At 60.2% G+C, this 115,343-nt stretch carries 100 protein-coding genes, 5 tRNA genes, 2 rRNA genes, 1 pseudogene and 1 other annotated feature (1 of these 109 cut by a window edge); of the genes and pseudogenes, 49 read left to right on the top strand and 59 right to left on the bottom strand.

Annotation, left to right across the window (positions count from 1 at the left end; genetic code table 11):
* The first annotated feature begins 4 nt into the window (after positions 1–4).
* From CRX69_RS23020 to ychF, 4 genes are all read left to right on the top strand, one after another.
* Positions 5–946 carry a ribose-phosphate pyrophosphokinase gene (locus tag CRX69_RS23020; RefSeq protein ID WP_003171603.1) on the top strand — a complete coding sequence of 314 codons (942 nt, stop codon included), beginning with the start codon at positions 5–7 and terminating at the stop codon, positions 944–946.
* Between the two features lie 143 nt (positions 947–1,089).
* On the top strand, positions 1,090–1,692 hold the full coding sequence (locus tag CRX69_RS23025; RefSeq protein ID WP_076386312.1) for a 50S ribosomal protein L25/general stress protein Ctc: 603 nt from the start codon (positions 1,090–1,092) through the stop codon (positions 1,690–1,692).
* A 167-nt stretch (positions 1,693–1,859) separates the two neighbouring features.
* Positions 1,860–2,444: an aminoacyl-tRNA hydrolase gene (gene pth / locus CRX69_RS23030; protein WP_003185374.1), complete on the top strand. Its 585-nt coding sequence runs from the start codon at positions 1,860–1,862 to the stop codon at positions 2,442–2,444.
* A 22-nt stretch (positions 2,445–2,466) separates the two neighbouring features.
* Positions 2,467–3,567, top strand: a complete 1,101-nt coding sequence (gene ychF / locus CRX69_RS23035) for a redox-regulated ATPase YchF (protein ID WP_047229391.1) — start codon at positions 2,467–2,469, stop codon at positions 3,565–3,567.
* 159 nt (positions 3,568–3,726) lie between these two features.
* Here the strand turns inward: ychF and CRX69_RS23040 are convergent, their stop codons facing one another.
* The 6 genes from CRX69_RS23040 to CRX69_RS23065 form a co-directional block, all read right to left on the bottom strand.
* A complete protein-coding gene (locus CRX69_RS23040; RefSeq protein WP_107322927.1) occupies positions 3,727–5,274 on the bottom strand; it encodes a TerC family protein in 1,548 nt (515 codons plus the stop codon).
* A gap of 374 nt (positions 5,275–5,648) precedes the next feature.
* Positions 5,649–6,674 (bottom strand): sensor histidine kinase, encoded by a 1,026-nt coding sequence (locus CRX69_RS23045; protein ID WP_107322928.1) that lies wholly within the window; start codon positions 6,672–6,674, stop codon positions 5,649–5,651.
* A gap of 9 nt (positions 6,675–6,683) precedes the next feature.
* Positions 6,684–8,144 (bottom strand): ATPase domain-containing protein, encoded by a 1,461-nt coding sequence (locus CRX69_RS23050; RefSeq protein ID WP_107322929.1) that lies wholly within the window; start codon positions 8,142–8,144, stop codon positions 6,684–6,686.
* Entirely contained in the window at positions 8,141–8,575 is a 435-nt protein-coding gene (locus CRX69_RS23055) for a hypothetical protein (protein ID WP_240539572.1), read from the bottom strand. Before CRX69_RS23055 ends, CRX69_RS23050 begins: the two co-directional genes overlap by 4 nt.
* A gap of 173 nt (positions 8,576–8,748) precedes the next feature.
* Complete coding sequence (locus CRX69_RS23060; RefSeq protein ID WP_076386320.1) at positions 8,749–10,911, bottom strand: methyl-accepting chemotaxis protein; 2,163 nt, start codon at positions 10,909–10,911, stop codon at positions 8,749–8,751.
* Between the two features lie 533 nt (positions 10,912–11,444).
* Positions 11,445–12,662, bottom strand: a complete 1,218-nt coding sequence (locus tag CRX69_RS23065) for an MFS transporter (RefSeq protein ID WP_107322930.1) — start codon at positions 12,660–12,662, stop codon at positions 11,445–11,447.
* A gap of 327 nt (positions 12,663–12,989) precedes the next feature.
* On the opposite strand from CRX69_RS23065, the gene CRX69_RS23070 reads away from it, so the two are divergent.
* The 3 genes from CRX69_RS23070 (at position 12,990) to ggt (ending at position 17,212) form a co-directional block, all read left to right on the top strand.
* Positions 12,990–15,047 (top strand): methyl-accepting chemotaxis protein, encoded by a 2,058-nt coding sequence (locus CRX69_RS23070; protein WP_047229445.1) that lies wholly within the window; start codon positions 12,990–12,992, stop codon positions 15,045–15,047.
* A 103-nt stretch (positions 15,048–15,150) separates the two neighbouring features.
* A tRNA-Met gene (locus tag CRX69_RS23075) sits at positions 15,151–15,227 on the top strand.
* Positions 15,228–15,370: 143 nt separating this feature from the next.
* Positions 15,371–17,212: a gamma-glutamyltransferase gene (gene ggt / locus CRX69_RS23080; protein WP_107322931.1), complete on the top strand. Its 1,842-nt coding sequence runs from the start codon at positions 15,371–15,373 to the stop codon at positions 17,210–17,212.
* 74 nt (positions 17,213–17,286) lie between these two features.
* Here the strand turns inward: ggt and CRX69_RS23085 are convergent, their stop codons facing one another.
* The 4 genes and pseudogenes from CRX69_RS23085 to CRX69_RS28340 all read right to left on the bottom strand — a co-directional run.
* Entirely contained in the window at positions 17,287–17,511 is a 225-nt protein-coding gene (locus CRX69_RS23085; RefSeq protein WP_047229383.1) for a helix-turn-helix domain-containing protein, read from the bottom strand.
* A 7-nt stretch (positions 17,512–17,518) separates the two neighbouring features.
* Positions 17,519–18,073, bottom strand: coding sequence for a DUF2975 domain-containing protein (locus tag CRX69_RS23090; RefSeq protein WP_107322932.1), 555 nt, complete (start codon positions 18,071–18,073; stop codon positions 17,519–17,521).
* 91 nt (positions 18,074–18,164) lie between these two features.
* Positions 18,165–18,596 (bottom strand): methyl-accepting chemotaxis protein, encoded by a 432-nt coding sequence (locus CRX69_RS28335; RefSeq protein WP_373685103.1) that lies wholly within the window; start codon positions 18,594–18,596, stop codon positions 18,165–18,167.
* A gap of 108 nt (positions 18,597–18,704) precedes the next feature.
* Positions 18,705–19,481, bottom strand: a pseudogene (locus tag CRX69_RS28340) (PAS domain-containing protein); the annotation flags it as partial.
* Between the two features lie 220 nt (positions 19,482–19,701).
* On the opposite strand from CRX69_RS28340, the gene CRX69_RS23100 reads away from it, so the two are divergent.
* The 3 genes from CRX69_RS23100 to CRX69_RS23110 all read left to right on the top strand — a co-directional run bounded on the left by CRX69_RS23100 (position 19,702) and on the right by CRX69_RS23110 (position 23,079).
* Positions 19,702–21,120, top strand: a complete 1,419-nt coding sequence (locus tag CRX69_RS23100) for a short-chain fatty acid transporter (protein ID WP_076386741.1) — start codon at positions 19,702–19,704, stop codon at positions 21,118–21,120.
* 111 nt (positions 21,121–21,231) lie between these two features.
* A complete protein-coding gene (locus CRX69_RS23105) occupies positions 21,232–22,389 on the top strand; it encodes a hypothetical protein (protein ID WP_047229380.1) in 1,158 nt (385 codons plus the stop codon).
* Positions 22,390–22,563: 174 nt separating this feature from the next.
* Entirely contained in the window at positions 22,564–23,079 is a 516-nt protein-coding gene (locus CRX69_RS23110; RefSeq protein WP_107322934.1) for an SET domain-containing protein, read from the top strand.
* Positions 23,080–23,089: 10 nt separating this feature from the next.
* Here CRX69_RS23110 and can read toward each other — a convergent pair whose 3' ends face one another.
* Entirely contained in the window at positions 23,090–23,734 is a 645-nt protein-coding gene (gene can, locus CRX69_RS23115; RefSeq protein WP_047229378.1) for a carbonate dehydratase, read from the bottom strand.
* 132 nt (positions 23,735–23,866) lie between these two features.
* Here can and CRX69_RS23120 point away from each other — a divergent pair, with 132 nt between their 5' ends.
* Positions 23,867–24,271 (top strand): serine kinase/phosphatase, encoded by a 405-nt coding sequence (locus CRX69_RS23120; RefSeq protein ID WP_076386330.1) that lies wholly within the window; start codon positions 23,867–23,869, stop codon positions 24,269–24,271.
* Positions 24,272–24,551: 280 nt separating this feature from the next.
* Here CRX69_RS23120 and rimI read toward each other — a convergent pair whose 3' ends face one another.
* Together rimI and CRX69_RS23135 are read right to left on the bottom strand one after the other, a co-directional pair.
* Positions 24,552–25,004: a ribosomal protein S18-alanine N-acetyltransferase gene (gene rimI, locus CRX69_RS23130; RefSeq protein WP_047229376.1), complete on the bottom strand. Its 453-nt coding sequence runs from the start codon at positions 25,002–25,004 to the stop codon at positions 24,552–24,554.
* Positions 24,997–25,782 (bottom strand): energy transducer TonB, encoded by a 786-nt coding sequence (locus CRX69_RS23135; RefSeq protein ID WP_107322935.1) that lies wholly within the window; start codon positions 25,780–25,782, stop codon positions 24,997–24,999. The genes rimI and CRX69_RS23135 overlap by 8 nt, the downstream gene beginning before the upstream one ends.
* A 180-nt stretch (positions 25,783–25,962) precedes the next feature.
* Between CRX69_RS23135 and mksB the strand changes: the two genes are divergently transcribed.
* From mksB to mksF, 3 genes are read left to right on the top strand one after another with little or no spacing between them, the layout of a single operon-like run.
* Positions 25,963–27,243 (top strand): Mks condensin complex protein MksB, encoded by a 1,281-nt coding sequence (gene mksB / locus CRX69_RS23140; protein WP_047229374.1) that lies wholly within the window; start codon positions 25,963–25,965, stop codon positions 27,241–27,243.
* The gene (gene mksE / locus CRX69_RS23145; protein ID WP_047229373.1) at positions 27,233–27,934 is read left to right on the top strand and encodes an Mks condensin complex protein MksE; all 702 of its coding nucleotides are present in this window, start codon (positions 27,233–27,235) and stop codon (positions 27,932–27,934) included. Before mksB ends, mksE begins: the two co-directional genes overlap by 11 nt.
* Positions 27,931–30,771, top strand: a complete 2,841-nt coding sequence (gene mksF / locus CRX69_RS23150) for an Mks condensin complex protein MksF (protein WP_047229372.1) — start codon at positions 27,931–27,933, stop codon at positions 30,769–30,771. The genes mksE and mksF overlap by 4 nt, the downstream gene beginning before the upstream one ends.
* A gap of 177 nt (positions 30,772–30,948) precedes the next feature.
* Here the strand turns inward: mksF and CRX69_RS23155 are convergent, their stop codons facing one another.
* The 11 genes from CRX69_RS23155 to CRX69_RS23210 form a co-directional block, all read right to left on the bottom strand.
* Positions 30,949–33,252, bottom strand: a complete 2,304-nt coding sequence (locus tag CRX69_RS23155) for a PqiB family protein (protein ID WP_047229443.1) — start codon at positions 33,250–33,252, stop codon at positions 30,949–30,951.
* The gene (locus tag CRX69_RS23160; RefSeq protein WP_047229371.1) at positions 33,245–33,868 is read right to left on the bottom strand and encodes a paraquat-inducible protein A; all 624 of its coding nucleotides are present in this window, start codon (positions 33,866–33,868) and stop codon (positions 33,245–33,247) included. The genes CRX69_RS23155 and CRX69_RS23160 overlap by 8 nt, the downstream gene beginning before the upstream one ends.
* Entirely contained in the window at positions 33,855–34,514 is a 660-nt protein-coding gene (locus CRX69_RS23165; RefSeq protein ID WP_047229370.1) for a paraquat-inducible protein A, read from the bottom strand. Before CRX69_RS23165 ends, CRX69_RS23160 begins: the two co-directional genes overlap by 14 nt.
* 149 nt (positions 34,515–34,663) lie before the next feature.
* Positions 34,664–34,779 (bottom strand): 5S ribosomal RNA (rrf, locus tag CRX69_RS23170).
* Positions 34,780–34,942: 163 nt separating this feature from the next.
* Positions 34,943–35,027: a sequence feature (23S ribosomal RNA rRNA prediction is too short), on the bottom strand.
* A gap of 69 nt (positions 35,028–35,096) precedes the next feature.
* Positions 35,097–36,633: ribosomal RNA gene (locus tag CRX69_RS23175) — 16S ribosomal RNA — on the bottom strand.
* A 542-nt stretch (positions 36,634–37,175) separates the two neighbouring features.
* A complete protein-coding gene (gene msrQ, locus CRX69_RS23185) occupies positions 37,176–37,796 on the bottom strand; it encodes a protein-methionine-sulfoxide reductase heme-binding subunit MsrQ (RefSeq protein WP_047229828.1) in 621 nt (206 codons plus the stop codon).
* The gene (gene msrP / locus CRX69_RS23190; RefSeq protein ID WP_107322936.1) at positions 37,796–38,809 is read right to left on the bottom strand and encodes a protein-methionine-sulfoxide reductase catalytic subunit MsrP; all 1,014 of its coding nucleotides are present in this window, start codon (positions 38,807–38,809) and stop codon (positions 37,796–37,798) included. The genes msrQ and msrP overlap by 1 nt, the downstream gene beginning before the upstream one ends.
* Positions 38,810–38,872: 63 nt before the next feature.
* Complete coding sequence (pssA, locus tag CRX69_RS23195) at positions 38,873–39,730, bottom strand: CDP-diacylglycerol--serine O-phosphatidyltransferase (RefSeq protein ID WP_076386334.1); 858 nt, start codon at positions 39,728–39,730, stop codon at positions 38,873–38,875.
* A gap of 143 nt (positions 39,731–39,873) precedes the next feature.
* Positions 39,874–40,890: a ketol-acid reductoisomerase gene (gene ilvC / locus CRX69_RS23200; RefSeq protein ID WP_003228216.1), complete on the bottom strand. Its 1,017-nt coding sequence runs from the start codon at positions 40,888–40,890 to the stop codon at positions 39,874–39,876.
* A gap of 45 nt (positions 40,891–40,935) precedes the next feature.
* On the bottom strand, positions 40,936–41,427 hold the full coding sequence (gene ilvN / locus CRX69_RS23205) for an acetolactate synthase small subunit (RefSeq protein ID WP_003205610.1): 492 nt from the start codon (positions 41,425–41,427) through the stop codon (positions 40,936–40,938).
* A gap of 2 nt (positions 41,428–41,429) precedes the next feature.
* Positions 41,430–43,154, bottom strand: coding sequence for an acetolactate synthase 3 large subunit (locus CRX69_RS23210; RefSeq protein ID WP_047229879.1), 1,725 nt, complete (start codon positions 43,152–43,154; stop codon positions 41,430–41,432).
* Between the two features lie 400 nt (positions 43,155–43,554).
* On the opposite strand from CRX69_RS23210, the gene CRX69_RS23215 reads away from it, so the two are divergent.
* The gene (locus CRX69_RS23215) at positions 43,555–43,977 is read left to right on the top strand and encodes a DUF4124 domain-containing protein (protein WP_409078025.1); all 423 of its coding nucleotides are present in this window, start codon (positions 43,555–43,557) and stop codon (positions 43,975–43,977) included.
* A 7-nt stretch (positions 43,978–43,984) separates the two neighbouring features.
* Here CRX69_RS23215 and CRX69_RS23220 read toward each other — a convergent pair whose 3' ends face one another.
* From CRX69_RS23220 to mrcB, 3 genes are read right to left on the bottom strand one after another with little or no spacing between them, the layout of a single operon-like run.
* On the bottom strand, positions 43,985–44,314 hold the full coding sequence (locus CRX69_RS23220; protein WP_047229832.1) for a YqcC family protein: 330 nt from the start codon (positions 44,312–44,314) through the stop codon (positions 43,985–43,987).
* Positions 44,314–45,033 (bottom strand): tetratricopeptide repeat protein, encoded by a 720-nt coding sequence (locus CRX69_RS23225; RefSeq protein ID WP_047229833.1) that lies wholly within the window; start codon positions 45,031–45,033, stop codon positions 44,314–44,316. The genes CRX69_RS23220 and CRX69_RS23225 overlap by 1 nt, the downstream gene beginning before the upstream one ends.
* A 16-nt stretch (positions 45,034–45,049) precedes the next feature.
* Positions 45,050–47,368: a penicillin-binding protein 1B gene (gene mrcB, locus CRX69_RS23230; RefSeq protein WP_107322938.1), complete on the bottom strand. Its 2,319-nt coding sequence runs from the start codon at positions 47,366–47,368 to the stop codon at positions 45,050–45,052.
* Positions 47,369–47,495: 127 nt separating this feature from the next.
* Between mrcB and CRX69_RS23235 the strand changes: the two genes are divergently transcribed.
* The 3 genes from CRX69_RS23235 to CRX69_RS23245 all read left to right on the top strand — a co-directional run bounded on the left by CRX69_RS23235 (position 47,496) and on the right by CRX69_RS23245 (position 49,967).
* Positions 47,496–49,052 (top strand): bifunctional aminoglycoside phosphotransferase/ATP-binding protein, encoded by a 1,557-nt coding sequence (locus CRX69_RS23235; RefSeq protein WP_107322939.1) that lies wholly within the window; start codon positions 47,496–47,498, stop codon positions 49,050–49,052.
* Positions 49,053–49,143: 91 nt separating this feature from the next.
* A complete protein-coding gene (locus CRX69_RS23240; protein WP_047229836.1) occupies positions 49,144–49,485 on the top strand; it encodes a pentapeptide repeat-containing protein in 342 nt (113 codons plus the stop codon).
* Positions 49,486–49,694: 209 nt separating this feature from the next.
* Positions 49,695–49,967 carry a TfoX/Sxy family protein gene (locus CRX69_RS23245; protein WP_047229837.1) on the top strand — a complete coding sequence of 91 codons (273 nt, stop codon included), beginning with the start codon at positions 49,695–49,697 and terminating at the stop codon, positions 49,965–49,967.
* Positions 49,968–50,150: 183 nt separating this feature from the next.
* Here the strand turns inward: CRX69_RS23245 and CRX69_RS23250 are convergent, their stop codons facing one another.
* The 4 genes from CRX69_RS23250 to CRX69_RS23265 are packed head-to-tail and all read right to left on the bottom strand — an operon-like array spanning position 50,151 to position 53,739.
* Positions 50,151–51,038: a ChaN family lipoprotein gene (locus tag CRX69_RS23250; protein ID WP_107322940.1), complete on the bottom strand. Its 888-nt coding sequence runs from the start codon at positions 51,036–51,038 to the stop codon at positions 50,151–50,153.
* A 21-nt stretch (positions 51,039–51,059) separates the two neighbouring features.
* Complete coding sequence (locus CRX69_RS23255; RefSeq protein WP_107322941.1) at positions 51,060–51,827, bottom strand: heme ABC transporter ATP-binding protein; 768 nt, start codon at positions 51,825–51,827, stop codon at positions 51,060–51,062.
* The gene (locus CRX69_RS23260) at positions 51,827–52,810 is read right to left on the bottom strand and encodes a FecCD family ABC transporter permease (protein ID WP_171061425.1); all 984 of its coding nucleotides are present in this window, start codon (positions 52,808–52,810) and stop codon (positions 51,827–51,829) included. Before CRX69_RS23260 ends, CRX69_RS23255 begins: the two co-directional genes overlap by 1 nt.
* Positions 52,811–52,860: 50 nt before the next feature.
* Complete coding sequence (locus CRX69_RS23265) at positions 52,861–53,739, bottom strand: heme/hemin ABC transporter substrate-binding protein (protein WP_107322943.1); 879 nt, start codon at positions 53,737–53,739, stop codon at positions 52,861–52,863.
* Positions 53,740–54,002: 263 nt separating this feature from the next.
* On the opposite strand from CRX69_RS23265, the gene CRX69_RS23270 reads away from it, so the two are divergent.
* Entirely contained in the window at positions 54,003–54,326 is a 324-nt protein-coding gene (locus CRX69_RS23270; protein ID WP_107322944.1) for a Rieske (2Fe-2S) protein, read from the top strand.
* Here CRX69_RS23270 and sfsA read toward each other — a convergent pair.
* The gene (gene sfsA / locus CRX69_RS23275) at positions 54,276–55,016 is read right to left on the bottom strand and encodes a DNA/RNA nuclease SfsA (RefSeq protein ID WP_107322945.1); all 741 of its coding nucleotides are present in this window, start codon (positions 55,014–55,016) and stop codon (positions 54,276–54,278) included. The genes CRX69_RS23270 and sfsA overlap by 51 nt on opposite strands.
* Positions 55,016–56,188: a pyridoxal phosphate-dependent aminotransferase gene (locus tag CRX69_RS23280; RefSeq protein WP_047229843.1), complete on the bottom strand. Its 1,173-nt coding sequence runs from the start codon at positions 56,186–56,188 to the stop codon at positions 55,016–55,018. The genes sfsA and CRX69_RS23280 overlap by 1 nt, the downstream gene beginning before the upstream one ends.
* A 342-nt stretch (positions 56,189–56,530) precedes the next feature.
* On the opposite strand from CRX69_RS23280, the gene dksA reads away from it, so the two are divergent.
* From dksA to CRX69_RS23360, 15 genes are all read left to right on the top strand, one after another.
* Positions 56,531–56,974: an RNA polymerase-binding protein DksA gene (dksA, locus tag CRX69_RS23285; protein WP_047229844.1), complete on the top strand. Its 444-nt coding sequence runs from the start codon at positions 56,531–56,533 to the stop codon at positions 56,972–56,974.
* Between the two features lie 233 nt (positions 56,975–57,207).
* On the top strand, positions 57,208–58,098 hold the full coding sequence (gene gluQRS / locus CRX69_RS23295) for a tRNA glutamyl-Q(34) synthetase GluQRS (RefSeq protein ID WP_107322946.1): 891 nt from the start codon (positions 57,208–57,210) through the stop codon (positions 58,096–58,098).
* Between the two features lie 77 nt (positions 58,099–58,175).
* Complete coding sequence (locus tag CRX69_RS23300) at positions 58,176–58,352, top strand: hypothetical protein (RefSeq protein WP_003176118.1); 177 nt, start codon at positions 58,176–58,178, stop codon at positions 58,350–58,352.
* On the top strand, positions 58,336–61,290 hold the full coding sequence (locus CRX69_RS23305) for a sensor histidine kinase (RefSeq protein ID WP_160893587.1): 2,955 nt from the start codon (positions 58,336–58,338) through the stop codon (positions 61,288–61,290). Before CRX69_RS23300 ends, CRX69_RS23305 begins: the two co-directional genes overlap by 17 nt.
* Before the next feature lie 22 nt (positions 61,291–61,312).
* The gene (locus CRX69_RS23310; RefSeq protein ID WP_047229846.1) at positions 61,313–62,743 is read left to right on the top strand and encodes a sigma-54-dependent transcriptional regulator; all 1,431 of its coding nucleotides are present in this window, start codon (positions 61,313–61,315) and stop codon (positions 62,741–62,743) included.
* A gap of 715 nt (positions 62,744–63,458) precedes the next feature.
* On the top strand, positions 63,459–64,856 hold the full coding sequence (locus CRX69_RS23315) for a polynucleotide adenylyltransferase PcnB (protein ID WP_047229847.1): 1,398 nt from the start codon (positions 63,459–63,461) through the stop codon (positions 64,854–64,856).
* Between the two features lie 3 nt (positions 64,857–64,859).
* Positions 64,860–65,345 carry a 2-amino-4-hydroxy-6-hydroxymethyldihydropteridine diphosphokinase gene (folK, locus tag CRX69_RS23320; protein ID WP_107322948.1) on the top strand — a complete coding sequence of 162 codons (486 nt, stop codon included), beginning with the start codon at positions 64,860–64,862 and terminating at the stop codon, positions 65,343–65,345.
* 402 nt (positions 65,346–65,747) lie between these two features.
* Complete coding sequence (gene panB / locus CRX69_RS23325; protein WP_047229849.1) at positions 65,748–66,548, top strand: 3-methyl-2-oxobutanoate hydroxymethyltransferase; 801 nt, start codon at positions 65,748–65,750, stop codon at positions 66,546–66,548.
* Positions 66,545–67,405 (top strand): pantoate--beta-alanine ligase, encoded by an 861-nt coding sequence (panC, locus tag CRX69_RS23330; RefSeq protein ID WP_047229850.1) that lies wholly within the window; start codon positions 66,545–66,547, stop codon positions 67,403–67,405. Before panB ends, panC begins: the two co-directional genes overlap by 4 nt.
* A gap of 240 nt (positions 67,406–67,645) precedes the next feature.
* The gene (gene panD, locus CRX69_RS23335) at positions 67,646–68,026 is read left to right on the top strand and encodes an aspartate 1-decarboxylase (protein ID WP_047229851.1); all 381 of its coding nucleotides are present in this window, start codon (positions 67,646–67,648) and stop codon (positions 68,024–68,026) included.
* A 316-nt stretch (positions 68,027–68,342) separates the two neighbouring features.
* Entirely contained in the window at positions 68,343–70,007 is a 1,665-nt protein-coding gene (gene pgi, locus CRX69_RS23340; protein WP_047229852.1) for a glucose-6-phosphate isomerase, read from the top strand.
* Between the two features lie 205 nt (positions 70,008–70,212).
* On the top strand, positions 70,213–72,150 hold the full coding sequence (acs, locus tag CRX69_RS23345; RefSeq protein WP_047229853.1) for an acetate--CoA ligase: 1,938 nt from the start codon (positions 70,213–70,215) through the stop codon (positions 72,148–72,150).
* 134 nt (positions 72,151–72,284) lie between these two features.
* The gene (locus CRX69_RS23350; protein ID WP_107322949.1) at positions 72,285–73,301 is read left to right on the top strand and encodes a class I SAM-dependent rRNA methyltransferase; all 1,017 of its coding nucleotides are present in this window, start codon (positions 72,285–72,287) and stop codon (positions 73,299–73,301) included.
* 119 nt (positions 73,302–73,420) lie between these two features.
* Complete coding sequence (locus tag CRX69_RS23355) at positions 73,421–76,354, top strand: DUF748 domain-containing protein (protein ID WP_107322950.1); 2,934 nt, start codon at positions 73,421–73,423, stop codon at positions 76,352–76,354.
* A 1-nt stretch (position 76,355) separates the two neighbouring features.
* A complete protein-coding gene (locus CRX69_RS23360; RefSeq protein WP_047229856.1) occupies positions 76,356–76,652 on the top strand; it encodes a DUF2845 domain-containing protein in 297 nt (98 codons plus the stop codon).
* A gap of 322 nt (positions 76,653–76,974) precedes the next feature.
* Here CRX69_RS23360 and CRX69_RS23365 read toward each other — a convergent pair whose 3' ends face one another.
* Both CRX69_RS23365 and CRX69_RS23370 read right to left on the bottom strand, forming a co-directional pair.
* Complete coding sequence (locus CRX69_RS23365) at positions 76,975–77,328, bottom strand: BON domain-containing protein (RefSeq protein ID WP_047229857.1); 354 nt, start codon at positions 77,326–77,328, stop codon at positions 76,975–76,977.
* 279 nt (positions 77,329–77,607) lie between these two features.
* Positions 77,608–78,027: a pilin gene (locus CRX69_RS23370; RefSeq protein ID WP_047229858.1), complete on the bottom strand. Its 420-nt coding sequence runs from the start codon at positions 78,025–78,027 to the stop codon at positions 77,608–77,610.
* 225 nt (positions 78,028–78,252) lie between these two features.
* Between CRX69_RS23370 and pilB the strand changes: the two genes are divergently transcribed.
* Genes pilB through yacG form a run of 5 tightly spaced genes read left to right on the top strand, consistent with a single transcriptional unit; the run spans position 78,253 to position 82,876 of the window.
* Positions 78,253–79,953, top strand: coding sequence for a type IV-A pilus assembly ATPase PilB (gene pilB, locus CRX69_RS23375; protein WP_047229859.1), 1,701 nt, complete (start codon positions 78,253–78,255; stop codon positions 79,951–79,953).
* 2 nt (positions 79,954–79,955) lie between these two features.
* Entirely contained in the window at positions 79,956–81,173 is a 1,218-nt protein-coding gene (locus tag CRX69_RS23380) for a type II secretion system F family protein (protein WP_107322951.1), read from the top strand.
* A gap of 1 nt (position 81,174) precedes the next feature.
* Entirely contained in the window at positions 81,175–82,044 is an 870-nt protein-coding gene (locus CRX69_RS23385; protein ID WP_107322952.1) for a prepilin peptidase, read from the top strand.
* Positions 82,045–82,055: 11 nt separating this feature from the next.
* Positions 82,056–82,679: a dephospho-CoA kinase gene (coaE, locus tag CRX69_RS23390; RefSeq protein ID WP_107322953.1), complete on the top strand. Its 624-nt coding sequence runs from the start codon at positions 82,056–82,058 to the stop codon at positions 82,677–82,679.
* Positions 82,676–82,876, top strand: coding sequence for a DNA gyrase inhibitor YacG (yacG, locus tag CRX69_RS23395; protein ID WP_047229863.1), 201 nt, complete (start codon positions 82,676–82,678; stop codon positions 82,874–82,876). Before coaE ends, yacG begins: the two co-directional genes overlap by 4 nt.
* Before the next feature lie 32 nt (positions 82,877–82,908).
* On the opposite strand, the gene CRX69_RS23400 is transcribed toward yacG, so the two are convergent.
* Both CRX69_RS23400 and CRX69_RS23405 read right to left on the bottom strand, forming a co-directional pair.
* Positions 82,909–83,124 (bottom strand): hypothetical protein, encoded by a 216-nt coding sequence (locus tag CRX69_RS23400; protein ID WP_076386357.1) that lies wholly within the window; start codon positions 83,122–83,124, stop codon positions 82,909–82,911.
* 63 nt (positions 83,125–83,187) lie between these two features.
* On the bottom strand, positions 83,188–83,874 hold the full coding sequence (locus CRX69_RS23405) for an energy-coupling factor ABC transporter permease (protein WP_047229865.1): 687 nt from the start codon (positions 83,872–83,874) through the stop codon (positions 83,188–83,190).
* 145 nt (positions 83,875–84,019) lie between these two features.
* Here CRX69_RS23405 and CRX69_RS23410 point away from each other — a divergent pair, with 145 nt between their 5' ends.
* From CRX69_RS23410 to CRX69_RS23425, 4 genes are read left to right on the top strand one after another with little or no spacing between them, the layout of a single operon-like run.
* Entirely contained in the window at positions 84,020–84,646 is a 627-nt protein-coding gene (locus tag CRX69_RS23410) for a DUF1780 domain-containing protein (RefSeq protein WP_047229866.1), read from the top strand.
* Entirely contained in the window at positions 84,643–85,170 is a 528-nt protein-coding gene (locus CRX69_RS23415) for an MOSC domain-containing protein (protein WP_107322954.1), read from the top strand. The genes CRX69_RS23410 and CRX69_RS23415 overlap by 4 nt, the downstream gene beginning before the upstream one ends.
* A 52-nt stretch (positions 85,171–85,222) precedes the next feature.
* A complete protein-coding gene (locus tag CRX69_RS23420; RefSeq protein WP_076386361.1) occupies positions 85,223–85,396 on the top strand; it encodes a DUF3094 family protein in 174 nt (57 codons plus the stop codon).
* 60 nt (positions 85,397–85,456) lie between these two features.
* Positions 85,457–86,755, top strand: coding sequence for an NAD(P)/FAD-dependent oxidoreductase (locus CRX69_RS23425; RefSeq protein WP_107322955.1), 1,299 nt, complete (start codon positions 85,457–85,459; stop codon positions 86,753–86,755).
* 157 nt (positions 86,756–86,912) lie between these two features.
* On the opposite strand, the gene CRX69_RS28360 is transcribed toward CRX69_RS23425, so the two are convergent.
* From CRX69_RS28360 to rluD, 8 genes are all read right to left on the bottom strand, one after another.
* Entirely contained in the window at positions 86,913–88,538 is a 1,626-nt protein-coding gene (locus CRX69_RS28360; protein WP_076386365.1) for a methyl-accepting chemotaxis protein, read from the bottom strand.
* A 144-nt stretch (positions 88,539–88,682) separates the two neighbouring features.
* Positions 88,683–88,759, bottom strand: a tRNA-Pro gene (locus CRX69_RS23435).
* A 93-nt stretch (positions 88,760–88,852) separates the two neighbouring features.
* Positions 88,853–88,928 (bottom strand) — tRNA-Lys (locus CRX69_RS23440).
* A 5-nt stretch (positions 88,929–88,933) separates the two neighbouring features.
* A tRNA-Pro gene (locus tag CRX69_RS23445) sits at positions 88,934–89,010 on the bottom strand.
* Positions 89,011–89,017: 7 nt separating this feature from the next.
* Positions 89,018–89,093: transfer RNA gene (locus CRX69_RS23450), tRNA-Asn, on the bottom strand.
* A gap of 316 nt (positions 89,094–89,409) precedes the next feature.
* Positions 89,410–91,974: an ATP-dependent chaperone ClpB gene (gene clpB, locus CRX69_RS23455; protein ID WP_047229871.1), complete on the bottom strand. Its 2,565-nt coding sequence runs from the start codon at positions 91,972–91,974 to the stop codon at positions 89,410–89,412.
* Positions 91,975–92,104: 130 nt separating this feature from the next.
* The gene (gene pgeF, locus CRX69_RS23460) at positions 92,105–92,830 is read right to left on the bottom strand and encodes a peptidoglycan editing factor PgeF (RefSeq protein ID WP_107322956.1); all 726 of its coding nucleotides are present in this window, start codon (positions 92,828–92,830) and stop codon (positions 92,105–92,107) included.
* Positions 92,827–93,789, bottom strand: a complete 963-nt coding sequence (rluD, locus tag CRX69_RS23465) for a 23S rRNA pseudouridine(1911/1915/1917) synthase RluD (protein WP_047229873.1) — start codon at positions 93,787–93,789, stop codon at positions 92,827–92,829. Before rluD ends, pgeF begins: the two co-directional genes overlap by 4 nt.
* Positions 93,790–93,940: 151 nt before the next feature.
* Here rluD and CRX69_RS23470 point away from each other — a divergent pair, with 151 nt between their 5' ends.
* From CRX69_RS23470 to CRX69_RS23485, 4 genes are all read left to right on the top strand, one after another.
* Entirely contained in the window at positions 93,941–94,957 is a 1,017-nt protein-coding gene (locus CRX69_RS23470; protein WP_047229874.1) for an outer membrane protein assembly factor BamD, read from the top strand.
* A gap of 124 nt (positions 94,958–95,081) precedes the next feature.
* Entirely contained in the window at positions 95,082–95,315 is a 234-nt protein-coding gene (locus CRX69_RS23475; RefSeq protein ID WP_047229875.1) for a PP0621 family protein, read from the top strand.
* Positions 95,305–96,897 carry a two-component system sensor histidine kinase NtrB gene (locus tag CRX69_RS23480; protein WP_076386369.1) on the top strand — a complete coding sequence of 531 codons (1,593 nt, stop codon included), beginning with the start codon at positions 95,305–95,307 and terminating at the stop codon, positions 96,895–96,897. The genes CRX69_RS23475 and CRX69_RS23480 overlap by 11 nt, the downstream gene beginning before the upstream one ends.
* Positions 96,894–98,240 (top strand): sigma-54-dependent transcriptional regulator, encoded by a 1,347-nt coding sequence (locus CRX69_RS23485; RefSeq protein WP_076386371.1) that lies wholly within the window; start codon positions 96,894–96,896, stop codon positions 98,238–98,240. Before CRX69_RS23480 ends, CRX69_RS23485 begins: the two co-directional genes overlap by 4 nt.
* Before the next feature lie 50 nt (positions 98,241–98,290).
* Here the strand turns inward: CRX69_RS23485 and CRX69_RS23490 are convergent, their stop codons facing one another.
* From CRX69_RS23490 to CRX69_RS23530, 8 genes are all read right to left on the bottom strand, one after another.
* Complete coding sequence (locus tag CRX69_RS23490) at positions 98,291–98,656, bottom strand: DUF6124 family protein (RefSeq protein ID WP_076386373.1); 366 nt, start codon at positions 98,654–98,656, stop codon at positions 98,291–98,293.
* Positions 98,657–100,052: 1,396 nt separating this feature from the next.
* Positions 100,053–101,153, bottom strand: a complete 1,101-nt coding sequence (thiO, locus tag CRX69_RS23500) for a glycine oxidase ThiO (protein WP_047230179.1) — start codon at positions 101,151–101,153, stop codon at positions 100,053–100,055.
* Positions 101,154–101,208: 55 nt separating this feature from the next.
* Positions 101,209–101,610 carry a type IV pilin protein gene (locus tag CRX69_RS23505; RefSeq protein ID WP_076386375.1) on the bottom strand — a complete coding sequence of 134 codons (402 nt, stop codon included), beginning with the start codon at positions 101,608–101,610 and terminating at the stop codon, positions 101,209–101,211.
* 10 nt (positions 101,611–101,620) lie between these two features.
* Positions 101,621–104,722 (bottom strand): pilus assembly protein, encoded by a 3,102-nt coding sequence (locus CRX69_RS23510; protein WP_076386377.1) that lies wholly within the window; start codon positions 104,720–104,722, stop codon positions 101,621–101,623.
* The gene (locus CRX69_RS23515) at positions 104,709–105,188 is read right to left on the bottom strand and encodes a pilus assembly PilX family protein (RefSeq protein WP_076386379.1); all 480 of its coding nucleotides are present in this window, start codon (positions 105,186–105,188) and stop codon (positions 104,709–104,711) included. The genes CRX69_RS23510 and CRX69_RS23515 overlap by 14 nt, the downstream gene beginning before the upstream one ends.
* A gap of 9 nt (positions 105,189–105,197) precedes the next feature.
* Positions 105,198–105,911, bottom strand: coding sequence for a PilW family protein (locus CRX69_RS23520; RefSeq protein WP_076386381.1), 714 nt, complete (start codon positions 105,909–105,911; stop codon positions 105,198–105,200).
* The gene (gene pilV, locus CRX69_RS23525) at positions 105,908–106,369 is read right to left on the bottom strand and encodes a type IV pilus modification protein PilV (RefSeq protein ID WP_047230174.1); all 462 of its coding nucleotides are present in this window, start codon (positions 106,367–106,369) and stop codon (positions 105,908–105,910) included. The genes CRX69_RS23520 and pilV overlap by 4 nt, the downstream gene beginning before the upstream one ends.
* Positions 106,366–106,839, bottom strand: coding sequence for a GspH/FimT family pseudopilin (locus CRX69_RS23530; protein ID WP_076386383.1), 474 nt, complete (start codon positions 106,837–106,839; stop codon positions 106,366–106,368). The genes pilV and CRX69_RS23530 overlap by 4 nt, the downstream gene beginning before the upstream one ends.
* A gap of 114 nt (positions 106,840–106,953) precedes the next feature.
* Here CRX69_RS23530 and CRX69_RS23535 point away from each other — a divergent pair, with 114 nt between their 5' ends.
* Complete coding sequence (locus tag CRX69_RS23535; protein WP_076386386.1) at positions 106,954–107,469, top strand: GspH/FimT family pseudopilin; 516 nt, start codon at positions 106,954–106,956, stop codon at positions 107,467–107,469.
* Here the strand turns inward: CRX69_RS23535 and ispH are convergent.
* The 6 genes from ispH to murJ all read right to left on the bottom strand — a co-directional run bounded on the left by ispH (position 107,446) and on the right by murJ (position 114,924).
* Entirely contained in the window at positions 107,446–108,393 is a 948-nt protein-coding gene (ispH, locus tag CRX69_RS23540) for a 4-hydroxy-3-methylbut-2-enyl diphosphate reductase (RefSeq protein ID WP_047230171.1), read from the bottom strand. The genes CRX69_RS23535 and ispH overlap by 24 nt on opposite strands.
* Before the next feature lie 128 nt (positions 108,394–108,521).
* Complete coding sequence (fkpB, locus tag CRX69_RS23545; RefSeq protein ID WP_047230170.1) at positions 108,522–108,965, bottom strand: FKBP-type peptidyl-prolyl cis-trans isomerase; 444 nt, start codon at positions 108,963–108,965, stop codon at positions 108,522–108,524.
* Entirely contained in the window at positions 108,958–109,479 is a 522-nt protein-coding gene (gene lspA, locus CRX69_RS23550) for a signal peptidase II (RefSeq protein ID WP_047230169.1), read from the bottom strand. Before lspA ends, fkpB begins: the two co-directional genes overlap by 8 nt.
* Positions 109,472–112,303, bottom strand: a complete 2,832-nt coding sequence (gene ileS, locus CRX69_RS23555; protein ID WP_076386388.1) for an isoleucine--tRNA ligase — start codon at positions 112,301–112,303, stop codon at positions 109,472–109,474. The genes lspA and ileS overlap by 8 nt, the downstream gene beginning before the upstream one ends.
* A gap of 13 nt (positions 112,304–112,316) precedes the next feature.
* Complete coding sequence (gene ribF / locus CRX69_RS23560) at positions 112,317–113,255, bottom strand: bifunctional riboflavin kinase/FAD synthetase (protein ID WP_047230167.1); 939 nt, start codon at positions 113,253–113,255, stop codon at positions 112,317–112,319.
* Between the two features lie 130 nt (positions 113,256–113,385).
* Positions 113,386–114,924 carry a murein biosynthesis integral membrane protein MurJ gene (gene murJ, locus CRX69_RS23565; RefSeq protein ID WP_076386390.1) on the bottom strand — a complete coding sequence of 513 codons (1,539 nt, stop codon included), beginning with the start codon at positions 114,922–114,924 and terminating at the stop codon, positions 113,386–113,388.
* 254 nt (positions 114,925–115,178) lie between these two features.
* Between murJ and rpsT the strand changes: the two genes are divergently transcribed.
* Positions 115,179–115,343 carry the 5' portion of a 30S ribosomal protein S20 gene (gene rpsT, locus CRX69_RS23575; protein WP_003185593.1) on the top strand. Its footprint extends 114 nt past the window's final position, so 165 of the gene's 279 nt are visible here — the first part of the coding sequence; its start codon is at positions 115,179–115,181; its stop codon lies beyond the right edge, outside the window.

Below are 115,343 nucleotides of genomic sequence, written 5' to 3' on the forward strand. Positions count from 1 at the left end.
GCGCGTGTCCAAGATGATGGTCTTTACGGGGAACGCTAACCCCGATCTGGCTCGGCGTGTTGTACGTCAGCTGCATATCCCTCTCGGTGACATTTCTGTCGGTAAGTTCTCCGACGGCGAAATCACTGCCGAGATCAATGAAAACGTTCGCGGTAAAGACGTCTTCATTATTCAGCCGACTTGCGCTCCGACCAACGATAACCTGATGGAACTCGTCGTGATGGCTGATGCCTTCCGCCGCTCCTCGGCTACTCGTATTACTGCTGTTATTCCTTACTTTGGTTATGCCCGTCAGGATCGCCGTCCGCGTTCCGCACGTGTGGCAATCAGCGCGAAAGTCGTGGCTGACATGCTTACCGTAGTCGGCATCGATCGTGTGCTCACGGTCGATCTGCATGCTGACCAGATTCAAGGCTTCTTCGATATTCCCGTGGATAACATCTACGGCTCCCCGGTCCTGGTGGATGACATTGAAGATCAGCGCTTCGAAAACCTGATGATCGTGTCCCCGGACATTGGCGGCGTCGTGCGTGCACGGGCCGTTGCCAAATCCCTGGGCGTTGATCTGGGTATCATCGACAAACGCCGTGAGAAAGCCAATCACTCCGAAGTGATGCATATCATCGGCGACGTCGAAGGGCGTACCTGTATTCTGGTCGACGACATGGTCGATACCGCCGGCACCCTGTGCCACGCGGCCAAGGCCCTGAAAGAGCATGGCGCTGCCAAGGTCTTTGCCTACTGCACACACCCTGTGCTGTCGGGCCGAGCGATCGAAAACATTGAAAATTCCGTGCTGGACGAGCTGGTGGTCACTAACACCATCCCGCTGTCCGCTGCAGCACAAGCCTGTGCGCGTATCCGCCAACTGGATATCGCACCGGTTGTTGCCGAGGCGGTTCGCCGCATCAGCAATGAAGAATCGATCAGTGCGATGTTCCGTTAAGGGCCCTGCCCTTTCCATTACATCTCGTTGACGAAAAGCGCCCCGCCCCGACATTACCTGCCGGGGCGGGGCTTTTTTGCCCATATCGCCTTTAGCGCTGGTCGCAAGCGCTGGGGTGAATGTGGTTACTTTGGAGATACAACATGAACGAATTTACCCTGAATGCTGAAGTGCGTTCCGACCTGGGGAAAGGTGCGAGCCGCCGCCTGCGTCGTCTCGCAAGCCTGGTTCCAGCTGTAGTCTACGGTGGCGACAAAGCCCCTGAGTCCATCAGCATGCTGGCCAAAGAAGTTGCCAAACTGCTCGAAAACGAAGCGGCCTACAGCCACATCATCGAGCTGAACGTTGGCGGCACCAAGCAAAACGTCGTGATCAAAGCCCTGCAGCGTCACCCGGCCAAAGGCCACGTGATGCACGCTGACTTCGTACGCGTTGTTGCCGGTCAGAAGCTGACTGCTGTTGTTCCAGTGCACTTCATCAACGAAGCTGCTCCGGTCAAGAAAGGCGGCGAAATCTCGCACGTAACTTCCGAGCTGGAAGTTTCCTGCCTGCCGAAAGACCTGCCTGAATTCATCGAAGTCGACCTGGCTGACGCCGAAATCGGCACGATCATTCACCTGTCCGACCTCAAGGCCCCTAAAGGCGTTGAGTTTGTTGCCCTGGCGCACGGCGATGACAAGGCTGTTGCCAACGTCCACGCTCCACGTGTTGCTCCAGAAGCGACTGAAGAAGAAGCTGCAGAGTAATTTCACTCTGTCGCCGGAGTGACCGGAAACATCGCGGACTGGAACGTAGCGAGACAGCGGGCGAGAACGCGAAGTTTACTTAACGGTAGATCCGCCATTTTCGTCTCACTGTCGCAACACCGTTTGAGCGCGACGTTGTTATCCACACTCCAGGAAGGGCCCCTATCGTGACTGCCATTAAACTGATCGTTGGCCTGGGAAATCCAGGCGCTGAATACGAACAGACCCGGCATAACGCAGGGGCCCTTTTTGTTGAGCGCATCGCGCACGCACAAGGCGTCAGCCTGGCGGCCGATCGCAAATATTTCGGCCTGACCGGGCGTTTTTCACACCAGGGTCAGGATGTTCGTCTGTTGATTCCCACCACCTACATGAACCGCAGCGGCCAGGCCGTGGCGGCATTGGCCGGTTTCTTTCGCATCAAACCTGAAGAAATCCTGGTGGCCCACGACGAACTCGACCTGCCTCCGGGCGTCGCCAAGCTCAAGCAGGGCGGCGGCCATGGCGGTCACAACGGGTTGCGCGACATCATCGCGCAACTGGGTAATCAGAATACCTTTCACCGCCTGCGGCTCGGCATCGGCCACCCGGGCGTTGCCAGCATGGTTTCAAATTTTGTCCTGGGTCGTGCGCCTCGCGCCGAACAGGAAAAACTCGATGCCAGCATCGACTTTGCCCTCGGCGTGCTGCCGGATATCCTCGCCGGTGAATGGAACCGCGCGATGAAAAACCTGCACAGCCAGAAGGCCTGACTCTACTCCGAGGGGAAACACCATGGGATTCAATTGCGGCATCGTCGGCCTGCCTAACGTCGGCAAGTCCACCCTGTTCAACGCCCTGACCAAGTCCGGTATCGCGGCCGAAAACTTCCCCTTCTGCACCATCGAGCCTAACAGCGGCATCGTGCCGATGCCCGACCCACGCCTGGAAGCGCTGGCGGCCATCGTCAATCCCAAGCGCATCCTGCCGACCACCATGGAATTCGTCGACATCGCCGGTCTCGTCGCCGGTGCCTCAAAAGGTGAAGGCCTGGGTAACAAGTTCCTGGCCAACATCCGTGAAACCGATGCAATCGCCCACGTGGTGCGCTGCTTTGAAGATGAGAACGTCATTCACGTCTCCAACAGCGTCGACCCCAAGCGTGACATCGAGATCATCGACCTTGAGCTGATCTTCGCCGACCTCGACAGCTGCGAGAAGCAACTGCAGAAAGTCGCTCGCAACGCCAAGGGTGGCGACAAGGACGCAGTGGTCCAGAAGGGCCTGCTGGAGCAGTTGATCGCCCACTTCACCGAAGGCAAGCCCGCGCGCAGCCTGATGAAGAACATGAGCACCGATGAGAAGCTGGTGATCAAGGGCTTCCACCTGCTGACAACCAAGCCGGTCATGTACATCGCCAACGTCGCTGAAGACGGTTTCGAGAACAACCCGCACCTGGACGTGGTCCGGGCCATCGCCGAAGAAGAAGGCGCCATGGTCGTTCCGGTCTGCAACAAGATCGAAGCGGAAATCGCCGAGCTGGACGATGGTGAGGAGAAAGACATGTTCCTCGAGGCCCTGGGCCTGGAAGAGCCCGGCCTGAACCGCGTGATCCGCGCCGGTTACGAAATGCTCCACCTGCAGACTTACTTCACTGCCGGTGTCGAAGAGGTCCGCGCCTGGACCGTACGCGTCGGCGCCACTGCCCCGCAAGCCGCTGGCGTGATCCACACCGACTTCGAAAAAGGCTTCATCCGCGCCGAAGTCATCGCCTACGCAGACTTCATCCAGTACAAAGGTGAAGCCGGCGCCAAGGAAGCTGGTAAATGGCGCCTGGAAGGCAAGGAATACATCGTCAAGGATGGCGACGTGATGCACTTCCGCTTCAACGTTTAAGAGAGCCCGTGGAATCACACGGACTTCCCTGGACGAAAAAATCCCCGTAATCATGACTGATACGGGGATTTTTTTCGTCTCGGGATTTCCACCGGTGACAGAGACTCGCCATACGCTTCAAACAAACGAGGCCGCGGATGCGGCCCCAATTATTCCACGTTAGCTTTTACGCAACAGCACCCTCGTCACCCGACGCTCTTCAACCTCGACAACGGTCATGCTCCACTCCTGCCACTCGAGTTTGTCTCCGATGATCGGCAAGCGGTCCAGCAAGCTCATGACCAACCCGGCGAGCGTCTGATAGTCATCCGTCGCTTTTGCCTGGAAGCCGATGTGTTCGCGAACCTGGCTGAGATTCAGCGCACCGCTGACCAGAAATCCGTCATCCTGGGCCACGATGTTCGGACCTTCTATTTCACTGGCATCGGGCAGTTCACCCGCGATGGATTCGAGAATATCGGTCATGGTGAGAAGACCAATGAAATCACCGAACTCGTTCACCACGAAGGCGATGTGGGTCGACTCTTTGCGCATCTGTTCCAGCGCGTTGAGAATCGTGAAGTTGTCCAGCAGGTTGATGGCCTTGCGAGCCATGGCTTCCAGATTCGGCTCGTTGCCCGCCAACAGTTCCTTGAGCAACTCCTTCTTGTGGATGAACCCCAGAGGCTCATCCACACGGCCTTCGCGGATCAACGGCAACCTGGAATACGACGAGTGCATCAGCCTGGTGCGGATCTCGTCTGGGGAATCGGCCAGGTCGAGGTGGTCGATTTCCGCACGATGAGTCATGACACTGCGTATAGGGCGCTCCGCCAACTGCAGCACACCACTGATCATGACCCGCTCACGTCGGTGGAAGACCTGTTCGGCTTCGTCGCCTGACAGCATGTCAGCGATCTCTTCACCGACTTCATCAGCACCCAACTTGTGCCCACCCAGTAAACGCATGACCGCATGGGCAGTGCGTTCGCGCATAGGACGATGCCCCTGCATGCTCTTCTTGCGACGAGAGCGAGCCAACTGGTTGAACAGTTCGATCAGGATCGAAAAACCGATCGCGGCATAGAGGTAGCCTTTCGGAATGTGGAAGCCCAGGCCCTCAGCCGTGAGGCTGAAGCCGATCATCATCAGAAAGCCCAGGCAGAGCATGATGACGGTTGGGTGGCTGTTGACGAACTGGGTCAGGGGCTTACTTGCGATGATCATCAGGCCGATGGAGAAAATCACCGCGATCATCATGACCGACAGGTGTTCCACCATGCCCACGGCCGTGATCACGGCGTCCAGGGAGAAGACCGCGTCCAGCACCACAATCTGCGCAACGATAGGCCAGAACATCGCATAGGCGGCGTTACCTGTACGCTCGGTGACATGCCCCTCAAGTCGTTCATGCAACTCCATGGTGGCCTTGAACAACAGGAATACACCACCGAACAGCATGATCAGGTCCCGGCCCGAGAACGTCTTGTCGAAGACCTCGAACAACGGCTCGGTCAGGGTCACCATCCAGGAGATGCTGGCCAGCAGGCCAAGGCGCATCAACAATGCCAGCGACAGGCCAATGATACGGGCACGATCGCGCTGCTCCGGCGGCAGCTTGTCAGCCAGGATGGCAATAAACACAAGGTTATCAATGCCGAGCACCAGCTCCAGCACGATCAGGGTCAGCAGGCCAAGCCATGCCGTCGGATCAGCAATCCATTCCATAAGGGTTATTCAACCTCTCGTAGAGTCGGGGCGAAAGGTGCCAGGGAAAGAAGCTTTATCGAGCGGATAGAGCAAGGCATGACTTGGGAGGCGACACCGTTGGTCTCACTGGGAGAAATCGATGAGAAGCCTACGGATGGGATTTGGATGTCCAGCGATTCAGAAAAACCGGATATACGTTCGGTAACGCAGAGCGGACTTGTAGAGGGCGCGGATTGAAAAAAACGACTGGGAGGCTCCAGAAGGGTGTTCATATAGACCTGAAAATAATTGGGGAAGTGATCCTATAATGTTTCCGAACGCGTCATACGCATCGAATTATTACAGAATCTGACATCCCCGCACGCGGCGGCAGATGGGACGACCGCGCAGCTTCATGGATTTGCCAACGGCAACCTCACCACGAACTCGCTCCCCTTGCCATCCCCCTCACTCTTGCCGACCACTGTGCCACCGTGGCTTTCGACCAACTCGCGCACCACCGTCAAACCAATGCCCAGGCCAACGCCGTTGAAGCCGATGGCGTGAACATCCTGCACAAAGGGTTCAAAAATAAACGGCAGCGCCTTGGCCGAAATACCTATGCCGGTATCACGGATGCTGACCTGCAAGACACTCCCTTCGACGATAACCGACAATTCGACGGTGCCGCCCACAGGGGTGTATTTGACCGAATTACCCAGCAGGTTGCCGAGAATCTGAGCAAGCCGTACCGGATCGCCGTACACCAGCAGGGCACACTCGGGCAGTGTGGTGCTGAACAGCAAATTGCCGCTGACCATGGCCGGTTTACAGATATCGATGGCCTCGCGAACGATCTGCACCATATCGACAATCTGGCAATCGAGGCGAAACTTGCCGGTGCTGACGCGGGAGACATCGAGCAAGTCCTCCACTAATCGAGACATGTGCCGGACCTGACCTTCGATCAGCTTCTGCATGCGTGGCAACTCCTCACTGGGCACCCGCACCAGTCGGCCGGCAATCATGCTGATGGGCGTCAGCGGATGACGCAGTTCGTGGGCAACCAAAGCGAGAACGCTACGCTGGCGCTCCAGCGCCCGTTCGGCCGCGTCTTGCAGATGCTGCGCGCTAAGGGCGGCAATGACCAATTGCTCATTGGCCTCGCGCATCTGCCGATACAGTTGTTGTTCTGCCTGCGTGGAAGGTGGCTTTTCAGCCTCGGACTGGGCCGACAGGATCGCCAGGACCAGTTGCTGATTGGCCTCGATCAGTTGCTCGACATGTTGCTTGTCGGCAAGTTGGGTGTTGGCGTCGTTCAGCTCCTTGCGCAGCGCGGCCAGCACCGCACGCGCCTCGACAGTTTTCTGGCCGAGCAGGAACAGCTCGCGAGCGGCCATCGCCTTCGCCTGCTCATTCCCGCCATTGGCCTCATTCATGATGATGCCTCATCCAGTACCTTTGCCAGACAGCTGCCGGGTAGGCCGGCCTCCGAGCAAACCTTCCTGATCCGGCAACATGTCACCGATCTGCAAACCGCTATCGTCAATGCTGTAAAGGCGTAACTCATCGGAGTGAGCGCTGGCCCGCACCTTGACCACGGCCATGATGCGCAATAAACGGCTTTGCACTTCAATGTAGCGCTGAACGATGATTGCATCGGTGAGAAAAGCCGTGCCGTAAGGACTGAAACGCAGATCCGTGTAGCGATCCTCCAACTCCGAGGTCAGCAATACACTGACACCGGCGCTGGTCAACGCGGTGACCATGCGCGACAGCGACTCGCGAAAGTCTTCGCGAAAGGTCGGCGCCAGGGCCAGTTCGAACCCCGACAGCGAGTCAATCACCACCCGTGTGGCGTTCAGGCGAGCAATCTCGCTCAACAGCAACTGCACGATCTCGTCGATGGACAGATCTGGAGCACGGCTATCCACCAGCCCGACTTTGCCGCTTTTAATCAAGTTTGAGAGGGTGGCGTTCTGGGAGTGATTCGGGCGCTGCTCGAACACGGCGATCACGCCGTTTTCACCGTTTCGCGCGCCTTCAGCGAGAAACGATGCCGCGAGAATGCTTTTTCCAGAACCCGACGGGCCAGCAACCAACAGGGAGTAACCGCGCGGCAGGCCACCGCCGAGCATTTCGTCGAGCTGTGGCACACCCATTCCCAAGCGTTTGATGGGGAACTCCAGCGGGGCTTCGACCGGATTGTAGGGCGCAGGGGCAAATACCTTGATTCCCGATGGGGCGATACGGAAAGTGTGCAGACCCGGCAGCGTTGGCTGGCCACGCATCTTCATGATTTCCATCTTGCGCACCATGGAATTGCGCTGAACGCTCTGGCGCAGCCAGATCAGTCCGTCGGCCACGGTGAAAATCGGGTTGGTATCGGTTTCGGTAAAGTACTCACCAATCAGGAAAGTCGTGGCCTGCCAAGTGGTCATCAACATGCCCAGTTGCTGGACGAACTGCGGCAAGTTGTTATTCGGGTTGTCCTGGGTCTGGCTGGCCAGCACCACCGAGCGGAACGAGTCAACGAACACCAGCGCCGGGGAGTGCGCCTCCACCTCGCTGACAATGCGCCGCAGCACTTCGTCCAGATCCCCAGCCAGGGTGTCGTCAGCCAGGTTGACGTAGCGGATCGAATGATTGATCGCGTCGCTGTCGAAGAAATCGAACTGCTGCTGATAGCGCAGCATCTTCAGTGGCGGCTCACCCAGCACGGTAAAAAACAGCGCCGGACGTGAGGGGGTCGCCAGGGCAAACATCATCTGGTGCGCGAGGGTGGTCTTGCCGCAACCGGGTGGGCCGGCGATCAGATTGAACGAAAACTCCGGCAATCCTCCGCCCAAGACCTCGTCCAGTCCTGGCACGCCGGTGGCCAAGCGGTTGATAGTCACTTTGCTGCTCATGGCGAATTTTCCTGCGAATGGGTGTCGCTCAAAGAAGAATCCCACACGCCACGAAGCAAACGTGCGGTAAGCGAGGGTCCGATCAGCGTGGTCAGCAACTCATAGAAAGTGGTCAGCAACATTTCACCGAAAAACCGCGCATCGGCTTCGTTTTGCTCAACAAGCACTGAATTCAGGGCGGTCAGAACCATGCCGGACGGCACCTTGTTGCAGGTGCTGGTCAGGCGCGGATGAGCGGCCCCGCATAGATGCAGGCTGCGGCGATACAACGCGACAACCCCTTGCTGACCAATGACAGGCGTCAGGGCCACTTCTATATCCTGCAAAATGGAAACGATCGCGTGGGCGGTCTTTGCAATGTCAGCGTTGGGGCCAACGCGGTGCGCCAGAGAAGCTACGATCTGACGGCTCTCTTCGCTTAGCGTGGACATGGCTAACTGATATCCGATGGGCGAGTATCGATAGTACACCCTCGGGGGCGTTATCGAGACCCTATTGGACAAAGCAATGCAGATGCGGTCATTCAAGAACTGGATTGAACTGTGGCGAGGGAGCTTGGTCCCTCGCGCAATAAATCTTGAGTCACGCGTGGCCAGGAAACCCACTACCCCCTTTTGACTTTGAAGCGCCCCAGCACGCGCTGCATCAAAGATGCTCGCTCCGAAAGATCCTTGGCCGCCACCGCGCACTCTTGTGAGTTGGACTGGTTTTTCTGTGTCACTTCATCGATCTGCTCCAACCCGATGCTGGCCTGTTGCAGGCCTGAGGCTTGCTCGCTGGAGGCTTGATAGATCAATGAAACCAGGTTGGAAACAGCACTGGTTCCGCTGACGATGTTTTTCAGCGATTCGGCGGTCCGGCCTGCGATGATCATGCCGCGTTGCGTTTTGCTCGAGGAGTCGGCAATCAATGCAGCCGTCTGCTGGGCGGCCTCGGCGCTGCGGGCGGCCAGGCTACGCACCTCATCCGCCACCACCGCAAAACCACGCCCCAACTCACCTGCCCTGGCGGCTTCGATAGCCGCGTTCAACGCCAACAGGTTGGTTTGCGCGGCGATGTTGTCGATGGTGGTGATGATCGCGGTAATGTCTTTGCCCGAATTGTCGATTTCGGCCATGGCGGCAATCAGCTCACTCATCAATTTGTCGCTTTCCCCGGCATCGGCCCGTGATGCCTGGGACTGCTCATCGGCCTTTTTGGCATTGGCGGCGTTGTCCCGGGTCTGTGCGGCCATTTGTGTCATCACCGCGCTGATTTCAGTGATGGACGACGCGGAATTGGACGCCCCATCGGACAATGACTGGCTCAGGTCGGTAACCTGCGCCGAGCTGCCGGTGATCTGGGTGGCGCTGGCCTGAACTTCGCCAATCAGTTGGTTCAGATTACCCACCATCTTCTCCAGTGACTTGCCAAGGGTATCGTGGGGCGAGGACAACCGGACCTCCAGGTCCAGATCACCTTCGCTAATGCGCTCAGCCACCCTGACCTGCCGTTGCAGGCTTTCAGACATATCGTTGAGCGCGACAGACAACTGGCCCACTTCGTCCTCGGATTTCTGCACCAGGCGACGCGAGAAATCTCCCAGGCTGATGTTGGCTGCCAAGGCGGCGGCTTCGCGAATCGGCCCAACGATTTTTGCGGCGGCAAACCACAGGGCGACCAGCGCCAACAGCGAAACGCCCAGGCCAACCGACACCTGCCAGATGCTGTTGCTGATACTGCGCGCCTGTAACTCCTGCTCCAGGGCAATGGCCTGAGTCATGACCACAGCCTTTGGCAGGCGAATCAGCACCGCCCAGGGTTTACCTGTGCGCCCCAGCTCAATGGGCATCAGCACTTCGATATGCTGGGTGTGCGGATTGAGCAGACCGTCACCACGGCCACTCTGGATATCGCGCAGTACTTTCTCCCAAGAGTCAGGCAACAAGGCCTTGATGGGCTGGCCGATCAGGTCGGTACGCTGACTGTCCGCGACCACCAGCCCCTGGTTACTCAGAATCGACACCGTGCCCTTGCCACCGTAGAGATCGGCCGACATCTGCTCGCTGAGTTTCTGGATAAAGTCGATATCGAAGTCAGCGCCGACCACGCCGTAGAACTTGCCATCGGATACGATCGGCACCGACAAAGTGGTCAGCCATACGTTTTTGCCCTGAACCACATAAGGAATGGGGTCCAGCACGCTTTCCTTCAGAGTGTCGCGTGGGCCGCTGTACCACCCCCCTTTGGGTACACCGTTCGGGTGGCGATCCGGGGAGTCATACTCGACCAATGGCTGTACTGCCACATGTCCGCCAGCGCTGCGCGTCCAGTAAGGCGTGAAGCGCCCGGTCAACGGATTACTGCCGTCCTGAGCATTGCGCAACACAAGATCCTGACCATCCAACGCGTCCGGTTCCCAGCAGGAGTAAGTGCCATTGAAGTCCGGGTTATCTTTTAGAACGCTGAGCAATACCGTGTTGATCTGCTCACGTCCCAACGCCAAAGGGCTCTGCGAAGCCTTGCTGGAGGCAAAGGTATTGGCCATGGTGCGGGCCGCATCCAGAGCATTTTGCAACTTGGCCTGAATGGCATTGGCACGGGACTCGGCCAGGTTCTGAATTTCCCGGATCGTTGATTCTTCAACCAACGCCGAGACTTCGGTCGCCACGTATTGCTCATTAGCCCTGGCGGTAAAGAGCCCGTAAATAACCAGGCTAATTGATGAAACAAACAGACATACGCCTGCCGTGACACAAATGCGTGCCTGCAACGACTTGAACTTCATATCATCCCCTGCCTGATTATTTTTATTGCCAACGTTTAAGACGACAGCCTCAAACTTGTGCACGACACGGCAAATAACAATCGCTCACGGCTGTTTACGCTGTCCACGAGGCAATCGCCTTGAACGGACGCGGCGATACAACTGCTTTATAAGTATTTGAAGCGTGGCAGGTAGGGGCGTGAGTCACCTCACCCGAGGGGTGAAGGTATTCAGATCAAGAGCCGAAGGCCTTATGTCCCAAGACAATAAGAGCGGCGGGTGGAAAGAATGTGGAAAGCTGCTTTCCGGTCACCCCAGCGGACTCCCTTGAAGATTGCCGCTGCGTCCATTCAATCCATCAACCACAGCAGCAAATTAACATGACCGACTTTTATACAAAATCAAACTTAAGACTTATACAAAACGGTACTTTAGTCGCGGTTCCAAGCAACTAATCAAATCGCTCTGGTGGGCGGGTATTTTTCAATGCTTTGAAATTCAGTTGTTTCGCAACGACCGGCGGGGCCCACTCGCCTCCGCCGGTTGAGTACACGTCAGTTTTTTCTGCTTCTGGGCAGAAAAATCGCCAGGGCTCCAAACAACGGTAAAAACGAGCACAACCAATACACATACTCGATGCCGCGGATGTCGGCCAGATGCCCCAGCAGCGCGGCGCCAATCCCGCCGAAGCCAAACATCAAGCCAAAGAACACGCCGGCAATCATGCCGACGTTACCCGGCACCAGTTCCTGGGCATACACCACGATGGCCGAGAATGCCGAAGCCAGGATGAAGCCGATGACCACGCTGAGAATGCTGGTCCACAGCAGATCAACGTAAGGCAGGATCAGCGTGAACGGTGCCACGCCAAGGATCGAGAACCAGATCACCGCCTTACGCCCGATCCTGTCGCCTATCGGACCGCCAAAGAAGGTCCCCGCCGCCACAGCGCCGAGGAACAGGAACAGATACAACTGCGACGACGCCACCGACAGGTCGAACTTCTCGATCAGGTAGAAGGTGAAGTAGCTGGTGAAACTGGCCATGTAGAAATACTTGGAGAACACCAGCAAACCCAGCACCGCCAATGCACTCAAGACCCGGCCCCTGGACAGACCATGAGTGGCCGCCTGGCCTTGCTTGAGCTTGAACAGGTTCAGGTGATTGGCGTACCAGCGGCTGATGCGGTACAGCACGAACAGCGCAAACAGTGCGAACAGGCCGAACCAGGCCACATTACCTTGCCCGTAAGGAACGATGATCGCCGCCGCCAGCAACGGGCCGAAAGCAGAGCCGGCGTTACCGCCGACCTGGAAAGTCGACTGCGCCAACCCATAACGCCCGCCCGACGCCAGGCGTGCGACTCGCGAGGCTTCAGGGTGAAAGGTCGAGGAGCCAATACCGATCAGACCGGCGGCCAGCAGGATCATGGCAAAACTGCCAACCATGGACATCATCACGATCCCGATCAGCGTGCAGACCGTACCGGCCGGCAGCAGCCAGGGCTTGGGGTGCCGGTCCGTGTGATAACCCACCCAGGGCTGCAGCAGCGATGCCGTCAACTGGAAGGTCAGCGTAATCAAGCCAACCTGGGTGAAGGTCAGCCCATAACTGGCCTTGAGCATCGGGTAAATAGACGGCAGTACCGCCTGGATCAGGTCGTTGATCAAATGCGCCAACGCCACGGCACCGATGATGCGCATGACCAAAGGGCTGCTTTGAGGTGTGGCAGGGATAGACGCGGTATCGACCTGGGTATCGCTGATAGCCATGGGAGTTTCCATACGGGGTTTGCACAGGAAGCGGATTCATCAATGTGCCATTTTTCGGTGCAGCAAGGCTATCCCCTTAGCTTGCTATCGACTTGAAATATTGTCAGCGAGCTCGGTAATAGCGCAAAGCCATGGTCTGAATCTTGCCTTGTTAACGGTCTACAACGCGGCCCCTTACAAAGGGGACCGAGAATGGGAAGTTTCGCTACAGAGCCAGCCTACAGAGCGGGCCTGGACAAACTTTCGAGGCCTTTTAAAAGGGCACCTGTTTCGGCACTGTGTCGAAACGCACAAAAATAGTGCAAAGGTGTTCAGGGGAGTATGGGCATGCAGGCTTTTCTATCACCGGGAATCAGGTTGCTGGGGCGTTTCGGCTTTGCCCGAAAATTTCAGTTGCTGTTCCTGCTTTTCATCCTGCCACTCATGGGCAGCCTGTGGATCATCGGCCAGGACTATCGCGACAAACTCAGCCTGATTTCCGAAGAACGCGCCGGGGTTCGCCAGTTGCTGGCCCTGGATAACCTGGACAACCTGCTCGCCGCCCAGCGCAACCGCGCGGCCCGTTGGCGAGCCACGGAAACCAATCGCCAGGCAACACCCGCAACGCTTGCCGCGATGGCGGCTTTCGATGCCGTGCAGCCGGCCCTCAACCAGGCCGCCAATGATCTGGGCAGCACCTTGCAAACCGAAGGTGCCGAAGCCGACACCCTGGCTCGCTTCCAAACGTTGCAAACCAGTCTCAATGGTCTTGATTCGAAAAGCCTGGGCACCGTCGGTTGGTGGCCGGACGGCTATGACCGCTTCACTGCGGCCTTGAGTGCCCTGCAAGCTTTGCGCGAGCAGATCGTCATGGACAATCGCCTGACCCTCGCCTCCTGGCTGGAAACCTACCTGCTGATCCAGATCTCGACCCAGCAGACACCGGACCTGATCGAGCGGGTCGGTCGCCTGGCCAGCGTTGGCCAGGCCTCCGTTGTGTCGGGTCAGTTCACCCTGCAAAGCCGCCTGCAATTGCGCGACCTGCGCAGCCGGATCGGCGATGCCCGGGATCAACTGGTCAAAACCGGTGGAGTACTGCAAGCGCGCCTGCCGAACGAACTGCAAGCCTGGGCCGGACAATTCCAAGACAGCCTCAAGCATCTGGATTCCGGCCTGAAAGTCCTGGATGAAGGGGTCTTCGCCGGCTCCATCAGCCTCAAGCCGGAAGAATTCGAGAAACACATGGATGCGCTCCTGGCGGACTTGGCGACCTTGCGCCAGCAGTCTCTGATGGCTCTGGATGCGCGACTGGACCACTACCACTCCTCGGCCATCCGCCAATTCACCCTGGTGGCCACGGTGCTGGGTTGTCTGCTGTTGGCCGCGCTTTACCTCTTCGTCTGCCTGCAAGCGTCCATCCGCCGCAGCGCCAGTGGCATCACATTACTGGCCGAAGCCCTGCGTGACGGCAACCTCAGCCTGCAAGTGCCGGTGCAAGGACGCGACGAACTGGCGGCCATCAGTACCGCTCTCAACGTTGCAGTGGTGCAGTTGCGCAACAGCCTGTTGGGCGTGGACCACGAAACGTTGCAGTTGAGCAATGCCGTTCGCACCCTCAACACGCACTCCAGCGGCGCCCTGGGCGAAGTCGAAGCCCAACAGATGCAGATCAGCCAGATCGCCGCGGCCGCCACGCAACTGGCCGCCACCTCTCAAGGGGTCGCCAGAAGCTGTGAGCAGGCCTCCGACAGCGCCCAGCAGACCCGGCGTATCGCCGCCGACAGCAGCCGCGACAGTCAACGCACTACGGCGAGCATCCAGCAACTCAACCAGCGCCTCAACGAAACCGCCGCCGCATTGGGCCGGGTCAGCGAACAGGGGCAACAGATCCAGATGGTGGTCGACACCATCCGCGGCGTGGCCGAGCAGACCAACCTGCTGGCCCTCAATGCCGCCATCGAAGCCGCTCGCGCTGGGGAACAGGGCCGTGGTTTCGCGGTGGTGGCCGATGAGGTACGCAGCCTGTCGCAACGCACCCAGTCCTCCACCCAACAGATTGCTGGCACCGTCGACAGCCTGCGCGCTACGGTCAACGAAGCGGTCAGCCTGATGGAAGCCGCATGCGGCCAGGCCCAGACCGACGCGCAAGCCGTTACCGGCCTTGGCGAGCGCCTGGGAGAAATTGCCAGCGCTGTGCAGAGCGTCACCGACACCCTGGCGCAAATCGCCACCGCGGTGGACGAACAAGCCAGCACCGCCGACGAGGTCAGCGGCAATATCCAGCAGGTCGACCAGGCGGCCATGCGATTGCTTGAAGGGGCACGCGCCGTGAACCTCGCGGCGGATACCTTGAGCCAGGGCAGCCAGGCCCTGAGCGCCAACACAGGGAGATTTCAACTCGGTTGACGGCTATTTGCGGCGAGGATTGATAAGCGGTTGAAAGCGCTGAGAAATATTTCAGATTTACGCTTGACACATCTTCGTTACCGGCGAATAATGCGCGCCACTTGGCTACATAGCTCAGTTGGTTAGAGCATAGCATTCATAATGCTGGGGTCCGGGGTTCAAGTCCCTGTGTAGCCACCAAGTACTAAAAACGGCTTATCGAAAGATAAGCCGTTTTTTTATGCCTTGATAAAAGCCGTCCCCCAAGTCCGCGCTGATTTGCGCCCGACGCCTCGCATCGCTACAGTCGATCCCTATCCCCTGGCCCACGGATGGAGCGACACATGCTTGCAGATCTGAAACCAAATCTTCATCGCCTGTCAGCCGTTTCGCTGCTGGCTGTCGCCCTGGCACTCGTTGCCTGTAAGGCCCCGCCCTCCTCCACAACCCCAGTATTGCCCGTCGCACCGGAGATCGCCTCCGGCTATCGCACCGACCTGCAGACCCGCCACGCCGACAAGCACATGGCCGCAGCGGCCAACCCGCTGGCGGCCGAAGCCGGGCGGCAGATGTTGCGGCGCGGCGGCTCGGCCATCGACGCGGCGATTGCCATGCAGGCGGTGCTGACCCTCGTGGAGCCGCAGTCCTCCGGGATCGGTGGCGGTGCATTCATCGTGTTGTGGGACGGCAAGGCAGTACGTACTTACGACGGTCGCGAAACGGCACCGGCCGGCGCCACCGAGAGACTTTTCCTGCAAGCAGATGGCAAACCCATGCCGTTTACCGCCGCGCAGATAGGCGGCCGTTCCGTGGGCACTCCGGGCGTGTTGCGGGCACTGGAACTGGCCCATCGCAAACATGGCCGACTTGAATGGGCCACGCTGTTCGAGCCAGCCATCGCATTGGCCGAACAGGGTTTTGCGATCTCGCCCAGGTTGCACTCGATGATTGCGTCCGACGCATCCTTGCCGGGGTCGCCGGACATGGCCGCCTATTTCCTGAACGCCGACGGCAGCCCGAAGGCGGTCGGCACCCTGCTGAAAAATCCCGCTTTGGCCGACGTGCTCAAGCGCATCGCCCGCGAAGGTCCCGACGCCTTGTACAAAGGGCCGATTGCCGAAGAAATCGTCGCCAAGGTGCAGAAGCATGCCAACCCCGGCAGCCTGTCATTGAATGACCTCCAGGGCTACGCCGCCCGGGAACGTGCGCCGCTTTGTACTGACTACAAGCGCTGGCAAGTCTGTGGCATGGCGCCCCCGTCTTCGGGCGGGATCGCCGTGGCGCAGATCCTCGGGACCTTGCAGGCATTGGAACAGCGCGACCGCCGCACGGCCCTCGCGCCCATGAAACCCGTCAAGACCGATAAACCCGCCGGCATTGAGCCGACGCCCGAAGCAGTGCACCTGATCGCCGAAGCCGAGCGCCTGACCTACGCTGACCGCGCCCTGTATGTCGCTGACTCGGACTTCGTCCCCGTACCGGTCAAAGGCCTGGTCGATCCCGGTTATCTGGCCAGCCGCGCGAGCCTGATCGGTCCACGCAGCATGGGCATCGCCAAACCCGGCACACCACCGGGCGTCCAGGTGGCATACGCCCCGGACCGTTCGCCCCTGCGCATCTCTACCTCGCAAGTGGTGGCAGTGGATGACCAGGGTGGCGCCGTGTCGATGACCACCACGGTGGAGTCGGCGTTCGGCTCACACCTGATGGTCCGGGGTTTCATGCTCAACAACCAGATGACCGACTTCTCGTTCATACCCGAAGAAAATGGGCAAAAGGTCGCCAACCGCGTCGAACCCGGCAAACGCCCCCGCTCGTCCATGGCGCCGACCCTGATCTTCGATCGCCAGAGCGGTGAATTGCTGGCCGCTGTTGGCTCACCGGGAGGCTCCCAAATCATCGAATACGTCGCCAAGTCAGTGATCGGCCTGCTGGACTGGGACCTGGACGCGCAAGCCGCCATCAATCTTCCCAACTTCGGCAGCCGCAACGGCCCCACCGAACTGGAACAAGGTCAGTTCAGCCCGACGCTGATCCAGGCGTTGAAAAACAAAGGCCATGCCGTGAGTGAAATCGACATGACCAGCGGGACCCAGGCAATCGTCCGAGTCCGTGATGCCCAAGGCAAAACCTCACTGGCCGGTGGAGCGGACCCGCGGCGTGAGGGGCAGGCGCTGGGGGATTGAGCGTCGCGGCCATCCGACCGGTCTGCGAAGTCGCGTCGCCGCCCATCGCGGGCAGGCTCGCTCCCCCCAAGGGGTCAGGCCTTGGGGGGATCGCTCTGCGGTTGGTAAATCAGCAGATCGGCGGGCTGACATTGCAGATGGCTGCAAATGGCTTCGAGGGTAGCCAGGCGAATACCCTTGACCTTTCCTTGCTTCAACAAGGAAAGGTTGGCTTCCGTAATGCCTATCGCGGCGGCAAGGTCCTTGGATTTAACCTTGCGCGTCGCCAGCATCACATCAAGTTGAATAACGATAGGCATAGGGCTCTCAAACAAAAGTTCGGTTTTCTGAATCGACTTCACTGGCCCGGGACAATATCCGGGCAATGATTGCAATGCAGGCTGCAAGAAACAACGCGACAAACGACGGGGCGGTAACGCTGAGGGTAAGCAGACGCTGACCGACCGGTGCGTTGATCGTCACCAGCAGGCTGAGAAACGGCTCACACAGGAAATCCAGCAGCACCCACAGCGCCACAGCGCGACCTACCTTCCCCAGGCAAACGGCTGCTTCGCTGGAAAAATACTCGCCTTGGGCATATCGCTGGAACAACTGCCGCAAATGGCCCAGCCCGAACGCCAGGGCCAGCAGCGGTATGCTCGACAACAGCATTGCGCCAAGGCATTGCCAGCCAGTCAAGCGCATAGCCTCTGCTGACAAGCTCGACAGCTGTCGCTCGGTCAGAGCAAAGCCCAGACCGTATTCTGAAGCAACGTCAGGAAACAGCCAGACCCCGGCGTTGAGGACCATCATCGTGATAATGAAGACAAGTGTGATGACAGCCATGCGCTGGCTGTACAGGGCGAGACGATTCGAGGACATGGAAGGCTCCACAGAACAAAGGAAGCGCAAACCATAGCGGTGAAATTATCGCAGAACAATAATTAATATGTAAAAAACGATAACATCAAACTCAAGTCGACAACTGATTGGCAAACTGGCTCACGGCATCGACCACCTTCTTCGCGCCATCCTGAATCTCGACGATCACCGTCCCCGCCTCCGCTGCCAGGGCCAGACCCTGTTCGGCCTGGTGCTGGCCGTCGGTCATCAGTGCCACGGCGTTGCGGGCCATGTCCTGGTTCTGGCGAACCACGCCGACGATCTCATCAGTGGCCTGACTGGTACGCGACGCCAGTTGCCGCACTTCATCGGCCACCACCGCAAAGCCCCGGCCCTGCTCACCCGCCCGGGCGGCTTCGATGGCCGCGTTGAGCGCCAGCAGGTTGGTCTGTTCGGCAATGCCGCTGATGGTCTTGACGATGGTGCCGATCACCAGGGATTGCTCATTCAGGGCCTCGATGCCTTCGCCGGCGGTTTGCATGTGCCGGGCCAGGTCACGCATCACGCCCACGGCCTGGGTCACCACGGTGGTGCCGCGCTGGGCGCTGCTGTCGGTTTGCAACGAGGTGCTGTAGGCAATGCCGGCCGCCTCGGAGACAGCTTTTTCCTGGTTGACCTGATCAGTGATGTTCGTGGCGAACTTGACCACTTTGTACAATCGCTCGTTGGCATCAAGCACCGGGTTGTAAGAGGCTTCCAGCCAGACTTCACGGCCGTTGCTGTCCAGGCGTTTGAAACGACCGGCCACGAACTCACCGTTATTGAGACGCTGCCAGAACTGCTGGTAGGTGGCGCTGTTGTACTCCTCCGGTTCGCAAAACATGCGGTGATGCTTGCCCTTGATCTGCGCCAGGCTGTATCCCATGGCATTGAGGAAGCGATCATTGGCTGACAGTACGTGACCGCCCAGGTCGAATTCGATCACCGCCGTTGAACGCACCAGCGCACCAATGAGGTTTTCATGTTCACGCGACGCCTCGATGGTACGGGTCAGGTCGCTGGAATACATCGAGAAATAGCGGATTCGGCCATCAGCCGCCCGAACCGGTTGGAGAATCGAACGCAACCAGGCTTCCTTACCGTTGCCCCGGAGCAGCCGTACGGCGCCGGAGAAATGCTCGCCTCTAGTCAGCGCCGTCTTGAAACGCAACTGGAACTCATTGGATTTCAGGTAAGCCGGCACCAGCTCTTCGACAGACCGGCCGATGAGGTCCTGGGACTTGTAGTGCATTTCGTCGAGAAAATTCTGATTGACCGTCTGCACCCGCCCTTCGGCATCCAGAGTGAGGGCCAGCATCTCGCGGTCCAAACTCTCCTTCACCTGCACAAGGCTGGACAGTTCCTGGCGAAGAGCCGAAAGCTCCTGCTTCAAGCGTTTATTGAACATGGCATGCTCCGAGAGCAGGAGAGTTAGGTGGCCTGTTCTCTTGCCATCGGCTCGCCGATTTTTTTCTAAAGAGCGCCCCGGGCCGCTTCTGAAAATAATCCTGCGCGCTCGCGAACCCCGATTAGCCTCCCATGGTCACTGGAATGTTCCAGTGTTGGCGCCTGACGCCAAGACCCTGCCGCACCCAATACCCATAACCATAAAAATCGAGGTAATTGCCGTGACCACCGACATACAAGACAGCCGTTCCGCCCGCTTCGCCTTGCGCTGTTCCAGTTTTGCCGAGCGCTGGTTCCCTGACTCCTGGGTATTTGCCGCCCTGGCAGTATTGGTAGTCGCGGTGGCGACACTGTTCATCGGCGCCAAACCCACGGCCGCTGCCATGGCGTTCGGCGATGGCTTCTGGAGCCTGATACCGTTCACCATGCAGATGGCCTTCGTGGTGATCGGCGGTTACGTGGTCGCCAGCTCGCCGCCCGCCGTCAAACTGATCGATCGCCTGGCACGCATCCCGAAAAACGGTCGCTCCGCGGTGGCCTGGGTCGCATTGATCTCCATGGTCGCGTCGCTGCTCAACTGGGGGCTTTCCCTGGTATTTGGCGGTTTATTGGTACGTGCCCTGGCCCGTCGCACCGATCTGAAAATGGACTACCGCGCCGCGGGCGCCGCCGCTTACTTGGGCCTGGGCGCGGTTTGGGCACTGGGTTTGTCTTCCTCGGCGGCGCAATTGCAGGCCAACCCGGCCAGCCTGCCACCATCGATCCTGTCGATCACCGGGGTCATTCCGTTCACCCAGACCATTTTTCTCTGGCAATCGGGAGTGATGTTGCTGGCGTTGATCGTGATCTCGCTGATCGTGGCCTATGCCACCGCTCCCGGCCCGAACAGTGCCCGTGACGCCGCCGCCTGCGGGATTGATCCCAGCTTCAGCATGCCGGCATTGCAGCCTCGCACCCGCCCGGGAGAATGGCTGGAACATAGCCCGCTGCTGACCATTGCCCTGGCGCTACTGGCCGCCGGCTGGCTGTTCCACGAGTTCTCGACCAAACCTGCGATAAGCGCCATCTCCGGGCTCAACACCTATAACTTCCTGTTCCTGATGCTTGGCGCGTTGCTGCACTGGCGGCCGCGCAGCTTTCTCGATGCCGTGGCGCGCGCGGTGCCGACCACCACCGGCGTGCTGATCCAGTTCCCGCTGTACGGCTCGATTGCCGCGCTGCTGACCACGGTCAAGGGTAGCGACGCCCAGACGCTCGCCCATCACATATCCACCTTTTTCGTACAGATCGCGTCCCACGATACCTACGCCGTGTTGATGGGCGCCTACTCGGCGGTGCTGGGCTTTTTCATTCCTTCGGGAGGCGGCAAATGGATCATCGAAGCCCCCTATGTCATGCAGGTGGCCAATGATCTGAACTATCACCTGGGGTGGGCGGTGCAGATCTATAACGCCGCCGAAGCGCTGCCAAACCTGATCAATCCGTTCTACATGCTGCCGCTGCTGGGAGTGTTGGGGCTCAAGGCCCGGGACCTGATCGGTTTCTCCTTCGTGCAATTACTGGTTCACACGCCATTGGTGCTGGTGCTGCTGTGGGCGCTGGGGACGACATTGTCTTATCTGCCGCCCGTGATGCCATAAAGCCATAAAAAAGGGCCGATATTTTCGTCGGCCCACTTTTTCTTCGCTCCGGTCTGTTTCAGTATGGCTACACCCTGTTCGAGGGGTCCACACGCTGAAAAGGATCTGAGCATGTCCAAACTCGCCGTACTTTCTCTTGCCACCCTGGCCTTCAGTGCCGCCGCCCATGCCGACATCGATGTTCAGTTGGGCAGTACCGAACGCGTCACCCGTCTCTTCGCCTACCCCAACAACTGCAACGTCATTTGTTTTCGCAACTGGACGCTGGAGCAGACCGTTGAGCATTACCTGACCCAAAGCGTGCAGCGTGACGGCTACAGCGCGGCCAAGGTCAGCGTCAAAAGCGACAACGATAAGGTCTACGCCAGTATTAGCGGCGTGCCGCAAGACTACGGCAAACCGTTGACTGCGCTGCTGGATGCCGGTGACCTGGCATACAAGGGCGCCACCAAACTCAACAGCGATAACAAATGGGCCTACGACTGGTACCTGTTCCTGCCGCTGGGCATGGCCCTGGAGAACCGCAAGAGCATTGAGTTGCTGCACTTCCCGCCGGATTACTCCCTGACCCAGGCGCAGGACTACCTGGAATCGGCCACCACCGATCGCTGGGCCACGCTGCTGACCGCCAACGGCATCGCCGCCGAACAGACCCCGGCCTTCCAGACCATTGTCGACATCGCACCGATTGCGGCGCCATCCAATGCCGGCCAGGCGCTGGGCGGGGTCTACGACTATTTCAATGACTACCAGACCACCATGGTCAAGCAAGTCAGCCAGAACGCCAGCGGCGACGCCCTGCCGATGGTGGCCTTCGGTGCTCCCGTGCGGAACTGGATCAAGACACAGTACGGCCAGACCGTGGACGTGCTGGGTCTGGCGACCATTACGCCGACTGCGGGTGTCAAGGTTCCGGTCCTGGGCTCCAACCACCCGAGCTACATCTGGTATGCCGCCGACCCTGACAGCTACAACGGTGATCAGGCCAAGGCGGATGCGGCAGGTTTGAAAGTCATGGGGCAGGACCTCAGCGCTGCATGCTGGCAAGCCGGCATGGGCAGCAAACCGGGCACCGATCCGAGTGCGCAATTGAATCAATGCACACAGACCTGGCAGGTCACGCAAAAGGAAGAAACCTGTGAGCTGTTCTATACCTCGATCCGCAAGCTGTCTGCGGACGAAGCGGCGAAAAAATGCGCGGAGCCGGCAATCAAATCACAACTTCCACAATTGAAAGTCCCCATGCCAGCGCTGCCTGACGCGGTTTAAACCCCAAGGACTTTCCTGCGTAAGCCTGGGCTCACGCGGGAAAGCGCCTTTGGCTCCTGTCAGAGTCGACAGTAGATGGCGTTTCAAGGTTGCGCGAAGCTAGGCAGGTTTCAATGATCGCTGGCAGGATCGCCAGCGCCAGAAGGCCGAGCGTCCTACGCGACAGGGACCGTCATGACCACCTTCCTTGCAGACAGCGCATCCTCACCGAACGGGGACGGCATCTACCCCGAGAAACAACTCAGCACGCGCATGGGTTATCCATCCAGGCGCGATTTCGAAGTGCGCCAGACGACTAACGGCCGCGGCAATGGCATCGTCGCCCGCAAGCGGTTTGCGCCGTTGGAAAGGATGTGCAGGGTATCGGGGCTGATCGTCAGCCGACGACGCCTGCATACACTGCAGATCCTGCCGGACATCCACATGTATGACCCGCGCTTCGCCGGATTGCTGCAGCACTCCTGCAGCCCGAACGTTTTCCTGGACATGAGCGAACTGTGGTTATGGGCGTTGACCATCATCGAGGAAGGTGACTGCCTGACGATGGATTACGCCAGTACCGAACAGAAATTGTATCGACAGTTCGCCTGCCGGTGCGGTTCGTCCAACTGTCATGGCTGGATCACAGGCTATGACGAACCGCCCAACGAGCGAGGGATGAAATTTCTACGGCACTGGCGTCGCGACTGAATGAGCCGAATCAGGGCGCGCCGACCGGACGTAGCCGATACTGCGGCGGCAACTGCTCGAAACCGCTGATCGTCGTGTCCAGGCTTTTCCAGCGGCCGTCCTTGATCCCGTAGATACAGCCGTGAATCGACAGCTTCTGCCCGCGATGCCAAGCGTTCTGCACAATGCTGGTGTGGCCGACGTTGGCCACCTGCTGGATCACATTGAGCTCGCACAAACGATCCACGCGCTCTTCTTCGGTCGGCAATTGGGCCAACGTTTCGCGGTGCTCGTAGTACAGGTCGCGAATCGAACGCAGCCAGCCGTCGATCAGACCCAGTTGACGATCCTGCATCGAGGCACGCACGCCGCCACAGCCGTAATGCCCGGTGACCAGGATATGTTTGACCTTGAGCACGTCCACCGCGTACTGGATCACCGACAGGCAGTTGAGGTCGGTGTGCAGCACCACGTTGGCCACGTTACGGTGCACAAACAGATCGCCGGGCAGCATGCCGACGATCTCGTTGGCCGGCACCCGCGCATCGGAACAGCCGATCCACAGGTACTCAGGGGTTTGCTGACGGGCCAGCTTGGAAAAGAAATCAGGATCTTCCTGCTTGATCGCATCGGCCCAGCGCGCGTTGTTATCAATCAGATCTTGTAATTCGTTCATGCTATCTAGCCCTCGAGAATAGTGCGCAACTTTGACAGACGACCGCCCGTCGAGGTCACGTCCAGAATGCCGTTGGAATTCTCGCCACGGCTGTGGGTCCACCCAGTAAGCCCCACAGTATGAGGAATTGCCATGAATGATTCACGACGTCCTTTCGACGCGGTCCAGCCGGAACCCATCGACGATAACGAAGACCGCATGGGCTCGATGCATGAACTGGAATTCGACGAACAAGAGCCCAGCGCGAAAATCGGCGACGAACTGCCGGAAAATGAACGCGAACAGTTGATGCCGCGTGAACGCGTGCGTGAAGCCGGGCTGACAGGGGCTTCAACGGATGATCACGAACCCACCGACGACGACATGAGCCCGGAAACACTGATCCGCGAAGACGGTGCCCGGGACGCCCATGAAGCCGGTGACGACAAACGGGCGGACTGGGACCTGAGCGTAGTGGATGAAAATGACATTGGCGGGGGTGACGGGCTCGACGAAGCGGAAATGGCCGATATCGATCCGTTGGATGGCAAGCGGTAAGTGTCGATCGAGCTGACGCCATCGCGAGCAGGCTCGCTCCCACAGGTTCTGCGTCATAACCCAATGTCTTGAGCGATGCAGATCCAATGTGGGAGCGAGCCTGCTCGCGATAGCGGTGGATCAGTTTGCACTGGGGTTGAATGTGCCGCCGTCATCGCGAGCAAGCTCGCTCCCACAGGGTTTTGTGTTCGAGCGCAAATTTGATGCACACCGCCAAGCTCTCTGTGGGAGCGAGCTTGCTCGCGATGACGGCGTTGCGGTTAACCTCGATGTGGCAAGTTCAGTCCACCAAGGTACACGCCATGACCACCGCATCTTCGCGTCCGCCCACCGCAGGGTAGTAATCGCGGCGACGGCCGACTTCATTGAAGCCATAGCGCTCATACAGCCGGAACGCTGTGCGGTTGCTGTCACGCACTTCCAGGAAGCACTCCCGAGCCTCGGCCTTGTAGGCAATGGACATAAGATGCTCCAGCAGCCGCAAACCCAAGCCGCGCCCCTGGTTTTCCGGTTTGACGGTGATGTTGAGCAAGTGCGCTTCATCCAGGATGATCTGCACCACGCCGTGGCCCACTTGCTGCTGGCCTTCGAACATCAGCCAGATCTGGTACTTGCCCAGCCCGTCGAGAAAGATCCCTCGGGTCCAGGGGTGGCTGTAGGCCGCATATTCGATTTTCAGCACAGCGTCGAGGTCCGCCTCGGTCATCGGGCGGAACGATACAGCGTCACTCATTCGATTCTTTCCAACGCGCCATCAGCCGGCGCATGGCTTGCCAGACATCAGCCTTGCGCTGTGGCGTTTCCATTAACAATTCCAGGCCGGGCAACGCCCAGGCCGAGCCCAGGCCTTCGACCTGCAGTTCGCGATTGAATGCTTGAGCATCCACCTCACCCGCAAATTTCACCGCCGGCAGGCCGATCAGCCACAGGCACACGCAGGGCTCATCCTCAAGCCGCGCCGAGACAAAACCCTGGACAAAATCCCGCGCCGCTTCTGGTCCCTGGTCCATGGTCCCGCGAGACAACAACGGCCAGCGCACCGGCTCGCCAATGATCTGTGGGCTGTCCGGCAGACCGGCGGCGCGCAGCATGTCCTTGAGCAGCAGATACGCCGGATCGCGGCTTTGAAACGGTTCGCCCGTGGGCAGTTCCACCAGTAGCAGGCAACGTCCTGCCCGTAGCAGTTGCAGCGCGAAACGCGGCGGTGCGACGTAAGGGGCCTTGACCGGGGCCGGGGTCTCATCGGCGGCCTCTACCGGTTTGGCGTTGGTGCGGGTCGATGCCAGGCTCGGGCGCGGAACCTCGATCTTCGGCCGTTCGACCACGGGCGCCACCGGCTCGGCAACCGTCCTGGCCACGGGCGCGCTCACGACCGGCTCGATATCCAGCGGCTCGGGCGTTTCCAGCAGCTCGGGCCGCGACGGGGCGGCAAACGGCAATTCGGTACGCGGCAGCCAGTTGACCACCTGCATGGCGGTCAGATAGGCGCGGCGGCGGGACTCGATAAGCAAGGGTCGGCCACTTGTGGATAACTGAAAGTGGAAGGGATTCTACCGCCCTTCGAGACAGATCGCTTCCCTGTTGAATCAATAGTTGAGCGATTCAACCGACAGTCCGTCTCAGGGGTGAATCGCAACCGGCCTGATGCAGTACAATCGCCCCTTTTAATTGCCAACCCGACGGCCATTGCGATGATCGAACCCAAGCGCGTCTTGCGCGCCCTCGCTGAACACTGGGCATTGCTGGAACCTTTGTGCGAGCACTTCGACCAGGGCACCCTGAGCCTCAACGAATTGCGTTCACAATTGGCCGCCCAACAACTGGACAGCACGCCCCAGGACATCACCAACCTGTTGGACGTGTGGATCCGCCTGGACATCCTCGTACCGGTGGCGAAAAGCCCGAACCGTTTCGAGCTCAACGCCCAGATCCATGACTTCCTCGCCTACCTGCGCCGCGAACACCGTCTGGGCCTGTGCCTGGAGATCGAAGCCTACCTGCGCCACCTCGAGCGCCTGGCCGGCTACATCCAGGACGCGTTCGACATTCGCGACGGCAACGACCTGGCCCGCCAGTTGCGCCTGCTGGACATGCGCGTGCGCGACGTACTCAAGAAACTCGCCAACGACGAACAGGCCCTGGTAGCGGTGGCCGAACGGGCCAAGACCAGCGACCGGCAGATTCCGTTGCGCCAGCGCTACGCCGAAGTACTGGCGACCTGGGATGAATACGTCGAACCGATGATCCAGTTGGTGAACGCCGACGGTGCGTTCGAGCAAGGCGTGCGCAAGGTCGAGAATGTGCTGTTGCGCATGCTCACCGAACAGCAGCGCCTCGGCCACCTGGTGGACGATGACATGCTGCTGCGCACCCACGCGCGCATCCTCGAGATGCAGACCAGCGCCCAGTTGACCCTGCGCCATGCCCGCGAATTGCTCCTGCCGCTACGCGAAGAGGCCCGCCGTCACAACGCGGTGACCCGTGGCGCCGCCCTGGCCCTGGCCGCCATTCGGCGCAAAGGCCTCGATGCCGTGCCCCAAGCCGCCATGCCGCTGTTCACCCGCCCGCAAAGCACCTTCCTGGGCAGCGCCAGTCAGGTCGAAGCCTACGTGTACGCCCTGGCCCGTTTCGAACCGAAACCGGCGCGCTTCCCCAAGTCCCACAAGACCCACAAGGGCGGCGAGGCTCCTCGCGCGCCGCGCACCGTACGCGAGATGGTCGAGCGTTGCGAAGACGCGCTGCCAATGCCGGACCTGATGACCTGGTTGCTGGAGCAGGAGCCGGACGGCGCCACCGACGAATTACTGTACTGGTTCTCGCGCCTGTCGCGGGAAAAACGTTTCAAGCGCGAGCGTCTGGAACGCCGCGACTACCACACTCACGAGCATCAGGTCAGCCTGCGCTCCTTCGCCCTGCTCTCGGCCCGCGACACCGCCGCCGAGGATTCTGCGAGCATCCCCCATGCATCTTGATCTATCCGAACTGTCCCAACTGGCGCCGATTTTTCGCGAGCTGTTCAAGGGTTACCACGTCAGCCGCCGCGACCCGGAGCTGTACGCACAACTGTCGAACTTCCAGGACCAGTACCGCACGCTGTTCAAGGCCCTGGGTTTCGAACTGGTGTGCGACACCCGTGGTTTCTACTACTTCGTGCCGGACCTCGCCGCCGCTGCGGTGAACAAGACCGCCCAACGCCTGGCGCTGTTCACCTTCATCCTCGTCGAGCACCTGGCCGACCAGGGCCGCGACCCGATTGCCGTGCTCGACGGTGGGAGCCTGGGCCGCGATGAGCTGCCCTCGCTTCTGGAAAAGTACCGCGACCTGTTCCTTCAGGCCGAAGTGCAGACCCAGGAAGAGCTGGAAGAAAAAATCATGCGCCGCATGACCCAACTGGGTTTTGCCGGCGAAGAGAACGGTGTCTACCGCTTCCTGCCACCGATGCACCGTTTCCTCGACGTCTGCCTGTCGGTCCAGCAGGACCGCGACCTGGCCGCCAGCCTGCACAGCGTGCTGCCGTTGCCGGCGCCGGTACTGATCGACGAAGACAGCGACGAAAAGTTGCTGCAAACCGATGATCCGCTGGATCTGAGCGAATTCGAAGGTGAAAGCGAAGAAGACGCACTGGCCCGTGCCATTGCCGAAGAACAGGAGACCGACGCATGAGCAAGGAACGCTACGGCATCCGCCGCTTTGCCCTTTTGAACACCGCCGGCTACAGCCTGGGCCTGTTCCCGCTGGAAGAACCTCTGTCGGTGTACGGCGCGAACAACCTCGGTAAATCCGCGTCGATCAACGCCTTGCAGTTCCCGATCCTGGCGCGCATGTCGGACATGAGCTTCGGCAAGTACAGCCTGGAGCAATCCCGGCGGTTCTACTTTGCCTCGGACACCAGCTACATCCTGGTGGAAGTCGCCCTGCCCCACGGCCCGCACGTGATCGGTGTGGTCGGGCGCGGCCCCGGCGGCGGTTTCGGCCACCAGTTCTTTGCCTACGCCGGCAAGCTGGACCTGGCCCATTATCAGAAAGACGACACCTGCCTGCGTCAGAAAGAGCTGTTCACCAACCTGGAGCGCGAAGGCCTCAAAGCCTACGAACTCAAGCCTGATGAACTGCGACGCCTGCTGGTGGGCGGTCATACCTCGATTCCGCTGGACCTGACGCTGATCCCGCTGCGCTCCACCAGCGAGCAAAGCCTCAAGACCTTCCGCGCGCTGTTCATCAACCTGTTGCACATGCGCGAAATTACTGCGGCCAAGCTCAAGCAACTGTTCCTCGACGCGTTCGAGCACAGCCTGCGTTCCGGTAGCGTGGATTACATCGCCGCGTGTGAAGAGGCCTTCCGTGATGTACGACGCATGGAACAGGACTACAACTCCCTGGTGGCTGCCGGTCCGCTGGTGGAGGCCCTGGCCAATGGCGTGAAGCAGCGCGATGTACTGCGCGGCAAACTGCATCGCCTGTCACCGTTGCTCGACTCGCTGCTGGGCACCTGGTCGGACTACGCCAGTGCGCGCAAGGAAGAGCTGACCATCCAGGCCGAACACTACCGCAACGAGCAGGATTCGCTGCAGAACGACCAGCGCGGCGGCACTCAGGAGTTGATGCGCCTGGAACGGGAAATCAGCGGTATCCAGCGCTGGATTGGCGAACTGTCGGTGCTCAAGAACCGCTTTGCCCTGGTGGATGACGTCAAGGTCCTCGAGCAACAACTGCTCGCGGCCAAGGATGCACACGACGAACTGGCCGGTGCCCTGGCCCAGTCCCGGCAGTTCAGCGCCGAAGACCTGGATGAGCGCCTGCGGGATCTGGAAAAACGCCTGAAGTCGGTCAAGCAGCAACTCGATCACGCCGATAACAACAGCTACGCCCGCCTGCGGGAAGAATTCTCGCAACAGGACGTTGAACGCCTGATGCGCCTGTTCAACAGTGCGCTGTTCAGCCTGCCGCTGGGCGAGCACGGTATCGCGCTGGACGAGAACGGCGAGTGGGTCAAATCCATGGAGCTGATCCTCGACGGCTTCAAAGGTGAGCGTTTCGAAGTACCGGGCCTGTCCATCGACCTGTCCCACATCGAACCGCCTGCCCTGCAAGCCCTGGCCGATCGCGCCGCACTGCGGGACCAGAAAGAACGCCTGGAAAAAGAACTCAAGCAGCTCAAGACCCAGCAAGCGGTGGCCGCCGACCGCGCCGCGAGCAAGACCCAGACCGAGGCGCTGTACCAGCAGGTTCTGGATGCGCAGAAAGCCCTGGAAGACTTCCGCCGCACCCAGACCCTGAGTGCCGAGGAAGGCGAAAAGCTTGAGCAACTGGCGCAGATGGAAGCCGCCCAGGACGAACTCAAGCGCTCCAGCGATGCCTTCACCGAACGTGTCCAGCAGTTGTCCGCCAAGTTGCAACTGGTGGGCCGGCAGATCGCCGACATGGAAGCCAAGCAACGTACCCTCGACGACGCCCTGCGCCGTCGTCAATTGTTGCCAGCAGACCTGCCGTTTGGCACGCCGTTCATGGACCCAGTCGACGACTCCATGGACAACCTGCTGCCATTGCTCAATGACTACCAGGACAGCTGGCAGGGTCTGTTGCGGGTCGATGGCCAGATCGAAGCACTGTACGCCCAGGTGCGCCTCAAGGGCGTGGCCAAGTTCGACAGCGAAGACGACATGGAGCGCCGCCTGCAACTGTTGATCAACGCCTATGCCCACCGTACCGACGAAGCCCTGACCCTGGGCAAGGCACGGCGTGCGGCGGTGACTGACATTGCCCGAACCCTGCGCAACATCCGCAGCGACTACGACAGCCTCGAGCATCAACTGGCGCTGTTCAACCGCGAGATCAACAAGCGTCAGGTGTCCAACCTGCAGAGCTTCCGGATCGTCCTGGCGCCGAACAAGGAAGCGCTCAAGCACATCGACCAGATCATCCACAGCGCCGGCCAGTACGAGGAAGGCGAGACCCTGTCGGTGTTCGACCTCAGCCAGAGCGCCGAGCAGGACAACAAGAACGAAGAGGCCAAGGAATACCTGGCCCGCCTGGTGGCGGCCAACCACAACCAGCTCGGCCTCAAGGACCTGTTCGAACTCGCCTTCGAGATCACCAAGGTCAACGGCCAGCCCGTGATCCACACCGATATCGATGGCGCGGCGTCCAACGGCACCACGATGACCATCAAGGCGCTGACCAACATGTATTTGTTGCTGCACCTGATGGACCGCGAACAGGCCGGTCGCGTGCGTCTGCCGTACTACCTTGACGAAGCGGCAGACATCGACGAGAAAAACCAGGCCGCGCTGCTGGAAACCAGCTTGCAGCTGGGTTTTGTGCCGATCCTGGCCAGTGTGAAACCGCAAGTCTGCGCCAGCGTCGCCATCGACCTGGAAGGCGGCAGCGGCCCCAACGGCATCTACATCGACGAGGCGGACTGGAAGTACATCCGCCGTCACGATGCGGTGAAAGCCACGGTGAACGTGCAGGCCGACGAGCCGGAGCTGGATCCGGTTTGAGGTAAATAGCCGGACACAAAAAAGGCCGCGATCCAATGGATCGCGGCCTTTTTCATTGGGCTTTTTAGGATTGTCGCGAGCAGGCTCGCTCCCACAGGTTTAGCGTCGCAATCAGATGACACTTCGTGGGAGCGAGCCTGCTCGCGATGGCGTCAGAACAGACTGATTGCCCCCTGATCACTTACCCAGCTTGATCTTCGGCGCCCAGGTCAGCCACTCCTCTTCAAACTGATCGAACAAGGGGAAGGTCTGCTCCGGTCGCGCCGGGTTGCCCATCCGCTCGCCATCCGGGGTGGCAAAAGCGATGCCGCCCTGGATCAGCGTCTCCAGCGACTCAGTCCGCACTGTCGCGCCTTTGAACAACCCGAAGTCCATGCCGAAGCCACTGGTATTCCAGAATCGCGTGCCGCTGCGCACCAATGGCGCGTACTTGGGCTCGATCAGGATATGGACCAGCACACGGTCCGCCGTCTGGCCCAATTCATAGCCGGTGACCTTGCCCACGGTAATCTCGCGATACGTCACCGGCACGCCGGTCTTCAACGAACCACGGCGAGCGGCGCTCAACACCAGGCTCAGACCGGCTTCAGGGACGGCGTTTTGCGGTGGGCTGGCGAGGGCCACGAAGTTTTTCTGCGGCCCCAGGTTTTTCACCGGTGGCTGTACTTCGATGTACTGCCCGGTCACCAGCGTCTCCAGGTTCGAGGTCTTCATCAGCCCCAGTTCGGGCTTGACCACCCAGAACTGGGAGCCGACCCGAGCAATACGCTCCGGCACTTCGGTGATACGTGCGGTGAGCAGGATAGATTGCATGTCGGCGCTGAGGTCCACGTCCTCGATCTTGCCCACATCCAGCCCTTTGAAACGAATCGGCGTGCCGCTGCGCAAACCGTCGGCGCGATCGACCTTGATCGTCACCATTGTGCCTTTCTGTTGCGCGGCTTCGCGGTCTGCATGCAGGCGGAACCGTGGGATGCGCCTTTTCAACGGCACATTGGGTTCCGGCGTCTCGAAAGAAATGCCGCCGGCCATCAGGCTTTGCAAGGATTCGCTCTTGACCTGGATCCCCCCCGTCAAACCACCCGTGAGCGTAATCCCGCTGGCATTCCAGAACCGGGTCGATCCGTTGACCAGACCTTCGTATTCCTTCTCGATGTGCACACCAATGATCAACTGCTTTTTCTTGCGGGAGAACTGGTAGCTCTGCACCGATCCAACCTTGACCTGTTTGTAGAGAATCGGACTGCCGACCTCCAGCGAACCCAGGTTTTCAGTGAGCAGGACCAGGTGCAGCCCGGGCGAACGCAAGTCCAGAGGTGGCGCCTTCGGCCTGGCTTCAAACTCGCGCTGCGGCGCGCCTCCCTTGTCGCCGGGACGTATGGCGATGTAGTTACCTTTGACTAATGCCTCAAGGCCCGTAATCCCCGCCAGCGAGATCGACGGCTTGACCACCCAGAACTGGGTGCCGGTCACCAGGTAATCTTCGGCCAGTGGGTCTAGGGTCAATTCAGCGGTAGCGCTGGACAGATCCGGATCGACCTTGAGGTTCTTCAGGCTGCCGACCTGAATGCCTTTGTACATCACCGGAGTACGACCGGACTGTAACCCTTCGAAGTCGCTGAGCTTGACCTTCACGCGGATGCCGGCAGCGGCAGCGTCGAAGTCTTCATAAAGACGAAACGGCAGGCTCGGGTCTGTGGGCGGACTGTCTTTGCGACTCTCCGGCGTGGCGAACGCGATACCACCGGCCACGATGCTCGCCAGGGATTCGCTGCGCACTTTGACGCCCGACAGATTGGCATCGATGCTGATGCCGCTGGCATTCCAGAAACGCGTATGTTTACGCACCAGGCCGGCATAAGTCGGTTCGATATAGATTTTGATTTCGACCGTGCTCTGATCCTCCGATAGCAGGTAGCTTTTCACCTGCCCGACCTGAATCTGTTTATAGAACACCGGGCTGCCACGGTTCAGCGAGCCCAGGCGCTCGGCCTTGAGGGTCAGGTGCAAACCAGGCTTGGCGTCCGAGAGCGGCGGCTCTTCGGCCAGGGCCTTGAATTTACGGATCGGCTCCCCTTCCCCCGGGCTGATAGCCACGTAGTTACCGGAAACCAGGGTTTCCAGGCCGGTGATGCCGGCCAGGGTCACGCTCGGCTTGACCAACCAGAAGCGTGTCCCGGTCTTGAGGTATTGCTCGACGTCCTTGTTCATCTCAATGGTCGCGACCACGCCTTTCGAGCTGCCTTCGTCATCGAGCTTGAGGGACTTCACTTTGCCAACCGGCATACCCTTGTAGACGACTTCAGTCTTGTTGACCTGAATACCCTCGCCGCTTTCAAAGCGCACGTTGATCTCGATGCCGGTTTCGTTATAGGCCCGCCAGCCGAGCCAGCCGCCGATAATCAAGGCAATCAGCGGCAAGACCCAAATTGCGGACCAGTTCGAAGCCGGTCGGGTTTTAGCGGTAGGCAAATCAGTCATGGTCGTCATCCGACTCCGTGTTATCCCAAATCAGTCGGGGATCGAAGGTTACTGCGGCAATCATTGTCAAAATCACTACGCTGGCAAAAGCAATTGCACCAAGACCGGCTTCGACACTGGCGAGTCGACCGAAATTCACTACCGCCACCAATATGGCGATCACAAAAATATCCAGCATCGACCAGCGCCCAATGAACTCGATAAAACGGTACATAAGGATGCGTTGCCGCGCAGACATGGGCTGGTGCCGTTGCACGGAAAACAGCAGCAAGGCGATGCCTACCAACTTGAAAGTCGGAACGACGATACTGGCGATGAACACCACGGCGGCAATCGGAATCATCCCGTGCTGAACCAGCTCGATGACCCCGGCCATGATGGTGCTCGGAGCCCCTTGCCCCAACGAGTTGATGGTCATGATCGGTAGCATGTTGGCCGGAATGTAGAGAATCGCGGCAGTGACCAATAACGCCCAGGTCCGCATCAAGCTGTTTGGGCGACGAGGATGAACCAGGGCGCCGCAGCGGGTACAGGTTTGTGTATCGACGTCAGCTTCCTGCCGGTTTAGCTCGTGGCATTCTGTGCAGATCAAAATACCCGCATCAATCGCCCGCATGAGCGTCCTCTCCTGATAACGCTTGCCAGATCTGATGCGGCGACATCACCACCTCCAGCCAGACCTGGACGAGCAACAAACTGATAAAACACGCCAGACCAAGCCCCACGGTAATGGCCGCCATGTCTGCCAACTTGACGATGGCCACCAGCACACCCATGAGGTAAACCTCCAGCATGCCCCAGTCGCGTAAATGGTGATAAATGCGATAGAGCAATAAGCCGTAGCTACGGCCGATATTCCAGCGAATGGTCAGTAGCACGGCCAATTGGCAAAGCAGTTTAAGCAGCGGAATACCCATGCTGCACAGGAAAACCACCACCGATACACCCTGCATGCCGGTATTGAACAGGCCGACCACACCACTCCAAACGGTGTCCTGGGAGGATTGGCCGAGCAAATTGAGCTGCATGATGGGTAAAAAGTTCGCAGGCACATACAACAGCAGAGCGGCAATGACCAATGCAAGGCTGCGTTCGACCACATTGTGTCGGTGAGCGTAGAGCTCATACCCACAGCGAGGGCATTCGGCTTTTTCGCCATGGGCCAGCTGGGGCTTGCGCATCAACAGGTCGCACTCATGGCACGCCACCAAGTCATCCAACGGCAGATCTGACAACCGAGGGGCGTCAAACGGATCGGGCATAAAGAGCTCTGGCTCAACTAAGGTGGAGGCTATTCTAGTTCGCTGGCTTGAAAATAACTGTGCAAATTTATTCCGAGCCTCGGCGCAATTTTATTGCGGGCAAAACAAAACCCCTACCTGCGTCAGCAGATAGGGGTTTCGGAATTTAATCTTGACGATGACCTACTCTCACATGGGGAAACCCCACACTACCATCGGCGATGCATCGTTTCACTACTGAGTTCGGGATGGGATCAGGTGGTTCCAATGCTCTATGGTCGTCAAGAAATTCGGTAGCCAGCGCGTGCCTTGCGGTCACGTTCCAGCAAATGGGTATGCGATAGGTTTGTGTGTTGTGCGAACTTTCGGTTCATAGCGTCTTCACACACCGCAATCTGGTGCCCTGTATCGGGTCAGCAAATTGCTTGGGTGTTATATGGTCAAGCCTCACGGGCAATTAGTATGGGTTAGCTCAACGCCTCACAGCGCTTACACACCCCACCTATCAACGTCGTAGTCTTCGACGGCCCTTCAGGGGAATCGTCTTCTTCAATGAATCAAGCAATTCGTGTGGGAGCTCATGAAGCAGCTGCGGTCGTCGATTAAGGAGGTGATCCAGCCGCAGGTTCCCCTACGGCTACCTTGTTACGACTTCACCCCAGTCATGAATCACACCGTGGTAACCGTCCCCCCGAAGGTTAGACTAGCTACTTCTGGTGCAACCCACTCCCATGGTGTGACGGGCGGTGTGTACAAGGCCCGGGAACGTATTCACCGCGACATTCTGATTCGCGATTACTAGCGATTCCGACTTCACGCAGTCGAGTTGCAGACTGCGATCCGGACTACGATCGGTTTTGTGGGATTAGCTCCACCTCGCGGCTTGGCAACCCTCTGTACCGACCATTGTAGCACGTGTGTAGCCCAGGCCGTAAGGGCCATGATGACTTGACGTCATCCCCACCTTCCTCCGGTTTGTCACCGGCAGTCTCCTTAGAGTGCCCACCATTACGTGCTGGTAACTAAGGACAAGGGTTGCGCTCGTTACGGGACTTAACCCAACATCTCACGACACGAGCTGACGACAGCCATGCAGCACCTGTCTCAATGTTCCCGAAGGCACCAATCCATCTCTGGAAAGTTCATTGGATGTCAAGGCCTGGTAAGGTTCTTCGCGTTGCTTCGAATTAAACCACATGCTCCACCGCTTGTGCGGGCCCCCGTCAATTCATTTGAGTTTTAACCTTGCGGCCGTACTCCCCAGGCGGTCAACTTAATGCGTTAGCTGCGCCACTAAGAGCTCAAGGCTCCCAACGGCTAGTTGACATCGTTTACGGCGTGGACTACCAGGGTATCTAATCCTGTTTGCTCCCCACGCTTTCGCACCTCAGTGTCAGTATCAGTCCAGGTGGTCGCCTTCGCCACTGGTGTTCCTTCCTATATCTACGCATTTCACCGCTACACAGGAAATTCCACCACCCTCTACCATACTCTAGCTCGACAGTTTTGAATGCAGTTCCCAGGTTGAGCCCGGGGATTTCACATCCAACTTAACGAACCACCTACGCGCGCTTTACGCCCAGTAATTCCGATTAACGCTTGCACCCTCTGTATTACCGCGGCTGCTGGCACAGAGTTAGCCGGTGCTTATTCTGTCGGTAACGTCAAAACACTAACGTATTAGGTTAATGCCCTTCCTCCCAACTTAAAGTGCTTTACAATCCGAAGACCTTCTTCACACACGCGGCATGGCTGGATCAGGCTTTCGCCCATTGTCCAATATTCCCCACTGCTGCCTCCCGTAGGAGTCTGGACCGTGTCTCAGTTCCAGTGTGACTGATCATCCTCTCAGACCAGTTACGGATCGTCGCCTTGGTGAGCCATTACCTCACCAACTAGCTAATCCGACCTAGGCTCATCTGATAGCGCAAGGCCCGAAGGTCCCCTGCTTTCTCCCGTAGGACGTATGCGGTATTAGCGTCCGTTTCCGAGCGTTATCCCCCACTACCAGGCAGATTCCTAGGCTTTACTCACCCGTCCGCCGCTCTCAAGAGGTGCAAGCACCTCTCTACCGCTCGACTTGCATGTGTTAGGCCTGCCGCCAGCGTTCAATCTGAGCCATGATCAAACTCTTCAGTTCAAACATCTTTGGGTTTTGAGAAAACCCTAAACTTGGCTCAGCAATCGTTGGTTACATCTTTGATTTCTCGCGGAGTAACTTGTGATGCTGATAATCTGTTGACTAGCAGTCTGACTCCACAAGCACCCACACGAATTGCTTGATTCAGTTGTTAAAGAGCGGTGGGTTGAGCCTTTCGTCTCAACCGAGGCGCGCATTCTACAGCGCRCMGRGTATCTGTCAAGCGGTTATTTTAAGAAGTTTTCAAAGTTTCCTCTGCAACTTCAACCACTTGCGCTTCCGATCTCTCGTTAGCGGGAGGCGAATTCTACAGCGTTACTCGCTGCTGTCAACACCTCTTTTTGACCGCTTTCGATCGAGAAGATCGAATCGTTAACGGAGCCAGGAAAACCGCCCCACCAACTGCTTCCCAAGCTTCGATGACCTGAAGCCCTGCGCTGCCTAAAATCGTTTAACTCATTGAAACTTAATGAGTTTTTCGTTTCGACTGCGCCGGAAGTGGGGCGAATTATAGACTTCCAGGATTTGCCGTCAAGCGTTAATTACGCTTTTGTTGCAGAAGGTGCTTTGCGTCCAATTAAACGCGGTATCCGGCGCGTAACCACAGGAATTCGAAGCATCAAAAGCACAGCACCTATAAAGGCGTAAATCGACCACTCCTTAAGATCCGCCCGCACAATCCACAACATATGCAGCAATCCAAGGCCCAAGATCGGATAAACCAGGCGATGCAGTTTTTTCCAGCGCGCGCCCAGTCGCCGCTGACTGTAGCGATTGGAAGTAATCGCCAGCGCCAAGAGCCCAAGAAACCCGAGCGCTCCGACGATAATATAAGGTCGCTTGCTCAGCTCGACGCCCAGTTGCGACCAATCGAACCCCAGGATGAACGCCGTATACCCACTCAAATGCAGCACCACATAAGCAAAGCACCACAATCCCAGCTGACGCCTGACCGCGATCCACCCTGCCCACCCCGTGAGTTTCTGCAACGGCGTCATGCTCAAGGTGATCAACAACAAAATAAGCGTGCCCAACCCGAGCCGATCCACCAGCACCTTGCCTGGGTCAGGCCCCAACTTATTCATCAACGCTTCGTAGAGCCAGAGCAACGGCCAAACCGCCGCCGCGACAAAGACGCCGATTCGCCAGACTGGAAAACGCATCAGTAGTCCTTCCTCAAGTCCATCCCTGCATATAAAGAAGCGACTTCATCCTGATAGCCGTTGAACATCAACGTATCGCGCACGTTAGGACTGAACAGCCCGCTCGGCAGACGGCGCTCCCGTGCCTGGGTCCAACGCGGGTGATCGACCGTCGGATTGACGTTGGCGTAAAAGCCGTACTCGTCGGACGCAATGCTCTGCCAGGTGGTCTTGGGCTGCTCGCTGACCAGACTGATGCGCACAATGGACTTCACACTTTTGAACCCGTACTTCCACGGCACCACCAAGCGCAACGGTGCACCGTTCTGATTCGGCAACTCTCGCCCATACATCCCAACCGCCATGATTGCCAGCGGATTCATCGCTTCATCCAGTCGCAAGCCCTCGACATAAGGCCAGTCGATCAAAGCAAACCCTGAGCGCTGCCCTGGCATAGTCTTGGGATCCTGCAGGGTTTCGAAACGAATGTACTTGGCCTTGGAGGTCGGCTCGACCTGCTTGAGCAACGCCGAAATGGGAAAGCCAATCCATGGGATAACCATGGACCAGGCCTCCACGCACCGCAGGCGATAGATTCGCTCCTCCAACTGGTAAGGCTTCATGAAGTCTTCCAAGGCATAGCGCCCCGGCCTGCCCACCTCTCCATCCACCACCACGCTCCAGGGCTCGGTTTTCAAGGATCCGGCATTGGCCGCCGGATCACCTTTGCCGGTTCCGAACTCATAGAAATTGTTGTAATGGGTGGCGTCTTTAAAAGGGGTGATGGACTCATCCTTGACCGTAACCGCGCCCCATTGGGTGGACGGCAGCTTCTCGGCAAACCAGGACGGCGCCTTGCCGGGCTCGACATCCGCATAACGCGCAACATCGGCAGCACTGGCCCAACGCGGAAGACCGCTGACGGCAAGCCCCGCCATGGCGGCCCCAAGCATTTGGCGACGGGATAGATAGAGGGATTCTGGCGTGACGTCCGACTCAAGGCAGTCGGACGACTTGGGGATCTTGATCAGCATGACAACTCCGCAGCATTGGAGGGCAGATGCACCAATAGACTGCGGAGTATGAGGGAAATTACATCACTCGGCTTTTTTGTGTCGGCGCAGGCGCAACAGGTATTGAACCGGGCCGGAAGCGGCATAGGCGAGGAATACCAGCAACAAGATACGTGGCGGATCACTGAAGACCACCGCGAACACCAGCACCACCGCCAGAATCGCAACGAACGGCACCCGCCCTTTGAGATCCAGCTCCTTGAAGCTGTTGTACTTGATGTTGCTGACCATCAGCATACCGGCCGCCGCTACCAGCAGCGCCACAAGGAACGACATCTTCGATCCCTGGATACCGTAGTCGCTGAAAGCCCAGACAACACCGGCTACGACACCCGCAGCGGCAGGACTCGCCAAGCCGATGAAGTAGCGCTTGTCAGCCGTACCGACCTGGGTGTTGAAACGTGCCAAACGCAACGCGGCACCGGCAACATAGATGAAGGCGACCATCCAGCCGACCTTGCCCATGTCCCCCAGCGCCCAACCGAACGCCAGCAAGGCCGGGGCCACGCCGAAAGCGACCATGTCCGACAGCGAATCGTACTCGGCACCGAACGCGCTCTGGGTATTGGTCATGCGGGCCACACGCCCGTCCAGGCCATCGAGCACCATGGCGACAAAGATCGCGATGGCAGCGAAGGCAAAGTAACGACTCGCCCCGGCGCTATCGCCGGCGCTCAAGGCCGCTTGGGCGCTCATGGAGCTGATGATGGAATAGAAACCGGCGAACAGGTTCGCGGTGGTGAACAGATTCGGCAGCAGATAGATGCCACGGTGCCGGACCTTACGGCCTTCAGCGTCATGTCCTTCTTCGACGTGCTCATCGATGGGCAGCAGGCTTTCGGCGTCAGGAGCCTGGTTGGGCTCGTCGGGGCGTTCGCTCATGGACAGTACCTTGCAACGGTGTGAAAAATTCGACAGGTGTCTGGGACGAGGGTTCGGCCGCAAACGATGCAGCTTTATACCAGAAGCCACCGCCCAAACGAAAAAACGCGGCCAGGGCCGCGTTTTCCGATCAAGCTCGCGACTTAGTTCTTGGCTTTGTCGACGATCTTGTTGGCACCGATCCACGGCATCATCGAGCGCAGCTGCTCGCCAATGATTTCGATACCGTGAGCGGCGTTGTTGCGACGCTTGGCGGTCATCGAAGGATAGCCGGTAGCGCCTTCGCTGATGAACATCTTGGCGTATTCGCCGTCCTGAATACGTTTCAGGGCGTTACGCATGGCCTGGCGGGATTCGGCGTTGATCACTTCCGGACCCGTCACGTACTCGCCGTATTCAGCGTTGTTGGAGATCGAGTAGTTCATGTTGGCGATACCGCCTTCGTACATGAGGTCAACGATCAGCTTCAGTTCGTGCAGGCATTCGAAGTAGGCCATTTCCGGCGCGTAGCCAGCTTCAACCAGGGTTTCGAAACCGGCCTTGACCAGCTCGACAGTACCGCCGCACAGAACGGCTTGTTCGCCGAACAGGTCGGTTTCGGTTTCGTCCTTGAAGGTGGTTTCGATGATGCCGGTACGGCCGCCGCCAACACCGGCAGCGTAGGACAGAGCGACGTTCTTGGCGTTGCCGGAGGCGTCCTGATAGATCGCGATCAGGTCAGGGATACCGCCGCCCTTCACGAATTCGGAACGAACGGTGTGGCCCGGGGCCTTCGGCGCGATCATGATCACGTCGAGGTCGGCGCGTGGCACTACCTGGTTGTAGTGAATCGCGAAACCGTGGGAGAAGGCCAGGGTGGCGCCTTTCTTGATGTTCGGTTCGATTTCGTTCTTGTACAGCGAAGACTGGAACTCGTCCGGGGTCAGGATCATGACCAGGTCGGCGGCGGCAACGGCAGAAGCCACGTCGGTGACTTTCAGGCCATGGGCCTCGGCCTTGGCAACGGTGGCCGAGCCTTTACGCAGGCCGACGGTCACGTCAACACCGGAGTCCTTGAGGTTGCACGCCTGGGCGTGGCCTTGGGAACCGTAACCGATGATGGCGACTTTCTTGCCCTGGATGATCGACAGGTCGCAGTCTTTATCGTAGAAAACTTTCATGAATTACCCCTATTTCCGGCCATTCAGGCCATTCGCTAATTTGGTTTAGATGCTCAGTACTTTGTCGCCACGGGCAATCCCGGTGACGCCACTGCGTACGGTTTCCAGAATCGAGGCAGTGCCGATCGATTGAATGAAGCTGTCGAGCTTGTCGCTGGTACCGGTCAACTGAACGGTATAGACGCTGGCGCTGACATCGACGATCTGCCCACGATAAATATCGGTAGTGCGTTTGATCTCGGCGCGCTGGGCACCGGTGGCCTTGACCTTGACCAGCATCAGCTCGCGCTCGATGTGCGCGCTTTCCGACAGGTCCACCAGCTTGACCACCTCGATCAGCTTGTTCAGGTTCTTGGTGATCTGCTCGATGATTTCATCGTGCCCCACAGTGGTCAACGTCAGACGCGACAGGGTCGGGTCTTCGGTTGGCGCCACGGTCAGGCTTTCGATGTTGTAGTTGCGCTGCGAAAACAGGCCCACTACGCGAGACAGAGCACCCGGTTCGTTTTCCAGAAGCAGGGAAATAATATGTCGCATGATTAGGTACGCTCCGTCTTGCTCAGCCACATATCGCGCATGGAGCCGTCTTTGATCTGCATCGGGTAGACGTGCTCGCTGGTATCGACCTTGATATCGAGGAACACCAGGCGATCCTTCATGGCGAAAGCTTCTTCGAGCCCGGACTTCAAGTCCTTCAGGTCAGTGATGCGGATGCCCACGTGACCATAGGCTTCGACCAGCTTGACGAAGTCCGGCAACGACTCCATGTAGGAGTGCGAGTGACGGCTGCCGTAGCTCATGTCCTGCCACTGGCGAACCATGCCCAGTACGCCGTTGTTCAGGTTGACGATTTTCACAGGCAAACCGTACTGCAGGCAGGTCGACAGCTCCTGGATGTTCATCTGGATACTGCCCTCGCCCGTGACACAGGCGACGTCGCTATCCGGAAAGCTCAACTTGACGCCCATGGCCGCCGGGAAACCGAAGCCCATGGTGCCCAGACCACCGGAGTTGATCCAGCGGTTGGGCTTGTTGAACTTGTAGTACTGCGCGGCGAACATCTGGTGCTGGCCCACGTCGGAGGTCACAAAGGCATCGCCCTTGGTCACTTCGCACAGGGTTTCGATTACGGTCTGCGGCTTGATCACGCTGCCGTCGCCCTTGTCGTAAGGGAACAGGCCACGATCACCGCGCCACTCATCAACCTGCTTCCACCAACTGGCCACGGACTCCTTGTTCGGAGCCTCGCCGATTTCCTTGAGGATGGCGACCATTTCGCTCAGCACGCTCTCCACAGGACCGACAATCGGCACGTCTGCCTTGATGGTCTTGGAGATGGACGCTGGGTCGATGTCGATATGGATGATCTTGGCGTTCGGGCAAAATTTCGCCGGGCCGTTGATGACACGGTCGTCGAAACGCGCGCCGACCGCCAGAATCACATCGGCATGGTGCATCGCCAGGTTGGCGGTATAGCTGCCGTGCATGCCGAGCATGCCGATGAACTGACGGTCAGTGCCCGGGTAGGCGCCCAACCCCATCAGCGTATTGGTGACCGGCAGGTTGAGCATTTTCGCCAATTCGGTCAGCGGCGCGGAGCCACCACCGAGGATAACGCCGCCACCCGAGTACAGCACCGGACGCTTGGCCGCCAGCAGCATTTCGGCTGCCTTGCGGATTTGCCCGGAGTGACCGCGCACAGCCGGGCTGTAGGAACGCAGCTTGGCTTTCTTGGGGAAAATGTATTCGAACTTCTCGGCCGGGTTGGTCATGTCTTTCGGGACATCGACCACAACCGGGCCCGGACGACCGGATTCAGCCAGGTAGAAAGCCTTCTTCATGACCTCCGGGATCTCCGAAGCGTGCTTGATCATGAAGCTGTGCTTCACGATCGGCCGGGAAATACCGATCATGTCGGTTTCCTGGAACGCGTCGGTGCCGACCATGGTGCTGGGCACCTGACCGGAGATGATCACCATCGGGATAGAGTCCATGTACGCCGTGGCGATACCGGTGATGGCGTTCGTGGCGCCAGGGCCGGAAGTCACCAGGACCACGCCGGCTTTACCGGTGGCACGGGCATAACCGTCAGCCATGTGGGTCGCCGCTTGCTCATGACGAACCAGGATGTGGGTCACTTCCGGTTCTTTGAACAGGGCATCATAGACATGAAGAAGAGCACCACCGGGGTACCCGTAGATATATTTGACGCCTTCGTCACGCAAAAAGCGGACGAGCATCTCACCGCCAGATAAAAGCTCCACGTTGTTCACCTCTAAAACGCCAGAATACCGGCCCACAAAAAGGGACGGGTCTTAATAGGTTTACTTCTCGGCAGAGCATGAGCGACGGTGGTCGCCGACTACGTCAGCACTGACTGAGCAAGTATTGGGATCGTCCCAAGTGTTGCGGGCCTTTCCCACCCAGCGCGAGGTAACGCGTTGCGGGTGTAACAGGTCGGCGCGGATGTGCGCCTCATGATCTGCCGAGTGGGCCTGCTTCTGGCAGTCCCTCTACAGCGGACTTTGGATTCTTCTGTTTCGCCCTCTGCAAGTCAAGCCGTCAATGTGCTTTATTCGAAGTAAGCGCATGAGAACGCAAGAAAAAACCTTTAAACAGCAACTGTGTTAGCTTCAATTGCGCAACCCATGACAAGGAAACAGCATGCGAATGTTCTTCTTGACGGCCAGCCTGCTGGTTGGCCTGAGCCCGATGTGCATGGCCGGTCAGGTCTATAAATGGGTGGACGCCCAAGGGGTTACCCACTTTGGCTCCCAGCCACCGCCTGAAGGACAGGCCACGACGGTGATCAAGTCCTCCCCTTCCGCCGCCAAGCCAGCAGCCCCCCCGCCTGCCGGGGTCATTGGTGACCAGAAGGCGATTGACCAACAGGTCAAGCAACAGATTGCCGAGCAGCAAGCCCAGCTCAAGGCCTTCTGCGAACAGACTCGGACCAATCTGGCGCAACTGCAGAACAACCCGCGGGTACGCGAGGATGTGGAAGGGGAAATGCGCCGCCTCACAGAAGAGGAGCGGCGCCAGCGCATCGACGAAACCCGCAAGCAGATCGAGGAGCACTGCCAATAAATGGCGGTCAGTTAACGTCGCTGATCAATTGGTCGAACTGCGCCAACAGTCGCTGCAACTCCACGCCTTGCCCCGGCCGCTGGGCATAGACCATTTGAGCCATCTCCAGGATGCCCGAGGCGTTGGGCAGCGGCAGGTCATTTTCCAGGATGGCTTTCATGCGCGGCAGGAAAATCCATTGCAGCCATTGCTCGAAGTCCAGCGTGTCGACCGCGAACGGCTCGACACTGGCCAACGCCTCGGCCGACGGCGAAACGCTGCTCCACCAGCCCTGGACCCGCAACTCGCGCTCAATCAGCAGCAACTGATCGGCGATCTTGGGAAAACGCGTATCCATCAGAGCGAAACCTTGGCCTTCTGACGGGCCAATGCCGCGCCGGCGGAGTCGCCTTGTTTCTCACGGGCCTGAGCGATCAATTCCCACAGGCTGGCCTGAAGCGCCGGACGACCGTTGGCGAATGTCAGGCCACGGCGGGCCAGTTGCTCGGCTTGCGGCGCATCGCCCTGGGCCATGCGCACCTGGGCCAGGCGATAGAGAACCTGGGGTTCACGCGGCGCAACACGCTGGGCTCGCTCAAGGCTGGAGGACGCACCATTGAGGTCACCACCGGCCTGTTGCTGTTGGGCTGTGGTGAGCAATGCCAGTACTGGACCGTCCAATTGTTCATCAGCGGACAGACCTCCCGAACTGGTCGAGGGAATGCTGCTCGGTGCAGAAGGCATGTTGAAGCTGCCCTGGTCGATTGGTGAGGTATCGATAGGGCCCGGCGTGATCGGCCCTGGCGTGATCGGTGTGCTGCTGATCGGTGCCGACGTCGTGGCGCCGCCACCGGGCACCATCACGACGACACCGGTATCGCCCTGGGGAATCGCCTGGACCTGTCCCTGCACCGGCCGCTGCACCGTCGTTTGACGGAAGCCGCCATTGGCCGAGACCCGCTCGCTATTGGAAACGGCAGTGCCGGAATCGACAACCGGAATCGAACCGCGTTGTACGGTAGAGCAACCACTGAGCAATGCCACGGCCGTAACCGCTGGAATCAACCACTTGTTCACTTGAAACCCTCTTTGCTTAATTCATCCAGTCCTTGACCCAATCCATGACCGATTCGGCGGGGTTTGGAATGCCACAGGCTGCACCGGGTGGTGGTTCGCTGCCGCGAATATACGGCATCTGCACCGCGCCCGGGCAACTGGCGTCGGAGCCTTGGCCGGTGCGCGAATCCACCCAGGCCTGAACGATATTGTCTGGTTGCGGCATGTCCAGCGGCAACGGATCGGCCTTGCGCATGAAACTGGTCCAGACCTGCAATGCACCGGTGGCGCCAGTGAACGGGGTCTTGCCATTGTCGTCACGGCCGAGCCAGACCACTGCCAGCAGGTCCTGGCTGAAACCGGCAAACCAGCTGTCGCGCGAGTCGTTGCTGGTACCGGTCTTGCCCGCCAGGGTCAGGTTACGCGGTAGTACGTTATAAACCGAACTGCCGGTGCCTTCACGCATGACCCGTTGCATGGCGCTCTGGATCAGATAAATGGACGCGGGATCAAAACGCTGTTGGATCTGGAACGGATAGCGCTTGAGCGGCTCGCCGTCGGCGGTAAGCACGCTGCGAATGCCGCGCATCGGCGTGTTGAAGCCACCGTTGGCCAGTGTCTGGTACATGGCTGCCACTTCAATCGGCGTGAGGCCACCGGCTCCCAGCAGCATCGATGGGAATGCCGGGAATTCGCGACTGACACCCAGGCGGGCCAAGGTCTTGAGGACATTCGGCACGCCGATTTCAAGCCCGAGGCGAGCCGTCGACAGGTTGTAGGAATGCGCAAGCCCCTGGTACAGGAACACCGTACCGTGGGAGCGGCGATCATAATTTTGCGGCTTCCACACCTGGCCGTCCGCGCCCTTGACCGAGAACGCCTCGTCGGACAGCCAACTGGTCAGGGTGTACTGGCTCGGTTTTTCCAGGGCGGTGAGGTAGACCGCCGGCTTGATCAGGGAGCCGATCGGGCGGACCGCATCGAGCGCCCGGTTGAAACCGGCAAAACTGGCCTGCCGACTGCCGATCATGGCCTGGACTTCGCCGGTTTCCGGGTTGGTCACCACCATCGCGGCTTCCACTTCATCAGAGCCCTTGCGCCCGGCCAGTCGCTTGAAGGTGTCATTGACCGATGCTTCGGCCTTCATCTGCAGGATCGGGTCGAAACTGGTGAAGATCCGCAGGCCTTCTTCGGTCAAGTCTTCGTCGCGGTAGTCCTCACGCAGTTGACGCTTGACCAGGTCCATGAAACCAGGGAACGAGCTGTCTGCCAGACTGCCACGCTTGGTCACACCCAAAGGCATCTTCTTCGCCGCTTCGACTTGCTCGGCCGTTGCCACGCCTTGCTGTTGCAGTAAGTCGAGTACCAGATTGCGCCGCTCGAGGGCACGCTCCGGATTACGCCGCGGGTTGTAGGAGGACGGCCCTTTCACCATCCCCACCAGCAATGCCACTTGATGCAGCTTGAGCTCGGACAGCGGCTGGCTGAAGAAGAACTGGCTGGCTAGGCCGAAACCGTGAACCGCCCGCTGTCCGTCCTGGCCGACAAAGACTTCGTTGAGATACGCCTCGAGAATCTCCCGCTTGTCGTAGTGCATCTCCAGCAACAGCGCCATCATGGCTTCGGTAAGCTTGCGGCTGAGGCTGCGCTCGTTGGTCAAATAGAAGTTCTTGACCAATTGCTGGGTCAGGGTACTGCCGCCCTGGCGCATACGGCCCGAGGAGGTGTTGACCCAGATGGCCCGGGCAATCGACTTGGGCGAGACGCCGAAGTGATGGTAGAAATCGCGGTCCTCGACAGCGATCAGCGTATCGAGCAGGAACGGCGGCACCTGGTCGATCTTGATCAGGATCCGGTCTTCAAGGTTCTTGGGGTACAGGCCACCGATCAGCAGCGGTTCAAGGCGCACCACTGACAGCTTCGCATTGTTGGCACCGGTCAGCGCAGCCACGTAGTCGCCGGAGAAGCGCACTCGCACCGCCTGCGCCTGCTCCATGCCTTCATAAAATTGGAAACCGCGGGTATTGAGGTCGACGGTATTGCCGTTGACGGACGCAGCACCCGGGCCATTGGCAACGCTTTCACGGCGATAGCCGAGGGCATCGAGCTCGGTCAGGAAATCGTCCCGACTCAGCTTTTGTCCGACGAACAGCTCCAGGGGCCTGGCGTAGACCTTGGCCGGGATGGTCCAGCGCTTGCCGGAGAACTTCTCCTGGACCACGGCATCGAGGTAGACCGCAAAGCCAGCGAGCACGACGAGGCCCACCAGGCTGAGTTTAAGGGCCCAGCCCAGCCAGGGCCGCAAGCGACTGGCGGGTGGTTTCTTGGGGGTACGGGGGGATCGGGTACGAGTCATGGCGGCGGATTATACGCACTTTGCCGCGGTTCAACATGACCACACAACGGCCCCCTCCTGTTTGCGTTAACGCGGCTTGCCGCCATAATGACGGCCTTGAATTTTCCCAGTCTCTGAAGGATCGCCCGTGAGCCAGTCCCTGATCGCTGCCCTGCAAAACCCGGCCCTCTATCCGCATCCCGTCGAAGGGTTCCAGGTCATCGAGACCCACATTTCCTGGGTATTGCTCACCGGGCCGTATGCCTACAAATTCAAAAAACCGGTCAATTTCGGCTTCCTTGATTTCACCAGCCTCGAGGCACGCAAGCATTTCTGCGGGGAAGAACTGCGCTTGAACCAGCGCCTGACCCAGGATTTGTACCTGGAAGTCATGCCGATTACCGGCACCCCGCAAGTGCCGCAACTGGGTGGCGAAAGTCCGGCCATCGAATACGCCCTGAAGATGCGTCAGTTTCCCCAGAGCCAACTGCTCAGCACGCTCCAGGCCAACGGCGAACTGACCACCGCGCACGTTGACGAAATGGCCGCGCAGATCGCCCGCTTCCATCTCTCTACGCCCACCGTGCCTGCCGAAAACGCCGCCGGCACCCCCGACAGCGTTATGGCACCGGTGCGGCAGAACTTCGAACAGATTCGTCCGTTCCTCAGTGACAAGGCTGACCTGTTGCAGCTCGAAGCCCTGCAAGCCTGGGCCGAAAGCAGCTTCGAACGCCTCAAACCGCTGTTCACTCAACGCAAGACTGAAGGTTTCATCCGCGAATGCCACGGTGACATCCACTTGGGCAATGCCACGGTGATCGATGGCAAGGTAGTGATTTTCGACTGCATCGAGTTCAACGAGCCGTTCCGCTTCACCGATGTCTATGCCGACACTGCATTCCTGGCGATGGACCTGGAAGACCGCGGCCTCAAGTCGCTGGCGCGACGTTTCGTCAGCCAATACCTGGAGCTGACCGGCGACTATCAAGGCCTGGAGCTGCTGAACTTCTACAAAGCCTACCGCGCCCTGGTCCGCGCCAAGGTCGCGCTGTTCAGCATGCCGACCGAAGCCGACCCGGTGCAGCGCGCCACAACCCTGCGCCAATACCGCAACTACGCGAACCTGGCCGAAAGCTACAGCACCATTCCCTCGCGCTTTCTGGCCATCACCCACGGCGTTTCGGCCGTTGGCAAAAGCCATGTCGCGATGCGCCTGGTGGAAGCCCTGGGCGCCATTCGCTTGCGCTCGGACGTTGAGCGCAAGCGTCTGTTTGGTGAGCAGCAAGTGCCCAATGATCCACAAGCCGGCATCTATAGCAGCGGCGCCAGCGACGCCACTTATGCCCGCTTGCATGAAATCGCCAGTGTCATCCTGCATGCCGGCTTCCCAGCAGTGATCGACGCCACGTACCTCAAACACGATCAGCGCGATGCTGCGGCGAAAGTTGCCGAGGCCACGGGCGCTCCGTTCCTGATCCTCGATTGCAATGCGCCACAAGCGGTTATCGAGAGCAGGCTGGCGCAGCGTCAGGCCGATCAGACAGATCCGTCCGACGCAAATCTGGCCGTTATCGCCGCCCAACAGGCCAGCCGCGAAGCACTCACCCCTGCGGAAATCCTGTGCAGCAAACGGGTCCAGACCAATGAAAGCGGCACGCTCGACATCGTGGTCGCGCAGATTCGTCAACGCTTGCCAGGCCTGTAAAAAACTATTTCGGCCGTGGAGTCTGCCCACCCTTCACGGCCGCCAAACAGTGGCACTATACTGGCGTCATAAAACCAACAGGTGATATGAAATGAGCCTACCCAAGCTTCTCAGTACCCCGCTTTATGCTTTGCTGCGCGAAGACGACATTGCCGGTTTCAACAACGAACGGCCACAAGGCCCGGTTGATATGCGTGGCGGCGATTTTCGCGGTCTGGATCTGCGAGAGCTCAATGCCGACGACGTGGATTTCACCGACGCTTACTTCCGCTCCGCGGATTTGCGCGGCATCGATTTTCGCAAGTCGTCCCTGGAAGGTGCCAGCCTGGCCCATGCGCAAATATCGGGCGCCTATTTCCCGGCAGAACTGTCTGCCGACGAAATTCTGATGTCGATGAACTTTGGCACCCGGCTGCGCTACCGCACCCGCTGAATCGGGCCGAATCTGCCGTCAACCCAATTGATCTCCAGCGCCCCCGCCTGCGCTGGACGCTGCATCTTGCCGCGCGCCCCCACCTATCGTGCGTAATGCATTAGAAGCTTTTGCTTCAAATCCCACCAAAGAATCACGTTTTTCCTACTGACCGCTACACTCCTGAGAAGCTTGCCCACTGCACCAGTCGGCCGTCGCAAGGAGGTTCGATGAATGATGAACTGCAACACCTGAAGAACCTGGGCAAGACATCAGCCCAGTGGCTGCATGCCGTGGGCATCCACAGCGCCTCGGATCTGCGTCGCCTCGGAGCGGTTGATGCCTATCGCGCAGTACGCACTCGCGGGTTCCGGGCTTCGAAGGTGTTGCTCTATGCCATTGAGGGCGCATTGATGGATGTGCACTGGAATGACATCCCCGCCGAACGCAAGGAAGCCTTGAACAAACAATTGGACGCCGTTTCGACGCGCCACAAAGCCTGACCATTCTCCTTGTTTGTCGCCACACGGCCTTCGCTTTGAAAGTTATTTAGGCAAATCCCAAAAACAACGTTTGACATGGTAATGAGAATCGCTATGATTAGCGCATCCGGTCGCGAGACTGGTCGATATTTGAAAAGCCCTTGGTTCGGACTCTCAGATATCTCCTCATCAGGCTAATCACGGTTATTTGACCCGACTTTTGTCGGGTCTTTTTTTGTCTGGAGGAAATGCGCTGTGTTCACGCATCTGCGCGCAGTAATCCTGAGGGGGAGTGGCCTTGGTGTACCACACGTAATCTGCCATGACCGATGTCATCTCGCTGCCCTCCTCGGCCAGCATCAGGACGATCGGCGCCTCACTGGCCCCCAAGTCCAGCACATGCAGCGGCACCCCGACGTCTTTTCGTCCATGCCAGGCACCGGCGAACAACAACGCAGGTAATGGCGCAGCCAGCAGACGTTCGGCCATGCGTCGGTCACGTTGTTGCTGGACAGCCAGCATCGCCGGCATCTGAGATTCGGGCAGCAGGCCGCAATGGGATTGGCGAATCTGCTCCAGCAACTGATCCTTCACACTTGCCGCATTCGCACGGGCGCCTCGCAAGTCCGGCGCCTGCCGGTAGACGCGCTGGATCTCGGCGGCGTCCAGATTGGCGGCCAACAACGGATAGCGTTGCGTCAGGGCAAACTCCACGACCGGACCATACAGGCTCCAGTCCCATCCCGGCGACCAATCCAGGGCACCGGGAAGATCAGTTGGCAAGGCAGGTAACTGGCGGACCGCATCAACGCGAGGCTGCTGGTGGGGTGTCAGCATTTCCAGCAGGAGGCTGCCCTGGGCCCGTTGCGCGGCCAGGGCCTGAAGCAGCCATAGCTGCAGCGCGTGGTGATCCGGATTGTCGTGCTGCTCGCCGACCACCACTCGCGGCGCCCGTGCCAGACGCTCGATCAACGCTTGAGGCGTGATGGCCCGGCCACTGTGCAAATCAAGGATCTGCCCGTCGACCGGGGGCGGCGCAGTGCTCTGACAGGCCGTCAGCACACTCAATGCCAGAATCAGGATCAGGCGCACGTCTACATCCTCAGGCAACCCTCAGCGGGCGATGATCAATGGATGTCCGCGCTCCGGATGGGGTTGCACCAGCACTTCCAGGCCAAACACTGCTTTGAGCGGTTCCGGGCGCAGCACTTGTTGCGGCGTGTCCAGGGCCACCGGCCGGCCGGACGCGAGCAACAACAGGCGATCACAATAACGCGCTGCCAGGTTCAGGTCATGCAGGATCACCAATACGGCCGCGCCGCGATCGGCAAACTCACGCACCGCTTGCAGGATGGTGTGCTGGTGGAGTGGATCGAGCATCGAGGTCGGTTCGTCGAGCAGCAGGGTCTGCCCCGCTTCCCCTGGCCACAACTGTGCCAAGACCCGCGCCAGGTGCACCCGCTGACGCTCGCCTCCCGACAGCGCCAGGTAACTGCGACCGTGCAGATGCGCCGCGTCTGCAGCGTGCAACGCCAAGGCAACGATTTGCTCGTCACGCACTCGACCACACTGATGAGGCAGGCGCCCCATGCCGACTACTTCCTCGACTCGGAAAGCAAAATCCAGGGTCGATGATTGCGGCAATACCGCCAGGCGGCGGGCACGCTCGGCGCCGTCCCACAGGGACAAAGGCCGATCATCGAGCCAGACCTGTCCCTGCGCAGGAGGCAATTGACCGCACAGCCCCGCCAGCAAAGTACTTTTACCTGCACCGTTGGGCCCGAGCACGCCCAGCACCTGGCCGGGATGCAGCTCAAGATTGACATCAGCCAACACGGCCTCGCGACCCCGCTGGATGTGCAGATTCTGCGCTCGTAACATCAGGCGCGTCCTCGCAGCAATAAATAGAGGAAGAACGGCGCCCCGATGAATGCCGTGACGATGCCGATCGGCAGTTCCGCCGGAGCCAGCGCCAGACGCGCCACCAGATCGGCGAACAGCAGCAGGCTCGCCCCCGCCAGCACCGAAGCCGGCAACAGAACGCGATGATCGGGGCCGGCCATCAACCGTACCAAATGCGGCACTACCAGCCCGACAAAGCCGATCATGCCCGCCGCCGCCACTGCCGCGCCAACCCCCAGGGCCGTGCAAAACACCAGTTCACGCTTGAGCCCTTCGACATCAACGCCCAAATGGGCGGCTTCGGATTCACCCAGCAACAGAGCATTGAGTGCCCGGGCCCGTCGTGGCAGCCACAGTGCTACGCCAACGCTGACCAGCAACAGCGGCCACAACCGCGCATAGCTGGCACCATTCAGGCTCCCCAGGTTCCAGAACGTCAAGGTGCGCAGGGTCGCGTCGTCCGCCAGGTAAGTGAACAAGCCCACCGCCGAGCCGGACAGCGCGGTCAGGGCGATACCGGCCAGGAGCATGGTCGCGACATGGGTCTGGCCGTTGCGCCGACCGAGGCGATAAACCAATGCCGTAACCCCAAGCCCGCCGAGGAACGCACACAACGACAACACATAGGGGCCGAACGCTTCGGGCAAGCCACCCAGCGCCGAGCCGCCAACAATGGCGAACGCCGCGCCCAGCGCCGCACCGCTGGACACCCCGACCAGCCCCGGGTCGGCCAACGGGTTGCGGAACAGCCCCTGCATCGCCACCCCCGATAATGCCAATACCCCGCCCACCGCCAGCCCCAGCAGGGTGCGTGGCAGACGGATCTGACCGAGGATCAGTTCGGCCTGCTCCAGACCTTCGGCGGCCACTGGCAAGCCCATCAAGCGCAACGCGGCGCGCAAGGTATCGAACAGCGGCAAACTCACCGGCCCCAGGGCCAGGGACAGCCAGATCGCCAGCAGACACAACAGGCCCAGGCCAATAAACAAGGTGCGCGGTTTGACCAGAGGGGTCATGGTGCCTTGGCCGGTTCGGTCGGGTAAAAACCGGCCGTCAGCTTCACCAGACTTTGCGGTAACCGGGGGCCTAGCCCGCCGACCAACAGTGTCGGGTCAAGCTCGATAACGCGCCCGGCCCTGGCGGCACGGGTGGAGGAAAGAATCGGATTTTCCCTGAACAACGCCGCACGCGCTTCTTCGCCACTCAACGCGCGATCGGCGAACACCAGTACTTCGGGATTCAGGCTGGCCAGGCTCTCCACCGAAAATGCCTTGTAACCATGGTGTGTCGCCAAGTTGTGACCGCCGGCCTGCTGCACCAGCCAATCGGCGGAGGTGCCCAGGCCTGCGACCATCGGCTTGCCGCCGGAGCTTGCGACCAACAGCAACACGCCGGGGGCCTGTTGCTCAAGCTGGATTTTACTCACTCGAGCTTTCTGTTGGCTGAGCTGCTGTTGATAACTGTCGAACAACTGCGCGGCTTTGGCCTCGGCGCCCAGCAGTTGACCCAGGTGCCGCAGATTGCCCTGAAGGGTCGACAGGTCGGGCGTGGCCGAGAACAGTTCAACCTGTACCCCGGCGCTGCGGATCTGCGACAGCACCGGTGGCGGCCCCATTTCTTCGGTGCCTACGAGGATCTGCGGACGCAGGCTCAATACCCCCTCGGCCGAAAGTTGTCGCTGATAACCGATGCTGGGTAAATCCCGCAAGGCTTCGGGATGCTGGCTGGTGGTGTCCACGCCCACCAGTTTCGACTCACCGCCCAGCGCGCTGACCCATTCGGACACTGCCCCGCCGGCACTGACCCAGCGCTGCGGCAGTTCAGCCGCCACCAAGCCCTGGCTGGCCAACATGACAACACAGAGCGTGACAACACGGATATTCAGGCGCATCGGGCAGCTTCCTCGAAGAAATGTTCACAGGGCCGGGCATGAACCCCGCAGGCAAAGTATCCTCAGCCCCCTGCGAAGGAGGCGCCATTTGATAATTGTTTTCATTTGGACGTCAAGCACGAACCTTTGGGGGGTTGCCTCTGTGGGAGCGAGCCTGCTCGCGATTAGCGGTGTGTCGACCCATTGCTGCTGGCTGATCGACCGCTATCGCGAGCAGGCTCGCTCCCACATAAACTCGCCCACTCATAACCATAGAGACCCACATGAAGTTTCTTTGTACCGGCGCCGAATTGCCCGACAACAGCAGTCGCGGTTTCGACCTCGATGGGCGCAAGCTGCTGGCGGTGCGTCGCGCCGGCCAGGTGTATGTCTATCTCAACCGCTGCCCGCACCGCGGCGTACCGCTGGAATGGCGGCCCAATGAGTTTCTCGACCCCAGCGCCAGCCTGATCCAGTGCGCCACCCACGGCGCACTGTTTCTGATTGAAAGCGGTGAATGCGTCGCCGGCCCTTGCGCCGGGCAGTCCCTGGCTGCGTTAGAGAGCCGGGAGGACGAGCAAGGCATCTGGGTCGAGCAGCACCGGTAACGGCCGATCCACCCACATTTGCTCGGGCGTCAGCGTCACCCCGTAGGCCAGCACTTCCACGCCCGCGGCCACAGCGTCGCGCAACGCCGCCGCGTACAGCGGGTCGATTTCCTGTGCCGGGCGCACGGCGTCGATCCCGCTCAGGTTGACACAATACAACTGCACCGCCCGCACGCCGTCCCGGGCCAGGTGAGCGAGTTCGCGCAGATGCCTGGCTCCCCGCTGGGTCACCGCATCGGGAAACGCCGCCACGGTCGTGCCGTCAAAACCCAACGTGACACTTTTGACTTCGACCCAGGCAGAGCCTTCGTCGTAGTCCAGTCGGAAATCGATACGACTGTTTTCCTGACCGTAAGCCACTTCACGCTTGAGCCCGGTAAAACCGTTCAGCTCGCTGATGACCCCGGCACGCAGGGCCTCTTCGATTAGCGGGTTGGCTCGCGCGGTATTGATGCAGGCCAACCGCCCCTGGGGGGTTTCGCCTATTTCCCAGGTGCCGGGCAATTTGCGCTTGGGGTCGCTGGAACGACTGAACCAGACTCGCGCACCTTCGGCCATGCAATTGAGCATCGAACCGGTGTTGGGGCAATGAATCGTCAGCAGTTCGCCATGAACGGTCTCGATATCGGCAAGAAAACGCTTATAACGTCGAATCAGCCGGCCTTCTTCCAGCGCAGGTGAAAAAAGCATCAGCCTTGCCAACTCCGCAGTCCGCGCTCGATTCGCTCCACCGCTTCCTGGAGCCGCGGCAAGCTCTGGGTGTAGGCGAAACGCACATGGTGCCCAGCCTGATGGCGACCGAAATCCAGCCCCGGCGTGAACGCCACATGCTCGGTCTCCAGAAAGTGCTGGCAGAACGCAAAAGCATCGCCGCCGAATGCACTAATGTCGGCATACAGGTAAAACGCCCCTTCCGGCTCCACTGCGATGCCGAACCCCAGATCACGCAAGGCCGGTAGCAGAAAGTCGCGCCGCAGCGCGAACTCGGCCCGGCGCTGCTCGAATATCTCGATTGTCGCCGGTTCGAAACAGGCCAACGCCGCGTACTGGGCCATGCTCGGCGCACTGATGTAAAGGTTCTGCGCCAGCTTCTCCAGCTCACCAACAGCCGCCGAAGGGGCCACCAGCCAGCCCAGTCGCCAGCCGGTCATGCCGAAATACTTGGAAAAGCTATTAAGGACGAAAGCTTCGTTGTCGACTTCCAGCACGCTCGCGGCATCGGTGCCATAAGTCAGGCCGTGATAGATCTCATCCACCACCAAGTGACCGTTGTGGCCCTTGATTGCCTTGGACAGGCCGGCCAGTTCGTCCCGGCTGAGAATCGTCCCGGTCGGGTTGGCCGGCGACGCGACCAGCGCACCCACGCTGTTCGAGTCCCAATAGCGGTTCACCAGGTCCGGGGTCAGCTGGTAGCGCACGTCCGGGCCTACCGGCACCAATTGAGCCGTACCTTCCACCAGCCGCAGAAAGTGGCGATTGCAGGGGTAACCGGGGTCCGCCAACAGCCAGTGCTTGCCCGGGTCCACCAGCAACGCGCTGGTCAGCAGCAACGCGCCGGATCCGCCCGGCGTGACCAGGATGCGCCGTGGGTCTATGTCCACACCGTAGCGCTGCCCATAGAAACCGGCGATGGCTTCGCGCAGCTCGGGGATGCCACGGGCCGCCGTGTAACGGGTCTTTCCCGCCGCCAGCGCGGCCTGGCCGGCCTGGATGATCGGCTCAGCCGTGGTGAAGTCCGGCTCGCCGATCTCCAGGTGGATGACATCGTGCCCGGCGGCCTGCAGCTCATTGGCACGGGCCAGGAGCGCCATCACATGGAAAGGTTCGATGGCGCGGCTACGCGCACTGTAGGGCTGAGCCATTAGCCTTCCTTCTGGTAAAAAAGAACCGATTCTACCTAACTCTCCGGCCAACCCAGAAACAACTGCGCAAGCGAGCACGAACTCAGGGCCCGGCCGCTTGCAGCAAATGTCTCCAGCGATCGGCTCAGGCTTGACTAGAATCAAGCATTGAGCAGGTTTGTCACTCCACCGGACTGAACTTGACCACGCTTTGCAAGCCCCGGCCACCGCAGGCTCGACAACCGGGAGTAGCGCGGCCCGATTTGATCTGGTAAGTTCGCCCGCTTGCAGCCGCAGGGCCGGCAGGTGTCGGTGATGGAGCAATCCTGCGTAGTGGATTACAAGAGTAGAGGCGGTCCATTCATGCCCACCCAAGCAAAGCAGAATCAAAATCAGTCGCTCAGCGGGTTTGAGCCGTACGTGCCGCAAGCTGGCGAAGAGTACATGGGCGCCCCCATGCGCGCGCACTTCACCAAGATCCTGAACAAGTGGAAACAGGACTTGATGCAGGAAGTCGACCGCACTGTGGATCACATGAAAGACGAAGCGGCGAACTTCCCTGACCCGGCCGACCGTGCCAGCCAGGAAGAAGAATTCAGCCTCGAACTGCGCGCCCGCGACCGTGAGCGCAAGCTCATCAAGAAAATCGACAAGACGTTGCAACTGATCGAAGACGAAGAATACGGTTGGTGCGAGTCCTGCGGCGTCGAGATCGGCGTCAAGCGGCTGGAAGCACGTCCGACCGCCGACATGTGTGTCGACTGCAAGACCCTGGCGGAAATCAAGGAAAAACAGGTCGGCAAGTAAATTGCCTGGGCTGTCATCGAAAAACGGAGCGTTCACACGCTCCGTTTTTTGTTTCTGATACTTCCCGCACACCCGGTTCCCTTGTGGGAGCGAGCCTGCTCGCGATAGCGGTGGGTCAGCCACATCAATGCCCACTGATAAGACGCTATCGCGAGCAGGCTCGCTCCCACAGAGGGGTGGCTTCGTCAGCAGGATATGTATTCCAACAGCCCGGACCCAGTAACATTCGCTTTATGACCGCCACTACCCCCTACATCGGCCGCTTCGCCCCCACACCCAGCGGCCACCTGCACTTTGGCTCCCTGGTCGCCGCGCTGGCGTCCTATCTGGATGCCCGGGCCGCGGGCGGGCGCTGGTTGCTGCGCATGGAGGACCTTGACCCACCACGGGAAGAGCCTGGCGCGCAAGCGGCAATCTTGAAGGCACTGCAAAGCTACGGGTTTGAATGGGACGGCGAGATGGTCCGTCAGAGTGAGCGCCATGAGGCCTACGACCAGGTCATCAATCGCCTGCTCAGCCAGGGTCTGGCCTATGCCTGCACCTGCTCGCGCAAACAACTGGAGCCGTATCAGGGCATTTATCCGGGCCTGTGCCGCAACGCCGGTCACGACACCAAAGACGCGGCCATCCGCCTGCGCGTTCCTGAGCTGGCATATCACTTCAACGACCGAGTACAAGGCCCGTTCCGCCAGCACCTGGGCCGTGAGGTCGGCGATTTCGTGATTCGCCGTCGCGACGGGCTCTATGCTTATCAACTGGCAGTGGTGCTGGACGACGCCTGGCAGGGGGTCACCGATATCGTGCGCGGTGCCGACCTGCTGGACTCCACGCCACGTCAGCTGTACCTGCAAGAGCTGCTTGGCTTGCCACAACCGCGCTACCTGCATGTGCCGCTGATCACCCAGCCGGACGGGCATAAACTCGGCAAGTCCTACCGCTCGCCACCGCTGGCGGCCGATCAGGCCACGCCATTGTTGTTGCGGGCACTGCGCGCGCTGGGCCAACAGCCAGGCCCCGAACGGGTCGACGCCAGCCCCCGGGACCTGCTGGACTGGGGCATTCGCCATTGGGATGCGGGGAAGATACCGCGCACTTTGACCCTGCCAGAGGCGCAAATACGTTGACGGCGCTTGCAGCTTGGCCCCCATCCGTTACCATCGCCGCACGTTTTCGGGCACGCGTTTAAAAAAGAGAGGCCGGGATGTACATCTATCGCTTGGTCCTGCTCCTGGTAGTGGGGATTTATCTGTTCTCCCCGGCCATCATGGATTGGTGGATCGACGCCACGGGTGCCTGGTATCGGCCCTATCTGCTTTGGCTGATCCTGATCGTCGTGACCTTCATCCTGCAGAGCCAAAAAGATGCCGATGAGCTTTAGCCTGACCCAGATGATCCTGATCAGCGCAGCCTACCTGGCAGTGCTGTTCGGCGTCGCCTGGATCAGCGAACGGGGCATGATCCCCCGGGCGATCATCCGCCACCCGCTGACCTACACCCTGTCGCTGGGCGTCTATGCCAGCGCGTGGGCGTTCTATGGCACGGTCGGGCTGGCCTATCAGTACGGCTACGGTTTTCTGTCCAGCTACCTGGGTGTATCGGGGGCATTCCTGCTGGCACCGGTGCTGCTCTACCCGATCCTGAAAATCACCCGCACCTACCAGCTATCATCCCTGGCCGACCTGTTCGCCTTTCGCTTTCGCAGCACCTGGGCCGGCGCGCTGACCACGATTTTCATGCTGGTGGGCGTATTGCCGTTGCTGGCCCTGCAGATCCAGGCGGTGGCCGACTCCATCAGCATCCTCACCCGCGAACCGGTGCAGCACCGGGTCGCACTGAGTTTCTGCGCGCTGATCATTCTCTTCACGATTTTCTTCGGTTCCCGCCACATCGCCACCCGGGAGAAACACGAAGGCCTGGTGTTCGCCATCGCCTTCGAATCGGTGATCAAACTGATCGCCATCGGCGGCGTCGGCCTCTATGCCCTGTACGGCGTATTCGATGGCCCGCAACAACTGGAGCTGTGGCTGCTGCAGAACCAGACCGCCCTCGCCGCCCTGCACACACCTCTGCAGGAAGGCCCGTGGCGCACGCTGTTGCTGGTGTTCTTCGCGTCAGCGATCGTCATGCCGCACATGTACCACATGACCTTTACCGAAAACCTCAACCCGCGCTCGCTGGTGAGCGCGAGCTGGGGCCTGCCGCTGTTCCTGCTGCTGATGAGCCTGGCGGTGCCGCTGATCCTGTGGGCCGGACTGAAGTTGGGAGCCAGCACCAATCCTGAGTATTTCACCCTCGGTATCGGCATCGCCGCCAACAGCAAGGCCCTGGCGTTGCTGGCCTACATCGGTGGCCTGTCGGCGGCCAGTGGCCTGATCATCGTTACCACGCTGGCGCTGTCGGGCATGGCCCTCAACCATCTGGTGCTGCCGCTCTACCAGCCGCCGGCCGAGGGCAATATCTACCGCTGGCTGAAATGGACCCGCCGCGCACTGATCGTCGCCATCATCATGGCCGGCTACGGCTTTTACCTGATGCTGGGCGACGGACAGGACCTGGCCAACCTCGGCATTGTCGCGTTCGTCGCCACCCTGCAGTTCCTGCCCGGCGTACTGTCGGTGCTGTATTGGCCAACAGCCAACCGCCGTGGTTTTATCGCCGGTCTGCTCGCGGGGATCCTGGTGTGGCTGGTCGCCATGCTGTTGCCACTGCTGGGCAACATGCAGGGCTTCTATATCCCGTTGCTGAACATGATCTACGTGCTCGACGACACCAGTTGGCACATGGCGGCCATCGCCTCGCTGGCGGCGAACGTGCTGATGTTCACCCTGATTTCACTGTTCACCAACGCCAGCAGCGAAGAGGCCAGCGCCGCCGAAGCCTGCGCGGTGGACAACGTTCGCCGCCCTCAGCGCCGGGAACTGCACGCCGCCTCACCCCAGGAGTTCGCCACGCAACTGGCCAAGCCCCTGGGCGCCAAGGCCGCGCAAAAAGAAGTCGAACAGGCCCTGCGCGACCTCTACCTGCCCTTCGATGAACGCCGTCCATATGCCCTGCGTCGCCTGCGGGACCGGATCGAAGCCAATCTGTCCGGCCTGATGGGCCCCAGCGTGGCCCAGGACATGGTCGAGACGTTCCTGCCCTACAAGGCCGGCGGCGAGAACTATGTCACTGAAGACATCCACTTCATCGAGAGCCGCCTGGAAGACTACCACTCGCGCCTCACCGGCCTGGCCGCCGAACTGGACGCCTTGCGCCGTTATCACCGCCAGACCTTGCAGGAACTGCCGATGGGCGTGTGCTCCCTGGCCAAGGACCAGGAAATCCTGATGTGGAACAAGGCCATGGAGGAACTGACTGGAATCGCCGCCCAGCGCGTGGTCGGTTCACGCCTGAGTACCCTGAGTGAGCCGTGGAAAGGCCTGCTGCAAGGCTTCATCGACCTGCCGGATGAGCATTTGCACAAGCAGCACCTGGCCCTCGACGGCCAGACTCGCTGGTTGAACCTGCACAAGGCGGCGATCGACGAGCCGCTGGCGCCGGGTAACAGTGGCCTGGTATTGCTGGTGGAAGACCTCACCGATACTCAGATGCTCGAAGACAAGCTGGTCCACTCCGAACGGTTGGCAAGCATCGGTCGGCTGGCCGCCGGGGTGGCCCACGAAATCGGCAACCCGATCACCGGCATCGCCTGCCTGGCGCAAAACCTGCGCGAAGAGCGCGAGGACGACGGCGAACTGACGGAAATCAGCGGCCAGATCCTCGAACAGACCAAGCGTGTGTCGCGTATCGTCCAGTCACTGATGAGCTTCGCCCATGCCGGCGGCCACCAGCACAACGACGAGCCCGTCTGTCTGGCCGAAGTGGCCCAGGACGCCATTGGTCTGCTGGCCCTGAACCGGCGCAATTTCGAGGTGCAATTCTTCAACCTGTGCGACCCGGATCACTGGGTCGACGGCGATCCCCAGCGGCTCGCCCAGGTACTGATCAACCTGCTCTCTAACGCCCGCGACGCCTCACCTGCGGGCAGCGCGGTGCGGGTCAAGAGCGAAGCCAGCGAACACACGATCGACCTGATCGTCGAAGACGAAGGCAGCGGTATCCCCCAGAACATCATGGACCGATTGTTCGAACCTTTCTTCACCACCAAGGACCCGGGCGAAGGCACCGGTCTGGGCCTTGCACTGGTCTATTCCATCGTTGAAGAGCATTATGGACAAATCACCATCGACAGCCCGGCCGATGTACAAAGCCAACGCGGCACCCGTATACGGGTGACCTTGCCGCGTCATGTCGAAGCGACGTCCGCTGTGAACTGAGACCGTCGAGAGAATCGAATCAATGCCGCACATTTTGATCGTCGAAGACGAAACAATTATCCGCTCCGCCTTGCGCCGCCTGCTGGAACGCAATCAGTACCAGGTCAGCGAAGCCGGTTCAGTGCAGGAAGCACAAGAACGTTTCAGCATTCCAACGTTTGACCTGATCGTCAGCGACCTGCGCTTGCCTGGCGCCCCCGGCACCGAACTGATCAAGCTCGGCCAGGGCACGCCGGTGCTGATCATGACCAGTTACGCCAGCCTGCGCTCGGCGGTGGACTCCATGAAAATGGGCGCGGTGGACTACATCGCCAAGCCGTTTGACCACGACGAGATGCTCCAGGCCGTGGCCCGCATCCTGCGCGACCGACAGACGGCGGCCAGCCATGCGCCGGAACCGGCGAGCAAGGCGACAGCCTCCGCCAAAGGTGGCGCCGGCAACCATAACGGCGAAATCGGCATCATCGGCTCCTGCCCGCCCATGCAGGACTTGTACAGCAAGATCCGCAAAGTGGCGCCCACCGACTCCAATGTCCTGGTCCAGGGCGAGTCCGGCACCGGCAAGGAGCTGGTAGCCCGGGCGCTGCATAACCTGTCCCGACGGGCCAAGGCCCCGATGATTTCGGTGAACTGCGCGGCGATCCCGGAAAGCCTGATCGAGTCCGAACTGTTCGGTCACGAAAAGGGTGCGTTCACGGGTGCCAGCGCCGGGCGCGCAGGGCTGGTGGAAGCGGCGGACGGCGGGACGCTGTTCCTCGATGAAATCGGTGAACTACCCCTTGAAGCCCAGGCACGTTTGCTGCGGGTGCTTCAGGAAGGCGAGATCCGTCGGGTCGGGTCGGTGCAGTCGCAGAAAGTCGACGTGCGCCTGATCGCGGCCACGCACCGCGATCTCAAGAGCCTGGCGAAGATCGGCCAGTTCCGTGAAGACCTGTATTACCGTTTGCACGTCATCGCCTTGAAGCTGCCGGCCCTGCGCGAGCGTGGCGCCGACGTCAACGAAATCGCCAATGCTTTCCTTGCCCGCCAGAGCGCGCGGGTCAACCGCACCGATCTCAAGTTCGCCCCGGATGCCGAACAGGCCATCCGTCACTACGCCTGGCCGGGTAACGTTCGAGAGCTGGAAAACGCGGTAGAGCGAGCAGTGATCCTCTGCGAGAGCCCGGAAATCTCGGCCGACCTGCTAGGCATCGACATCGAGCTCAGTGACCTGGACGATGACGAGTTCATCGGCCTGGCCCCGCAACAGGGTGGTGCCAACAACTCCAGTCACGAGCCTACCGAAGACTTGTCCCTGGAAGATTACTTCCAGCATTTCGTCCTCGAACACCAGGACCACATGACTGAGACCGAACTGGCGCGCAAGCTGGGGGTTAGCCGCAAATGCCTGTGGGAACGCCGCCAGCGCCTGGGTATCCCACGCCGCAAGACCGGGGTCGCCAGCGAAAGCTGAGGTGCGCGGGTAACACCGCCCATTGTGAAAAAACTGTTACCTCAGCTTTTTCACGTAACAGAAGCCGGGGTTTACGGTAACGAAACCCCGGCTTTTTTTCGCCCCGAAAAAACCAGCAACCCCGCCAGCCCCCCGACTTTGCTAGGGTTCGCAAAAGTTGGCACGCACCCTGCTATAGCTTTGGTACAAGAACAATAACAAACCGTGTAAACGACAATAAAAATAAGACGAATCGACTCACGCACAATAAAAACAAGACGGCGAGAGGCGCAGCTAACTGATTCTTTTGGAGAGGCGTTGTATTTGGGGCTTGCCCCACAACCAGGCCGAGAACAATAAAACTGTCCCAAGACAGGTGCCTGAACTGGTTGGATCGATTGATCACTGCAACACAGCGACCAAAGCAATCCGTTTGCTCTTGACTCCCGAATGGGAGTGTCACGCAGGGAAAACCTCGTGGCGCGGGCACTCAACAAAAACAAGAAGCCCGAAATCAATAATAAAAACAGAGCACGCAACTAATTCTGGGGGAGCTTCGGCTCCCCCTGTGGTTTCCGGCATTCCCCTTCCCTTAAAGCCTACAAGGCTTGTCGCTCAAGCTTGCAGCTCAAAACTGCTCCGTCCTACACCATCCCTCGACTAAATGCTAGAATCCCCGCCCATCATGCGGTCACTCTTCGTTTTTGGCCGAATATTCCTTCAAACAGTGCATCCCATGCTGAAGAAGCTGTTCCAGTCATTCCGTTCTCCCTTGCGTCGTACGCAACACATTCGCAGCACTCCTGAAGTGCTCAACAGTGGCCAGCATTCGTTGCAAAAGGCCCAGTTCAGCCGTTACGCGGTGAACATCGTCGAACGCCTGCAGAACGCCGGCTACCAGGCTTATCTGGTGGGCGGATGTGTGCGTGACATGCTGCTCAACATCACGCCCAAGGATTTCGACGTCGCCACCAGCGCCACGCCGGAACAGATCCGCGCCGAATTTCGCAACGCACGGATCATTGGCCGGCGCTTCAAGCTGGTCCACATCCACTTCGGCCGCGAAATCATCGAAGTGGCGACATTTCGCGCCAACCACCCGCAAAACGATGAAGAAGAAGACAGTAGCCAGTCTTCGCGCAACGAGAGCGGGCGCATCCTGCGCGATAACGTCTACGGCACGCTGGAAGAAGACGCGCAACGCCGCGACTTCACCATCAACGCCCTGTATTACGACCCGGTCAGCGAACGCATCCTCGACTACGCCAATGGCGTACACGACATCCGCAATCGCCTGATCCGCCTGATCGGCGACCCCAAGCAGCGTTACCAGGAAGACCCGGTGCGCATGCTGCGAGCCGTGCGTTTCGCCGCCAAGCTGGATTTCGGCATCGAAAAACACAGCGCCACGCCGATCCGCGAATTGGCGCCGATGCTGCGGGAAATCCCGTCGGCCCGTCTGTTCGAGGAAGTGCTCAAGTTGTTCCTGTCGGGCAACGCGGCGGACACCTTTGAAATGCTGGTGGACCTGCAACTGTTCGACCCGCTGTTCCCGGCCAGCGCCGAAGCGCTGGAGCACAACCCGACCTACACCCACACCCTGATCAGCGAAGCGTTGATCAACACCGATCTGCGCATCAAGCAGAACAAACCGGTGACCCCGGCCTTCCTGTTTGCCGCACTGCTCTGGCCTGCCCTCCCGGCCCGGGTGCTGCGCCTGCAGGAGCGCGGCATGCCGCCAATCCCTGCCATGCAGGAAGCCGCCCACGAGCTGATCAGCGAACAGTGCCAGCGCATCGCGATTCCGAAACGCTTCACGATGCCGATCCGCGAAATCTGGGACATGCAGGAACGCCTGCCACGGCGCAGCGGCAAACGTGCCGACCTGCTGCTGGACAACCCGCGTTTCCGGGCTGGCTACGACTTCCTGCTACTGCGTGAAAGCGCCGGCGAACAAACCGATGGCCTCGGTGAATGGTGGACTGACTACCAGGACGCCAACGACAGCGAGCGCCGCGACATGATCCGCGAACTCAGTGGTAAGGACGACGGTGCCAGCGGCCCGCGCAAGCGTCGTCGCAGCAGCGGCGCCAAGCGTAAACGTGCCGGTGTCCCGAGCGCTTCGGACGAGTAATCGATGGAGCGCATCTACATCGGCATGGGCAGCAACCTCGCCGAGCCCGCCGAACAATTGCGCAGCGCTGTCCAGGCGCTGGCGCAACTGCCCGACACGCAACTGGCGGGCGTGTCAGCGTTCTACCAGAGCGACTCCCTGCTGCCCGGCCAGCCACGCTACACCAATGCGGTCGCGGCGCTGGACAGTCGCCTGGCGCCGCTGGACCTGCTCGATGCGCTGCAAGCCATCGAAACCGGGCAAGGTCGCGAACGCCTGGAGCGCTGGGGTCCGCGCACCCTGGACCTGGACATTCTCCTGTTCGGCGATCGCCTGATCGACGACCCCCGCCTGAAAGTCCCTCACTACCACATGCACGCCCGGGCCTTCGTACTCTATCCCCTCGCAGAACTGGCACCCGCCGACCTGCGCCTGGCCGATGGAAGGCTGCTCAAGGACCTGCTTGCAGCGTGCCCGTTTGTCGGCCTGGAACGCTTGCCCTCCAACTGACGTAGATAGCCTGTGGGAGCGAGCCTGCTCGCGACAGCGGTGATTGAACCAATGCAAATGTCGACTGACACACCGCAACCGCGTGCAGGCTCGCTCCCACAAGATTCGGACCCTACAGTCACTTTCGAGACTCTCCCCCACGCTGAAACGCATCAGTAAACCCGGTAACACCCGGCGGTAACACATCCAATTGACTTCCCGGGTACTCCTCACGACTATAGGCGTCCCGTCGCCGCCAACGCGGCGCTAAAGGGCGCAATCCAGGCCTTACAAGCACCACGCATAGAGGGTGCGCCTGTATAAATGACGAATCATGCGCGTTACTCGCAGTAGTTCAAGGAGGTGTTCTCAGTCAGGGAAACCGATTGAGAACATCCCCTGGCGCCTAATGAGGACTTTTTCATGCCAGCTATTACCCTGACCACGCTGCAAGGTCTCAAGCAAAAAGGTGAAAAAATCACCATGCTGACCTGCTATGACGCAACTTTCGCCCACGCCTGCAATGAGGCCGGTGTCGAAGTGCTGCTGGTGGGCGATTCCCTCGGCATGGTGCTGCAAGGTCACGACAGCACGCTGCCGGTGACCACCGCCGAGATGGCCTATCACGTGGCCGCCGTCAAACGCGGTAACACCGATGCACTGATCCTTGCCGACCTGCCATTCATGGCCTACGCCACCCTCGAACAAACCATGACCAACAGCGCCATGCTGATGCAGGCCGGCGCCCACATGGTGAAAGTAGAAGGCGCGTTGTGGCTGGCCGATTCCATTCGCCTGCTGGCCGAACGCGGCATCCCGGTGTGCGCACACCTGGGCTTGACGCCCCAAGCGGTGAACATCCTCGGTGGCTACAAGGTTCAGGGCCGCAATGAAAACCAGGCCCGTCAGATGCGCGCCGATGCGATCGCGCTGGAGCAGGCGGGTGCCGCGATGTTGCTGCTCGAATGCGTGCCCAGCGAACTGGCGGAGGAAATCACCCAGGCGGTGAAGATCCCGGTCATCGGCATCGGCGCCGGCAGCGCCACCGACGGCCAGGTACTGGTGCTGCATGACATGCTCGGCTTGTCGATCACCGGTCGCGTACCCAAGTTCGTGAAGAACTTCATGGCCGGGCAAGCGACCATCCAGGCCGCCCTGGGCGCCTACGTTGCCGAAGTCAAAGCGGCGACCTTCCCTGGCGTCGAGCACGGATTTTCTGCATGAACACCGTCAAAACCGTACGCGAACTGCGGGCCGCCGTGGCCCGCGCCCGCAGCGAAGGCAAACGCATTGCTTTCGTGCCGACCATGGGCAACCTGCACAGCGGCCATATGGCGCTGATCACCAAAGCGGCGCAGCGGGCCGACTTCGTGGTGGCGAGCATTTTCGTCAACCCGCTGCAATTCGGTGCCGGCGAAGACCTGGACAAATACCCGCGCACTTTGGCTGCCGATCAGGAAAAACTGCTCCAGGCCGGCTGCCATCTGCTGTTCGCTCCAACCGTCGAAGAAATGTACCCCGACGGCATGGCCGGACAGACCCGGGTCAGTGTCCCGCAACTGTCCGAAGGCCTGTGCGGCGCCAGCCGTCCGGGGCATTTCGAGGGCGTGGCAACGGTGGTCAGCAAACTGTTCAACATGGTCCAGCCTGACCTTGCGGTGTTCGGCCAGAAGGACTTCCAGCAACTGGCGGTGATCCGCGCGCTGGTCCATGACCTGAACATGCCGATCCAGATCATCGGCGAGCCGACCGTTCGCGCCGAAGATGGCCTGGCGCTGTCGTCACGCAACGGCTTCCTCAGCCCTGAACAACGCGCGGTGGCACCCGTGGTCTATCGCAGCCTGAGCCAGATTGCCGAGGCGATCAGGCTGGGGCGGCGGGATTTCCCGGTGCTGGTGGCCGAGCAGGTCAAGCAACTGGAAACTGCCGGCCTGCGTCCTGATTATCTGGAAGTCCGCCACGCCCGTACCTTGCGTCCGGCCACGGCCGAGGATCGTGATCTGGTGATTCTGGTTGCCGCTTTCCTGGGCACCACCCGGTTGATCGATAACCTGCACCTGGACCTCGACGCACTCGCCTGAACACCCTAGCCCAATGGGGGCCTTGTGGGAGCCAGGCTTGCTCGCGATAGCAGTCTAAAAGTCGACATATGTGTTGAATTTGACGGCGTCATCGCGAGCAAGCTTGGCTCCCACAGCCTTCGCTTCCACAAGGGATAGACGGTGTTTTACAGACTGCATTCTCACATCTCTTGTGTATTGCTGCCTCCAGAGCCTTCGGGCAAACTGCCCGCCGTTCGGACCCGACCAGAGGAAACATTCATGCACGCCATCATGCTCAAGGCCAAGCTGCACCGCGCCGAAGTCACTCACGCCGTGCTCGACTACGAAGGCTCCTGCGCCATTGATGGTGAGTGGCTGGACCTGTCGGGTATCCGCGAATACGAACAGATCCAGATCTACAACGTCGACAACGGTGAACGCTTCACCACCTATGCAATCCGTGGCGAAGAAGGCTCGCGAATGATTTCGGTCAACGGCGCTGCGGCGCACAAGGCCAAGGTGGGTGACCGGGTGATCATCTGCGCCTACGCCCATTACAGCGAAGCCGAACTGGCCAACTTCAAGCCCCGCATGCTGTACATGGCCCCGGGCAACGAACTGAGCCACACCAGCAATGCCATCCCGGTTCAGGTCGCCTGACCGAACCCTGTGCCGCTCCCTCGGTGTGCAAGCTTGGGGAGCACGCTTTGCTCCCACAGCGGGCATTCCCCAGAATAGGGACTTTGTGCCAGGGAACATCGCCGCGCTTCCGTCTGTCGGACCAATCCCGCCCCTGTTGTATAAAAAAGTACCGGGAAACGGTCTGACAAAGCCAAGACAGATCGCAACGCGAGGTTTACTGTAGTCGCCCTGTGCCCATAGATCGTGTCGACGCAGTTGTCCGGACGCCCCCAGAGGCCATGCCGGAATTTTTAGTGTACAAAAGGTCGTTCAAGTAAAAAGGAAACCCGCAGCGATGGCGTATTACCGAACCCCTCACGACGTGACCGCTCTGCCTGCCTGGCAAGCGCTGAATGACCACCGCAAAGCCATGCAGGATTTCAGCATGCGCGAAGCGTTCCATGCCGATCCGCAGCGTTTCAATCAATTCACTCTGTCGAGCTGCGGCCTGTTTCTCGACTACTCAAAGAACCTGATCAACGCCCAGACCCGTGACCTGCTGGTGTGCCTAGCCAATGAAGTCGACCTCAAGGGCGCGATCAAGGCGCTGTTCGAAGGCGAAATCGTCAATGCCTCCGAGAGCCGCCCGGCCCTGCATACCGCGCTGCGCCGCCCTGTGGGCGATAAACTGCTGGTGAACGGCGCCGACGTCATGCCCGACGTACACAAGGTGTTGAACCAGATCACTGATCTGGTGGGGCGCATCCATGACGGCCTGTGGCGCGGCTACACCGAGAAACCGATTACCGACGTGGTGAACATCGGCATCGGTGGCTCTTTCCTCGGCCCGGAACTGGTCTCCGAAGCGCTGCTGTCTTACGCGCAAAAAGGCGTGCGCTGTCACTACCTGGCGAACATCGATGGCAGCGAGTTCCATGAACTGACCATGAAGTTGCGCGCCGAGACCACGCTGTTCATCGTCTCGTCGAAATCCTTCAACACCCTCGAAACCCTGAAGAACGCCCAGGCTGCCCGTGCCTGGTACCTGGCCCAGGGCGGCTCCGAAGCCGAGCTGTACCGCCACTTCATCGCCGTATCGAGCAATAACGCCGCCGCCGTGGCTTTCGGCATCCGCGAAGAAAACATCTTCCCGATGTGGGATTGGGTCGGCGGGCGCTACTCGCTGTGGTCAGCCATCGGCTTGCCGATCGCCCTGGCCATCGGCATGTCGAACTTCAAGGAATTGCTCTCCGGCGCCTATTCCATGGACCAGCATTTCCAGAGCGCGCCGTTCGAACAGAACATGCCGGTACTGCTGGCGCTGCTGGGCGTGTGGTACGGCAACTTCTGGGGCGCGCAAAGCCACGCGATCCTGCCGTACGACCACTACCTGCGCAACATCACCAAGCACTTGCAGCAACTGGACATGGAATCCAACGGCAAGAGTGTGCGCCAGGACGGCACGCCGGTGTCTACCGACACAGGTCCTGTGATCTGGGGCGGCGTCGGTTGCAATGGTCAGCACGCCTACCACCAGTTGCTGCACCAGGGCACCCAGTTGATCCCGGCAGACTTCATCGTGCCGATCGTCAGCTTCAACCCGGTTTCCGATCACCACCAGTGGCTGTACGCCAACTGCCTGTCCCAGAGCCAGGCACTGATGCTGGGCAAGACCCGCGCCGAAGCCGAAGCGGAACTGCGTGACAAAGGTGCGAGCGAAGAAGACGTGCAGAAACTGGCCTCCCACAAGGTGATCCCGGGCAACCGTCCGAGCAACACCTTGGTGGTCGAACGCATCAGCCCACGTCGCCTTGGCGCATTGGTAGCGCTGTATGAACATAAAGTGTTCGTGCAAAGCGTGGTCTGGGGTATCAACGCGTTCGACCAATGGGGCGTGGAGCTGGGCAAGGAATTGGGCAAGGGCGTCTACAACCGTCTGGTGGGCAGCGAAGAAAGCGCGGCCGAAGACCCTTCGACCCAGGGCTTGATCAACTACTTCCGCGGGCGTCATCGCGGCTGATCCTCAAGTAGTTATCAAGGCCCGCGTTACCTTTGTGGGAGCGAGCCTGCTCGCGATGGCGGTGGATCAGTTGACACAGATGTTGACTGACACAGCGCCATCGCGAGCAGGCTCGCTCCCACAGTTGATTTGTACATGACTTGAACCCTCCGGCTACTCGGCGCATCTTTATGACTTGTCGCAAAAACAAGAATAAGGAACCGTCATGTTCGATATCAGCCAGTACCCCCAAGCCGATGCCGTCCGCCGGGCTGCGCAACTGAGTCAGGACGAGTACACGCGGCTCTACAAAGAATCCATCGAACATCCCAGCGCTTTCTGGGGCGAGCAGGCCACGCGCTTTCTCGACTGGATGACGCCTTGGCAAACCGTCCAGCGCTATGACCTCAAGATCGGCGACGCCACCTGGTTCGCCGGGGGCAAGCTGAACGTCAGCGCCAACTGCATCGACCGCCACCTGGAGACACGTGGCGACCAGACGGCGATCATCTGGGAAGGCGACAACCCCGCCGAATCGGCAGAAATCACCTACAAAAAACTTCATCACCATGTTTGCCGCCTGGCCAACGTGCTGAAAAGCCGCGGCGTGAAGAAAGGCGATCGGGTCTGCATCTACATGCCGATGATCCCTGAAGCGGCCTACGCCATGCTTGCCTGCACACGGATTGGCGCGGTGCATTCGGTGGTGTTCGGCGGTTTTTCACCGGACTCGCTGCGCGACCGGATTCTCGACGCCGATTGCCGCACCGTGATCACAGCCGACGAAGGCGTGCGCGGCGGACGATTCATACCGCTCAAACGCAACGTCGATAAGGCCCTGGAAAGTTGCCCGAACGTCAGCACCGTGCTGGTGGTCGAGCGCACCCAGGGCGAAGTGGCCTGGGTCGAAGGCCGCGACCTGTGGTACCACCAGGCCATGCACGACATGAGCGACGATTGCCCGCCGGAACCGATGGACGCCGAGGACCCGCTGTTCATCCTCTACACCTCCGGCAGCACCGGCAAGCCCAAGGGCGTACTGCACACCACAGGTGGTTATCTGCTGCAAGCGGCGATGACGTTCAAGTACGTGCTCGATTACCGCGACAACGAAGTGTTCTGGTGCACCGCCGACGTCGGTTGGGTCACCGGTCACAGTTACATCGTCTACGGCCCGCTGGCCAACGGCGCCACCACGCTGATCTTCGAAGGCGTACCGAGCTACCCCAGCAGTTCGCGCTTCTGGCAGGTGATCGACAAACATCAAGTCAATATTTTCTACACCGCGCCGACGGCCCTGCGAGCGCTGATGCGCGAAGGTGCCGGACCGTTGCAGGAAACGTCGCGCAAAAGCCTGCGATTGCTCGGCAGCGTCGGTGAGCCGATCAACCCGGAAGCGTGGGAATGGTACTTCAACGTGGTCGGCGAACAGCGCTGCCCGATTGTCGACACCTGGTGGCAGACCGAGACCGGCGGCATCATGCTCAGCCCGCTGGTGAGTGCGCCGCGGCTCAAGCCGGGCTGCGCCACCCGACCGATGTTTGGCGTGCAACCGGTGTTGCTGGATGAAACCGGCAAGGAAATCCATGGCGCAGGCAGCGGTGTGCTGGCGATCAAGGCGAGCTGGCCGGGGCAGATTCGCAGCGTTTATGGCGACCACTCCCGCATGGTCGACACCTATTTCAAGCCCTACCCCGGCTATTACTTCACCGGCGACGGCGCCCGTCGAGACGAAGATGGCGATTACTGGATCACCGGGCGCATCGACGATGTGATCAACGTCTCCGGTCACCGCATCGGCACTGCCGAAATAGAAAGTGCCTTGGTGCTGCACGACAACATCGCCGAAGCGGCAGTGGTCGGTTACCCCCACGACCTCAAAGGCCAGGGCATCTACGCTTTCGTCACGCCGATGGACGGAATCGAGGCCAACGACGCGTTGAAAAAGGAATTGCTGGACCACGTCAGCAAGGAGATCGGCAGCTTCGCCAAACCGGAACTGATCCAGTGGGCGCCGGCACTGCCCAAGACCCGCTCGGGCAAGATCATGCGGCGCATCCTGCGCAAGATTGCCTGCAACGAGCTCGACAGCCTCGGTGATACCTCGACCCTGGCCGATCCAAGCGTGGTGGAGGGGCTGATCGACAAGCGCCTTAATCGCTGAGCGAATGACTCGGTTCCCCTGAGGCATCGAGTCCTTGCGTCGCTGGACTGTGGGAGCACAGCTTGCTCCCACAAATCCCCTCGCCACAGAAACTGCTAAACTCCCGCGCCTCATTTCCTTAAGGCGCGCCCGGCATGTCTTCCTTGAATCAGGCGCTGCGCGCCGCCCTCGATCAGCGTCAGGACCTGCTCGGCCAATTGCACCAGCAAGGCACCGATTGCTATCGCTTGTTCCATGGCAGCCAGGAAGGCGCCCCTGGCCTGACGGTCGACCGCTACGGCCCGCAATTGCTGGTGCAAAGTTTCCATCAGTCACTGGAACGCGATGCCTTGCTGCAATTGCACGGTATCGTCAACGAGTGCCTGGGCCTGGACACCCTGCTGGTCTACAACGATCGCGCCCGGGGCAATTCGCGCGTCGACCGCCAGGACACCGTTTACCAGGCTGACGAAGCCGCCCTGCAAGACCTTGTCGGCCGTGAATGGGGTCTGAACTACCGCGTGCGCGGGCGCCATGCCGGGCAGGATCCATTGCTGTTTCTCGACCTGCGCAACGCCCGGGGCTGGGTCAAGGAACACAGCCGTCACAAAAGCGTGCTGAACCTGTTCGCCTACACCTGCGGCGTCGGCCTGAGCGCCGCGGCCGGTGGCGCGCGCGAGGTGTGCAACCTGGACTTTGCCGAAGGCAACCTGGCGGTGGGGCGCGAGAACGGTTTGCTCAACCCTGATCTGCCGCCCATGGATTTCGTGCAATCGGATTACTTCCCGGCCATCCGCCAACTGGCCGGCCTGCCCATCAGTCAGCGACGCGGGCAGAAGCTGCCAGGTTATGTGCGCCTGGAGCAACGCCAATACGACCTGGTGCTGCTCGACCCGCCCGCCTGGGCCAAGAGCGCGTTCGGCACTGTCGACCTCTTGCGCGATTACCAGAGCCTGCTCAAGCCGGCGCTGCTCACCACCGCTGAAAATGGCGTGCTGATCTGCTGCAACAACCTGGCAAAAGTCTCCATGGACGACTGGCGCGAGCAGGTGCTGCGCTGCGCGGAAAAGGCCGGCCGCCCGGTGCGCGAATGGAAAATACTGACACCCGGCAGCGATTTCCCCTCGCTGGACCAGCAGCCGCCACTCAAGACGTTGATCCTTCAGCTCTGAACCAGCGGTTCAACTCCTTCGCCGAAAACGGACAAATCTGATAAATCACAGTGGCTTCGGAACCGTAAACGCATGCCATACTCCAAGGCACTCCGAATTCACACCAGATGAAGCCGCACATGCCCAAAGGATTGATTCGCGCTTTCGGCGCCCTGTTGACCGTACTGGCCCTCTACAGCCTGCTGGGTTTTCTGATATTACCCGGTGTCGCCTTGCGGATCGCCAATCAACAACTGGCCGACCATGCAACGGTGCCAGCCCAGATTCAGCGTATCGAGCTCAATCCCTTCAGCCTCGAAGTCACGCTTTGGGGCCTGAATGTCGGCGAACCGGGCAAGGAGCAGGTCGCCTTCGAACGGCTGTACACCAACCTGCAGCTCGACAGCCTCTGGTCCGGCGCCCTGCACCTGACCGATATCGAGCTGGACAAGCCCAAGACCGAGATCATGTTCGCCAAGGACGGTCAGTTGAACCTGTTGGGCCTGTTCAAGCTGCCGGCCAGCGAACCCACCCCGGCCGACCCCGACGCCAAGCCGTTTCCCCTGCGAATCGACCGGATCAAACTGGCCGGCGGTTACCTGCATTTTCAGGACCTGCGTCCCAGCGAGCCCATCGAGTTTCTGTACGACACCCTTGATTTCGAGCTCAAGAACCTCAGCACACTGCCCGACGACAACGCCGACATGACCCTGGTGGCCGTCAGCCCTCAAGGCGGTCGGGTCGACTGGACCGGCAACTTCAGCCTCACGCCGATCGCCTCCGAGGGCAAGATCAAAGTCACCGACGGCCAGATGAAAGTCTGGTGGCCCTACGTACGCGACGCGGTACCGCTGGTGCTGGAAAACGGCGTGCTGAACCTGAGTACCGACTACAAGCTCAACCTGGCCAAGGGCACCGAACTGCTGCTCAACAACGTGGCCGTCAGCGTGGCCCCCTTCTCCATCAAGGCGCCGGATGGCCGTCCATTGGCGAAGCTCGAACGCCTGGATGTGAGTGATACAACCGTCGACCTGGCCAAGCAACAAGTCATCGTCGGCAAGATCCGCAGCCAGAAGCTGGAAACCTGGGCCGCGCGCGAGGCGGATGGGCAACTGGACTGGCAAAAACTCTTCGCCAGTCAGCCGGCCAAACCGCAGGTCAAGGTCGAACCGGCGTCGGCCCCGGCAGCCGCCGATTCGCCCGAGCCTGCCCCCCAGGCACCGAGCAAGCCCTGGCAGGTGCTGTTGAAGGACGTGCAACTGCGCAATTACCAGGTGCACCTGGCCGACCGTCAGGCGCAACCTGCCGTGGCCCTGGACGTGGGCCCGCTGAACCTCGACCTGCAGAACTACGACACCCTCAACGGCTCACCCTTTACCCTCAAGCTGGATACCGGGATAGGCAAACAGGGCAAGATCCTGGCTGACGGCGAGGTCAACCTGAACCCGATCACCGCCCGGCTCAAGGTCAAGACCCAGGACATCGACCTGCGGGTCGCCCAGGCCTACATCAACCCGTTCATTCGCCTGGAACTGCGCTCCGGGATGCTCGGCAGCGACCTGGCGGTGGACCTCAAGAGCACCGAGCCGCTGGCATTCGCCGTCACCGGTCGAGCCCAGGTCGATCAACTGCACACCCTCGATACCCTCAGGACCCGGGACTTCATCAAGTGGAAACAGTTGGTGCTCGAAGGGCTCAACTATCAGCACGGCGACAGCCTGTCGATCGACAAGGTCAACCTGTACCAGCCTTACGCGCGATTCATGATCAACCCAGACCGCACCACCAACGTCGATGACCTGCTGATCCCGCAACCGGCCGACAGTGGTACGAACAACAGCCCGGCAAAACCGGCATCCCAGGAGAAACCGCTGGGCATCCACGTCGGCGGCATTGCCATCAACGATGGCTCGGCCAACTTCGCCGACTTCAGCCTGACGCCGAACTTCGCCACGGCCATCCAGCAGCTCAACGGCCAGATCGGCACCATCGACAGCCGCCAGGCCAAGCCGGCCACCGTGGACATCAACGGCAAGGTCGACCGCTACGCGCCTGTCACCATCAAAGGGGCGCTCAACCCCTTCGACCCGATGGCCAGCCTCGACATCGCCACCAGTTTCAAACGGGTCGAACTGACGACCCTGACACCCTATTCCGGCAAATTCGCCGGCTATCGCATCCGCAAGGGCCGACTCAACCTCGACCTGCACTACCGGATCACCAAAGGCAAGTTGCTGGCCGACAACAAAGTGGTGGTCGAGCAACTGCAACTGGGGGAAAAGGTCGACAGCCCGGACGCCGTGAGCCTGCCGCTCAAGCTGGCCGTCGCGCTGCTGAAGGACTCCGAAGGCAGGATTTCCATCGAGCTGCCGGTTTCCGGCGACCTCAATGATCCGCAATTCAGCGTGATGCCAATTGTCTGGCAAACCCTGCGCAACCTGGTGGTACGGGCGGCCCAGGCGCCATTCAAACTCATCGGTGGGCTGGTGGCCGGGGGTGCCTCGCAAGACTTGGGCAGCGTGTCATTCGCCCCGGGCTCAAGCGAACTGAACCCGGACAACGAAGGTACGCTGCTCAAGTTGTCCGAAGCCCTCGGTAAACGTCCGGAGTTGCGCCTGGAGATCGAAGGCACCGCCGCCCAAAGCAGCGACGGTCCGCTGCTCGCCGCCCAGCGTCTGGAACGCGAATACCAGTACAACTACTACAAGATGCTGCAGCGCAGAGGCGACAAAGTCCCTGCCAAGGCCTCGCTGCTGGAGGTGCCCGAGGATGAAAAGGCACCGCTGCTCGAAGGCATCTATCGCACCCGTCTCAAGACCCAGCCACCGGTCGAATGGACGCAACTGGATAAAAAGGCGCGCACGGAAAAACTGCGCGAAGGCGTGATCTCGTTCTGGAGTGGCAACGAAGTGCTGTTGCGCCAGCTGGGACAGGAGCGCGCCAGCAGCATCAAGGATTTCCTGGTGGACAAAGGGCAATTGGCTGATGACCGTGTGTATTTCATCGACGCCAGCCTCGGTCAGGCCGAAAGCGACGGGCGCGTGATCACCCCCATGCATCTGGATGCCGAATAAGATGAAACGTCTGTACGGGCTTAGCCTGATCTTGCTGCTCGCCAGCGGCCAGACGTCGGCAGCCGATACATTGCGCTGTGGCAGCCAGTTGATCAGCGTCGGTGACCGCTCCAGCGAAGTCCTGCAAAAATGCGGGCAACCCGCGGCGCGGGATGACCTGGGCTACAAACGCAGCGTCAATCGCCGGGAAGAATACCCGGTGGAAGAATGGACCTACGGCCCCAACAGTGGCATGTACCAGTACCTGCGTTTCGAGGGGAATCGGTTGGTGCAGATCACCAGCAAGCGGGGGCGCTGAGCGGTTCTGTCATTCAGTTGAGATGGCGTGGGATGTGCCGCCGCCAATCGCGAGCAGGCTCCCTCCCACATTCGAACGCATCTTGCCGAAGAAGCTCGTCCACTGTGGGAGCGAGCATGCTCGCGAAATCGGCCAGTCGATTTCCCAGATGGGTCCCTGAATACTTTTCCATTGCGCAATAGAACAGGCCCCCGGCACGAATGCCGGGGGCCTGTAATGGCCACTTCCGTGTGGCCTTCGCATGAACTCCAAAGCAACGGCAAACGTATGTCTCAGCCCGCTTGCCGTGCCTTCTCCCGGTCCAGGCGAGAAGCCTTGAGTCTTACTCGGATTTCAGGCCGTCAGCCGAAACGTCTCGGACGCCTTTGATTTTCTTGGTAATCGCCACTGCGGTGTCTTTTTGCGCGTCTGTCAGGACAGTAGTCGACGACAGCGACACTACGCCTTTATTGGTTTCTACCTTGATATCGGAACCTGGGATGCCTTTTTCAGTGACCAGATCGGCTTTGACCTTGGTGGTGATCCAGGTATCAGAAACATCTTCTTTGGCTTCTGTCACTTCACCAGCAGCCAGCATCATCGGAGCCTGAGTTGCTTGAGTGGTCTCGGCGAAAGCGCTAGCCATGGTCAGAGTCAGGGCGGTGGCAGCTGCGGCAGTGATAGCGAACTTCTTCATACGAGTAACTCCTGTTTTTCTCAAAAACTGCCGGAGGTGTTTCCCGGCAGGGTTATCAGGAGTAGTGCGAAGGCTGTGCCAGTTTTCACGAATTAATTATTCTTTTAAAATCAACTAGTTAAGCGAAACGGCAATTTTCACAATCATGCAAAATGCATGGCCTGCTGATTTGGGACATGCAAGTTGCGGCTTTTTCGGCGCTCCCTAAGTTTATGAATTGTTGAGGTTTTCCTGGGCAAGGGGAAAAGCCCCTCGCCACCGGCTCAACCAGACCCAAAATCAGGGTGCAGCGGCCCCCGTGCAACCGGCGGGCAAGAATTCCTGGACGGCCGTCGAAGCGCAGGTCCAGACACCGGCTGCTGAACGGGAAAGGGTGATTGCCTTGCCGAGAACGGGAGCTGGCGCATTCAGCAGGGTGCATGCAATGGTTCCGGTTCCGTCCGCTGCAGTACCTGAAGCGGTCAGGGTGCAATTGCTGGTGGGCGATGTTCCGCCGATGTTGGCTAACGTCGGGTTGGTTCCCTGGTTCATGACGTCCTCGAACGGCACCTTCAACGCGGAGACTTCCGCCAGCCCCGCCGTAGCTTTCGCCCGCGCTTGATACTTGGAATACTGCGGCAACGCAAACGTCGCCAGGATGCCGATGATCGCCACAACGATCAGCAACTCGATCAAGGTAAAACCGTTTTGCTTATTCATAGATAATCTCCAAAGCATGAGGTGGAGTCTCATGACCTGAGGAGGCCATTGCATGGCATGTGCCAACCCTGTCGCGCCCGCTGGCAAGGGACTTCGACCCGCCGCGTCCCTATGTCCTACCCCAACAAGCGCACTATCTGACGTTTTTTGTCACTGCGCCCCGCTGGTTTGGTCTGGATGCTTGACTAGGCTATAAGTCATGAACTGTCCGCGTCCGGGATTCCCATGAATGACATCGCCTTAAGCGGTCTGGCCAAGCAATTGGTGCTGGCCGAACTGATCACCGAGCAAAGTGCGCAGCAGGCGTACCAACAAGCCCAAAGCAGTCGCATGCCCCTGGTCAGTTACCTGGTGCAGAACAAACTGGTCCAGAGTCGCCAGGTGGCGGAAATTGCCTCGGAGCATTTCGGCGTGGCCCTGCTGGACCTCAACAGCCTGGACAAGGAAACCCAACCCACCGGCCTTGTCAGCGAAAAACTGGTGCGCCAGCATCACGCCCTGCCGCTGTGGCGGCGTGGCAACAAGCTGTTCGTGGGCATCTCCGACCCCACCAATCACCAGGCCATCAATGACATTCAGTTCAGCACCGGCCTGACCACCGAAGCCATCCTGGTGGAGGACGACAAGCTCAGCGACGCCATCGAAAAGTTTTTCGAATCCACCAGCACCGGCCTGGAAGGCATGGGCGATGTCGACCTCGACGGCCTGGACATCGAGTCGATCGATGATCACAAGCAAGACTCCATCGCCGGCCAGGACACCGACGATGCGCCGGTGGTGCGGTTCGTCAACAAGATGCTGCTGGACGCGATCAAGGGCGGCTCCTCCGACCTGCACTTTGAACCCTATGAAAAAATCTACCGGGTGCGGGTGCGTACCGACGGCATGCTGCGAGAGGTGGCCCGCCCGCCGATCCAGTTGGCCACCCGCATCGCCGCGCGCCTGAAGGTAATGGCCAGCCTTGATATTTCCGAGCGGCGCAAACCCCAGGACGGGCGCCTGAAAATGCGCCTGTCGAAAAACAAGTCCATCGACTTCCGGGTCAACACCCTGCCGACGCTCTGGGGTGAAAAAGTGGTGATCCGGATCCTCGACCCCTCCAGCGCGCAGATGGGTATCGATGCCCTGGGCTACGAGCCGGACCAGAAAGAGCTGTACATGGCGGCGCTCAAACAACCACAAGGGTTGATCCTGGTGACCGGGCCCACCGGCTCTGGCAAAACCGTGTCGCTCTATACCGGGCTCAATATCCTCAACACTGTGGACATCAATATTTCCACCGCTGAGGATCCGGTGGAAATCAACATGGAAGGCATCAACCAGGTCAACGTGAATCCGCGCCAGGGTCTGGATTTCGCCCAGGCCCTGCGCTCGTTCCTGCGCCAGGACCCGGACGTGATCATGGTGGGCGAGATCCGCGACCTGGAAACCGCCGAAATCGCCATCAAGGCCGCCCAGACCGGACACATGGTGCTCTCCACCCTGCACACCAACAGCGCCGCCGAAACCCTGATCCGCCTGCACAACATGGGCATTCCCGGCTTCAACATCGCCACGGCGGTCCACCTCATCATCGCCCAGCGACTGGCGCGCAAGCTGTGCCCACATTGCAAAAGGGCCATCGAAATTCCCGAAGAAACCCTGCTCAAGGAAGGCTTCCCCCGGGAACGCATCGGCTCGTTCACGATCTATGAGCCGGTCGGTTGCGAACAGTGCAACAACGGCTACAAGGGGCGCGTGGGGGTGTACGAAGTGGTCAGGAATACGCCCGAGCTGCAACGGCTGATCATGGCCGAGGGCAACTCGTTGGAAATCGACCTGCAAATGCGCAAGGACGGTTTTAATGACCTGCGCGCCTCGGGACTGCTCAAAGTGATGCAAGGCATCACCAGCCTCGAAGAAATCAACCGGGTCACCAAGGATTGAACATGGCGGTCAAGGCAATAAAAACCGACGTTTACACGTGGGAAGGCAAAGACCGCAAAGGCACGAAAATGACCGGCGAACTGACTGGGCAGAGCCCGGCCCTGGTCAAGGCCCAGTTGCGCAAACAAGGCATCAACCCAGGCAAGGTTCGCAAGAAGTCCACCTCGATATTCAGCAAGGGCAAGCGTATCAAGCCATTGGATATCGCCCTGTTCACTCGGCAGATGGCGACCATGCTCAAGGCCGGCGTGCCCTTGTTGCAGGCGTTCGACATCATTGGCGAAGGCTTCGACAACGCCAACATGCGCAAGCTGGTGGACGAGGTGAAACAGGAAGTCGCCGCCGGCAACAGCTTCGCCGCGTCGTTGCGCAAGAGCCCGCAATACTTCGACGAACTGTACTGCAACCTGGTGGACGCCGGTGAACAGGCCGGCGCCCTGGATACGCTGCTGGAGCGCGTCGCGACCTACAAGGAAAAAAGCGAAGCCCTCAAGGCCAAGATCAAGAAGGCCATGACCTACCCCGCGGCCGTGGTGCTCGTCGCCGCCGTGGTCACGGGTATTCTGCTGGTCAAGGTGGTGCCGCAGTTCGAATCGGTATTCTCCGGGTTCGGCGCCCAACTGCCGGCCTTCACGGTGATGGTCATCGGCCTGTCGGAGTTCATGCAGCAGTGGTGGTGGATGCTGCTGGGCGGCGCGCTGGCGGCGTTCTTCGGTGTCAAACATGCACTCAAGCGCTCCCAGGGCTTGCGTGACTGGCGCGATAAATGGCTGCTCAAACTGCCGCTGATCGGCACCCTGATGTACAAATCCGCCGTGGCCCGCTACGCCCGGACCCTGTCCACGACATTCGCGGCCGGCGTGCCGCTGGTGGAAGCCCTGGACTCGGTATCAGGCGCCACCGGCAATGTGGTGTTCAAACGCGCGGTACAACGCATCCGGCAGGATGTCTCGACCGGCATGCAGTTGAATTTTTCCATGCGTGCTTCAGGCATATTCCCGAACATGGCGATCCAGATGACCGCCATCGGCGAGGAGTCCGGCGCGCTGGACGACATGCTCGACAAAGTGGCGAGCTTTTATGAAGCCGAGGTGGACAATCTGGTGGACAATCTCACCAGCCTGATGGAACCGTTCATCATGGTGGTCCTGGGGGTGGTCGTCGGCGGCCTGGTGGTTGCCATGTACCTGCCCATCTTTCAACTCGGCTCTGCGATCTGACATGCCCCTGACTGAGTTTTTCGCGCTGTATCCCCTGGCCTTTGTGCTCGCCGCTTTACTGCTCGGACTGATCATCGGCAGTTTCCTCAACGTCCTGGTGTGGCGCCTGCCCAAGATGCTCTCGCGCGAATGGCGGCTGCAAGCCCATGACTTGCTGGGCCTGCCCGCCGAAGCCCCTGGCCCGGTCTACAACCTGATGCTGCCGCATTCCCAGTGCCCGCACTGCGGCCACCGCATCCGGGCCTGGGAAAACATTCCGCTATTGAGTTACCTGGCATTGCGCGGTCGTTGCTCCAGTTGTGCCGCGCCCATCGGCCGGCGCTATCCCCTGACCGAACTGGCCTGCGGCATCCTGTCGGCGTTCGTCGCCTGGTATTTCGGCTTTGGCTGGCAGGCCGCAATGGTGATGGTGCTGACCTGGGGCCTGCTGGGCATGAGCCTGATCGATGCCGAGCACCAATTGTTGCCCGATACCCTGGTGCTGCCGTTGTTGTGGCTGGGCTTGATCGTCAACAGCTTCGGCTTGTTCGTCTCCTTGAATCAGGCGATGTGGGGCGCCGTGGCCGGCTATCTGGCGCTGTGGTCGGTGTTCTGGGTGTTCAAATTGATCACTGGCAAGGAAGGCATGGGCTACGGGGATTTCAAGCTGCTGGCGATGCTGGGCGCCTGGGGCGGCTGGCAGATCCTGCCGCTGACGTTGCTGTTGTCATCGCTGGTGGGCGCCGTTATCGGGGTCATTGTGCTGCGCCTGCGTGATGCTCCGACATCGACGCAAATCCCCTTTGGGCCCTATCTGGCCATTGCCGGCTGGATTGCCTTGCTCTGGGGTGGTCAAATAACCGACTTCTATTGGCAGTCTGTCGGTTCCTAATGTCGATTTTAATGAATAGCCCCGCAGAAAAACCCTGGATTCTCGGTCTGACTGGCGGTATCGGCAGCGGCAAAAGCGCGGCGGCCCAGCACTTTATCGACCTGGGCGTGCACGTCGTCGACGCCGATCACGCGGCGCGCTGGGTGGTCGAACCCGGACGCCCGGCGCTGGCCAGGATCGCCGAACATTTTGGCCCCGGCGTATTGCAGGCCGACGGCACACTGGACCGAGCGGCCCTGCGCCAACTGATTTTCGAAGATGCCGAGCAACGCCGCTGGCTCGAGGCGCTGCTACATCCGTTGATCGCCGAGGAAATCGCTCATCATCTGGCCCAGGCACAATCACCCTATGCGATTCTGGTGTCGCCGCTGTTGATCGAGTCCGGCCAGTACGCCATGACCCAGCGGATCCTGGTGATCGATGTGCCGGAACAACTACAGATCGAACGCACCTTGCAGCGCGACAAGACCAGCGAGCAACAGGTCCAGGCGATCCTCAAGGCCCAGTCCAGCCGTCAGGATCGCTTGAGCCATGCCGACGACGTGGTGGTCAATGACCGCGACCTCGCCTGGCTGCACAGCGAGGTCGAGCGCCTGCATCACTTTTACCTTACTTTGCGTGGAGGCCAGTCATGAGCCAAACCCCAACCGTTGATTGCCCAACCTGTGGCGCCCCTGTGGAATGGAGCCCGGAAAACACCTTCCGGCCCTTCTGCTCCGACCGCTGCAAACTGATCGACCTGGGCGCCTGGGCGTCGGAAGAACACAAGATCCCGGTCAGCCCCGATGCCGAGGACGACCTGTTCAGCGAAGAGTTCGAGCCTCGCCACTAGGGAGCCATGAGTTTCCCCACCGCGTTGTCGCCTTAAGGCCGCATGAAGCCATAGTCCTGTTCATCGTCGAGATTCTCCGCCAGGAAACTCAGTTCATCGGCCAGGTCTTCAGCACTGCGCACCGCCTTGCTCTGCTGCACGATCGCACTGAGCAAGGCCCGCAGGCTAAGGCCCGGGTCGAAGCCGATTTCCACTGCCGCATCCTGGCTGCGCCTGATCTCTTGTCTCGCCCACTCATAAACACTCATGGTTGTGCTCCTGGAATTTTTCCAGAGCATGAAGCGCACCCGGCTGCTCAGCCTTGATGTGAATCAAGGCTTGTCGTCATCCTTCCAGGGGGCCGACAGATAGCGCGTACGGTTGAAGGTCTCCAGCCATTCGGGGCTGAACACCACCAACGCACTGACCACCATGCCGTTGATAAACGCCTCGGGAAAGATGATCAGCCAGAGGTAGCCGATGAAATCTTCCAGCCAGTAAGGCATGGCGAACACTCCGTCGTACCACAGCAGGCCAAGCCCCACCAGCAGGCACAACAACGCCGAAAGCGCGGCGGCGAGAAATCCCGAACAGAAGATGTACACGAACAGATTGCGCGGTTGGGCGCGTTCCACCAGGATCGCGCAGCACTCAGTGACCAGCACCGGCAGCAAAATCAGCAACGCACCGTTGATACCCACCGCCGCCATGTCCTGGCGCCCCAGCAGCACCAGGGCAAGCTGGGCACAAAGGCCGCCGAGAATCGCCAGCGGCCAGTCCAGCAGCAGTGTCACGGCGGTCATGCCGATGAAGTGATACGAGACGCCGGTATCGAAATCCCGTCGCACCAGCCACAACATGAACACGGCCAGGACCGTGCCGAACAGCAAGTGCTGGCGACGGCTGTCGGTGAACAGCTCCACCCATGGCGCCCGTGCTACGGCCCAGGCCAGCACCGGCACATAAATCAGCCAGCCGACCGTCAACGTCTGCGCAGACAGCAGTTCGGCACCGATCATGGCGCTACTCCTCTGGCTTGTCCTTGCATCAAAGACTCCATGATCACCTCAGGATTCAAGCCAGCAGTCTACACCCCACCCTTAACCGGCCATAAATCAATGCAACGCTTCCAGCTTGTCGCAATTGAACGCTAAGCTTGGGCTCATGGATGATTCCGATTATTTACGCCTGCTGACCATCGCGGCCGAGCAAGCCAACGCCTTTCTCTCCAATGCCCGCAAATGGGAGCGTGAGCGTTGGGTCTGCCAGCGTCTGCTGCAAGGGCTGAACGTACCCTATCGCGCCGACGAGTTCGCCCCTGCGGGAGAGCCGCCGGACGTATTGTTTCGCGATGCCAACTTCGAGGTGTTTTTTGTCCTCGACGAAGGCCGTCGCCTCAATGACGAATGGCGCGACGAGCTGCAGCGCCGCCGTAGCGCTTTCTCCCTGAGCCAACTGGTGCGCCGCGAAGCCAAGCCCCGACGCATCCCGGCCAATGAATTCCTGCTGCGCCTGGCCCCGACCCTGCGCAAGAAAGCCCACAACTACACCGAACGCGGCATGGATCTGGGGGAGCTGGACATCATCGCCTTCGCCAGCCTCAAGCGTGAAGTGCTGGACCTCAACAGCCATTTCCCGCCGCCGACCGAATACCTGCGCCAGGGTTGGCGCTCGCTGTCGCTGGTGGGGCCGACGTTTGCCCGGGTGCTGTTCGCCCATCCCGATGCGCCGGATTTCCTGCGCAGCAATCTGGGGCGCAGCATCGTGTTCGATGTCGGGATCAGCCTGTGAGCCCACTGCAGGAACTGATTGCCGCCGTGCCCCAGCAAGGCCGCGTACGCTGGATAGGCGTGCGACCCCAGGGCCATGCACCCATGATTGAACTCGACGCCGTGGAGGCCCGTCTGGAGGCCGGCCTGACGGGCGACCATGCCCGTCCCGGCGTGCGCAATGCACGGCAAGTCACCTTGATTCAGTGGGAACACCTGGCCGTGATCGGTTCACTGATGGGCCGCCCGGTGGATCAGCCGGTGTTGCCGCAAGAGCTGCGACGCAACCTGGTGGTCAGCGGTATCAATCTGTTCAGCCTCAAGGGCCGGCGCTTTCGCATCGGCCAGGCCATCTTCGAAACCACCGGCTGGTGCCAGCCGTGCGCGCGACTGGAGCGTAACCTCGGCGAAGGGACGTTCCAGGCCGTGCGCGGCCATGGCGGAATCACCGCACGGGTGTTAAAAAGTGGAATCATTCGCCTGGACGACAGCTTGAGTGTCGAACCTGTTCCGGCGAGCGGCTACGCTGCTTTCAATGCCGGATAGCCAGACGCTGTAGCGTCTATACCTTTCGCAACGTCTACCTGCCGAGGCCTTTATGACCAGCCGCCTGAACCCGGAAGACCAGAAGCATGTCGAAGAGTACCTGCAACTGTCCCAGCACCGAGTCGAGCGCCGGCCTTTCCGGCCGTGGATGCTCCTGGTGGTGGTACTGGCCATCACCATCGGCCTGGGCCTGTTGAGCCGACTGATCAGTTACCTGACGCTATGAGCCGCTTGATGCTCGCGCGGGTAACGGCACCGATTTCCTTTAGCCTTGCGAGATATCCCCATGACTCATCGTATTGTCATCGTTGGCGGCGGCGCCGGCGGTCTGGAGTTGGCTACCCGTCTGGGTAAGACTCTGGGCAAGCGCGGCACGGCCAGTGTGATGCTGGTCGACGCGAACCTGACCCATATTTGGAAACCGCTGTTGCACGAAGTGGCTGCCGGTTCCCTGAACTCCTCTGAAGACGAACTCAACTACGTCGCCCAGGCAAAATGGAACCATTTCGGGTTCCAGCTGGGGCGCATGAGTGGCCTGGATCGCGAGCGCAAGAGCATCCAACTGGCCGCCACCTATGACGAGGCGGGCCTGGAACTACTGCCGGCTCGTGAACTGGGTTACGACACTCTGGTGATCGCCGTCGGCAGCACCACCAATGACTTCGGCACCGAAGGCGCGGCGCAGCATTGCCTGTTCCTCGACACGCGCAAACAGGCCGAGCGTTTCCATCAGCAACTGCTCAACCATTATCTGCGCGCCCATGCCGGGCAAACCGACGTGGTCGAACGCATCAGCGTTGCCATCGTCGGCGCCGGGGCGACGGGGGTTGAACTGGCGGCCGAGCTGCACAACGCCGCCCATGAGCTGGCAGCCTATGGCTTGGACCGGATCAAACCGGAGAACATGCACATCACCCTGATCGAAGCCGGACCGCGGGTCCTGCCGGCCTTGCCGGAGCGCATCGGCGGCCCTGTGCACAAGACCCTGGAGAAACTTGGGGTCAATGTCATGACCAACGCCGCTGTTGGCCAGGTGACAGCCGACAGCCTGATCACCGTCGATGGCAAGGTCATCGACGCGAGCCTGAAAGTCTGGGCCGCCGGGATTCGCGCCCCGGACTTCCTCAAGGAAATCGACGGTCTGGAGACCAACCGGATCAACCAGCTGCAGGTGCTGCCGACGCTGCAGACCACCCGTGACGAGAACATCTTCGCCTTCGGCGATTGCGCCGCCTGCCCGCAACCCGGCAGCGATCGCAACGTTCCGCCCCGTGCCCAGGCCGCGCATCAGCAAGCCTCGCTGCTGGCCAAATCCCTGAAGCTGCGGATCGAAGGCAAGGCCCTGCCGGAATACAAATACACCGACTACGGTTCATTGATTTCGCTGTCGCGCTTCTCAGCGGTGGGTAACCTGATGGGCAACCTGACCGGCAGTGTGATGCTCGAAGGTTGGCTGGCGCGGATGTTCTATGTATCGCTGTACCGCATGCACCAGATGGCGCTGTACGGCCTGTTCCGCACGGCCATGCTGATGCTGGGCAGCAAGATCGGGCGTGGGACCGAGCCTCGGCTGAAGCTGCATTGAGTCAGCAGTACTGACATCGAATGATCCACCGTCATCGCGAGCAAGCTCGCTCCCACAGTTGATCGCGGTCATCCTATGGGAGCGAGCTTGCTCGCGATGGGGGCGGTACAGTCAATACTTGAGCTCGGGCAGGATCACTGTCCGAGCCATCCATCGATCAAACCTGAAACCGCTGCACCATGGTGCGCAATGAATTCGCCAGTTGCGACAACTCATGGCTGGACGCGCTGGTCTGGTCCGCACCGGTGGCCGAGCGCACCGACAGATCCCGAATGTTCACCAGGTTGCGATCCACCTCCCGAGCCACTTGCGCCTGTTCTTCAGCGGCGCTGGCGATCACCAGATTGCGTTCGTGGATCTCGTTGACCGACGCCGTGATGGTCTGTAGCGCCTCCCCTGCCCGCTCCGCCATTGCCAGAGTGCTGGCGGCGCGACTGGAGCTGGCCTGCATCGAATCCAGCGCCTGGGTGGCGCCGCTGCGCATGCCCTGGACCATCTGCTCGATTTCCTGGGTCGATTGCTGCGTGCGATAAGCCAGCGCCCGCACCTCATCGGCCACCACCGCAAACCCACGACCGCTTTCGCCAGCCCGGGCCGCCTCGATGGCCGCGTTGAGGGCCAGCAAGTTGGTCTGCTCGGCGATGGCCCGGATCACGTCCAGCACCTTGCCGATATCCTGCGATTGGTTGGCCAGGGACTGCACCAGGCCGCCAGTCACCTGCACATCACTGGCCAGGGCGCCGATGGCGTCGACCGTGTCGCTGACCCGCTGCTGCCCAAGGGACGCCGACTCACTGGACTGACGCGTGGCATCGGAGGTGGAAACCGCATTGCGCGCGACTTCCTCCACGGCGGTGGTCATCTCGGTGACGGCGGTGGCGGCCTGTTCAATTTCGTTATTCTGCTGTTGCAGGCTGTGGGTGCTATCGACCGTGACCGCGTTCAGCTCATCGGCGGCGGTCGCCAGTTGGGTAGCTGAGCCGCTGATGCCCTGCAAGGTTTCACGCAGGTTCTGCTGCATGGTCGCCAGCGCCTTGAGTAAGCGGCTGACTTCGTCGCTGCCGTGGGTCTTGATCGGTCGGGTCAGGTCGCCTCGGGCGACGTTTTCGGCGGCATTCAACGCCTCGCCCAAAGGCTTGACGATACTGCGAGTAAGCAGCATGGCCAGGGCCACCGTCGCCAAGGCGGCGAGCACAATGAACAGGCTGACGATCATCCGGGAATTGACGTAGTGTTCCTGGGATTTCTGGCTCTCGATGGAGACTTGTCTGGAGAACAGTTCCGCCAGATCGTTGAGCTGTTTGCCGGAACCGTCCACCACGGTCTTCATGTCCACCAGCAGCAGCTTGATCAACTCGTCCCGACGCCCCTGCTCTGCCAGGGCGAAGGATTGGGCGATGCCCGTGCGGTAAGCGGCAAAGGTTTGCTTGAACTGGTCATAAAGCGCCTTGCCTTCAGGCGTGATGACGAGCTTTTCGTAACTGGCGATTTTTTCGCTCAGTTCTTTGTCGCGGGTGTCCATTTGCCCACGGTACACCGGGATGTTCTTCGGGTCCTGGTCCAAGGCCATGCGCAGGGAAATGGTGCGGATGCGCAACATCAATTCACGGATCTCGTCACCGCCGCGAATACTGGGCAACCACTGGGTTTCTACCGCGACTTCACTGTCACGGATACTCGACATCTGTCCTAGCGCAAACACCCCGAGCAACGCCACCAGCACGGCGATCAAAGCGAAACCCAACGCGGCACGGGGGGCGATATTCAGTTGACGAAGAACCATGGGGAGCGCCTTTTTTATTTTGGCCTGAAGTGGGGCCATGCCCCTGTCGGTGGGTTATCGGCAGGTTGTACGATGACTTAAGGCAATCTGCTTTATCGCAGGCAAAAAAAATCCCCGTATCTTTCGATACGAGGATTTTTAATATGGTCGGGGTAAGGGGATTCGAACTCCTGACATCCTGCTCCCAAAGCAGGCGCGCTACCGGACTGCGCTATACCCCGGTAAAAAAAGGCGACCTTCGCAAGTCGCCTTCCTCGATCAGCGCTTTTGGCCTCTGATCTTAAGATTCGATTCCAGCGAACTGGTTTCAAAAATGGTGGGTCGTGTGGGATTCGAACCTACGACCAATTGGTTAAAAGCCAACTGCTCTACCAACTGAGCTAACGACCCAAAAATGGTCGGGGTAAGGGGATTCGAACTCCTGACATCCTGCTCCCAAAGCAGGCGCGCTACCGGACTGCGCTATACCCCGATTGAAATGGCTCCGTGACCAGGACTCGAACCTGGGACCCAATGATTAACAGTCATTTGCTCTACCGACTGAGCTATCACGGAACTGATATTTCAAGTTACTGCTATTTGAAGCTACAACATTGAAGCCAGCTTCAACCTCTTCTACCCGTTCGCATCGCTGCGTTCGTGTGTCTGAGGCGCGCTATTCTACAATCTTAAAAACCTCTGTCAACCCCTTAAATTGCTTTCAAGACAATGATTTGCAACTTATTTCGGGTTGCTTCTCACAGAGAAGTGGCCCTTGGGGGTGACGTACTGCGGGGCGCACTTTACAAGCCTTTTCCTTTGAGTTCAACGGCCTGATGAAAAAAATGGCCTCGCAGTGCGAGGCCATTCCAATCACCCGATCCGCAGGCTTTCAGTTGAAGACGATTTCGTCGTTCTCCACCGTGCCGGTCACGGTTTCGCCCGGCATGAAGCGCCCGGACAGAATCAACTGTGCCAGCGGGTTTTCGATCCAGCGCTGGATGGCACGTTTGAGTGGCCGCGCGCCATAGACCGGGTCGTAACCCACCGCGATCAGCTTATCCAGTGCCTCGTCACTCAATTGCAGCTTCAGCTCGCGCTCGGTCAGACGGCTACGCAGACGTCCCAGCTGGATCTCGGTGATGCCCGCGATCTGATCACGAGCCAGCGGCTCGAAGATCACCACTTCGTCCACCCGGTTGATGAACTCCGGTCGGAAGTGAGTGGAGATTGCATCCATCACCGCCGCGCGTTGCGCCTCGCGATCACCCACCAGCTCCTGGATCTGCGCCGAGCCCAGGTTGGACGTCATCACGATCACGGTATTGCGGAAGTCCACCGTGCGTCCGTGGCTGTCGGTCAAACGACCATCCTCCAGCACTTGCAGCAGGATGTTGAACACATCCGGGTGGGCCTTCTCGACTTCATCGAGCAGGATCACCGAGTACGGCTTGCGTCGCACAGCCTCGGTCAGGTAACCGCCCTCTTCGTAGCCGACATAGCCCGGTGGCGCACCGATCAGCCGCGCCACGGAATGTTTCTCCATGAACTCGGACATGTCGATGCGCACCATGGCCTCTTCGGTGTCGAAGAGAAACTCGGCCAGCGCCTTGCACAGCTCGGTTTTACCGACACCGGTCGGGCCGAGGAACATGAACGAGCCACTCGGACGGTTAGGGTCCGACAGCCCGGCTCGAGACCGGCGCACGGCGTTGGAAACCGCCACTACCGCTTCTTCCTGACCGATCACGCGCTGGTGCAGCAGGCTTTCCATCTTCAGCAGTTTGTCGCGCTCGCCTTCGAGCATTTTCGACACCGGAATGCCGGTCCACTTGGAAACCACTTCGGCAATTTCTTCTTCGGTGACCTTGCTGCGCAGCAACTGGTTTTCGCTCTTGCCGTGCTGGTCGACCATTTGCAGACTGCGCTCCAGATCCGGGATCACCCCATACTGCAGCTCGGCCATGCGGTTGAGGTCGCCTTTACGGCGGGCCGCTTCCAGTTCCTGGCGGGACTGTTCGATCTTTTGCTGGATCTGCGCCGAGCCCTGGACTTCGGCTTTCTCCGAATTCCAGATTTCCTCGAGATCGGAATACTCGCGCTCGTGGCGAACGATCTCTTCCTGCAACCTTTCCAGGCGTTTCTTCGCCGCTTCGTCGCTTTCTTTCTTCAAGGCCTGGGATTCGACCTTGAGTTGAATCAGGCGCCGCTCCAGACGATCCAGCACTTCCGGTTTGGAATCGATTTCCATGCGGATGCGGCTGGCGGCTTCGTCGATCAGGTCAATGGCCTTGTCCGGCAACTGACGGTCGGTGATGTAGCGATGGCTGAGCTTGGCCGCCGCAATGATCGCGCCATCGGTAATCGCCACCTTGTGGTGAACCTCATAGCGTTCTTTAAGGCCACGCAGGATGGCAATGGTGTCTTCTTCGCTGGGCTCTTCCACCAGCACTTTCTGGAAACGCCGCTCCAGCGCCGCGTCCTTCTCTATGTATTGGCGGTACTCGTTGAGCGTTGTCGCGCCTACGCAGTGCAACTCACCACGGGCCAGCGCAGGCTTGAGCATGTTGCCGGCGTCCATCGAGCCTTCGCCCTTGCCCGCGCCGACCATGGTGTGCAATTCGTCGATGAACAGAATGATCTGCCCTTCCTGCTTGGACAATTCATTGAGCAAGGCTTTGAGCCGCTCTTCGAACTCGCCGCGGTACTTGGCACCGGCGATCAACGAACCCATGTCCAGGGACAACAGTCGCTTGCCCTTGAGGCCATCCGGCACTTCGCCATTGATGATGCGCTGGGCCAAGCCTTCGGCGATGGCGGTTTTACCCACGCCAGGCTCACCGATCAGCACCGGGTTATTCTTGGTGCGACGCTGCAGCACCTGGATTGTGCGGCGGATTTCGTCGTCACGGCCGATCACCGGGTCAAGCTTGCCTTCCTCGGCACGCTTGGTCAGGTCGACGGTGTATTTGTCCAGCGCCTGGCGGGACTCCTCGTGGTTGGCGTCGTTTACCGCTTCGCCGCCACGCAGGTTGTTAATGGCATTTTCCAGGGCCTTCTTGCTCACGCCCTGGCCGAGCAACAGCTTGCCCAGCTTGCTGTTCTCGTCCATGGCGGCAAGCAGCACCAGCTCACTGGAGATGAACTGATCGCCCTTCTGCTGGGCCAGGCGGTCGGCCTGGTTGAGCAGGCGCGCCAGATCCTGGGACATGTTCACGTCCCCTGTCGGATTCTGGATCTTGGGTAGCTGGTCGAGCTCTTTGGCCAGCTCTTTACGCAGGCTGCTCACGTCAAAGCCCACCTGCATCAGCAGTGGCTTGATGGAGCCGCCCTGCTGCTCGAGCATGGCTTGCATCAGATGCGCCGGCTCAATGCCGGGATGGTCCAGGCCGACAGCCAATGACTGGGCATCGGACAGGGCCAATTGCAACTTACTGGTTAAACGGTCAATACGCATGGGTCACCTTCCTTTTGAGCAGGCCGGACCTTAAAAACATCCTGAATGAAGAAACCTGCCAGATACCGCTATAGATGTGGACGATTCTGGAAGATTCAAGCAGTGCGCTATTGATACAGATCAGAGAAGTCTAGCGGTCGAGCCAGATCAGGGAGGCGAAGCGACCGGTACGCGAGTTGCGCCGATAGGAAAAGAAGCGTGGGTCGGTCACCGTGCACTGGCCGCCCCCATAGACCGCCGTGACACCGCGCGCCGCCAGCCGTTGGCGGGCCAGTGCATAAATATCGGCCAGGAACTTGCCGGCAGTGTCGCCAGGCACGAAGGCGTCTGCCGCCCTAGGCAGTTGCGCCATGAACGCTTCACGCACCTCTGGCCCCACTTCAAAGGCTTGCGGACCGATGGCCGGGCCGAGCCAGGCGAGGATTTCGTCGGCCGGGACCTGGAGACTGTCGAGAGTCGCTTCCAGTACGCCGTTGGCCAGCCCGCGCCAACCGGCATGGGCTGCCGCGACGCGGGTGCCGGCACGGTTGCAGAACAGCACCGGCAGGCAGTCCGCCGTCATCGCCGTACAGGCGATACCCGGTGTGGCGGTCCAGCTGGCATCGGCGATGGCCACCTGAGCCGGATCAGCCTCGACCACGGTAATACCGTGGACCTGCTGCAACCAGGCCGGACGAATGGCAAATCGATCGGTGAGGCGGCGACGGTTCTCAGCGACGGCCGTGGGCTCATCGCCCACATGGTCGCCCAGGTTGAGGCTGTCGAACGGCGCCAGGCTGACGCCGCCGGTACGGGTAGTGACGCAGGCCTTTACCCAGGCCGGCGCGGGCCAGTCGGGTATCAGCCAGTCATTCATCCGATGAACGCCTCGCGGTCCTGCTTGAGCAACGTCAGCAGCCAGACGAAGTCATCCGGCAGCGGCGATTCCCAGCTCATGCGCTTGCCGGTGGTCGGATGATCCAGCTCCAGGAAACGTGCATGCAGCGCCTGGCGCGGGAAGTTTTTCAACGACTCGACCATGGTGATACTCGCGGCCGGCGGAATGCGGAAACGTCCGCCATAGGCCGGATCGCCCACCAACGGGAAGTTGATGTGGGCCATGTGCACGCGGATCTGGTGGGTACGACCGGTTTCCAGCTTGACTCGCACATGCGTATGGGAACGAAAACGCTCCAGCACGCGGTAGTGGCTGACCGCCTGCTTGCCGCCTTCCATCACCGCCATGCGCTGGCGCTGCTGGCCGTGACGACCGATGGGGGCGTTGATCTTGCCACCGGCGGTGACCACGCCGATCACGATGCATTCATAAATGCGGCTGACGCTGCGACTTTGCAGCTGTGTGACCAGTTGTGTCTGCGCCTGAATAGTCTTGGCCACCACCATCAGACCGGTGGTGTCCTTGTCCAGGCGGTGCACGATGCCCGCGCGGGGCACGTTGACGATGTCCGGCACGTGGTGCAACAAGGCGTTGAGCAGGGTGCCATCGGCATGACCGGCGGCCGGATGCACCACCAGGCCCGCAGGCTTGTTGATCACCAGGATGTCGTCGTCTTCATAGACGATGTCCAGGGCAATGTCCTGGGCGACCCATTCTCCCTGGGCCTCCTGCTCGGCAGTCAGTTCGAGGATGGCGCCGCCATGGACGATGTCGCGCGGGCGGATCACCGCCCCATCCACAGTCAGGCGGCCGTCCTTGATCCAGGCGGAAAGGCGCGAGCGCGAGTGCTCGGCGAAGAGTTGTGCGGCGACTTGATCGAGGCGTTGGCCGCCCAATTCGGACGGCACCTCTGCGCGAAGTTCTATTTTATCGGACATGCTCGGACTAGGCGTCGGCACAGCCTTTGGTTTCGGCTGCGCGCTTGTGGTTAAATACGGCGTCTTTTGCCCCGAGGCTTCTCAACGGGGCGCTCATCATAACAGGACGGCCCCGCCCAAGACAGCGGCCGTCATAGGGACGCAAGCCGCCATGCAAGTGAAACACCTGCTGCTGATCGCCATCCTCGCATTGACTGCTGCTTGCTCGTCGAAGGAAGTCGTAGACGAAAACCTGAGCGAAGTCGAACTGTACCAACAGGCGCAGACCGACCTGGACAACAACAGCTATACCAGCGCCACGGCCAAGCTCAAGGCCCTGGAGTCGCGGTATCCGTTTGGTCGCTATGCCGATCAGGCCCAGCTGGAGCTGATCTACGCCAACTACAAGAACGCCGAGCCGGAAGCTGCGAAATCCGCCGCCGAGCGCTTCATTCGTCTGCATCCGCAGCACCCGAACGTCGATTACGCTTACTACCTCAAGGGCCTGACCTCCTTCGACCAGGACGTCGGCCTGCTGGCGCGCTTCCTGCCGCTGGACATGACCAAGCGGGACCCGGGCGCCGCGCGCGACTCCTACAACGAGTTCGCCCAGCTGACCAGCCGTTTCCCCAACAGCCGTTATTCGCCGGACGCCAAGCAGCGCATGATCTACCTGCGCAACCTGCTGGCCGCCTACGAAATCCACGTGGCTGACTACTACCTGACCCGTCAGGCCTACGTCGCTGCCGCCAACCGTGGCCGCTACGTGGTGGAAAACTTCCAGGAAACCCCCTCGGTGGGCGACGGCCTGGCAGTGATGACCGAAGCCTACCAGCGCCTGCACCTGGACGACCTGGCCGCCACCAGCCTGGAAACCCTCAAGCTCAACTACCCGGATCACCCGTCCCTGGAGGATGGTCAGTTCACTCCACGAGTTGACGAGGCCGACAACCGTTCGTGGCTGAGCAAGGCGACCCTGGGCCTGATCGAATCCCGTCCACCTCTGCCGCCGGGCGAAACCCGCGCCAACCAGGACGTTCAGCGCCAGTTCCAGGATGCCAAGGAAGCCATTCCAAACGAGCTCAAGCCCAAGGACGAAAATGGCGACGTGCTCGAAGAAGAAGAGCCTGAGAGCGAATCCAGCGATCGCTCCTGGTTCAGCTACATGACCTTCGGCCTGTTCGACTGAGGCCAGGTGTCAGCAAAAGGGAGGCCCGCGGGTCTCCCTTTTTTTGTGCCTGGATTTTATAGCGCTGTGCGCCGTTCCTGTCCTTGGCTAAACTGCCTGATCATTAGCCAAAAAGCCGCCCATCATGCTTCGTTTACTGTTCTGGATCGCCCTGATTGCCGCCGCGATATGGTTGTGGCGCAAGTTCAAGGGGACCTCTGCCGCGCCGAACTCCCCTCGGGAACAGGACGCACCACCCATGGTCCGTTGCGCCCATTGCGGCGTGCACCTGCCGCGAGATCGGGCACTGGCCCTCGAACAACAGTGGTATTGCAGCCAGGCTCACCTCGAGCAAGGCCCGGGCACTCGTGACCGCTGAGCAAGCCTCAAGCCCTCGCGTCAAACAGGCGCAGCGCCTGCTGCGTCTCTATCACCTGTACCGTCTAAGCATCGGCATCACCCTGGTGTTGCTGATCTCCAGCAACATGGACAACCGCCTGCTGGAGTTCGCCAACGACGATTTGCTGCGCAGCGGCAGCTGGTTGTATCTGGTGCTGAATATCCTGCTGGTGGTGTTTCTTGAAAATACCCGCCGCCCAGCCCGGCTGTTCGGCCTGGCTCTGACCGACGTGCTGTTGTTGTCGTGGCTGTTCTACGCTGCCGGCGGCGCCCCCAGCGCCATCGGCAACCTGCTCATCGTCTCGGTGGCCATCGGCAATACGTTGTTGCGAGGCCGAATCGGCCTATTGATTGCCGCTGTCGCCACGCTGGGCATCGTCGGATCGAGCTTCTTCCTTGACCTCAGCGATTCGAGCCGTCCCAGCAGTTATCTGCAGGCCGGTACCCTGGGGGCCTTGTGTTTTGCCGCCGCGCTGCTGGTGCAAGGCCTGACCCGACGCCTGGAAGCCAGTGAAATCCTCGCCGAACAACGGGCCAGCGAAGTAGTCGGTCTGGAAGCGCTCAACGCACTGATCCTGCAACGCATGCGCACCGGCATCCTGGTGCTCGATCGCCAGCGCCGGGTGCAATTGGCTAACGAAAGCGCATTGAACCTGTTGGGCATGCACGACCTGGTCGGCCAGCGGCTCGACGACTGCTCCGGCGCCCTGGTGGAGCGGCTACAGCTGTGGTTGAACAACCCCAGCCTGCGTCCGCAAAGCCTGACCATTAACGGCACCGGCCTGACCTTGCAACCGAGTTTCATTGCCCTGGGGCATCACGATCAGCATCAGATCCTGGTCTTCCTCGAAGACCTGGCCCAAGTGGCCCAGCACGCCCAGCAGTTGAAACTCGCCTCCCTGGGGCGCCTCACCGCCGGTATCGCCCATGAAATCCGCAACCCGTTGGGGGCGATCAGCCATGCGGCGCAATTGCTGCGCGAGTCCGAGGAACTGAACGACGCAGATCGGCGTCTGACGCAGATCATCCAGGATCACTCCCAACGAATGAACCGCGTCATTGAAAACGTCCTGCAACTGTCCCGCCGCCAGCAGACCACGCCGCAGCGCCTGGATCTGCGGATCTGGCTCGACCAGTTCGTCCGACAAGCCCGGGAAAACGCGGCTGGGCATCAGCACTTGCACCTGAGCATCAACCCGGGTGACTACCTCACGCTGATGGACCCCGATCAGTTGACCCAGGTGCTCGACAACCTCCTGCGCAACGCCTGGCGTCACAGCGCGATGGCCCATGAAGAGGCTGAGGTCTGGCTGAAGCTGTTCATCGATCCCCACAGCCAGCTGTCCACGCTGGACATTATCGACAACGGCCCCGGCGTGACACCGGACCAGCAAGCGCATTTGTTCGAACCTTTCTTCACCACCAGCAGCCAGGGCACCGGCCTTGGGCTCTATCTGTCCCGTGAGCTGTGCGAAAGCAACCAGGCCCGCCTAGACTTCAAACCACGCCAAGGCGGCGGCTGCTTTCGCATCACTTTTGCTCACGGACGGAAACAGATTTGACTACGCGCTCACGGCAACGAATCCTGATCGTCGATGACGAACCGGACATCCGCGAACTCCTGGACATTACCCTGGGCCGGATGAAACTCGACACCCGCAGCGCCGAGAACCTTGCCCAGGCCCGGGCCCTGCTGGCTGAAGACACCTTTGACCTGTGCCTGACCGACATGCGCCTGCCCGACGGCACTGGCCTGGAGCTGGTGCAACATATCCAGCAACGCTACCCGCAATTGCCCGTGGCAATGATCACCGCCTACGGGAGCCTGGAAACCGCCATCGACGCCCTCAAGGCCGGCGCCTTCGACTTCCTGACCAAACCGGTCGACCTGGGTCGGCTGCGTGAGCTGGTAACCAGCGCATTACGCCTGCCGTCGGTCGCCATCCCGGCGGCGTCCATCGAGCGCTGTCTGCTGGGCGATTCCCCGCCGATGCACAACGTCCGCAAACAGATCGAAAAACTCGCTCGCAGTCAGGCGCCGGTCTACATCAGCGGGGAATCGGGTTGCGGCAAGGAACTGGTCGCCCGGTTGATCCATGAGCAAGGCCCGCGTTCCGCCCAGCGTTTTGTGCCGGTCAACTGTGGGGCGATTCCCACGGAGCTGATGGAAAGCGAGTTTTTCGGCCATCGAAAAGGCAGCTTCAGCGGCGCCATCGAAGACAAACCGGGACTGTTCCAGGCCGCTCACGGCGGGACCTTGTTCCTTGACGAAGTGGCCGACCTGCCCCTGGCGATGCAAGTCAAATTGCTGCGGGCCATCCAGGAAAAAGCCGTGCGGGCCGTTGGTGGCCAGCAGGAAGAAGTGGTGGATGTACGAATTCTTTGCGCCACCCACAAGGACCTGGACGCCGAAGTCACCGCCGGGCGCTTTCGCCAGGACCTGTACTATCGACTCAACGTCATCGAACTGCGCGTCCCGCCGCTGCGCGAACGCCGCGAAGACATCGAATCGCTCGCCAATCATACCCTCCAGCGCCTGGCCGCCAACACCGGCAGCCCCGCGGTCAAGCTCCATCCCCAAGCTCTGGACGCCCTTCGAAACTACCGCTTCCCGGGCAATGTTCGGGAACTGGAAAACATGCTCGAACGCGCCTACACCCTTTGCGAGCACCAGTTGATCGAAGCCCACGACCTGCGCCTGGCCGAGGGCATCAGCACCACCGACGCAGGCAGCCCCGACCTGATGCGGGTCGATAACCTGGAAGACTATCTGGAGGACGTCGAACGCAAACTCATCCTCCAGGCTTTGGAGGAAACCCGCTGGAACCGCACGGCGGCGGCCCAACGGTTGAAGTTGTCGTTTCGGTCGATGCGGTATCGGTTGAAGAAGTTGGGGTTGGATTGAGGCGCGGTCCTGATGCTCCTACTTACCCCGTGTTTGCCTTGGCAGCTCTTCTAGCCTTCCGCCACCGGCACCCGCTCATCCAGCACACGGTTGGCCAACAACTCGCTCAGCTCAATCAACTGTTGCACTCCCAATGCGACATGCCGTCGCGAGCCTTCGAGTTCGAAGGCCAGGTCGCTGACGGTTGCGTTGGCTGAGGCCAGGGTTTCGCTGAGGTTGGCGAGCAGGCATTCGGTGTCGATGCCATCCACCACGGCGAACAGTTGGGTTGAGGTTGGTTTCTTTTTGGTTTCGGGCTTTGGGCCGAGGTAATAGTCGAGGGCGCGCTGGGCGGCTTCATCGAGTTTTTGAGAATCGAGCCCGCCATGGGCTGACGAGGGATCGGTTTCGGGGGGATTGGGTGTGACTTTGATCATCGTGCATCTCCAAGTTTTGGAGCTGCCACCGATCGCCGCGACGCGATTGGAGGTGGTAGCTGTACGCAGGTTCGCGGACCGAACTTGGAGCCTCCGGCATACCCGAAGGTATCCCACGCACAGCCAACCATGACAGAACGACAAATACCGAAGCCCTGTCGTCGTCTGGAATTATGCACCAAGTTAGCGGGCCGCGACGCCCGGTCGCTGAATTGGCAGCGACGGAAAAAGGTTAGCCAGAGTTCTTCCCACCCGGCAACCGCCAGAACTCGTCGGAAAATTCGGCTTGAATTAGGGGCTTTGTCCGACCATTCCCACAAATTCTGGTTGGCTGTGAAGGCGCTATTGTGAGTGTGTATATCCATTTCTGCGGTAACGGCTACTTAGGGTTCCGCCCTTACGGCGGCTCACTTTTGAACAGCGCAAAAGTAAGCAAAACGCTTCTGCCCCACCACTCGGCACCTCGCTTAGGCTCGGTGTGCCCTCACTCCGGCATTGCTCCGTGGGCCCGCCGCGAAGGGCCATCCATGGCCCAGCGCGGCTATCCCGGCATCCATGCCGGGATGCCCACTCCACAATGCCTGCGTTCGGCCAGCGTGGTTAACGGGGCGCCGAGATCAACGTCCTCCGCGAGGCGGCCTGACAGCCGGCCTGGTTTTGGGCGAACGCGTTTCTCCTGTGGGAGCGAGCCTGCTCGCGATAGCGACACCTCGGTTGCATCGAGGGTGGATGGGCTGACATCGCGAGCAGGCTCGCTCCCACACTGGGATAGGGCTACGCCCGCAAGAGACAGGCCGGCTGTCAGGCCGCCTCGCGAGCAGGCTTTGCTCCCACAGGTCCGGCTCAACATGTCTGATGGGTGTACACCCGCAAAAAACAGGCCGACTGTCAGGCCGCCTCGCGAGCAAGCTTTGCTCCCACAGGTCCGATGGGTGTACACCCGCAAAAAACAGGCCGGCTGTCAGGCCGCCTCGCTTTTGATTTTGATCTGGGGCGCCCCGTTAACCACGCTGGCCGAACGCAGGTATTGTGGAGTGGGCACCTCGGCATGGATGCCGAGGTAGCCGCGCTGGGCCATGGATGGCCCTTCGCGGCGGGCCCACGGAGCAATGCCGGAGTGAGGGCATGCCGAGCCTAGGCGAGGCACCGAGTGGTGGGGCAAGAGCGTTTTGGTTACTTTTGCGCTCTTCAAAAGTGACCCGCCGTAAGGGCGGAACCATAAGTAGCCGTTACCGCAGAAACGGATATATACCCAACCAACAAAACCCTGGCCGGCTGTCAGGCCGCCATCGCGAGCAGGCTCGCTCCCACAGTTGGATCCGGGTACAACCGTGAGAGACAGGCCGGCTGTCAGGCCGCCTCGTCACCAAGCTCACCCCCAAGCCAAAGCCGAACCTTACAACCGCCCCGCCGGCGCATAAGGCGCAGGATCAATCACCGGCTCACGCCCCAACATCACATCAACAAACAACCGACACGACGCCGGAGCCAACACCAACCCATTGCGATAATGCCCACAGTTCAACCACAACCCCGAAAACCCCGGCACCTCACCAATATAGGGAATGCCCTCCGGCGATCCAGGCCGCAACCCGGCCCAATGCCCGACCACCTCGGCGTCCGCCAGCGCAGGAATCAGCTGCTGCGCCGACGCCTTCAGGCTATCGAGCGCAACATCGGTCGGGGTCTTGTCGAAGCCTTCGCGCTCCAGCGTACTGCCCACCAGAATATGCCCGTCGCGACGCGGAATCGCATAACGGCCCTTGGCCAGGACCATGCTCGATAGAAAATCCGACGCACATTTGTACAGAATCATCTGGCCCTTGACCGGCTCGACCGGCAACTTCAGCCCCAGAGTCTTGAGCAGTTCACCGCTCCAGGCGCCCGCCGCCAGGACCACCTGATCGCCAAGGATCGGCCCCTCGGAGCTGTTAACCCCCACAATACGCCCACCGTCGCGGATGAACCCGCCGACCTCGCATTGCTCATGCAGCGTGACATTGGGTAGCGCCAGCAACGCAGCCTTGAGGGACTTCACCAACCGGGGATTGCGCACATTGGCCACATCGGCCATGTGGATCGCCCGGGAGAAACCCGCGCCCAGTACTGGCACCGCGTCATGGACAGCCGAGATTTCCACAGCCCGCAACGGGCGCCCTTCCCGCTCGGCCCAGGCCAGTGCTTCGGCCTGATCGTCCAGGTCCAGCCAATACAGACCGGTGACATGCACCTGCGGATCAACCCCCGTGGCCGCGAACAGACGCTGGGCCAGCTGTGGATAAAAGTCCTGCGACCAGTGGGCCAGTGCGGTGACCGCCGGGCTGTAGCGCCAGGGGTACAGCGGCGAAACAATACCGCCGCCGGCCCAGGACGATTCCTGGCCGACACTGGAGCGGTCCAGCAGCACCACGCGCTGCCCTTCGGACGCGAGATTGAACGCCGTCAGCAGGCCAATGACTCCGCCGCCGACAATCACCACTTGCTGTTGCCTGGTCATGTTCTATTTCAACTCACAAGACAAAGGGCGCAGGACAGCGCCCGAAAAAATAAACTCAGCGACCCCAGCAATCCTTGGCAGTCAGCCCGGCAGCAGCGTTGATGATGCTTCGCGCGCCCGTGTTGTTGATGGTGAAATCACCGCACTTGTCGGTGGCCATGGACGAGGCGCTGTTGCGCACGGCAGTCAGGGTGAAACTCTGATCCATGAGCGTCTGGGTAATGGTGTAGAAATCATTACCGCTGCTCAGCCCGGTCGCGTTGGTGTAGACATTGTTCTTGGAGTAATGGCGCTCAAGAATCTGCGCCTGCTCCGATAGCAGCCCGGCGATTTCGGCCCTTCGGCCCTTTTTCATGTATTCGGTCAGGCTCGGATAGCCGACGGTGATCACGATACCGATGATGGCGATCACGATCATGATTTCGATCAAGGTGAAACCCCGGTTGGATCTGCGCATACCTTATCTCTCATTGTATTTGCCGCCACATGATGCGGCGGCTGCCGCCGACGGATTTCCCCAGCAGGTCGGTGATACCGCCACCGGAGTCGTTCACGATCATGTTGGTGGCCCCGTTGGCACTGACGACAGCGCTCAAGGTCGGGATCCCGCCCGTGAAAATCACTCCGCTGGAGACCGTGTCGAGGCTGTTGAGCATGCCGTCACCGTTGGTGTCGAGCACCGCGTAGTTGAGCATCTTACCGTTGAACGCATCCACCTCGATCAGTTTGCCAGTACCAAAGCTGGCGCAGGGATCGGTGGTGTCCACCGCGGCCGTGGTGAAAACCACGCGCCCGAGCACCAGACTGGCCGGGTTGATCACCCGTTCCCCAGTCAATGCGTTGTTGTACACCAAGGGCAGATACCAGCCATTTTTTGCAGGATACGTCACGTCGGTCTGGCTGGTCGTCACGAATTGCCCAGTGCTGCCTGAGAACACCCCGGTGATCGACTGGGCTTGCAGGCTCGAAACCGGGATTTGTCCGGTACCGCCGACGGCGTCCCAGATCGAATAGAACCCCTGCAGATCCTTATTGAGCTTGTCCACCGCTTCGTTGAATTTGCCCGTGCCGAAAAAAACCTGGGTCCCGCCTTGAGGGTTTTCCGCCAGCAACGGCTGGACGGTGATGGGCTGGGTTGCACCACCGGGCGCGGTGAACAACGGCTGCCCGGCAAACGCAACGCCCCAGGCGGTGGGGGAAGTGCCGCTGAGGTCGAATTTCCACATCCGCCCTTTCAAATCGCCACCGTACGCGGCCTGCACCACGTTCTGGGAATTGACCCGAAGCTTGACCGACGACAGGCCGTTACCCGTCTCGCTGTTATTGACCGTGATTTTCCTGATCAGCGAGCCATCACGGATATCCACCACATACAGCGCCGCTACGCCGGTGTTGCTGCCATAGCCATTGGCGATGAACGCGGCCCAGCGACCATCGGCCAGGCGCGCGACTTCGGGACGCGCATAGGCGTAGCCCAGGTCATTGAAGGCGTTGGCCGTATTGGCGACGGTCGGTGCGCTGATTTCCCACAACGCCCGGAGCGCATTGCCTGCCGCTGCGTCGAACAATTGCACCGCATAGAACGCTTTGCCCCCGGCTCCGGTCCCGCCCAGGGCAACGGTCTTCCAGGCATTGCCCAATTGCGCATCGAATACGCCGATCTGCCCATCCACCAGGAACTTGTGACTCACGCCGTTGATGTAATTGGTGTCAGCGATGTCCCGCAACGAGGGCAGGACGCTCGAGGGCATATAAGCGTAACGCCGCGTGCCGTTTGCGCTGTTGATGACGCTGAAGAAACCATCGTTGGCATTCACCACGAGATTGGCGTTCATGTTCGCCGCCTTGGTTGCCAGGTAAGTGCTGTAGCTGGTGTCGTTCAGCAGGTCCGAGGCGGTCTGGTCGTTCGGCGAGGCCAGGAGCAGTGGCGAGTTGATAATGTCCCCCAGCAACGCGCTGCGCACCTTCAACCCGGTTTTATTGACACCTTTGCTCCATTCCACCAGATCGCTGCCGGTGATCCCCGTGGGCAGGCCCTGGCTGAGGCTGGTTTGCTGGGCCGGTGAAAAGTTGCCGTAGGCCAAGGTTACCGGCGTGTTGGTCGCGGTGTTCCAGGACTGATAGGTCGGTGCCGTGGCACCCGGCACGATGCTGGTGTTGGTGGTCCATTGCACGGCCGCCGTATCGACCGTCCCCGCCGAGGTAAAACCGAATGCGCGGATGGTGCCTCGCCAGTCCTTGGGGTCATAGGTGGTCTGGTAATAGCTGGAGGTGGTGGACAACGTTGCACCGTTGGTGGTGCCGCCGCCCCCCGATCCGGCCTTGGAGGTGATGTCACTCAAGGCCGATGACAAGGCCGAGTTCAGGCCTTCGCTGTCGGACGCTGGATAATATTTACCCGCGCCGTAGCGAGCGGCGTCGGACAGCATCGTATTGGTGACGGCAAAACCCACGGTGTAGGTATTGAGGTACTGCCGGGGAAAATCCGTGGCATTCCAGCTCTGGCCAGTGACGTCGGTGCCGGTGGAACGCATGTCGATGTCGAAAGCGAACTTGGCGATATCGTCCAGATAAAGCGTATCGCCCTCAGCGTCACCGTTGCGGTCAGCACCATCGTTGGTACTGATGCCATCCCAGTTCGGCAGACGGGATCCGCCTAACGGATCGTTGGTGGGAAAGGTACGGTCGTAGGTGGGCAAGCCGTCGGTGATCACCACACCGAAATTCTTCTGGCACCGGTACTGGATCGGGCTGGTGTAGGTGCTGGGGCTATTGTTGTGGTACGGCGCCATGCCCCTGAAATAACGGGTGACCTCGTAATAGCTCTCGGCCAATGGCGTATTGGCGACCGCGCCCAGACCGTTGATGGCGTTGATCAGGGCACTGTAGTTGGCGTTGGCCTGGGTCTGGGTCACGCTGCCGCTGACGGGTGACAGATCGCTGATGACACGGGCGATGTAGCCTCCCGGGCCGGAGTTGCTGAAGTTGGGAGGATTGAAGGTGGCAAGCCCGATGCGCAAGGCACGGTTGTTGGCGACCAAGTCGTTGGAGACATCCCGTGCCACGTTGATTCGATAATCCCTGGGGATTGAGCCATTGGTGTAGTCCCGGTTCGAGCCGTTGGCCAGGGTTACCAGATACGCCAGGTACTTGGCGGTGTAGCGTGTATCGCCCCCACCCACCGGGTCTGGCAGCCGCAGACAGATCCGACCAAGGCCGGGCCGGTAGAAACCGTACCAGCCAGACGAGCAACCGCCCCGCAACAGGCTCATTAACAGAATGTTCGAGTCATCCAGATCCAGTTCATACCTATCGTTGCAATTGCTACTGGCGCTGCATGCATAAGTGCGCGTTTGCGTCACCGTCGGATCAAACCCCGACGCCCAAATGATGTTGTTCATACTCCCCGAGTCATCGATCAGCAGCATCACGTTGGGCGTGACTGCGGCGGCACTCAGCAACGGCGAATCCGAAGGCGTGAAAGCATAGGCCGGTGCAGCCAGGTACAGGCTGAGCAGCACACCCCACAACGCCTGCTTCCAATCGCGACGCACCTTAATATTTCGCATAGATGCTCTCCACGACGCTGCGCTGGTTATTTCCCACCACGGCCACCGCCGTGATCCGGTACAGCGTCGCCGACGTATTGATCGGCACGTTGACCGCCGTCAGCGTGGTGCCCAGATTCTGCACGCCATAGAACCCGCCAGGGACGGCGATCCAGGTCACCCCCGACGATGAATTGCGCCCGGCCGTCGTGAGGGTTGCCGATTCAGCCGGCGGCGCACACTGGGTCGCGGTGGTACACACCGGCAGGGAGTAGGCCTCGGCCTGTACCGCGCTTTCACCAACCCGCAGCGCTGCCTCGGCCAACTGGAAGGACTGGTTGCGTAGCATGACGCTACTGGTCATTTTTTCCTGAAGGGTGGCGCTCTGCATCGACGACAGGCCGATCAGCGTCAGGAGCAGCAGGAAAACCAGGCTGACCAGCAATGCCATACCGCGCTGGCGATGCTTGATGGGCGTTGAATTCATCAGTCGCCCTCACAGAAGCCGGTTGCGCAAAGCGGCAACCACGTTGAAGGTCTGCTCACGCACGTTGTTCTTCGGATCAAAGAGCGTGAGGGTCAGGCGCACGCTGCGGATCAGGGCCGGATTGCTCGGGTTGCGGCTGTAGCTCGATGCCGCGATGTCTGTCGCGCTGCTGGCCACCCCAAATGTCACATCGAATGCCCGGACGTTATCCACCAGCACCGCCTGGGTCGGGTTGCCAGCCCCGGTGCCCATCAACAACTGGTTATTGCTGAAACTGTAGACCAGCCGCCGTATCGGAAACGCCATTTGCCCGGCCGCCGGTAGCCGCGCCCCGGTATAGGCGGTCGCCGTGTTACGACAATCCGAGATGACGGTCCAGGTCGGCACGCCGCCGCTGTTGCCGACATCTGTCGTCACCAGGGTCAGCTTCAGATTGGCATTGTCCCAACTGATCGGCGTGACCTTGCTGGCATTGAAATCCCCCGCCGAGGACGCGTCGAGGACGGTCTCCAGGCAACCGAACATGCCCACCATGCGAAGCTCCTGGACCATCTTGCTCAGAGCGAACCGCGCATCCTCCTGCATCACCGCCGCCGCGCCCTGGCTGACGTAGGTGTTTTTGGCGGCGATGAAAATCTGCACCACACCCAGCACGACAATCAGGCTGAGCACCAAAGCGATCATCAGCTCAATCAGGCCGAATCCCCGGCAATGCCTGTTCATGGCGTCGCCCCGGGTGGGTCGACGGCGACGCGACTGGTCAGCACGAAACTGCGGCGAGCCTCGGCGGCGTTGGTCGTGTTGGCGGCCCGGGCGTCGTCCCAAGAGATGGTAATGGTGTAGACCCGCTGGTGCAGCGCAACAGTGCCGGTGGCCGTGGCGCCGCCGAAGCTGACGATGTTGGTCTTGAAATCGTAGAGATCCTGGTCCCGGGCTACGTTGAGATTGGGTGAACTGGGCGGCGTGACCGTGTAATCGGCGCCGGAGTTGGCGCGAATGCGGTCGAGCATGTCGTAGGCGATGAAGCTGGCCTGGCTGGTCATGCGCGAGCTGTCGGTATATTTGAGGGCATTGAGCTGAACCATCGCCGCTCCCAGCAAGCCCACGCCAAGAATCAGCACCGCCACCAGCACCTCGATCAGTGTCATGCCATCCTGTGCCTGTTTACTGCAACCCTTCATCCGCAACTTCCACCCAATACGATTCGTCCATTGAGGCAAACACTCAGTGTCCTGCTCTGCGCCCCCCTTACATAATTGAAAGTCACCGGCGTGGCCGGTGCCGACAACCCGCCGAGGTTGTTGAAATCAATGCTGGTCACGTCTGAGGTTAGCGTCAGAGTCGCGCCGCTGCTCATCGCTGGAACAACCCGCAATACATTGGGCTCAGCGCCAGTACTGTCATACACCGTCAGCTCGCTGCTCCATACGCTGCCCTGGACCGTGGGGCGAATCCGTGTGGTGACACCACGGTCGATCGCCGTCATCCGGGCGAAGTTCAGTGCCCGGCGCAGGTCGCCAATATCGGTATCGGCCTTGGTGCCCTGCACCGAACCGGTAAGGGCCGGTACCGCCAGGGTGATCAGGAGCAGCAGCACGCCAAGGGCGACCAGCACCTCAATCAGCGTGAAACCTTTTGTACGAAGATCCATCGATGCCCTCCGTCGCCATTGGCTATACCTGCTTCTACACGCTAGAACAAACGACTGCCTGTGGCGAGGGAGCTTGCTCCCTCTCTACAACAAGCTCTCCAGGGAGGAGACGTCATGTATCAACAGGGCTTTAGCCTGATCGAACTGCTCATGGGACTGGCGATTGCCGCGATTGTTCTGCCGTGGGCCGGTTCCGGATACAAAGCCCTGGTGGAATCCACTGACCGCGACGACGCCGCACGGCTGCTGGCCAGCGGTCTGCGCAGCGCCCGCAGCGAAGCAATCACGCGCAATCGGACAGTGACGATTCAAGGAATAGACAACGATTGGAGCCTGGGCTGGCAAATCATGCTGGACGGCGATGACCAGCCACTGCTGACGCAGCACAGCCGCCATGCTCGAATCATTGGCAACGGGCCGGTAAAACACTCGGTGAGATTCGCAAGCCAGGGGGAGCCGCTCCTGCCCAGCGGCGCATTTCAGGCGGGAACGTTACACGTTTGTGCACACCATAAGCCGGTCAGTCACCACCAGGTGGTCCTGTCGCGCAGCGGCCGCGTCAGCCTGCGCAGCGAGAAAACCGAGCAGGCCTTGTGCGAAATGGACTCAAAGCAAGGAGCGCACGCGTAGTTCCTTGGGCATGGAGAAGGTGACGTTCTCCTCGCGACCGGACAATTCATCGGCACCGGTTGCCCCCCAGGCCTGCAGTTGCTGGATCACGCCGCGCACCAACACTTCCGGCGCTGAAGCACCGGCGGTAATGCCGATACGCTCGACGCCGTCAAACCAGCTGCGCTGCATGTCTTCAGCGCCGTCGATCAGGTACGCCGGAGTGGACATGCGCTCGGCCAGCTCACGCAGGCGATTGGAGTTGGAGCTGTTCGGGCTACCGACTACCAGCACGACATCACACTCGTCGGCCAGTTGCTTGACCGCATCCTGACGATTCTGGGTGGCGTAGCAGATGTCATCCTTGCGTGGCCCACCGATGGCCGGGAAGCGCGCACGCAGGGCGTCGATCACTCGACTGGTATCGTCCATGGACAGGGTGGTCTGGGTGACAAACGCCAGCTTTTCCGGGTTACGCACCTGAAGGGCGGCGACGTCCTCTTCATCCTCGACCAGGTAGATCGCGCCACCATTGCTGGCGTCGTACTGGCCCATGGTGCCTTCGACTTCCGGATGGCCCTCGTGGCCGATCAGGATGCACTCACGACCGTCACGGCTGTAACGGGCCACTTCGATATGGACCTTGGTCACCAAGGGGCAGGTCGCGTCGAATACCTTCAGGCCACGGCCGGCGGCTTCGGTACGCACTGCCTGGGAAACCCCGTGGGCACTGAAGATCACGATGACGTCGTCTGGCACCTGGTCCAGTTCCTCGACGAAGATCGCCCCGCGGCTACGCAGGTCTTCGACGACAAATTTGTTGTGGACCACTTCATGGCGCACATAGATGGGCGGCCCGAAGACTTCCAGGGCGCGGTTGACGATTTCGATCGCCCGGTCCACGCCGGCGCAGAAGCCACGGGGGTTGGCGAGTTTGATTTGCATGCTGTGCCTCGTGTCTGTGGGAGCGAGCCTGCTCGCGATGCGGCAGAACAGTCAACTCGATGGTGGCTGTGATTCAGCCATCGCGAGCAGGCTCGCTCCCACAGGTATGGTGGGGGCGGTAACTGCCGTTAAATCTCAACTGCCTTGACGTCGATGATTTCCACTTCGAAATTCAAGGTCTTGCCCGCCAACGGATGGTTGAAGTCCACGGTCACCTGGGCGTCGTCGAACGCCTTCACCACGCCCGGCAGTTCGGTATTGGCCGCATCGTTGAAGATCACCAGCAACCCTTCGGACAGTTCCATGTCCTGGAACTGCGAGCGTGGCATGGTCTGCACGTTTTGCGGGTTGGGCTGACCAAAGGCGTTTTCCGGTGGAACCACCACGGTGCGCTTGTCACCGGCCTTGAAACCGAAGATCGCCGCCTCGAAGCCCGGCAGCAGGTTGCCGTCGCCAACCTTGAACACGGCCGGAGCCTTGTCAAAGGTGCTGTCGACGGTGTCGCCGTTTTCCAGGTGCAGGGCGAAGTGAAGCTTCACTTCAGTGTTTTGAGCGATACGCTGCTCAGTCATGGACGGCTTCTCCGGGTTTCTTGCTCTTGAACATGTCCAGGGCGAGCATTACGGCGCCCACGGTGATGGCGCTGTCGGCAAAGTTGAACGCCGGGAAATACCAGCGGTTCTGCCAATGCACCAGGATGAAATCGATCACGTGGCCCAAGGCAATCCGGTCATAAAGATTGCCCAGCGCGCCCCCAAGCACCAATGCCAGCGCCACGGCCAGCCAGGTCTCATCGCGACCCAGGCGTTTGAGCCAGACCACCAGCACGCCGCTGACCACGACAGCGATCAGGGCGAACAGCCAGCGCTGCCAGCCCGAACTGTCGGCCAGGAAGCTGAACGCCGCGCCCGTGTTGTAAGCCAGGGTCCAGCTGAAGTAGTCGGGGATGACCACGATCTGCTGGTACATGGTCAGCGAGTTTTCGAAGTGGAACTTGCTGGCCTGGTCAATGACCAGCACCAGCAAGCTCAACCACAGCCAGCTCAGCCGGCCGAAACGGCTCGCCACGTTAGACGCACTAGGCATAGTGACGAACCTCACCAGTGCCGCTGATGTTGTCGACGCAACGGCCGCAGATCTCCGGATGCTCCGGATTCACGCCGACGTCTTCGCGGCAGTGCCAGCAACGGGCACACTTGGTGTGGTTCGACTTGACGATCTTCAGCTTCAGGCCGCTGACTTCAGTGACGACCGCATCGGCCGGCGCCTGCACCAACGGTGCGACACTGGCGGTGGAAGTGATCAGCACGAAACGCAGCTCGTTGCTCAGCTTGGCCAGATCGGCACTCAGGGCTTCTTCGGCGTAGAGCGTCACTTCGGCCTGCAGGTTGCCACCGACGGCCTTGGCCGCGCGCTGGATCTCCATTTCCTTGTTGACCGCCGCCTTGACCGCCATGATCCGGTCCCAATAGGTACGGTCCAGCTCGAAACCTTGCGGCAGTTCGGTCAGGCCTTCGTACCAGGTGTTGAGCATCACCGACTCGTTGCGCTCGCCCGGCAGGTACTGCCACAGCTCGTCGGCGGTAAATGCCAGGATCGGCGCGATCCAGCGCACCAGCGCTTCGCTGATGTGGAACAGCGCGGTCTGGCACGAACGGCGCGCCTTGCTGTTGGCGCCAGTGGTGTACTGACGGTCCTTGATGATGTCGAGGTAGAAACCACCCAGCTCCTGCACGCAGAAGTTGTGGATCTTGGAGTAGACGTTCCAGAAACGGTACTCACCGTAATGCTCCTGCAATTCGCGTTGCAGCAGCAGGGTACGGTCCACGGCCCAGCGGTCCAGCGCGAGCATTTCTTCGGCCGGCAGCAGGTCGGTGGCCGGGTTGAAACCGGTCAGGTTCGAGAGCAGGAAGCGCGCGGTGTTACGGATCCGCCGGTAGGCGTCCGCGCTGCGCTGCAGGATCTGCTCGGAAACGGCCATCTCCCCGGAATAGTCGGTGGAGGCGACCCACAAGCGCATGATGTCGGCGCCCAGGGTGTCGTTGACCTTCTGCGGGGCGATCACGTTGCCCAGGGACTTGGACATCTTGCGGCCGGACTCATCGACGGTGAAGCCGTGGGTCAGCAACTCGCGATACGGTGCGTGGTTGTCGATGGCGCAACCGGTCAGCAACGAGGAGTGGAACCAGCCGCGGTGCTGGTCCGAACCTTCCAGGTACAGGTCAGCACGCGGACCGGCTTCATGGCCCATCGGGTGCGAGCCACGCAGCACATGCCAGTGAGTGGTGCCGGAATCGAACCAGACGTCCAGGGTGTCGCTGATCTTGTCGTACAGCGGCGCTTCGTCGCCCAACAGTTCGGCGGCGTCCATCTTGAACCAGGCTTCGATGCCTTCGACTTCGACGCGCTTGGCCACCTCTTCCATCAGCTCGACGGTGCGAGGGTGCAGTTCGCCGCTTTCCTTGTTCAGGAAGAACGGGATCGGTACGCCCCAGTTACGCTGGCGGGAGATGCACCAGTCAGGACGGTTGGCGATCATCGAGTGCAGCCGCGCCTGGCCCCAGGCCGGCACGAACTTGGTGTCCTCAATGGCTTTGAGGGAGCGCTGGCGCAGGGTGTCGCCAGTGGCTGGCTGCTTGTCCATGCCGATGAACCACTGCGCGGTGGCGCGGTAGATCAGCGGAGTCTTGTGGCGCCAGCAGTGCATGTAGCTGTGTTCGATGACGGTGGTGTGCAGCAGCGCGCCGACTTCGGTCAGTTTGTCGACGATGGCCGGGTTGGCTTTCCAGATGAACTGGCCGCCAAAGAACTCCAGCGACGGCACGTACACGCCATTGCTCTGTACCGGGTTGAGGATGTCGTCGTTGACCATGCCGTACTTCTTGCAGGTCACGAAGTCGTCAACGCCATAGGCCGGCGCGGAGTGAACCACACCAGTGCCTGCGCCCAGCTCTACGTAGTCGGCCAGGTACACCGGCGACAGGCGGTCATAGAACGGATGACGGAAATTGATCAGTTCCAGCGTCGAACCTGGCGCGGTAGCCAGCACCGAGCCTTCGAGGTTGTAGCGGGCCAGGCAGGACTCGACCAGTTCTTCGGCCAATACCAGCAGCTTGTCGCCAACATCGACCAGGGCGTAGTTGAATTCCGGGTGAACGTTCAACGCCTGGTTGGCCGGGATGGTCCACGGGGTGGTGGTCCAGATCACGATCGACGCCGGTTTGCTCAGCTTGCCCAGGCCGAAAGCGGCGGCGAGCTTGTCTTCATCGGCGATCGGGAACGCGACGTCGATGGTCGACGACTTCTTGTTTTCGTACTCGACTTCCGCCTCGGCCAAGGCCGAACCGCAATCGAAGCACCAGTTCACGGGCTTGAGGCCCTTGAACACAAAGCCGCCCTCGACGATTTTCGCCAAGGCCCGGATTTCGCCGGCTTCGTTTTTGAAGTCCATGGTCTTGTAAGGGTTGGCGAAGTCGCCCAGCACGCCGAGGCGGATGAATTCGGACTTCTGCCCTTCGATCTGCTCGGTGGCGTAGGCACGACACAATTCGCGAGTCTTGTCCGCGCCCAGGTTCTTGCCGTGGGTCACTTCAACCTTGTGCTCGATCGGCAGGCCATGGCAATCCCAGCCCGGGATATACGGCGCGTCGAAACCCGACAGGGTCTTGGAGCGCACGATCATGTCCTTGAGAATCTTGTTCAACGCGTGACCGATGTGGATCGTGCCGTTGGCGTACGGAGGGCCGTCGTGCAGGACGAACTTCGGACGATCCTTGCCAATCTCGCGCAACTTTCCGTACAGGCCAATGCTGTCCCAACGCTGCAGAATCTGTGGTTCGCGCTGAGGCAGGCCGGCCTTCATAGGGAAGGCGGTGTCCGGAAGGTTTAGCGTGGCTTTATAGTCGGTCATTTAAGGCTCTTCATTAGCGATTGGCGCTGGTTGCGACAAGGGCACGGGCGGCGGCGATATCTGCATGGATCGCCGTCTTGAGCGCCTCCAGAGAGGCAAAACGCTGCTCTTCACGCAGCTTTTGGTGGAAAACCACCGTCAAACGCCGGTCATACAGATCGCCGGCAAAATCCAGAACATGTACTTCGAGGTGGGCCTTGCCATCCCCTTGGACCGTGGGCCGGACGCCGATATTGGCGACACCGGGCCAGGTCTTGCCGTCGATCTCGACACTCACCAGGAACACCCCGGTCAGCGGTACACGACGACGCTTGAGTTGCACGTTGGCCGTCGGCGTGCCCAGTTGGCGCGCCAGTTTCTGCCCGTGCAGGATCCGTCCGGCAATCCGGTATGGCCGGCCGAGCAAACGCTCGGCCAATTCGAAGTCGGCAGCCGCCAGGGCATTGCGGACCTGGGTACTGCTGACGCGCATGCCATCCATCTCGACGGTCTGCGCCGCTTCGACGGTAAAGCCCCGGGCCTTGCCGGCCTGTTGCAGGTAATCGAAATCCCCTGCCCGGTCGCAGCCGAAACGGAAATCATCACCGACTTCCAGATGTTTTATGTCCAGACCGCCCACCAGGATGGTCTCGACGAATTCGGCGGCACTGAGTTTGCTCAGGCGCTGATTGAAGGCCAGGCACAAGACCCGGTCGACGCCTTCGGCGGCCAGCAGATGCAGCTTGTCCCGCAGCCGGGCCAGACGGGCCGGCGCGGTGTCCGGGGCGAAAAACTCCCGGGGTTGCGGCTCGAAGATCACCACGCAACTGGGCACGCCCAATTCCTGGGCACGCTCGCGCAACCGCGCCAGGATAGCCTGGTGGCCACGGTGAACACCGTCAAAGTTGCCAATAGTGGCGACACAGCCCCGATGCTGGGGGCGCAGGTTGTGGAGGCCTCGAACCAGCTGCATAACGCGCTTCTTGCTCATAAAGTGGCCGATTATAACCACACCCGGCGGCCGACGACAGGCAACACCGTAACCCAAAGTGATCGAGCCGACAAAACCACTGCCCGGCCCGGGATTATCGAGGGTAAACCCCTCAGCTCAAGCCCTTGCGGTTGAAGTCGCGCAGGCGAAAGCCCATCAGCAGCAGCATGCCGAAATACGCCACCACACCCGCCGCGACCAGTACACCCAGGCGCAGGAAACGCTCGAGCATCTGTCCTTCACCCCAGGCTGGCATGAAATGCATCGCCCCCAGCAGCACCGCCGACATCACCCCCACGGCCACCAGCAGCTTGAGGCCGAACTTGCCCCAGCCCGGCTGCGGCTGATACATCTTCTGCTTGCGCAGTTGGTAAAACAGCAGCCCGGCGTTGAGGCACGCGCCGGCACTGATCGCCAGGGCCAGGCCAGCGTGGGCCAGCGGGCCGATCAGCAACAGGTTGAACAATTGGGTCATCACCAGGGTAAAAATGGCGATTTTCACCGGCGTGCGAATGTTCTGCTGGGCGTAGAAGCCTGGCGCCAGCACCTTGATCACAATGATCCCGAGCAAGCCCACCGAGTAAGCGATCAGCGCACGCTGGGTCATCAGCGCGTCAAAAGCGTTGAACTGGCCGTACTGGAACAACGAGACGGTCAGCGGCTCGGCCAGGATGCCCAGCGCCAGGGCACAAGGCAACACCAGCACGAAGCACAGGCGCAGGCCCCAGTCGAGGATGCGCGAGTACTCCTGGCGGTCCTGGCTGGCGTAAGTCTTGGCCAGGGTCGGCAACAGGATCGTGCCCAGGGCCACGCCCAACACACCGGACGGCAACTCCATGAGGCGGTCGGCGTAGTACATCCACGACACCGAGCCGGCCACCAGGAACGAGGCGAAAATGGTGTTGATGATCAGGGAAATCTGACTCACCGAAACCCCGAGGATCGCCGGCAACATCTGCTTCATCACCCGCCACACGCCGCTGTCGCGCAGATTCAGGCGCGGCAGCACCAGCATGCCGATTTTCTTCAGGTGAGGCAGCTGATACAGCAACTGCGCCAGGCCACCCACCAGCACCGCCCAACCAAGTGCCATCACCGGCGGGTCGAAGTACGGTGTCAGGAACACCGCAAAGACGATCATGCTGACGTTGAGCAGGGTCGGCACGAAGGCTGGCACCGAGAAACGGTTCCAGGTATTGAGGATCGCCCCGGCCAGGGACGACAGGGAAATCAGCAATATATAAGGAAAGGTCACCCGCAACAGGTCCGAGGTGAGCTGGAATTTTTCCGGGGTATCGGTAAAACCCGGAGCCGTGGCCCAGATCACCCAGGGCGCGGCGAGCATGCCGGCGACCGTAACCAGCGCCAGCACCAGCGTCAGCAAACCCGTGACGTAGGCAATGAACGTGCGGGTCGCTTCGTCGCCTTTCTGGCTTTTATATTCCGCCAGGATCGGTACGAAGGCTTGGGAAAACGCCCCTTCGGCGAAGATTCGCCGCAACAGATTGGGCAACTTGAAGGCGATGAAGAAGGCGTCGGTGGCCATCCCGGCACCGAATATCCGAGCGATCAGCGTGTCACGAACGAACCCCAGGACGCGTGAAAGCATCGTGATAGAGCTGACGGCAGCCAACGATTTGAGCAGATTCATGAAAAGAGTTTTTGCCTGTCGATAAACAGCAGGCGAACAACGCGCCCACTTATGCGATACTCCGCGCCGCTAAACAGTGCAGAGCCAAAGCCCGCGAGTTTACAGGTCGCACGCCGGAAAGAAATCATCCGGTGCGTTGTACCTGCCATTCAGCGGAACGCGTCACCCGCCCTTGACAAGACATCAACTCATCGGCATGATTCGCGGCCTATTTTGTTTGCTATTTCCTAAAAAGTCTTTCGAGGAGCTCGACGGTGGCCAACACACCTTCCGCCAAAAAACGTGCAAAACAGGCTGAGAAGCGTCGCAGCCACAACGCCAGCCTGCGTTCCATGGTCCGTACCTACATCAAAAACGTAGTTAAGGCCATCGACGCAAAAGACGCTGAAAAAGCACAAGCTGCTTACGTTCTGGCTGTG

Source organism: Pseudomonas rhizophila (assembly GCF_003033885.1).
GTDB classification, from domain to species: domain Bacteria; phylum Pseudomonadota; class Gammaproteobacteria; order Pseudomonadales; family Pseudomonadaceae; genus Aquipseudomonas; species Aquipseudomonas rhizophila.

Bases quoted from the DNA above. Each gene is read 5' to 3' on its own strand.
- lspA (WP_047230169.1), bottom strand. From the start codon at position 109,479: ATGCCTAGTGCGTCTAACGTGGCGAGCCGTTTCGGCCGGCTGAGCTGG.
- mksE (WP_047229373.1), top strand. From the start codon at position 27,233: ATGCATCTTGATCTATCCGAACTGTCCCAACTGGCGCCGATTTTTCGC.
- CRX69_RS23165 (WP_047229370.1), bottom strand. From the start codon at position 34,514: ATGCCCGATCCGTTTGACGCCCCTCGGTTGTCAGATCTGCCGTTGGAT.
- CRX69_RS23070 (WP_047229445.1), top strand. From the start codon at position 12,990: ATGCAGGCTTTTCTATCACCGGGAATCAGGTTGCTGGGGCGTTTCGGC.
- CRX69_RS23300 (WP_003176118.1), top strand. From the start codon at position 58,176: ATGTACATCTATCGCTTGGTCCTGCTCCTGGTAGTGGGGATTTATCTG.
- CRX69_RS23350 (WP_107322949.1), top strand. From the start codon at position 72,285: ATGTCTTCCTTGAATCAGGCGCTGCGCGCCGCCCTCGATCAGCGTCAG.
- CRX69_RS23060 (WP_076386320.1), bottom strand. From the start codon at position 10,911: ATGAAGTTCAAGTCGTTGCAGGCACGCATTTGTGTCACGGCAGGCGTA.
- gluQRS (WP_107322946.1), top strand. From the start codon at position 57,208: ATGACCGCCACTACCCCCTACATCGGCCGCTTCGCCCCCACACCCAGC.
- CRX69_RS23120 (WP_076386330.1), top strand. From the start codon at position 23,867: ATGAATGATTCACGACGTCCTTTCGACGCGGTCCAGCCGGAACCCATC.
- panB (WP_047229849.1), top strand. From the start codon at position 65,748: ATGCCAGCTATTACCCTGACCACGCTGCAAGGTCTCAAGCAAAAAGGT.
- CRX69_RS23315 (WP_047229847.1), top strand. From the start codon at position 63,459: ATGCTGAAGAAGCTGTTCCAGTCATTCCGTTCTCCCTTGCGTCGTACG.
- ilvN (WP_003205610.1), bottom strand. From the start codon at position 41,427: ATGCGACATATTATTTCCCTGCTTCTGGAAAACGAACCGGGTGCTCTG.
- fkpB (WP_047230170.1), bottom strand. From the start codon at position 108,965: ATGACTGAGCAGCGTATCGCTCAAAACACTGAAGTGAAGCTTCACTTC.
- CRX69_RS23365 (WP_047229857.1), bottom strand. From the start codon at position 77,328: ATGAAGAAGTTCGCTATCACTGCCGCAGCTGCCACCGCCCTGACTCTG.
- CRX69_RS28360 (WP_076386365.1), bottom strand. From the start codon at position 88,538: ATGGTTCTTCGTCAACTGAATATCGCCCCCCGTGCCGCGTTGGGTTTC.
- CRX69_RS23400 (WP_076386357.1), bottom strand. From the start codon at position 83,124: ATGAGTGTTTATGAGTGGGCGAGACAAGAGATCAGGCGCAGCCAGGAT.
- pgi (WP_047229852.1), top strand. From the start codon at position 68,343: ATGGCGTATTACCGAACCCCTCACGACGTGACCGCTCTGCCTGCCTGG.
- panD (WP_047229851.1), top strand. From the start codon at position 67,646: ATGCACGCCATCATGCTCAAGGCCAAGCTGCACCGCGCCGAAGTCACT.
- CRX69_RS23490 (WP_076386373.1), bottom strand. From the start codon at position 98,656: ATGATCAAAGTCACACCCAATCCCCCCGAAACCGATCCCTCGTCAGCC.
- CRX69_RS23050 (WP_107322929.1), bottom strand. From the start codon at position 8,144: ATGAGCAGCAAAGTGACTATCAACCGCTTGGCCACCGGCGTGCCAGGA.
- CRX69_RS28335 (WP_373685103.1), bottom strand. From the start codon at position 18,596: ATGCGTGACCTGGCCCGGCACATGCAAACCGCCGGCGAAGGCATCGAG.
- ribF (WP_047230167.1), bottom strand. From the start codon at position 113,255: ATGCAGCTGGTTCGAGGCCTCCACAACCTGCGCCCCCAGCATCGGGGC.
- murJ (WP_076386390.1), bottom strand. From the start codon at position 114,924: ATGAATCTGCTCAAATCGTTGGCTGCCGTCAGCTCTATCACGATGCTT.
- CRX69_RS23280 (WP_047229843.1), bottom strand. From the start codon at position 56,188: ATGGCTCAGCCCTACAGTGCGCGTAGCCGCGCCATCGAACCTTTCCAT.
- CRX69_RS23510 (WP_076386377.1), bottom strand. From the start codon at position 104,722: ATGCGAAATATTAAGGTGCGTCGCGATTGGAAGCAGGCGTTGTGGGGT.
- CRX69_RS23505 (WP_076386375.1), bottom strand. From the start codon at position 101,610: ATGCGCAGATCCAACCGGGGTTTCACCTTGATCGAAATCATGATCGTG.
- CRX69_RS23535 (WP_076386386.1), top strand. From the start codon at position 106,954: ATGTATCAACAGGGCTTTAGCCTGATCGAACTGCTCATGGGACTGGCG.
- msrQ (WP_047229828.1), bottom strand. From the start codon at position 37,796: ATGCGTTTTCCAGTCTGGCGAATCGGCGTCTTTGTCGCGGCGGCGGTT.
- mksF (WP_047229372.1), top strand. From the start codon at position 27,931: ATGAGCAAGGAACGCTACGGCATCCGCCGCTTTGCCCTTTTGAACACC.
- CRX69_RS23425 (WP_107322955.1), top strand. From the start codon at position 85,457: ATGACTCATCGTATTGTCATCGTTGGCGGCGGCGCCGGCGGTCTGGAG.
- pssA (WP_076386334.1), bottom strand. From the start codon at position 39,730: ATGAGCGAACGCCCCGACGAGCCCAACCAGGCTCCTGACGCCGAAAGC.
- folK (WP_107322948.1), top strand. From the start codon at position 64,860: ATGGAGCGCATCTACATCGGCATGGGCAGCAACCTCGCCGAGCCCGCC.
- acs (WP_047229853.1), top strand. From the start codon at position 70,213: ATGTTCGATATCAGCCAGTACCCCCAAGCCGATGCCGTCCGCCGGGCT.
- dksA (WP_047229844.1), top strand. From the start codon at position 56,531: ATGCCCACCCAAGCAAAGCAGAATCAAAATCAGTCGCTCAGCGGGTTT.
- CRX69_RS23385 (WP_107322952.1), top strand. From the start codon at position 81,175: ATGCCCCTGACTGAGTTTTTCGCGCTGTATCCCCTGGCCTTTGTGCTC.
- CRX69_RS23380 (WP_107322951.1), top strand. From the start codon at position 79,956: ATGGCGGTCAAGGCAATAAAAACCGACGTTTACACGTGGGAAGGCAAA.
- ychF (WP_047229391.1), top strand. From the start codon at position 2,467: ATGGGATTCAATTGCGGCATCGTCGGCCTGCCTAACGTCGGCAAGTCC.
- CRX69_RS23370 (WP_047229858.1), bottom strand. From the start codon at position 78,027: ATGAATAAGCAAAACGGTTTTACCTTGATCGAGTTGCTGATCGTTGTG.
- CRX69_RS23520 (WP_076386381.1), bottom strand. From the start codon at position 105,911: ATGAACAGGCATTGCCGGGGATTCGGCCTGATTGAGCTGATGATCGCT.
- CRX69_RS23085 (WP_047229383.1), bottom strand. From the start codon at position 17,511: ATGCCTATCGTTATTCAACTTGATGTGATGCTGGCGACGCGCAAGGTT.
- rluD (WP_047229873.1), bottom strand. From the start codon at position 93,789: ATGTCCGATAAAATAGAACTTCGCGCAGAGGTGCCGTCCGAATTGGGC.
- panC (WP_047229850.1), top strand. From the start codon at position 66,545: ATGAACACCGTCAAAACCGTACGCGAACTGCGGGCCGCCGTGGCCCGC.
- CRX69_RS23255 (WP_107322941.1), bottom strand. From the start codon at position 51,827: ATGTTACGAGCGCAGAATCTGCACATCCAGCGGGGTCGCGAGGCCGTG.
- CRX69_RS23245 (WP_047229837.1), top strand. From the start codon at position 49,695: ATGAATGATGAACTGCAACACCTGAAGAACCTGGGCAAGACATCAGCC.
- CRX69_RS23305 (WP_160893587.1), top strand. From the start codon at position 58,336: ATGCCGATGAGCTTTAGCCTGACCCAGATGATCCTGATCAGCGCAGCC.
- CRX69_RS23155 (WP_047229443.1), bottom strand. From the start codon at position 33,252: ATGACTGATTTGCCTACCGCTAAAACCCGACCGGCTTCGAACTGGTCC.
- CRX69_RS23420 (WP_076386361.1), top strand. From the start codon at position 85,223: ATGACCAGCCGCCTGAACCCGGAAGACCAGAAGCATGTCGAAGAGTAC.
- can (WP_047229378.1), bottom strand. From the start codon at position 23,734: ATGAACGAATTACAAGATCTGATTGATAACAACGCGCGCTGGGCCGAT.
- CRX69_RS23110 (WP_107322934.1), top strand. From the start codon at position 22,564: ATGACCACCTTCCTTGCAGACAGCGCATCCTCACCGAACGGGGACGGC.
- mrcB (WP_107322938.1), bottom strand. From the start codon at position 47,368: ATGACTCGTACCCGATCCCCCCGTACCCCCAAGAAACCACCCGCCAGT.
- msrP (WP_107322936.1), bottom strand. From the start codon at position 38,809: ATGCTGATCAAGATCCCCAAGTCGTCCGACTGCCTTGAGTCGGACGTC.
- CRX69_RS23475 (WP_047229875.1), top strand. From the start codon at position 95,082: ATGCTTCGTTTACTGTTCTGGATCGCCCTGATTGCCGCCGCGATATGG.
- CRX69_RS23240 (WP_047229836.1), top strand. From the start codon at position 49,144: ATGAGCCTACCCAAGCTTCTCAGTACCCCGCTTTATGCTTTGCTGCGC.
- clpB (WP_047229871.1), bottom strand. From the start codon at position 91,974: ATGCGTATTGACCGTTTAACCAGTAAGTTGCAATTGGCCCTGTCCGAT.
- CRX69_RS23310 (WP_047229846.1), top strand. From the start codon at position 61,313: ATGCCGCACATTTTGATCGTCGAAGACGAAACAATTATCCGCTCCGCC.
- pilV (WP_047230174.1), bottom strand. From the start codon at position 106,369: ATGAAGGGTTGCAGTAAACAGGCACAGGATGGCATGACACTGATCGAG.
- CRX69_RS23470 (WP_047229874.1), top strand. From the start codon at position 93,941: ATGCAAGTGAAACACCTGCTGCTGATCGCCATCCTCGCATTGACTGCT.
- CRX69_RS23065 (WP_107322930.1), bottom strand. From the start codon at position 12,662: ATGGCTATCAGCGATACCCAGGTCGATACCGCGTCTATCCCTGCCACA.
- CRX69_RS23040 (WP_107322927.1), bottom strand. From the start codon at position 5,274: ATGGAATGGATTGCTGATCCGACGGCATGGCTTGGCCTGCTGACCCTG.
- CRX69_RS23220 (WP_047229832.1), bottom strand. From the start codon at position 44,314: ATGGATACGCGTTTTCCCAAGATCGCCGATCAGTTGCTGCTGATTGAG.
- sfsA (WP_107322945.1), bottom strand. From the start codon at position 55,016: ATGCTTTTTTCACCTGCGCTGGAAGAAGGCCGGCTGATTCGACGTTAT.
- CRX69_RS23090 (WP_107322932.1), bottom strand. From the start codon at position 18,073: ATGTCCTCGAATCGTCTCGCCCTGTACAGCCAGCGCATGGCTGTCATC.
- CRX69_RS23055 (WP_240539572.1), bottom strand. From the start codon at position 8,575: ATGTCCACGCTAAGCGAAGAGAGCCGTCAGATCGTAGCTTCTCTGGCG.
- CRX69_RS23530 (WP_076386383.1), bottom strand. From the start codon at position 106,839: ATGGATCTTCGTACAAAAGGTTTCACGCTGATTGAGGTGCTGGTCGCC.
- ispH (WP_047230171.1), bottom strand. From the start codon at position 108,393: ATGCAAATCAAACTCGCCAACCCCCGTGGCTTCTGCGCCGGCGTGGAC.
- ggt (WP_107322931.1), top strand. From the start codon at position 15,371: ATGCTTGCAGATCTGAAACCAAATCTTCATCGCCTGTCAGCCGTTTCG.
- CRX69_RS23410 (WP_047229866.1), top strand. From the start codon at position 84,020: ATGGATGATTCCGATTATTTACGCCTGCTGACCATCGCGGCCGAGCAA.
- CRX69_RS23270 (WP_107322944.1), top strand. From the start codon at position 54,003: ATGAAGTTTCTTTGTACCGGCGCCGAATTGCCCGACAACAGCAGTCGC.
- CRX69_RS23405 (WP_047229865.1), bottom strand. From the start codon at position 83,874: ATGATCGGTGCCGAACTGCTGTCTGCGCAGACGTTGACGGTCGGCTGG.
- ileS (WP_076386388.1), bottom strand. From the start codon at position 112,303: ATGACCGACTATAAAGCCACGCTAAACCTTCCGGACACCGCCTTCCCT.
- CRX69_RS23045 (WP_107322928.1), bottom strand. From the start codon at position 6,674: ATGAATGAGGCCAATGGCGGGAATGAGCAGGCGAAGGCGATGGCCGCT.
- CRX69_RS23515 (WP_076386379.1), bottom strand. From the start codon at position 105,188: ATGAATTCAACGCCCATCAAGCATCGCCAGCGCGGTATGGCATTGCTG.
- thiO (WP_047230179.1), bottom strand. From the start codon at position 101,153: ATGACCAGGCAACAGCAAGTGGTGATTGTCGGCGGCGGAGTCATTGGC.
- CRX69_RS23160 (WP_047229371.1), bottom strand. From the start codon at position 33,868: ATGCGGGCGATTGATGCGGGTATTTTGATCTGCACAGAATGCCACGAG.
- CRX69_RS23105 (WP_047229380.1), top strand. From the start codon at position 21,232: ATGTCCAAACTCGCCGTACTTTCTCTTGCCACCCTGGCCTTCAGTGCC.
- CRX69_RS23215 (WP_409078025.1), top strand. From the start codon at position 43,555: ATGCGAATGTTCTTCTTGACGGCCAGCCTGCTGGTTGGCCTGAGCCCG.
- CRX69_RS23360 (WP_047229856.1), top strand. From the start codon at position 76,356: ATGAAACGTCTGTACGGGCTTAGCCTGATCTTGCTGCTCGCCAGCGGC.
- ilvC (WP_003228216.1), bottom strand. From the start codon at position 40,890: ATGAAAGTTTTCTACGATAAAGACTGCGACCTGTCGATCATCCAGGGC.
- pilB (WP_047229859.1), top strand. From the start codon at position 78,253: ATGAATGACATCGCCTTAAGCGGTCTGGCCAAGCAATTGGTGCTGGCC.
- pgeF (WP_107322956.1), bottom strand. From the start codon at position 92,830: ATGAATGACTGGCTGATACCCGACTGGCCCGCGCCGGCCTGGGTAAAG.
- CRX69_RS23025 (WP_076386312.1), top strand. From the start codon at position 1,090: ATGAACGAATTTACCCTGAATGCTGAAGTGCGTTCCGACCTGGGGAAA.
- mksB (WP_047229374.1), top strand. From the start codon at position 25,963: ATGATCGAACCCAAGCGCGTCTTGCGCGCCCTCGCTGAACACTGGGCA.
- yacG (WP_047229863.1), top strand. From the start codon at position 82,676: ATGAGCCAAACCCCAACCGTTGATTGCCCAACCTGTGGCGCCCCTGTG.
- coaE (WP_107322953.1), top strand. From the start codon at position 82,056: ATGAATAGCCCCGCAGAAAAACCCTGGATTCTCGGTCTGACTGGCGGT.
- CRX69_RS23355 (WP_107322950.1), top strand. From the start codon at position 73,421: ATGCCCAAAGGATTGATTCGCGCTTTCGGCGCCCTGTTGACCGTACTG.
- rimI (WP_047229376.1), bottom strand. From the start codon at position 25,004: ATGAGTGACGCTGTATCGTTCCGCCCGATGACCGAGGCGGACCTCGAC.
- CRX69_RS23265 (WP_107322943.1), bottom strand. From the start codon at position 53,739: ATGCGCCTGAATATCCGTGTTGTCACGCTCTGTGTTGTCATGTTGGCC.